Origin of the sequence: Paenibacillus piscarius, assembly GCF_022234545.1 — a bacterium.
Taxonomy (GTDB): domain Bacteria; phylum Bacillota; class Bacilli; order Paenibacillales; family Paenibacillaceae; genus Paenibacillus_AQ; species Paenibacillus_AQ piscarius.
On sequence record NZ_JAIEUI010000009.1, the window covers coordinates 115,344 to 230,686 of the forward strand.

Consider the following 115,343-nt stretch of genomic DNA (forward strand, 5'->3'; position numbering starts at 1 on the left):
CTCGAAGACCTGCTCTATTACCGCAACGGCAAGGTCTATTACGAGACCTACGCCGGCAACGGCTACCAGCTGCACGGTCTCGATGAGGAGCAGCTGCCGGAGATGAGATAAGTGGCGGGCTGTGCTGTGACAGACTGAGACTAGTTGTGACAGACTAATGTATCTGGCAAGGCCGCTATAGAACGCAGTATCAATAGTCTGCGCGAGCTCGGCGGCTGAGTGGATGCTGCTGGAAGTGGGATAGATGGTGGAATGAAGGGGATAAATCCCTCTGGTGCTGGCGGAAGCGGGAAGATTGGCGGAAAGAGAGGGATAAATCCCTCTGGTGCTGGCGGAAGCGGGCAGATTGGCGGAATGAAGGGGATAAATCCCTTTGGTGCTGGCGGAAACGGGCCGGATGGCGGAATGAGAGGGATAAATCCCTCTGGTGCTGGCGGAAGCGGGCTGACTGGCGGAATGAAGGGGCAGCAAGTTAGGAGCATTAGTGCACCTGATTTCATCATGAGCATGGGGCTGCCGGACTTCGGAGGATTCACTATAATACCCATGAATATCACCCATGCTCCCGGTCCCGGACCTGGGTGCAGCTCCACGCAAATAGAGTTTGTAGGACAATTCTCATTCATTCCGCTGCACGAATTGCAATAGAATGGAATGGGGAAGCATGTGATGATCAAGCTTTTCCCGGAAAGGATGAAGTGCAATGCAGCGAAAAATCAACCTGCTCCTGCTGCTGTTCAGCCTGCTGGGCGGCGGCGTAGCTTTTGTGCTCGGCGAGCTGCTGCTGGACCGCAGGCCGTATGATCTGCCCCAGATGGTGCTGGTCGGCATTTATTTCGCCATCGTGGCTTTATGTGTCGGAATCGGCGCGCTGGTGGCGGAGACGATCTCGCCCAAGCTGAACGGGCAGTCCTGGAAGCTGCGCTACCTCGGCACCTCGTGGAGAATGTTCCCGCTGATGGTCGTGCTGCTATTTGGCGTGGGTACGCTGACTGAATTTGTGTACGAGCTGAATTTTGGCGGGATCAAGCCGGTGAAGAATGTTGTCATGGTGATCGACGATTCCGGCAGCATGATGCAGAGCGATCCGTCGGACCGGCGCTACGAGGCGGCCAAGAATCTGGTCAGCCAGCTCAAAAAAGACAACAAGGTGGCCGTAGTCACCTTCAGCAATGAGGCTGCTGTAGTTCAGCCGCTGATCCCGCTCTCCAAGGCAGGGAACCGCGACAAGGTCATGGAGGTCATCACCAGCCTGAAGACCACCGAAGGCGGAACGAATATCAGCGGCGCACTGTCCGAGGCGATGAAGGTGATTGATGAAGACGGCGCGGACCGCGGGGCGATGGTGATTCTTTTGTCGGACGGGGTCAGCCAGTTCAATGCCGCTACGGAGCTGACAGACTATGTGCAGCGGGGCATAAAAGTGAATACGATCGGGCTTGCCCTCGATGATCCGTCCGGCGCTAATCTGCTCCAGGATATTGCAGGCCGGACCGGCGGGCAGTATTACGATGTGGCCGATGCCAACCGGCTGGGAGAGGTCTTCCAGCAGATCTATGACCGTCTGGGTGACCGGAGTCTGCTAACTGAACGCAGTGACGAGACCGCGGACAGTCCTTATTATGCGGTGGTGCGTATTCTCGCATTGACGCTGCTGGGGACGGCACTGGGTCTGGGGCTGGGTATTGTGTTTGATAACCGGCATCTGGCGCGCGGCTTCAGTATCGGAGGTGCAGTATCGGGCCTTGGCGCAGGACTTATTCTGGAATATGGACTAAACGGGGATACAGTCTGGGATCCGATGACCCGGCTGCTGGCGCTGCTCGTGCTTGCGGCGATTATCAGCTTGTTCACATACGTAGTGCCTGTAGGGGAAGGACGCCTGACGCGCAGGGGCAGAGCCTCCGGGGCTGCTGCATCCTCTGCGGATAGCTTCCGTTCGCCCCGCCGGAACCGCGGCAGTAAGGGGTTCTGAATGAGATGCCGGGATAAGGAAGGGGGCAGGTTGCCATGAAATACGCCGAGGTTGACGCCTCCACACCGGTGATTACTGGAATTGTATCCAGAGTGGAGGACCGGTTTTGCACCCTGCGGTGGCGCTGGCCGGAGGGCGTGCAGGCGGTATATATTCACAAAACCGCTGCGGAGACGCCGGAGGACGGGGACCTTCCCTCTTCCGGCATGAAGCTCTACACGCGGGAAGAGTACAAGGCCGCTAACGGATTCCGTGACCGGCTCGATGAGATCGGGATGGTGGCTTATACCATCTATGCGCGGCTTAGTGGAGACGGGGAGACGCTGCTGGTCCGTCAGCCGGATGGCAGCAACCGCGTGCTCGTCAGCGCAGGCAAAGCGCGGATCTACTATTCCATCCAGCACAAAAAAGGCCTGTTCAGCAAGCTGAAAACTGTGCAAATGACCATCACGGCTGAGGTGCCGGTACCGAAGGACGTGCTCTGCTACGTCAAAAAACGCGACAGCCATCCGTCCTCCAAAGAGGACGGCACACGCTACCCGTTCGTTCAGGACTTCGCCCCCGGGCGCAACCAGCTGCCGCCGATTGAGGTCGGGAAGGACGATTTTATCCGTATATTCCTGACAGACGGCCGCAAGTATGGGCTGTATTATGAGCTGGTCCCGGAGTGAGCGGGAGCGGAACCTGGACTGGCAGGGCTGTCATAGCCCGCAGATGTCCGTTTTGCAGGCTGTCCCTCAACGGGCGGCGCTGACCAAGCTTTTAGGAGGATGAGAGATGTCTTTTTTTAGCCGTTTCATGAAGAAGAATCAGCCGGCAGCGAGGCCGCTGTATTACGATATTGTCTGCCCGTATTGCTTCTCGCGCTTTGAGCCGGATGAGGTGGTGTTCCGGGCCATGCACAGCCGGGAGGATGACGAGAATTATGCGCTCGGCGAGGATGACCTGCTCAATAAGTATCGTGAACGCTTCGGCCTCGATACCGTGGACGATATGGAAGCGATTCTGAAGCCGGCGGATATCCCGGAGGAGTATCATCATTACACAGACCATGTGCTGACCGGCATCACCGACCGCTATGGTGTAATGACCCGCAGACGGCTCTGTCCCTCCTGCCACAACGAGCTTCCGGTAACAGCGGGCAAGGTGCCAAGCAATATTATCTCGATTATCGGTGCTTCCCAGGTGGGCAAATCCGTATACATGACCTCATTGATCCATACGCTTCAGCACACGACGGCAGGGCATTTCGATGCGGCCTGTATGCCGCTGAATGCCGAGATTAGCCGCAAGTTCCGCACGCTGTACGAGGAGCCGCTGTTCGAGCGGGGCGATCTCTTGGCATCGACGCAGAAGGAGCGGATGCAGGAGCCGTTTATTTTCCAATTCATCTTCAAGGATGAGTCCAAGCCTCCGCTGACGCTGGTATTCTTCGATGTCGCCGGTGAGGGTATGGTCGATCAGGATTATCTGGGGCTGCACGGCCAGCATATCAAGAACTCGGCAGGGATTCTGTTCATGGTCGATCCGCTGCAGATCCGTTCGGTCCGCGAGAAAATCCGCCTCAATCTCGGAGACAGTCCGGGCGAGTGGGTGTCGCAGTATGATGAGCCGCGTGATGTGGTGCTGACCATGTTCGGCGACTTCATCGCCTACCAGGAGAAGAGCAAGACCGAGATTCCAACCGCTGTCGTCCTGGCCAAAAGCGATATGCTCCACTCCCTCAAGGATGAGGATGGCGATTACATTAAGTCGAACAGCAATGTGTTCAACAACTACGTGCACCGCAAAACGCTCAATCTGGATGAATTCCACAACATCGACGGCGAAATCCGCCGCTTCATCGAGAAGGTGGACCGTCCGTTCAAGGATACGATGGATGTGTATTTTGAGAAGACCGCTTACTTCGCAGTGTCCGCGCTGGGCAGCAATCCGGTCAATCAGCGGATCGAGGGCGTGGTTAGTCCGATCCGGGTAGATGAGCCGTTCATCTGGCTGCTCTACAAGCTGAACTATATTGAGGGGAGCGACGGGCCGTGAACAGATTCTCAGGGTCCATGATCACCCAGCAGATGTATACCCGTGCGCGGCGCGGCGTGTACCGGGCGACAGAGGGATTCGATACGGTAGCGAAATCGGAGAGTCTCGACAACAATTTTGTCAAAAAAATTCTGCATCCCTTCTGCCTCTACGATGCCCCGGCTGAGCTTGCGGCACGAGGCGAGAAGGAGGAGGCGCTGTATCCTGCGGCGCTGCATCTGTTCCATACAGAGAGCAACGAGACCGTGATCGGGCAGAGCCGGTATGTGGCGGCGGATTTTACGGGACAGCGGAGCGCTTTTTTTGCCCATAATTTCGTGGTGCCGCCCATCCGCTCGGAGGAGATTGTCGAGAAGTATGGGGACTGGCTCCATGCCGGATTCGCGCATCAGTATGAAGGCGAGCCGGGCGGCACATTGCCTGAGCTGGAGTCCATCCCGGTGGAAGAACGTGAAGCGTCTGCAGAACCGATGACTGTGCTTCGCCGCCTGGGGTTCACAGAGGAGCTGTTCAAGGCGCTGGTGCAGGCAGTGATGCTGTCCGTAGGCGGCAAAAAGAAGCTCTACGTGGCCCTCGATGTGCCAGTCAGTGAGTTGTCGCAGCGTGCGGTTGAGCTGACGGAGGTCATCTACGCCTCGTTGCCGTATGACTTCCGCCGCAGGCTGGGAGTGATCACTTATGCGAAGGAGCCGCAGAGCCGGAAGTATATTCATCTGACTTTTGTAGAGAAGGGCTCGCTGCGTCCGGGAGACCGGAATATCGAGAAGGATTACCTCTTCGACATGGCGAATAAGCGGGTGCTGAATGCCGACTTTGGCGGATCGCAGCAGATGTATGCTGATCTCGTCTGGAAGACGCTGGGCCAGCCGGGCGGGAGTCTCCGGGATTTCGCCAGGTTTGCCGACTCCCTGCTGCTCGGGGAGAGCACGGAGCGCAAGCTGTCGCTGGCTGTCTATAATGAGCTGGCCGTCTTTTATGAGATTGAGCAGGGCAATGAAGAATTGTATACGGAGAATAAAAACGCTGTACTCGCCGGTCTGCTGTCCTATCTGAAGCCGGAGGGGAAGCTGGACTCGCGGGTGCGGCTGAATGATATGTTCCTGGAGCGGTTCGACCGCGAATATGACCTGATCCGCAAGCGGGGTGTTCCGTCGCCGGAGATTCTGGAGCAGTTCAAGGAGTATTTCGTTCTGCCGGGCCATCATTACCGGGTGAAGATCATCGATTACTTCATTAACGGGATGCTGAACTGCCAGTCCGGGGGCCGGGAGGATGTGCTGGCTGCGGCGTATGGCATTCTGGAGAGCGAGCCCGCCTTAAGTGAAGCCTTCTTCAAAAGAGTGCTGCCCCAGACCCTCTTCCGCCGCGCGTTGTTCGACCCGTATCTGGAGTCCCGGCTGGCAGCGGCAACGGGAACGGCGGATCTGCTGCGTATGGTGGCCCATTTCGGCCGCAGCCTGCCCGAGGTGCTGGAGCAGGGGACGGTGCGGGATACGCTGAAGGATTATCTGCTGGAGAAGCTGCGGCAGGAGCCTGATCCGGTAACAGCAGTTGCTGCTATTCATGATGCGGTCCAGGAGGCCGAGAAGCAGCGCCGCAGAGGCGGCGGCGTCCACCCGGATGCCTTGTCGCTGATGCAGGAGCTGGGCACCACGGCGGACCGCTTCCTGCTGAACCGTCTCTCGCTGGACGAGCTGTCGATGGAGCAGCTATTGGAGATTTCCTTCCTGCGTTACCGCGACGCCTCGGACTGGCAGCCGCCGCTGGATGCCATTGCGAAGCGCAAGGCGAATGCCCTGCGCGCTGCGTACCGTTGGTTCGGGGAGGAGGGGCCGGATGAGGAGATTTTTGCCGGGCTGAGCCCACGGGAGCTGGACGATGTGCAGCTGCTGGGAGCGCGCTGGCTGAGAGAATCCCGCAGCCTGGAGCCGTTCGACCGGCTGCCGCTGGCCTTCTATCACAGCAGTGAGCGTGAGGGCGGGCCGCTGGACTATGATTCGCTGCTGGACCTGGTGGTCCGCAAGGCCGGCAATGACAAGGAGCTGATCTACCGGTTCCTGGACTGGTCGCAGCATAGCTGGCTGTTCGCCAGCTCCGGCAAGAAGCTGTGGCCGAATTACAAGCGGGCGGTGCTGAGGTACTTCCTGAAGAGCGACCGCGAAGCCTTCAAGAACCGCGAATTCCGCAAAAATTACCTGGAGACAGCCAGCCCAGCCATGCAAAATGTCTACAATGAAGCCCGCGCCCAGCTGGCTTCGCCGCTGGCGCGGTGGGTCAGCCGCAGCCGATTTCAGATCCTGATCTCCGGCGGCGTCCTGGTTGTCCTCCTGATTACAGGCATGATCCTGATCAGTCAGCTTGGCGGACGCGGGGACACCGCTGCGCCGGCGGCCAGCCCCAGCCCGCTCCCGGGCGTAGCCGGAGAGGCGGCGCCGGTGTCGGTGCGGCTGATCAGCGGGGTTGTAGGTGCTGACGGTGCAGGTGCTGATGGCGGTTCTGCCGGTGTTGACAATGGTGATGCAGACAAGGGCGGCAGCGCAGGTGAAGGTAATGGCGACGCTGGCAAAGGCAGTGATGCAGGCCAGGGCAGCAACGGTGCTGGTGACAGCGGCGGCGGTACAGGCCAAGGCGGCAACGCTGGAAATAGCGGCGGCAGTGATGCTGGCGAAGGCAAGGGCAGCGGCGCTGGTGAGGGTAACAGCAGTGGAGGCCAGGGCAGCAGCGGTGCTGGTGAGGGCAGCGGCAGTGAAGGCAAGGGCAGCAGCGTCAAGCTGTTGTACAGCTTTGCCGCTGCGGCGGATTGCTCCGCCTTCAAGCCGGCGGAGATCGCTGTGGTGTCCGGCGACGGCGAGACGGACACGTACAAGGTCCAGGCAATGGTGAGCCGTTGCCTGGTTGAGCCGGGCGCCGGAGGGGATGACGGCGCGGGTAGTGATGCAGACGCCGGAGGAGCTGACGGCGCTGATGGTAAGGCCGGCGCCGGAGCAGACGGCGGCGTGAACGGCGAGGCCGCCGCGTCTCCGGCAGCGGCGGGAGCCGCAGGCGCAACCGCACCGGCACGTCCGTACGAAGTGACGGTGGAGCTTGCGCCTGGTGCGAAGCTGGCGGCGGGCGATATGATCACCGCCGGCGGCTATTCGCTGAAGCTGGAGGCTGATCCGGGCCCCGCCCCGGAAGCCACAGCTACAGCGGCCCCCAGCGCGGAGCCGTCCGCTCCGGCAAGTCCGGAGGCGGACGGGGAGTGAAGCCCGGGCGGTAAGCCGGGCTTCAGATTAGGACAGGTTATGTATAAGGGCAGATGGCTAGGCAGAGCGCCTATAGCATCTGCCCTTTTTGGCATGGGAAGTTAAAAGTAACTATGTGATTGTGCGATGTGCTGGGGCGGAAATGCGCGGAGCGAATGTAGTTGGAAAACCGATTACAATTGGCTGGCGCGGAGGGCGTGATCCGAATGTAATCGGAAAACCGATCACAATTGGCTGGCGCGGGGTGTACGGACGGAATGTAATCGAAAAACCGATTACAATGTGCTGGCGCGGGGGGCGTGGTCCGAATGTAGTCGGAAAACCGATTACAATGGCCATGCGTGCGGCAAAAAGTGTGAGGAGCTACGAAGGTCAGTTACAGGAAAGAAGAATCTAATGTACTTTGTACACTAGATTTAGGAATAATCGGCTCTGTAACATGTTCTGTTGTACTTTATACATCAGATTTTCTTCATTTGGCCCGTTTGAGGGGAGAACGCCATAATCAATTGCACGAAATACAGCAGAATGTGCTATCGGCAGCTTTTACAGTCATTCTGTTGTACAGAATACAATCAGCAGGTTATCCTTGAGCCGGTGGCGGTGGCGGTGGCGGTGGCGGTGGCGGTGGCGGTGGCGGTGGCGGTGGCGGTGGCGGTGGCGGTGGCGGTGGCGATGGCGGTGGCGGTGGCGGATGCACAGGCGTATGCGGCATAGGAAATGTCCTGCCTGACCTGTGAGGATTGTCCGCGATTGATGCAGCTTGTCTATAGACATACACGGGAATAGTAGATATGATGGTCTGAGAATATTAAAATTTAAGAGCTTTTGGGAACAGGTGCAGATTGCCAGGGAACGGTCTGCTGTCTTGCGAGGGACGGCTGTGCCGCCATTCCGTGTGCCGTCTGCTTAAAAGGGAAGTCCGGTGTAATTCCGGCGCGGTCCCGCCACTGTAAATGCGAGCGACTCCCGGGAAGCCACTGTCTGCGCGATGCGGATGGGAAGGCGGGGGAAGTGATGAAGCATGAGCCAGGATATCTGCCTGTTTCGCCTGTGTTTCGATTCTTCGGGGGTAAGAATGCAGAAGCAGATACCGAACCTAGCGAAGGCTGCATATGAGAGAGTAGCTCATTTCAGTCGCATGTATGGTACTCTTCCCCGGCCGCCCTGCACAGGGCGGTCTTTACGTTGCCGCCGCATCTGCGGAGGAAGCGGGATTCATCCATTCTATTTCAGGAAAGAGGTTAGCTATGAAGAACAATCACCCATCCTCAAGATTCATGCGGCTGTTACTTACCGCCGTTATGCTGTTCACAATGCTGGGGGCCGCTGTGGCTCCGGCTGGACAAGCTTCAGCTCAGACGGACACAGCAGCACCGGCAGGGGCATCTGCACAGTCCGCCGGACTGGCAGCCAGCGTAACCAGCGCCGTGTATGCTACAGCGGAGCTTGTGCTCAAGAACGGAGTCCAGTCGGACTGGCAGGCGATCGGGCTGGCGCAAGCAGGCTATAAGGTGCCGGCAAGCTATTTGAAGGCGCTTGAGGATAAGGTAGCTGCGGCGAAGGGTGTTTTTGGCAGAGCTACGGACTATGCGCGGATTACGCTTGCTGTGAAGGCGCTGGGCGGCGACCCGGCGAATGTGGCCGGCTACAATCTGATTGAGAAGCTCTACAATAACGATGCCATTACTGGCCAGACGCTGAACAACGCCGTATATGCGCTGCTTGCGTTGGATTCAGGCAGCTACAGCATCCCGGCCACGGCGAAGTGGACACCGGCCAAGCTGCTGGCGGAGATTCTGGCGAAGCAGAACACGGACGGCGGCTTCACCCTGATTACAGGTGCGAGCGATCCCGATATGACGGCGATGGTGCTGACAGCACTGGCCGCGCATAAGAATGAGCCGGCTGTGAATACGGCCGGACAACGGGCAGCGGCATGGCTGGCGAAGGCTCAGGATAAGAACGGCGGCTACGGCGACAGCAGCGAGAGTGTTGCGCAGGCCATTATCGGCCTATCGTCCTTCGGGATTGATCCGGCCGGGGCAGAGTACACCAAGGGCCAGTTCAACCTGGTCAGCAAGCTGCTGAGCTTCAGCGCAGCAGGCGGCGGGTTCGCCCACACCGCAGGCGGCAGCTACAATCCGCTGTCTACGGAGCAGGCACTGGAGGCACTTGCCGCTTATCAGCTGTTTGGTGCTGGCGGCAAGCTTTTTGACCTGGGCAGTGCGGCTGTTAAGAATCCTCAGGTTAACGTATCGGTAACAATAGAAGGTCCTAATTCAACTCTGGCCGAGGGCAGCGTATACGCCGGTAATGTGCTGAAGGCGCTGGAGAAGACGGCTGCGGCCAAGGGTGTGTCCCTGGTTAATGAGGCAGGCAATTACGTGACCGGCATCGGCGGCGTGAACGCGGGAACCTATGGCGGTTATGACGGCTGGATGTATGTAGTGTCGCGCGGCGGAGAATGGATGTATCCGAGTGTTGGCATGGGCGATTTTGCGTTGGAGGAGAATGACCGGGTTGTGGTCTATTATGGCGGGGATAACACGCAGGTGGTAGACGCTGTAGTTCTAACTCCTGCACAGCCGCAGCCGGGACAAGAGCTCTCCATCAAAATCACCCAAAAAACCTGGGTATGGAATCAAGCCACCTCCACCTCCGATCCGGTCAGCTCACCGGCAGCAGGAGTGCAGGTAGCCATCGGCGGCAAGTCAGTGTCCACCAATGATGCGGGTGTAGCAGTCATTGCCGGAGGCTTGCCTGCGAATAAATATACACTTACGATTACGGGCTATCTGAAGGACAAGACCCCTGCAATCGTGCGCCACACCCTGCCGGTGACGGTAGCTTCTGCAGCAACTGACCGCCCTAAGTTCAGCGATGCGAAGTCGATCTCGCCATGGGCGCTGGAGTCGGTATACACAGCGTATGACCGTAAGCTGATGAATGGTGTGAGCGGACAAGAGCTGGTGTTTGCACCGAAGCAGAACATTACCCGGGCGGAGCTGGCAGCGCTGCTGCTGAGACTGACCGGACAAGAGCCGGCTGCGAATACTTCTGCTCAAGCTTTCAGTGATGTGAAGCCGGATGCATGGTATTATGGAACAGTGAACAAAGCCAAGGAACTGGGCATCATCAGCGGAGTGAACGGCAAGACCTTCAAGCCGGACGGGCTGGTGACACGCCAGGATATGGCGGTAATGCTCGTTAGAGCCTTCAAGCTGGATGCTGCTGTAGGTGCGGGCAAGTTCTCCGATGAAGATAAGATCAGTGACTATGCCTTGTCTGCGGTCCGCATGGTAACCGGTCTCGGATACATGAGCGGAACCGGCGGTGCGTTTGATCCTGCGGGTACAGTAACCCGTGAGATGGCTGCTGCTGTAGCGGTGAGATTGCCGTAGTTATGTCATAGCTGGTCAGCCGGACGGCTGGTATAGCTTGTCAAAAGATAGCATAGATTGTACGGAGGAACGGGGAACAGGCGGACTGCCCCCGTTCTTTTCCCTTTTTGTGGAGGTGTAGAGGACCATGTTCAGACGAATCCAATCCCTGCTGCGCAGGCCAGCCGCTCCGCTGCTGCTGGCCCTGCTGCTCGCCGGCTGCGCTGCGCCGCAGCCGGAGCAGGCCGGCGGCGGCACCGCCCCGCCCGCCGCCGGGACGCCGGCCGCGCAGACGCCGCGGCCGGAAGGCACTGCCATACCCTCCGCTGCGGCGGACGGTATGGCAGCTCCCGCGCGCAGCAGCAAGCCCGCTGCTGCAACGCCCCCGGCAGCGGCGAAGCCATCGGCCGCGCCGGCCACACCTGCGCGCAGCAGCAAGCCCGCTGCTGCTGCAACGCCTCCGGCGGCGGCGAAGCCATCGGCCGCGCCGGCCACACCCGCGCGCAGCAGCAAGCCCGCTGCTGCAACGCCTCCGGCGGCGGCGAAGCCATCGGCCGCGCCGGCCGCACCCGCGCGCCAGACAGAGAACGTCACGCTCTCCATCATCGGTGACAAGGAGCATGGGGTGATTCTCGCGGCTGCGGAGTATGAGATCAAAAAGAACGAGAGTGCGCTGGAGCTGCTGAAGCGGATTACACGGGAGCAGAAGATCCAGATGGAATATCAGGGCAGCGGGACCTTTGCCTATGTGGAGGGAATCGATAACCTGTATGAATCCGATCACGGCCCCGAGAGCGGCTGGATGTACAAGGTGAACGGAGAATTTCCGAACAAAGCGGCAGGCAGCTGGACTCTTCAGCCCGGAGACACGGTGGAATGGCTGTATACGCTGGATCTTGGCAAGGACCTGGGAGCCAAAGCGCCATGAACAGCGGCTTCCGGTCCATGCACCCGGTAGTGGCCCTGCTGTATTATGCAGGGCTGCTGCTGTTCGCGCTGCTGATCTTTCACCCGCTGTTCCTGGTGACTGAGATAGCCGGACTGCTGGTGCTCCTGCTGCTGCAAGGCCAGGGGAGGCTGCTCCTGCGCAGTCTGCCGTTCATACTGCTGATGGCCGCTTCCGTGGCGCTGCTTAACCCGCTGTTCTCGCACAGGGGAGCACATATCCTGTTCTACTGGCTGGACCAGCCGATTACCTTAGAGGCTGTGTTGTATGGACTGATGATGATGACCGTGCTGCTGACGGTCTTCCTCTGGTTCATCTCCTACCAATATATGGTAACCACAGATAAGTTCATGTATCTCTTCGCATCGGCCGCGCCCAGAACGGCCCTGCTGACGCTGATGACCCTCCGGTTCGTTCCCTTGTTCCGGCGGCGGCTGCAGCAGATTACCCTGATTCAGCGTCTGCGCGGAGTAGACACCCGGACAGGAAGCCTCAGGAAGCGGATGAGGGATGGAATGACCCTGCTGAAGATTCTGCTCACCTGGTCGCTGGAAGAAGCGCTACAGACAGGAGACTCGATGACCGCCCGTGGCTATGGAATTGCCAGGCGGAGCAACTATAGTATATATAAAGCAGACTTCCAGGATAAGCTGGTCCTGGTGCTGCTGGCGGCCAGCGGCGCTGTTACACTGCTCTTCTGGCTCCAGGGGGCGGGCCGTCTGGAAATCTACCCGCGCATGAGACCCATGGAGTTCGGCTGGACAGAGGCTGTGATGTACGGCAGCTTCTGCCTGTTCGTACTGCTGCCTGCGGCACTGGAAGGAAAGGAGAAATGGTTATGGAGATCCTCAGAGCGGAGAACTTATCCTTCCGCTATCCGGAAGCAGACCGGGACTCGCTTCATGAGCTCTCGTTCACAATAGAAGAGGGCGAATTCGTAGTGCTGTGCGGCCCTTCCGGCAGCGGCAAAACCACTCTGCTCCGCCATCTGAAGCGTGAGCTGGCTCCGGTAGGTGCGCTCAGCGGAAGCTTGACCTACAGGGGCCAGCCGCTCGGTGAGCTTCCGGCCGCTGTGGCGGCCGGGGAGATCGGTATGGTCTTCCAGCATCCGGACGCGCAGATTGTGATGGATACCGTCTGGCATGAGCTGGCCTTCTCGATGGAGAACCTGGGGATGCCGCCTGCGGTGATGCGGACCCGGCTGGCCGAGATCTGCGGCTGGTTCGGGCTGGAGCCGCTGCTGTACCAGCCGGTGCATGAGCTGTCCGGCGGACAGAAGCAGCTCCTGAATCTGGCCTCGGTGCTGCTGCTTCAGCCCCGGGTGCTGCTCCTGGACGAGCCGACCTCGCAGCTTGATCCGGTGGCAGCACGGGAATTCATTACGGCGCTCCAGCGGCTGAACGAGGAGATGTCGGTCACGGTAATGATCAGCGAGCACCGGCTGGAGGAGGTGCTGCCGCTGGCGGACCGGGTGCTGATGCTGGAGGGCGGCGTGCTTCAGGCCGATGCCGATCCCCGCACCTTTGCCGGGTCAGCTGGCGGAGAATTTGCTGCGGTACAGGATTACCTTCCGGCAGCGGCGCGTCTATATCTGTCGCTGGCACCCGAAGCGGCGTCTGCCGCATCCGGGACGATCCCGCTGACCGTACGCGAGGGCAGACGCTGGCTGCATTCACTGGCGGAGGGGACAGACGCTGCCGTCTCCGGCGATGAGACCGGGCTTCTGTTCGCAGAGCGGGCCGCTCCCCATGTACGCCGCCAATCCCGCCAGGAATCGGCCCCAGCCTCTGCTGCTGCCGCTCCTGCCAGCGCCCTGCTCACCTGCCGCGAGCTCACCTTCCGCTATGCGAAGGAGGAGCGGGAGGTGCTGAAGAAGCTCTCGCTGACGCTTCAGCAGGGCGAGTTCCTGGCGGTCATGGGCGGCAATGGCGCAGGCAAGTCGACACTGCTGCATGTGCTCAGCGGGCTGCTGAAGCCGCAGCGCGGCAAGGTGGAGCTGGCCAAGGGCATGAAGACAGCCCTGCTGGCCCAGAATCCGCTGCTCTATTTCAGCCACGATACAGTGGCTGAGGAATTGCAGCATATGGCCGGCTATGCCGGGCTGACGCCCGGAGAAGCAGAACGCGAGATTGGGGCGCTGCTGGATGTATTCCGGCTCCGGGAGGTGCTGGATAGCCATCCGCATGACTTAAGCGGGGGACAGCAGCAGCAGGCGGCCCTGGCCATGATGATGCTGCTGAAGCCGGATATTCTGCTGCTGGATGAGCCGACCAAAGGCCTTGATCCGGCAGCCAAGGACAGGCTGGCTGCACTGCTTCAGGAGCTTCGGCGGCAAGGGGCAAGCATTCTGCTCGTTACGCATGATGTGGAGTTTGCCGCCAGACATGTGACCCGCTGCGCCCTGCTGTTTGACGGGGGCATTACGGCGGAAGGAGCGCCCGAAGGATTCTTCAGCAGCAACTATTTCTATACTACGGCCGTGAACCGGATGGTGCGGGACCGGCTGCCGCAGGCATTGACGACAGAGGATGTGATGAAGGCATGGCCCGCTTCCGCTTACCGCTCCTGACCGCTCTGGGCTTATGCATAGTGGCTCTGGCGCTTGCTTCAGCTTATATGGAGCGCCATTATGTGCTGCTGAGCGGGGTGCTGCTGCTGGCCGCACTGCTGCCGCTGCTGATCCGTCTGGAGCGCCGGCCGCTCCAGTCCCGGGAGCTGGTGCTGCTCGCCGTTTTGTCAGCCGTCGCTGCCGTCAGCCGGATTCCGTTCGCTGCGCTGCCGGGGGTGAAGCCTGTCTCGGCAGTGGTGATTCTCTCCGCATATGTCTTCGGTGCAGAGGCGGGCTTCGTCATCGGCGCGGTAGCCGCACTGGTCTCCAATATCTACTTCGGACAGGGCCCGTGGACACCGTGGCAGATGTTCGCCTGGGGCATGACCGGACTTACTGCCGGCTGGCTGCGGAACAGCTGGTGGCTGCAGAGGCGGACCGGACTGCTGGCCTTCGGCTTCATTTGGGGCTTTCTGTTTGGCTGGATTATGAATATCTGGGTTCTGCTCAGTCTGCCGGATGCCCTCAGCTGGAAGCTGGTTGCCGTTACGTTTGCGGCGAGCTTCTATTTCGACCTGGCCCATGCCTTATCCAATGTGTTCTTCCTGGCTGTTCTAGCCGGGGGATGGACCAAGGTGCTGCAGCGGTTCCGCAAGAAATATGGGCTCCTTCAGGAATAATCGGCGTGCAGCTGCCGGCTTGAGTACCTGGCGTAAGGGCGCAGATACGGTGGTTCCCCTTTTTTCGACAAAATTTGCAATCGGCCATCAACAATCTGAGCTCATTCTCCGATAACTAAGTTAGCATGATACCAAGAAGGCGGGATTACAGAATGAGACATCTGAAGATCAAGCATAAGATGATTGTATTGATAACGGTAATGATTGTCCTGCTGATTGGCATCGGGGCCACCGGCATGCTGACCACCACCCGGATGGCGGAGCGGTCCGAGGAGACCTATCAGCAGAATCTGCAGCCCATATATTACATTACCGAGATTCGCGGGAATAACCGGGCGATTGAGTCGTTTCTGCTGGAGGCGCTGATTAACCCGAATGCGGCGAAGCGCCTGGAGCTCAAGACAGAGATTCAGAAGAATATCAAGACGAATAACGAACTGATGGCCGGGCTGAAGACGATTGATTTCAACAATGAGAAGATTGCCAATTACGTGAACGAGTATGTATTGCTGCTCCCCGATTACCGCTCCCAGCGCGATAATATTATTCATCTGGCGGACAACAATCTGCGGGAGGAAGGGTATCAGGTGTTTACCGGCCCGGCCTTTAATGAGCTGCGCGGCAAAATGGTCCGCCTGCTCGAAGACACCGCAGCGCTCTTCACCGAGGAAGCGGCAGCCCATAACACCCAGACGGCGAAGAGTGCCAGAAGCTCTGTTGCATTAAGCGGCTTGCTGATTGCGGTGGCTCTGGTTCTAAGTGTGGTCCTCGGTACGCTGATCACAAGGCTGATTACGAAGCCGCTTAAGGAATTGCAGGGGCTGATGAAGCGGGCGGAAGCAGGGGATCTGACGGCCGCTGCCGCTTACCGGTCCAGGGATGAGATCGGAGAGATTAATACCTCGTTCAACACGATGCTGGACGGGCTCAAACATATGATGCGCGGGGTATCAGAGAGTGCGGAGATTCTGTCGGCCTCCTCCCAGCAGATGAGTGCGAGCGCCGATCAGACGGCCCATGCCTCGCAGATGATCGCCGAGACCTCCGGCGAGATTGCTGCCGGCTTCGAGGTTCAGGCAGAGAGCATTGCGCTCACGGCCCAGTCAGTCCGGACGATGAGCTATGATATTGCCGAAGCCCGGCACAGCAGCAATGAGATGAGCAGCCTGATGGAACAGGCGGCCTTATCTGCGGACCGCGGCGTGGAAGCGGTGGAGCAGATCCTGGCACAGATGCGGGAGATTGACTCGAGCGTCTCGGCAGGTCGGGGGATCGTCGGCAATCTGGGCGGCCTGTCTGAGGAGATCAACACGATCATCACGACCATTAATGAAATTGCCACACAGACCAATCTGCTGTCGCTGAATGCGTCCATTGAAGCAGCCCGGGCGGGGGAGCACGGACGCGGCTTCGCCGTGGTTGCCGGTGAGATCCGCCAGCTGGCCGAGGCTACCGGCAGGAGCTCGCTGCAGATCACGGAGATCATTAACCACATCCGGCAGCAGACGAACAGCGCCGTGGAGGCCATGGAGCAGGGCTCCGGTATCGTCTCCGATGGTGTAGCGCAGAGCGAGGTGGTGTCGGCGGCCTTTACGGCAATTCAGTCCTCCATACAGGCCGCCAGCGAGCAGACCGAGCAGATCTCGGTGGTGATCGCTCATGTCGCGCAGGAGTCGGAGGGCGTCGCCAAGTCGATGACCCAGGTGAATGAAATATCGCGCAAGGGGGCCGAAGACGTTCAGGGCACCAGTGAAGCAAGCAGAGAGCAGCTCACCGCGATGGGCGAGATGTCCTCCTCTGCCCAATACCTGGCCACCCTGGCCGAGGATCTGCAGAAGCATCTGGCCCGGTTCCGGTTATAACAAGCATCGGCAAGCCAGATCAGGCCCGGGAGCCGCATTTGCCCGGCTTAACTTCGGTTATGCCGGCTTTTTGCCGTTATGAGGGATAGGCCCGCAGTGAGAACGGAAGAAACCGCGAAATTAGGATGCGTTTATCTAATGATTTGCCGGCGGAGGAGTACAGGGGAACAATAAGCCAGTAATAGCAGTAGTGCGGCGTCAATAAGATACGGTGAGTTACCGCAACTAATACCACCCGCTCAGCGTCTATAATGTTGCCTGAGGGCAAAATAGAGTATTTAGTATTGCGGGAATTGGTCCTGAAGCAACAGTATTTAGAAGACTGCCCGGCAAATACTCTAACGGTAACATTTAAAAATCTCCAGGCAACACCCAAGCAACCGACCGGTACTCTGACAATCTTTCTTATCTTGCTCACAACACTCATTCCAAGGAGGCGGTTTCTAATCGTGAACAAACAAACCTGGAAGCTGGCGCTCATTCCAGCACTATTAATGACACTTGCAGCCTGCAGCTCCAATCAGGCTGGTGCTCCGGCGGTTACGCCCGGTCCGGAGAATACAGCGGGGGCTGTTGAGGCATCCGCCCAGCCGACCGTCCAGCCTGCGCCCCAGCCGGCAGCGACTCCAGCTCCTTCCACGGCTCCCGCTGCATCAGCGGTTCCAGTAAGAGAAATCAAGCCGTATAAGAATATATCCATCACTGACTGGCGGGACGATCAGACGGTTGTCGTGTCCAAGGCGAACGATAAGCTCGGCCCCATCCAATCGGGAGAGCTGGCGGGCTCCCTTCCGCAGAGCCTGTATTTCTTCCATCTGGATACCGGGGAATACGAATTGATAGTGGAGAAGGACAATATGATGCTGGGGGATGCAACACTGTCCGCCGATAACAAATTCCTGCTCTATAGTGAATTCTCCTTGGGAGATCCGGCGTACATTATTATGGACCTGGGGGGCAAGAAGCCCTTCACGATCAAGAGTGATGCCACCAGCGGAGCGATGGGCGCGCAGTGGGCGGATAATGATACGGTTATAGGTCCGGATTACAGCGGCGGCGCTTATACAGCGACAACTTCCGCGAAGATTGCGCCGGTCGACGGCTTAAGCGGGGATGGGCTGATTGTGGTCAGGCAAATCAAGGATAAGATCTACTACACGAGCAATTCCAGTGATACCCTGCAGACGCTGGACCTGAAGACTAAGGAAAAAGCTGCGCTGAAGCTTGAAAGGGTCGGCGGTGTATATCCTTCACCGGATGAAGAACAGATGCTGGTGCTGCAAAATAAGGATGACGGGCAGGTGCTGCTGCTATGTGATACAGACGGAGCGAATCAGCGGACCCTTGCGGAAGGAGCAGAGCTTGGCGGTGTCTCCTGGTCGTCCGATCAGCGGCTGGTTGCTTATAGTGTAATCCGTGAGGAGAACGGGACCCGCTCCAGCACGCTGTACATTTATGATCTGGCTGCAGATAAGTCCACCGAAATTACTGCTGGCAAGGGAAATCTGACGACGGCCTGGAGCCCGTCGGGCCGGGATCTGGCTTATACGGATTGGACGGAGCAGGGAAATAACAGCGGTGTCGTTCATTTGAAATATTGATTATACAAACAGCCCGCCTCCGGTAATGCACCGGAAGCGGGCTGTTTGATTACACTCTAGCTTTAAGCATACCAGCCCCATACGAAGATGAACAGGGTACCGAAGATAGTGACCAGAGCGACGAACATGGCGTACGCAATATTGATATACAGTTCTTTCTTGGAATCGGCCGATTCTCCGATGTGCATGAACACAAACAGCTGCAGCGAAGCCTGGATCAGTGCAGTAACCAGCAGCACGACCATATTGGCACTGGCGGACAGGTCTCCGTAGATCACAACCAGCGCAGCGGCAGAGAGGACCAGAGAGGCTACATAACCCATCACATGCTTAATTGGGAATAGTTGCTTCATCATGTCACATCAGTCCTTTCAGGTAGACGAAGCTGAAGATAAAGATCCAGACCACGTCTAAGAAGTGCCAGAACAAGGAGAAGATGAACGTTTTGTTGGCGGTCGCAGGCGTAATGCCGCGCTTCCACAGCTGAATCATAATACCAATGCCCCACAGCAGACCGAAGCTGACGTGGAGACCGTGCGTTCCCAGCAGGATGAACAGACTGGAGAGGAAGCCGCTGGTCTGCAGCGTAGCGCCCTCATGCACGTAAGTGAAGAATTCATCAATTTCAATGCCGACAAAAGCCAGACCCATCAGCAGCGTGATGGCCATGAAGACCATCATCGCTTTCTTGTAGCCATGCCGCATGGCATGGACGGCAAGGCCGATGGTGAAGGAGCTCGTCAGCAGCAGGAAGGTCTCCATCAGCACAGGGCCGATTTCGAACAGCTCGCTGCCGCTCGGTCCGCTGGCATAGCGGTTCACCATTACGAAGTAGACAGTGAACAGAGTAGCGAAGAGCGGGATTTCGGCACCGAGGAACACCCAGAAGCCGAAGATCTTATTACTGTTCTCTTCCGTTGAATATTCGAGCGGCTTGGACGCATCTATTTTCATACAGTCTCACCCCGCATCAGTTTCTTTTCAGTAGCTGCAATCTCTTCTACAGGAATGTAGTAGCCCTGGTCCTTATCGAAGGACATGAAGGCCAGTACGATAAGAATTCCAATCCCGGAGACAATCGCTGGAATCCACATGCTGAATACCAGGAAGAAGCCAAGGAAGAAGAAGACTACACCCAATATGAACGGCTTGCCGGTATTGCTAGGCATGTGAATCTTGGTGTATTTGGTGTCTGTATACAGCGGAATATTCTCGTGCTTCGCAGACCATAGAGGATCACGCGTCTCAACCTTAGGCACAATGGCGAAGTTGTAGAGCGGGATCGGGCTGTGCGTAGCCCATTCGAGCGTCCGGCCATCCCAAGGGTCGTTGGTCGTATCTCTCGGCATGTAGCGGGTACTCCAGTAAATATTGTAGACCAGGAGCACGAAGCCGATAGCGAGCCCGACAGCCCCGACGAAGCTAAGCATATTGAGCGGGCCGAAGCCTGATTCCTCAGAGTACGTATACATACGCCGCGTCATTCCCATGAGACCCAGGAAGAACAGCGGGAAGAAGGTTACGTTGAAGGAAATGATGATCCACCAGAAGGCATGCTTGCCCAGCCGTTCGTTCAGGCGGAAGCCGAACACTTTAGGGAACCAATAGTGGAAACCGGCGATGACGGCGAACACGGCACCCGGAATCAGCACGTAGTGGAAATGCGCAACCAGGAACATCGTGTTGTGATACTGGTAATCGGCGCTGGCCATCGCCAGCATGACGCCCGTTACTCCGCCGATTGTAAAGATCGGGATAAAGGCCAGCGTGTAGAGCATCGGTGTTGTGAAGGTAATCCTGCCCTTTCGCAGGGTGAATAACCAGTTGAATATTTTGACCCCGGTAGGTACCGCTATGGCCATTGTTGTGATGGAGAAGAAGCTGTTGACCATGGCCCCTTGACCCATTGTATAGAAGTGGTGAGCCCATACAAGGAAGGACAGGAGCGAGATGATCAGCATACTGAATACCATGGAGGTATAGCCGTACAGGTTCTTCTTCGAGAAGGTGGCGATAATCTCACTATAAATACCGAAGGCCGGAAGGATAACGATATAGACCTCCGGATGTCCCCAGACCCAGAACAGGTTAGCCCAGAGCATATCCATCCCGCCGTTGGCCATCGTGAAGAACTGGGAGCCGAAGAGGCGGTCGAACATCATCATCGCCAGCGCTACGGTAAGCACCGGGAAAGCGAAGACGATAATCACGTTGGTGATAAGTACGGACCAGGTGAACATCGGCATCTTCATCAGTGTCATGCCCGGTGCTCGCATCTTGAGAATCGTTACGATGAAGTTAACCCCGGTAATCAGCGTACCGATACCGGATATCTGCAAGGCCAGAGAGTAGTAGTTGTTACCTACTGTCGGGCTGAATTCCAGACTCGCGAGCGGGAAGTAGGCTGACCAGCCTGCATCCGGCGAGCCGCCGATGACGAAGGAGATGTTCAGCAGCATGGCGCCCATGAAGAAGAGCCAGAAGCTGACGGCGTTCAGCCGCGGGAAGGCAACGTCGCGTGCGCCGATCTGCAGCGGAATGATTACGTTCATCAGACCGATGATGAACGGCATGGCCATGAAGAGAATCATGATTAGACCATGGGTAGTGAAGACCTCATTGTAATGCTGCGCATCGAGGAATTTCATTTTCGGCGCAGCCGTCTGCAGACGCATCATCATCGCATCTACACCGCCGCGGAACAGCATCAGCAGCGCCGAGAGGATGTACATGATCCCGATTTTTTTGTGGTCAACCGTGGTCAGCCATTCGCGCCACAGATAACCCCATTTCTTGAAATAGGTAAGCCCGACGAGAATCCCGATGGTTGCCAGTGCAATACTGATCATGGCCCCGTATATCAAGGGTTCGCCGTGAACCTTAAATTTGTCCAAATCCATTAGGGTAGCTCCTTTCAGTGTGTTGCATTAAGCTCGTAAGAGAGCTAGTGTCCTTCGTGTGTGCTCTCTTCCACAGGAGAGCTTGGCAGCGGCTGATCGACCTCCGGATGAGGATCGCCGTCGAATTCCGTTTCGCTGGACGGCTCGGGAGACGGATGAATTTCCTTGTTATCCTGATGCTCCTGGCTGCCGTTGTCCATATCCATCTCCTTGCCGCCGCCGCTCATATGGTCTCCGTGATTGCCCGGAGGCGGGCTGAACTCCAGATGGGTGGAGGAATAGGTTTTGCGACCGAGGTATTCCGCGGCCAGCAGGCCCTTGAATTCTTCTTCAGTCAGCTTAGGTGCAGTTTCCTTCACTTCCTTCACCCAGTCCTCATAACCCTTGTTACTCAGAACAAGCGCTTCGAATTCCATGTGGGCGAAGCCTTTACCGCTGAAGTTAGCATTCTTACCGATATAAGAGCCTTCTGTATCAGCAGAGAGATGAAGCGTTGTCAGCATGTCGCTCATCGCGTACTTTTGACCGGCAAGCTGTGGAATCCAAAGACTGGTAATAGAGCCGAACGAGTACATTCTGAATTCTACCGCACGATGCACCGGCATATTCACGTAGTTAACCGTTTCGATCCCTTCCTCAGGGTAGCTGAAATGCCATTTCCAGTTCGAGGAGGAGGCGTAAATGACAAGCGGTTTCTGATCGTTATATTCCGCTGCCACATTCTCTACTTTGGTTGTTGTCTTGACGGTTACAACGGACAGGAAGGCTACGATAATGATCGGGATGATAATCCAGATCGCCTCCAGTACCTTGTTGCCTTCCTCATGTTCAGGAATGTAGCCCTCATTACTCTTCTTCGCACGGTATTTCACCAGTACAAAGATATACAGAATGTAGACAACAGCCAGAACCCCAAGCATAACAATAATCGAGAGGATGATGGTGTCAGATAACGTCCTGGCAGACGGCCCCTTCGGGTTCAGAACAGCGATTGAGCTGCATCCCGGCAGGAGAAGGATCAGGCTTAGAAACAAAGCGTATAACGGTCCCTTTTTTTTCATATAGAACTCCTTCCTTCAATACTACTTTTCTTTCGCCGTTCATTAACGGAAGTACATTGATCTGTATATATAGTAAGAACTACTTACCCATAATGCAAAATACATATTTTGTATATTTAGATAAAATAGTCCTTAAAAATGGCTAACAAGTTAAATATATGTGAGCAATTTGTTACAAGTATATAAGGGTATGATAAAGATCACTGTAGTGGCGCACTTTAGCTAATTTTAAGGTTGTTCAATCTTTGTTCAATATTTCATAATTGTTATTAAATTTGTCACAATTCTGAGGCCTCAAAATCACGTGATTTAACCCTGTATTGCCTGCTGCGACAGCATTCGACGCGAAAGATGTGTTTTCTGAAAACTATGTCCGGCCAACATTTATCATTGCAGAACAGTAACATTTTTTTAGCTTGCGGTTACAATCTCTCAAATTACGTTAATTGTATATGTGATAAAGTGATAGACAAATATACATAGATTGGAGACTGCTGCTGTGCGTATCAAAAAATTCATGCTATTATTCATGTCCTTATTCCTGATGATCGGTCTGGTGCAGAGCCCGGCGAGCGCCGAAGCCAAGGGGGCTGCACTTAAGCTTGGAATAAACGATAAGCTGAGTGCAATTGAAGCTGTATCTGTAAAAGACACCTATTACATCCCTCTCCGCGCCCTCGCGGATGAGCTGAAATGGACCCTCACCGGACTTGCAGACGGGGTTCATGTTGCGGGCGGAACAAGCTCGCTTACCCTTCTTAACAAGGATGGGGGCGCGGTGCTGAAGGACGGCCGGACCGTGCCTATGAGCACCTTCCTGCAGGACGGTAAACTGATGGTTCCGCTGAAAGTTAGCGGGTATCTCGGATATAGCATTTCCTATGCGGGGGATAAATATTTACTTCGGGTGAAGGACAGCTCGGCCCAGCTTACCGATAGCGCGTTCACGGACAAATATGCTGCTGAGCTGAAGCCTAAGGCGCCTGTAGCTCCCGCAACGCCAGCAACTCCGGCCAAGCCTGCTGAGCCGGGCAAGCCGGGCCGGACGGTATACCTGACCTTTGACGACGGCCCGTCGGCGACGACCGGCGAGCTGCTGGATATTCTGCGCAAGTATGATGTACAGGCCACCTTCTTCATGCTGGGGAATAATATGAACCAGCATCCTGCCCAGGTGAAGCGGATTGCTAAGGAAGGCTATGGCCTGGCTCTGCATGGCGTGACCCACCGCCAGGAGAAGTTCTATGCTTCCCCGTCAGCGGCGCTTGCCGAGATGTCGGGAGCGAATGCTACCCTGAAGAAGCTGACGGGAACCAGCACCACGCTGATTCGCACCCCATACGGAAGCAAGCCTTATTTCACCAAGTCCTTCCGGGACAAGGTTCTGGGCCAGGGCTATCATCTCTGGGACTGGAACGTGGATTCTTATGACTGGAAGTACAAACAGAACAGCGACAGAATCTACAACACCGTAATGGAGCAGGTGAATAAACTGAAGGCATCGAAGACCAATCCAATCATTCTGATGCATGACCAGAAGGCTACACTGAAGGTGCTGCCGCGCGTGCTGGAGAAGCTGCAGAAGGAAGGCTACACGTTCGAGCTGATTACGAAGGACATGGAGCCGGTGAACTTCTGGAAGGACAAGAGATAAGCGGAGGTCTGCTTAGGATAGACACAGCAAAGAGCAAGTCCGTGGGAATTCTCCCTGGGGCTTGCTCTTTTTGTATAGGAAACAATAGTTTCCTGGAGGGTACAACGGCATAGGATCCCATCTGCAGGTACTCCAGGGTTCTGAGCCGCCCGTTCTCATACTGGGCAATCAGCTGCTTGATGGTATCATCGCTGTGATACATGATGCTGAGATCCTTGTGATAGCCGATGAATGACTTATGTGCGAGCAGCAGCGTATCGACCAGATGCATAATCAGCTCGTTGCGGCCGGCTGTACTGAAATTAATCTCGGCCATCGACTGTTCGATCTTGGCCATCAGCTCATTGCCGTACATATGGAGTACCTCAATAAACACCGCTCTTTTATCCGTAAAATAAGAATAAAAGCTCCCCGTGAATACCCCGGCTGCGGCTGCGATTTGCTTCGTATTGGTCTGGTGAAAGCGTGTTAATTATGTGTATTCTCAATCTAAAGATTGACAGTACCTCTAAACTGTATTAATAATAGTAGTACAGTTAATACACTCTGGTGCAGCTACTGGGGTATCAGATGAAGGGAGGACTGTCATGTTCGAGTTGGATGTGCGCAGCCGCAAGCCGATCTATGAGCAGCTGACCGACAAGGTCAAGGAGATGATTATGCACGGCATTCTGCGGGCGGATGAACAGCTGCCTTCGGTAAGGGCACTGTCCTCACAGCTCACGGTGAACCCCAATACGATCCAGAAGGCGTACCGGGAGCTGGAGCGGGAAGGCTATATCTATTCGCTGCAGGGCAAGGGCAATTTCGTTGCCGCCATGCAGCAGGAGCACAACGAGAGCAAGCGGGCCGGGCTGAAGACAGAGCTGCTGCGGCTGATGGCGGAGGCGGTCTATCTCGGATTCACGGAGAGCGAGATCAGTGCGCTGTACCGCCAGGCGCTGGATCAGAGAAGAGAGGGGAACAGCCATGATTGAGATACGCGGAGTCAGCAAGATTTTTCAGGGGGATAAGGCGGTTGACCAACTGTCGCTGACTGTACATAAAGGCGCTATTTACGGGTTGCTGGGATCGAACGGAGCCGGCAAAACCACGCTGCTGAAGACACTCGCCGGGATTTACCGCCCTGATGCAGGCACGGTCAAGCTTGGCGGGCAGCCGGTCTATGAGTCGCCGGAAGTGAAGCGCAGAATGATCTTCATGCCGGACAGTCCGTACTTCTTCCCCCAGGCGACGATCCGGAGTATGGCAGCCTTCTACAAGTCCATCTACCCGGACTGGAGCCAGAAGCGCTATGACGAGCTGCTTGCGATGTTCCGGCTGGATCCCCGGCGCAAGCTCAGCCGCTTCTCCAAGGGGATGCAGCGCCAGGCTGCCCTGCTGCTTGCGCTTAGCTGCAGGCCGGAGGTGCTGATTATGGATGAGCCGATTGACGGACTTGACCCGGTGATGCGCCGCCAGATCAAGAATCTTCTGTTCCAGGAGGTTGCCGAGCGCGAGCTTACGGTGCTGATCTCCTCGCATAATCTGCGGGAGATTGAGGATCTGTGCGATCATGTCGGCATTATGCATGAAGGACGGATGCTGGTCGAGAAGGATCTGGATGATCTGAAATCGGACACGCATAAGGTGCAGGTCGCGTTCCGGGACGAACGCCATGCGGCTGCGCTGGAGTCCATCCTGCAAATCCTACACCGGGAGGAACGGGGAAGTGTCAGACTCTATATTGTCAAAGGTGAGCGGGAACGCATCAGCCAAGCTTTTCATGTCTATGATCCCTATGTGCTTGATCTGCTGCCGCTAACGCTGGAGGAGATCTTTATCTATGAAATGGGAGGTGCCGGTTATGACGCACAGCCGATTATTTTGTAACGCCAGCCTGATCCGCCAGAACCTGCGCCAGCATGGGTGGATTGGCATTCTGTATACACTCGTCCTTCTGTTTCAGCTTCCGCTGCAGCTGTTCATGAACGGTGATCCGTATGCGAAGCCTGTGAAGCTTGATCACCTGTTCAATCTGGGACCTGATCTTGCACCCTTTCTGCTTGCTTTTCCGGCGATAGCCGGGCTGTTCCTGTCCCGTTACCTGCAGTCCAGAATGGCCTCGGATCTGATGCACAGCCTTCCGCTGCGCCGCTCGCATCTGCTGTCATCCCATCTGCTTAGCGGCCTGCTTCTGCTGCTGCCTCCAGTGTGGGTCACTGCTGCGGTTACGGCTCTCGTCCGCCCCTTGAAGGGCAATATGTACATCTATCACGGAGGAGATGTCTGGGAGTGGTGCCTGACCCTTACGGTGCTGACCCTGTTTCTGTTTGCGTTCACCATGTTTGCAGGGGTATGTACAGGGCAGAGCATTCTACAGGGTGTGGTGGTCTTCATTCTGCTGCTGCTGCCGTCGGCTCTCCTGGAGTTTATCAATGTGCATCTGAACCGCTATCTGTATGGATATTCGAATTGGTCCGGACTGACGAGTCTTTCTAATAACGATTGGTCGCCAATTCTGCGTATTATGCAGATGTCCTATGAGATTTTCAGCCATACAGAGCTGTGGGTATATGCCATTCTATCCGCGGTGTTCCTGGCGCTGTCCTTCCTACTGTACCCTAAGCGTCACAGTGAGAAGGCCGGACATGCGGTAGCCTTCACCTATTTCGATCCGCTGTTCAAGGCGGGAGTGATGCTGTGCAGTATGCTGCTGGCCCTTGGCTATATTGGCGGCGTTAAACAGGGGGCGGGCTGGATCATTGGCAGTGTCCTTGCAGGTGGGCTGGTCGGGTATATACTCGTGGAAATGATTCTCCGCAAAAGCTGGCAGATTCTCAGCCGCAGGCTGCCGCTTGAATTCGCTGTGTACAGCGTATTGCTGGGGCTGCTGCTCTATGTTCCTGTATCCGGCTTAACCGGATATGAGAACCGGGTTCCGGCTAGTGATAAGGTGGCCGCGGTATTCGCCGGAGCCAACTATGAGCAGTTAACACAACCGCCGCAGGGTGCTGAGAACTCAAAAGTCCTGGCCGATGATATCCGGTCCAAGGACCCGGAATATATCGAGGCGGTGACCGCGCTGCACCGGGCTGTTGTCACGGCGAGGCCGGAGCAGAAGGGTGATGTGTGGAGTGATAGCTATCCCCCACGGCAGCGCTTCACGTTGTCTTACCAGTTGAAGAACGGAAAAACGCTGCTGCGGACGTATTTGGTTCCGCGGGCCGGCTTCGAACCGGAGCTGAAGGCGGTGATGGAACATGCGGATTACAAACGCGAGCTCTTCCAGATCTCCCGGATGGAGGATAATGTAGACAGTATCTGGATGGGAAATCTGAACAAGGCCTTCACTATTTCCGACCCGCAGGAGCTCCAGGAGTTCAAGGATATTCTAATTCGTGAACTGCTAAACATGTCCTATGAGGATCAAGTTTCGGATCAGCGGTCACGGGGGGCTATCCGTGTTCTGCACAAGCCGGATCAATACGGAAACCACATCAAATATTACTATGATTGGTTCCCTTCCTATCATGAACTGGGAGCATGGCTGGAACAGAAGGGCTATGCCGATAAAATCAGGATTACAGTAGCGGATGTTGTGTCCGCCGAGATGTTTAGGGATATCCATCACAGTGAGCTGCCTTCCGGACTGCGATATGATCCTAAGGCCCGTCTGGAGTTAGCCCGCACGGAGAAACGGTCGGTCGAAGTCAAAGACAAGACGCTGATCAGCGGCATTCTGGAGCACCGGCGCAATTTTACCCGTGAAGAGGGAAGGATTGCGGTGAGAATAGAGTATAAGGATGGAACCATTAATTTCATTTCCCTGGAGGAGCAGGAGATGGCTCCGGCACTGAAGGCGATTCTGCCTTAGGTTCCTCGTTGCTCATGCTGGAGTAAGCCGGGAATGAGTGGTTCCCCTGTTAATGGATAAACGTCTGTTAACAGGGGATTTTTTTGTTAGGGATGGGACTGGGGCAGGTGATTGGACAGAAGGTTGCTTCCGGTGTGCCTGATGGCATAGCATGGGTATATTAAGATAAAACAGCGCAATTAAGCGCACCAAGGCGCGCCATGAGGCTGCGGCCTGTAAGGAGGGATAAGCATGGAAGAGGTGCAGGATCATCTGGATTACGGGCTGCAGATTGTCTTCATCGGATTCAACCCCAGCATCCGCTCCGGGGAAGTGGGTCATCACTATGCCAATCCGCGTAATAATTTCTGGCGTATTCTGCATAACTCCGGGCTGACGCCACGGTTATATGACGCCTCCGAGGACGGGGAGCTGCTGAAGCTGGGCTACGGGTTCACTAACATTGTCGCCCGTCCCACGGTAGGCGCTGAAGATATCACCCGCGAGGAGTACACGCAGGGCCGTGAGCTGCTTCGTGCCAAGCTGGAGGAATACCGTCCCCGGATCGCCTGTTTCGTCGGCAAAGGCGTATACACCGAATTCAGCCGCCGGAAGAACGCAGCCTGGGGCTTCCAGGAGGGGGTTACTCCGGTGGTGGACGGGGTCCGGGAGTTCGTCGCCCCTTCGTCCAGCGGACTGGTCCGGATGCCGATGCCGGAGATTATCGCCATCTACCTGCAGCTCTATGAGTTCACGCAGGAGCAGGGGGATTAGCGGGATTGGGGTCATGGGCTGAATCAGGGCAGTAGGGCTCAACTGATGATTCGCTCCTGCCATCCGGACTCCGAGGCCGTTATTTCGGCCCAAGGCTGCTGAAGCAGCCCACGTGCGGACTCAGAAGCCGCTATTTCGATAAAAGGCATACGATTTCTCCCCTTTGCGGGCAGATAAGAGCATCTGAGTCCGCAACACGCGCAAAAAGGGTGTTTTTCGGCAAATAGGGGCCCTGGAGTCCGCGTGGACTCGGGTAAGGCCTGCAACTGCGCCTTCATCTCAGCACAGGTGCACAGCGCACACCAAGAAGCACCCTTGTTCCCAAGGGTGCTTCTTGTCAGTAACCTCTAGATCTGGATCAGCAGCAATATGATGGACGACAGCGACAGGCAGACACTGACCAGATAGAGAACGGCGACAACCTGCTTCTGGTTGAGGCCGGCCTTCAGCAGCCGGTAATGAACCTGGGTGGCGTCAGCCTGGTAGATAGCTTGTCCCTTCAGGAAGCGCTTGATGACGACAAAAATATTGTCGAAGATCGGCACGCCCAGCGCCAGAATCGGAATGAACAGCGACAGTACGGTTGCCTGCTTGAACGCACCGTCCAGCGCGATGACCGCCAGGATGAAGCCGAGGAAGGTGGCGCCGGCATCACCCATGAAGATTTTGGCCGGAGCCTTGTTGAAGCGCAAGTATGCCAAGGTAACTCCGATCAGCGACACCGCCATGAAGGCGGAGGTGGATTGGCCCATCGTCAACGCGACGACGAACAGGGTCACTGCCGAGATCGCGGTAAGTCCGCCGGCCAGACCGTCCATCCCATCCGAAAAGTTGATTACCGTGGTCACCCCGAAGATCCAGATAATCGTCAGAAGGAACTGTAAAATGACCGGAAGTGAGATATAATCACCCGAGAAGGGATTGATGAAGCCGGTGAACGCATTGCCTGACAGAAACACCAGAACCGCAGCGGCAATCTGTACAATGAATTTGGGCAGCGCCGGGAAATCCTTGCCTTTGGTCTTGTACCAGTCGTCAATCGTTCCTATGGTCAGCAGGAGGACGCCGCCGATGAACAGGGCAAGTGTCTCTAAGGTGAATTCACGTGCGAACAGCAGATATGTAATGAAAAAACCGACGAATATGGCATAGCTGGCCGTAAGCGGAATCGGCTCTCTATGTATTTTGCGTTCTACATCTTCCCTGGGCCTGTCCACGAAATCCAGCCGGAAGGCAAGCTTGCCAAGAGGAGGAATCAGCAGATAAACGATAAGAAATGACACAATAAACGCTAAACCGTATAAAATGACAATCACCCCGTCGATAAATTTAATATAAGGATTATGCCGGGTTTGCCAGGCGCTTCTCCCTATATTTCCCGCTGAAACAGCAGGGTTCCGCAAAAGGAGCCGCAGCTGCTCCCGCTCTGAGCGGGTCTACCCTAGATTATATCCCAGAAGGCCGTATGTTGTCGAACCGGCAGAGAGAGTGGAGGAAATAATGAAATACGATTGTATTCTGTTTGATGCTGACGATACACTGTTCGATTACGGGATGGCGGAGAGCCATGCCTTGAATTATGCTTTTGTCCATTTTGGGCTTCCGACAGGGGCCCGGGACTATGCGGCGAGCTACCAGGAGATCAACCGCGCTTTATGGAAGGATTATGAGGAAGGAAGGATCACCTCGGCGGCACTGCGGGTGGAGCGGTTCAACCGTCTGTTTGCTGCCCATGACCTTGCGCTGAAGCCGGAGGCCTTCAGTGATGCCTATCTGCGCTTTCTCGGGGAGGGCACCTTCCTGATCCAGGGGGCGGCGGAGCTGTGCCGGGAGCTTACCGGGTGCAGGCTGGCCATTATTACGAACGGGATCAAAGACGTGCAGCATGCCAGAATCCAGGGCTCCCCGCTCAGCGAGGTGTTCGAGGCGGTCATTGTCTCCGAGGAGACCGGCTATCAGAAGCCGGAGACCGGGATTTTTGACTATGCGTTCGCCAGGCTCGGTCTGACGGATAAGTCCAAGGTGCTGATGGTCGGGGATTCGTTGACTTCTGACATCCGGGGCGGTATGAATTATGGCATCGATACGTGCTGGTTCAATCCGCTGGGTAAGCCCGGCAGCCCCGAAATCACGCCAACCTATGAAATCCGCAGCCTGGACGAGCTGCTGGAGATTATACGCTAGATCTGCCGGTGAAGGTTAGAAGATTCGCTTCCGTGTTTAATAGATAAAGACGCTATTTATGTACTTTATCAATTACAACATACGGGAGAGGATATCATTATGAGGAAAAAATGGCTGATTGCCGCTGTAGCTGCCGGCATGACGGTGACGGGCTCGGCAGGCGTGTATGCAGGCGCCAAACTGGAGCAGATTAAGGCTTATCTGAATCACAGCCTTGGTATCGTAGTGGACGGTAACCCTTTTTGGATGAAGGACGGCAACGGCAAAACCTTGACACCCATTACCTATAACGGCCTGACCTATCTGCCGGTCCAGTCCATCGCCACGGTACTGAAGGTGCCGATTAATTATGATTCCGTTAATTATAAAGTGAGAATCGGACAAGGCAGCCAGGACATTCCTGCTCCGACTACCGCACCTTCACCCGCCCCCGGCAGCACAGCACCTGCTCCGGTTACAGAGAGTAAGGTAAGACCGGTTAATCTGCCGAGCGATTTCCCGATTCCGCCGGATGCCCTGATTGCCACCACGGTGGATACGGATGCCGGGGGTGTGAAGAAGGCAGCCTTCAGCTATTCGACACAGGAGACGCTGGAGATGATGGGCTTCGTGTACAGTGAATATGTGCGCATCAAGGGGCTTGATAACCCTTCGGAATCTGTATCGGCCAGCAATGTCAGAATTACAGGACGGCTTGGCGGGAACAGTCCGTTATCAATCACAGGTAAGGCCTCCACCGCCCGGCCGGGCTACAATATCTTCACTATCACCTGGTCAGAGAGCTGAGCGGGACTGCAGACCTCATATTACAACAAGAACTCCGGCCGCTATGCGGTCCGGAGTTCTTGTGCGGAAGGCTATGGTTAATCCTGCTGGCGGGTATCCAGCGGCTTCAGATGCGCTTCGATCTGTTCACGCTTCGCTTCCAGGAACGGGGGCAGCGCCAGGGCTTCGCCCAGATGCTCGACCTCTTCGTCAGTAGCAAAGCCCGGCCCGTCGGTAGCCAGCTCGAACAGGATGCCGTTCGGCTCGCGGAAATACAGCGAACGGAAGTAGAAGCGGTCCACGAATCCCGAGTTGGGCAGCTGCACCGAACGGATACGTTCAATCCACTGCTTCAGCTCCTCTTCATTATCGACCCGGAAGGCGACATGGTGCACGCCGCCCCGGCCCAGGCGCTCCTGCGGGAGGTCGCTGCGCTCCTCCAGGTGAATCTCTGTGCCGGAGCCGCCTTCTCCGGTCTCGAACACGATCACATCCGGCTGCCCGGCCACCGGCGAAGGGTAGGTGCCCTTGCGGCGGAAGCCGAGCAGGTCTTCAAGAATCAGCGCCGTGTGCTCGGCCGTCTCCACAGTCAGGTGGGCCGGTCCCAGCCCGACAATGGCATATTCAGGCGGAACCGGGCTCTTGGCCCAGGGCTTGCCGCCGGCCATGCCCTCGTTATGCTCATCCGAGACGAGGATGAGCCGCTGGCCCTCGTGGTCGGTGAAGGCCAGCGTCTTGCGGCCGCCGCGTTCGGTGATCTCGTCATGCTCTACCCCGAAGACCGCGAACCGCTGGGTCCAGAAGAGCAGCGCTTCATCGCTTGGAACACGCAGCGAGAGGGCGGATATGCTGTTGTTGCCGTTCCGGTTCTGTCCGGCATTCGGCAGCTCGAAGAAGGTAAGCTCTGTACCTGGACTGCCGGTTTCATCCCCGTAGAACAGGTGGTAGACCGAGACGTCGTCCTGGTTTACTGTTTTTTTGATCAGGCGGAGTCCCAGCACTTCTGTGTAGAATTTATAGTTTTCGGGCGCTTTGGCGGTAATGGCGGATACATGGTGCAGTCCTTTTAATGTTACACTCATGAGAGTGGCCTCCTAGGTTTATGTTATTATGCTGTTGATTAATTACTTAATTAATTTAAGTTACTTTCATTTTAATAGTAAATGAGGAGGATTGCAAGCTGTTTTCACCAGAAACCTTATTATCCAAGAAAGCAGGGAGAATCATGCATACGCATTCAAGTCTGCTGAAGCAGATGGAGAGCATGGGGATTGACCGTACAGGAACGCTGCTGGTCCATTCCTCATTCAAGAGTATAGGTGAGGTAGACGGAGGGGCGGAGACCGTGCTGGACGCGCTCTCCGATTATATGAAGGAGGGGCTGCTGGTCCTGCCCACCCATACGTGGTCGTACATCGACGCGCAGAATCCGCGCTTCTCCGTCATGGAGTCGCCGTCCTGCATCGGGATTCTGCCGGAGCTGTTCCGCAGGCGTCCAGGCGTGATCCGTTCCTGGCATCCCACGCATTCCGTGGCTGCACTGGGGGCTGATGCGGCTTCGTTCACTGCCGGGGACGAATGCTGGGACACGCCCTGTGCACGCGGGTCCGTCTATGGCAAGCTGCTGGACCGCGAGGCACAGATTATGCTGCTCGGTGTGGATCTGCGGAGGAACACCTTCATCCACGGGATCGAGGAATGGGTGGATATCCCGGGGCGGATGACGGACGGGCATGAGGCGCTCTATACGGTGACCCCCGGCGGAGAGGAGCTTGCTGTTCCTTCGCGCAGACACTGCGGGCTGTCCTGGTCGGAGCATTTCTGGAAGGTGGAGACCGTGCTGGAGCAGGGCGGGGCTCTTAGCAGAGGCCGCTTCGGCGATGCTGGGGTGATGCTCTGCAGTGCGGTGGAGACCACCCGGATCCTAAGCGCCATGCTGAGAGCGGACCCGGATCTGTTCTCGGACAATGAGCCGCTGAACGGGGAAGACGTGCCGGAGGCGTTGCCCAAAACAAAGCGGGGGATTCCGGCACAGCTGGCCGGGAAGCACGCAGAGGGCTGATTTTCTAAAATATAAATAAGAATTTATATGTTCCGCTTAGGTTATCCGCTGGTTCTGGCGGGCTTCTATCAATGTATGGTATATTATTCTCACACAAAACATAGTAAGGAGATTGGAAATGACAAAAACTTTGATCTTTGGACACAAGAACCCGGATACGGACACGATCTGCTCTGCAATTGCCTATGCAGCACTGAAGAAGGAGCTGGGCTTAGATGCCGAGCCGGTCCGGCTTGGAGAAGTGAGCGGGGAGACCCGTTATGCCCTGGATTACTTCAAGGTGGAAGCACCGCGTCTTGTGGAGAATGTAGCCGGAGAGGCTGAGCAAGTGATCCTGGTGGACCACAATGAACGCCAGCAGAGCGCGAATGATATCGATCAGGTCCGTGTAGTGGAGGTCATCGACCATCACCGGATCGCGAACTTTGAAACCGCCCATCCGCTGTACTACCGTGCCGAGCCTGTGGGCTGTACTGCCACGATCCTGAACAAGCTCTATAAGGAGAACGGCGTAGCCATTCCCAAGAACATTGCCGGCCTGATGCTGTCCGCTATCATCTCCGATTCCCTGCTGTTCAAATCCCCGACCTGCACCGAGCAGGATGTGGCTGCTGCGCGTGAGCTGGCTGAGATTGCCGGCGTAGACGCTGAGAGCTATGGCCTGGACATGCTGAAGGCGGGCGCAGACCTGAGTGACAAGAGCATTGCCCAACTGATCTCCCTGGATGCCAAGGAATTCAAGATGGGTGAACACAAGGTAGAGATTGCCCAGGTGAATGCGGTGGATGTGAACGATGTGCTGTCCAAGCAGGCAGAGCTGGAAAGCGCCCTGACCGCGATTATCGACGACAAGGGACTGGACCTGTTCCTGTTTGTGGTTACCGATATTCTGAACAATGATTCTGTAGGCCTGGCGCTGGGCCGCGCAGCAGGTGCTGTCGAGCAGGCGTACAATGTGAAGCTGGATGACAACAAGGCTGTCCTGAAGGGCGTAGTCTCCCGCAAATCACAGATTGTGCCGGTACTGACCGAGACGATGGCCAAGCTGTAAAATCAGCCCCGGACGTCCGGCCGAAGGCCGCTGCATGTATCCTGATGCCCTGACCGGCTGTGCATTCCCTGCGGGGAGGGACAGCCGGTTTTATTTTACAATTCAGAGCAACTCCTTTCCAATTTGAGGGTATAAACAGCATAGGACATTGGAGGGGGACGGGAACATGGGTAAAATGCGGAAGCTGGCAGTATCAACAATCTGTCTCATGCTGGTCTCGGGGGGAGGCTTGCTGTATGCGGCTGCAGGCAAAAATGAGCTGTCCATGTATGTGAATAATGTGCTGTTGAAGCAGCCGGCGGTAGCTACGGAAGGCACGGTCTATCTGCCTGCGGAGCAGCTGGCGGAGAATATGCAGGCCATGATCGCCTTGGACGAGTCCGCAGGAACGGTCAAGATCTATAAGCCTAACGTGAACACCGTACTGCTCGATGACCAGGGCAAAATTTTCGGCAAAGTCAGAAGTGAATCCAGCAGTACCTTCTCTGCCCTGGTTCAGGTGGACCGGCTCAGAACGGAGATCTCCGATCTGAAGATTACCATTACCGACCCGGCAGGCAAGACGGATATCGTCGATAATCAGCCGATTACCGAGAAGAAGGACAGCTTCTGGTTCAAATCAGCAGCTTACAGCTACAAGGTTGCCGACAAAGGCAGCTATACGGTCCAGGTCTATTTCAAGGATGCAGCATCCAAGAAGTGGTTCCTGGTATCTGAGCTGCAAATAGCGACCACATAACAACCTAACCATTTGAGGAGGCGGTTCCATTGATTACAGTTTATCCGGCAGAGTCTGCACACCGGTTCGACCACGGCTGGCTGAAGGGCAGTCATGTGTTCTCCTTCGGGGATTATTATGACCCTGACAATACGGCATTCGGCCCGATGCGGGTCTGCAACGATGATACCATCGCTCCGGGAAGGGGCTTCGGGGCTCATCCGCACAGCGACATGGAGATTGTCTCCATCGTGCTGTCCGGCGTGCTTCGCCATGAGGATAACCTGGGCAATGTGGCCGAGACGTCTTTCGGCGGCATCCAGCGAATGTCAGCCGGAACCGGGGCGATTCATACGGAGCATAACCCTTCGGACCGCGAGCCGGTACGGCTGCTCCAGCTATGGTTCATGCCGCTTACCCGGGGGACTGCTCCCTCGTATGCAACCGGACGGTTTGATCCGGCTAAGCTGGAGGGACAGCTGCTGCCGGTGGTCGCGGCGGAAGCCTCCGATGAAATCGTGGGTATTGCCCAGGATATGACGATTTATCTGGGCAGAGCGAAGGCTGGAGAGCGGCTTGAATTCCTTCAGGAGCCGGGTCGGCGCAGCTTCGTATATCTGGTTGAGGGGCAGCTCACCCTGAACGGTGAGGCGGTGCTGAAGCCCGGAGATTCTGCAAGGATTCAGGGGGTGTCCGAGCTGGAATTGACGGCGGGGGAGAATACGCTGGTGATGGTTATTGATCTGCCGTGATTAGGGCTGGACGCAGACAAGACTGGAAGGAGGAACCCGGATGGCTGAACATGAAAGAGTGCTGGTCAAGCATTCAGTAACCGGACGGATGCTGGTGAACAGTACGGACGGTGTAGGATATACTTTTGATGAGCAGGGCGGATTGACCCTGATTACACTCACTGGAGTGGAGGCGGAGAAGGGCGGGGCGGTCGTGGAGCTGAAGGCCGAGCTGAATGTATTCCGGTTCGAGGAGCCGGAGGACGGCCCGGTCATTAAGCACTGGTACTATGTGGGGGATAACCCCGTTACCTATGATGCGGAATCCGGACAGCTGACGATTGCGGTGCAATCCGAGATTGAATACCGTCCCGATCAATATTGGGCGTAAGCCGTTGTTCGACAATATTCCGCGTAATACCCGGAATTAGTGAGAAATGTAGCAGTGCTCCGCATGGATAATCAGGAAAATAGAACCAGGAAAGATTATGCATAGCTGAGAGGCGGAGGAGCATGGGAGCAGTTCATATGAACGCGGCAACAATGAATTACGGGAGCAGGGAGTCTTATTTCGACGGGAAGCTGATTGAGTACATTGGCTGGTGTCTGGCCGGCTGGCTGGTTACGGTCTGTACCCTTGGGATCTGCTATCCCTGGGCGGTGGTGATGATCTACCGCTGGAAGGTGGAGCACACCGTGGTAGAAGGGCAGCGTCTGCGGTTTGACGGGTCCGCTGTCGGTCTGTTCGGACAATGGGTCAAATGGTTCCTGCTGACGCTGATTACGCTGGGAATCTACAGCTTCTGGGTCTTCATCAAGCTGGAGCAGTGGAGAACGAAGCACACCCACTTCCAATAAGCGGCTGCGGGGTGCTAGAATACAGTAGCAAGTGAAGAGCCATCCTCCGGTCGATATGGAGGATGGCTCTTTGAGAATTATTGCACCTTCTGCGGTTCAGGGTAAGTAACGCCGAGGGTATCCACGGTAACCTTCTTCATGACCGGCGGCTGCTCGGGACGGTCATTGTCATCGCGCGGAAGATTGACAATCGCCTGTACCGCATCAAGTCCCTCCGTCACCTTGCCGAAGGCGGCATATTCGCCGTCCAGGCTTGGATATGCTGCGGCCATGATGAAGAATTGCGAGCCCCCTGAGTTCATATCCCGGCTCCGTGCCATCGACAGAACGCCTTCGGTATGCAGCAGATTATTGGTAAAGCCATTGTTAGTGAATTCTCCGGCAATGCTGTAGCCCGGACCGCCCATTCCTGTACCGTCAGGGTCTCCGCCCTGAATCATGAACCCGGGAATGACACGGTGGAAGATGGTTCCGTCATAGAAGCCCTTCTGGATCAGGGAAATGAAGTTGTTGACGGTATTGGGGGCCACTTCTGGGTACAGCTCGGCCTTAATCACGGCACCGCTATCCATTTCAATGGTCACCACCGGATGGCTGGCATCAGCGGAAGGAACGCCTTCTGTAGCTGCTGCCGGGGTACTCTGCGGCGCTGCAGTCGCCTCGCTTCCTGCTGCAGAGCTGCTGCTGTTCCCGCTGGCCACCGGCTTGTTGCCGCAGCCCGCCAGAATCACGAGCAGCAGGCACATCACCGCCAGCAGGGTGACAGGTTGTCTTAAGGTACGCTTCACGTTGCTTATCTCTCCTTTTGTTCTTGAATAATCAGGGATATCTACCTTTGTATCATACCTTCTTTGTCCTGCTTGATGCAAAATCCGATGCTTAACTGCCGCTGTCCCGTCTGCTTCGCTGCAGCTCCTTGGCCTTCGCCAGTGTGGTTCCGTCAGGAACCGGGAGCAGCGCGCTTTTGGAGCTGCCGATGAGCTGGGAGCTGTAGATGCCGCTGTGCCCGGAGAACAGATAGCTGATGAGGCAGGCGATGAACATATAGACCGCACCGCCGGAGCCGAACAGCTCAATGCCCATGATGAAGCAGGCGAGCGGCGTATTGGTGGCTCCGCAGAAGACGGCGATGAAGCCGAGCGAAGCGAGAAAAGGCCCGTACAGATGGAGCACCCCGGCCAGACTGTTGCCGAGCGTAGCCCCGATGGCGAACAGCGGGGTCACTTCGCCGCCCTGGAAGCCGGTTCCCAGTGTGAAGGCGGTGAAGATGAGCTTCCAGAGGAAGGCGAAGGGCTGGACAGCTTGCTCGAAGGCGCTGCTGATCAGCGGAATGCCCAGCCCCAGATAATCTCTGGTTCCGGCGGTATAGACCAGACCAATAACGATGAAGCCGCCGGCGGCGCTTCTCAGCATTGGATTAGCGATCAGGGCGGCGAAGGTCCGCTTCAGCGCATGGGTCAGCTCGCTGAACAACAGGCTGCACAGGCCGAACAGGACTGAAGCTATGACTACCTTGACCAGCACCAGCGCATCCATAGAGGGGAAGGCATCCACCTGATAATGAATATGGTGAATGCCCCACAGACGGGTAGCTACAAGATCACCGGTGAAGCTGGCGGCGAAGCAGGGCAGCAGCGCTCTATGGCTAATTAGCCCGATAGCGATCACCTCCAGGCCGAAGACCGTTCCGGCCAGCGGAGTGCCGAAGATGGAGCCGAAGCCGCCGCTGATCCCGCACATCAGGAGAATCTTCCGGTCCGCCGGACCGATCCGGATCCATCTTCCGAAGGCATCCGCGAGACTGCCGCCCATCTGCACCGCTGTGCCTTCGCGGCCTGCGGAGCCGCCGAACAGATGGGTGATCAGCGTTCCGCCAAGCACCAGCGGAGCCATCCGCAGCGGAATGGCTTCCTGCCCCTGCTGAATCTGCTCCAGAATCAGGTTGTTCCCCTTGCTGCTGTTCTTGCCATACCGCATATACATACCGCTGACCAGCGCGCCTCCCGCAGGAAGCAGAAACAGCAGCCAGGGATGATCCAGCCGGACTCGGGTAACCGCCTCCAGACTGGTAAGGAACCATGCGGAGGCGGTCCCGGATAACAGCCCCACGATCCCTCCCAGCGTGACCCACTTCACGAATGTGCTCCATAAGGCAAGCTGGCTCTGACGTTCCGCCAGCGCTGCCCACCATGCATACCTGTTCCTCATTCTGCTTACGCCCCCGTACCCGAATATACGCCTGAAATGAAACAGACTCCTACCAGCGGAGGAACCACTGGTAGGAGTCATTAGTCCCGAAGGACGATTGCGGCGAACTCCATCGCCGTATTAATGAGATTATAGTAAGCGGGTTTCAGCAGAAAGTCAATAGATTGCTTAATCCTCTTCCCCGCTTGAGCCGTTCAGCACATCGGTGCCGGGCATGGCGTCGGGATCCGGGGAGACCGGGTCTACCCGGCTTCCGGGGGCCAGCTCATCGGCATCCGGCACATCAGGCAGCGCAGGCTCTTCTCCGGCAGCACCTGTCAGCTCCTCCTCGTCGGCATACTCAATGATGCCGCCCGTGAGGCCCGCTGCACCGGCAGTGTAGACTGCATCTGATTCGAGCAGCTCGTCCCGCTCCGGTCCCGGTGTTGCGGCAGCGGGCAGGGGGCGGTCCCTCCGCGGGCCAAGCCCGGAGTCCGGCACATTCAGGCCGATGTCGGCGGCAAGAATCGGATCGTTGGTAAGTGTAGGATCAGAGCCGTCATCCGGCACGCCGTCGAAGTCTATGGGGGTGAAATGAGCAGGGTCATGGCTGGCCAAGGCGGATTCCAGCGGGCGTCTGCCGCTCTCCGTGTCCTCCTGCGAACCCGGGGTCTGCTCTGTGATGGTGCCCAGGGGCCGCAGTTCCTCCAGCGGAATCCCCTCCTCCGGGGATACACTGCCCATTTTGGTATAACGCTCATATGCAAAGTCGGCTTCCGTCTTATTGAATTCGTTACCCATTGCATTTCAGCTCCCTTATATTGAAGTTTGCCTATAGTTAATGTATACCCGTTCAACCGCTTGCGAATCTGGTCGGCTGCTGGCAGGTATTCTCTTAATATATTCATCGAGTGGGCAGAATAACCATAATTATCGCGCTTTTTCGAGTGATTTTGCAGGCCGTGGCAGGTATTGCCGCGAACGTTGTCGAAAATAAGAATCGTATGAACTATATAAACACAACTATTGATTCACTGAGGTGCCACAATGAAGTTGCCATCAACCCAAACGGCCGCGGTTATTATCATGCTGCTGCTCGCGATAGCCCTTATACCGGTAGGGATCGCCATGGAATGGGACAAACATGAAGAAGTAACCATCCCCGCATGGGGCCTGAAGTGGGATAAGGCTGCGGGAACTACTATAGAAGAGGCTGCGGTCTGGCCTTCCGGAGAGTGGGCAATGGTAGAGGCGGGGAGTACCAGACCGGATTCGCCCGCAGGCACGTCCGCAGCCTGGCTGCGGCTGGCCTTGCCGTCTACACGCGGGAATCCGGCTGTTCTGATTGACAAAGTATACGGAGACGGTCTGAAGGCCTATATGAACAACCGGCTGGTCTACGATTCCACAGGGGACCCTGATTACAGTGGCAGTAAAGTGCTGATCCCGCTATCCGGGCAGGATACCGCAGGGGAGCTGTACCTCTGGAATAGAGGCGTCAATGAGTTCGGCATCGAAGGAGAGGTGAAGGTTGGCAGCTATAACAGGCTGTTATCCTATTATGTGAAGCAGGACCTGGCGGACCTGATCCTGGGCGCAGCGATGATATTTATGGGCGGGGCTTTGCTGGTCTGCCTGTTCTTCATGCGGCCGTCCATGTTCTCTGGCGGTCTCTACCTGGTGCTGGTGATTCTGTCGTTCGGAGTGCTGCTGATTACCTATTCCCCGTATCTGAACCTGATTGTCAGCGGCCGGGAGCGGCTGAGGGAGATCATCTTCGATCTGGCGTTATTTACGCTTCTGCCGTCTATTCTGTTCTACTTCGAGCATGTATTCGGCCCCGGCTGGCGGAGACTCACAGCCCGTATACGCATATTTCTGCTGCTGGTCTCATTCCTCTGCCTGGGCCTGATGCTGCTGAATGCAGCGCTGTCCTTCCGGCTGGACGCCTTGTATTCCTTCCTGACCGTTGATGTAATCGGAGTGCTGATCATCGGAGTGCTGATGTATCTGCTCTTCCTGTCGCTGGCTTATACCCGCAAGGGCAATCCGGATGCCACTATGTTCTCCATCGGGTTCTCTGTGTTTGCCTTGTTGTCCGTAAGTGAGATGGTGCGCTACTACCTCTCCGGGGAGCGTTATCATTTGTACTGGTGGAAGTGGGGAATGGTAGTGTTTGTCATGTCCCTGATTGTCATTCTGGGCAGGCGGTTTGCGAGCAATCACAACAAGGTGGTGGAGTATTCCAGGGAGCTGGAGCTGTTCAACAATGACCTGCAGCGTTCGGACAAAATGGAGATCATCAGCGAGCTGGCCGCCTCGGTGGCCCATGAGGTACGCAATCCGCTGCAGGTGACCCGGGGGTTCCTGCAGATTCTGGGAGAGCGCTCCGGCAGCAAGGAGAAGGATTATCTGCGGATGGCCATGGAGGAGCTGGACCGTGCATCGGTCATCATTACCGACTTCCTGACCTTCGCGAAGCCCGGTGTGGATACGGTGGAGGTATTCGGGGTCTCCGCCGAGCTGAAGCATGTATCGGGGATTCTCGTGCCGCTGGCCAACCTGCAGGGAGGATCCATTGAACTTCGGGTGCAGGAGTCGCTTCAGGTGACGGGCAGCCCGGCCAAATTCAAGCAGGCCTTCATTAATCTGATTAAGAACAGCATTGAATCCCTGCAGGAGGAGGGCCGGATTGTCATCACAGCCTGGAGGACCGGCGATACGGTCATCATCAGCGTGAAGGATAACGGGGAGGGCATGAAGGTCAGTGAGCTGGCCAGATTGGGCGAGCCTTATTATTCCAACAAGACGAAGGGCACCGGGCTCGGTCTTATGGTTACCTTCCGTATTATCGAAGCGATGGGCGGTGCCATTGAATTCCAGAGCCGCAAGGGGGAAGGGACTGAGGTTATTGTCAAATTGCCAGCATTCGTAAATAATTAGGAATTATTTTTGTTAATGCCGTTTTTTTGAAGGAATGGACAGTGTGCAGAGCGAAATACTTACATTAACAGAGCGTTGCTTCTGAAACTTCCTGCTGAGGTGCTGGCATGTCTTTGATCTTCAAAAGCTTACATATAACCCTGGTGGTTCTGCTGCTGTCAGCGGTCTGCGGTTCATTCCTGGTCTCCGCCCGGGGGAACTATCCTGCCGGCGAGATCCGGCATTGGCAGATGAGGTGGGAGACAGGGCCGGGAGATGGCGGCAGCAAGGTGCCGGTAAGAGAAGCGGAGGACTGGATCGATGTGGAGGCGAAGGCAGAGATGCCTAAGAAGCCGGCTGGTGTATCCGCTGCCTGGACGAAGATTGCCTTGCCGTCATTCAATTACACCTCGCCCTCCGTCTACATCCAGACGATATATGCGCTTCATGTGAAGGTTTATGTGGAGAACCGGCTGATTTTTGAAGGGGACCGCGGTTTCATTAAGGATAATTATTCTCTGCTTGTGCCGCTGGATGTCCGGGATAACGGCAAGACGGTCTATATCTGGACGCAGACGCTGCAGGACCGGATCGGTATCAAAGAGAACGTGATGCTCGGCGAGCATAGCAGGCTGATCAAGGATTATATCAAGAACGGGCTGATTGATGTCATTTTGGGCGGCGCTTTTATCTTCGTGGCGGCGGTTCTGTTTGTGTGCTCATTTTTCCTCAACAAAGAGTATTTCCCGGTAGCCACCTCGCTGTCGATCGTCATCGCCTCTACCGGTGTGCTATCCGTCACCTACTCCCCGTTCACCTATACCTTCTATAGTTATATGGGTGCGATAAGCGTGTTCATGTTCGATGTGGCGCTGCTGTCGCTGCTGCCCGCACTGACCTTCCTGTTCGAGAATATATTTGGCGGCGGCAAATACGGCATCATCCGCAAATTCCGCAAATTCCAGATGGCCTACTCTTCCTTCTGCTGTGTCTTCCTGGTGATTAACAGCCTGTCCGGCGGCAGAACGCTGGAATTCTACTATTTCATCTCTACCAATATTGTCGGCATTATTATGATTCTGCAGTTCATTCTCCTGATCGGCTGCGTGATCGTGTTCTCCCTGAAGCGCAACAAGGATGCGATTATCTTCGCCTGCGGCTTCGGTACGGCTGCGCTCACTGGGGTGCTGGAGCTGACATGGTATTATCTGAAGCGCGGAAATTATGATCTGTTCTACTGGAAGTGGGCGCTGGTAGTGTTCATTCTCTCGCTGATTGTCATTCTGGGGCGGCGGCTGGCGCAGAACCACAGCCAGGTGGTGCAATATTCGCGGGAGCTGGAGCTGTTCAACAATGAACTGCAGCGTTCGGAGAAAATGGAGATTATCAGCGAGCTGGCAGCCTCGGTCGCCCATGAAGTACGCAATCCGCTCCAGGTGACCCGCGGGTTCCTTCAGCTGCTCAGCGAGAAATCGAGCGGGGAGGAGCAGCGCTACCTGTTCATGGCGCTCAGCGAGCTGGACCGGGCGGCAAGCATCATTACCGACTTCCTGACCTTCGCCAAGCCGGAGTTCGAGCAAATCTCGCTGCTTCATGTCAATGATGAGTTCATGCATATCCAGAGCATCCTGCTGCCCTTATGCCACTTGAACGGAGGCAAGATGATTCTGGAGATTGAAGAGGACCTGTGGGTCAAGGGGAATTCCTCGAAGTTCAAGCAGGCGATGATTAATATCATCAAGAACAGCATTGAATCCCTGGGTGAGGAGGGCACGATTCATCTGCTCGCATACAGCCGGGGAGATAAGGTGCATATTCACATTAAGGATAACGGGGCAGGCATGGAGCCTGGGGTGCTCAGCCGCCTGGGCGAGCCGTATTTCTCTTCCAATAAGACGAAGGGGACGGGGCTTGGGCTGATGGTTACGTTCCGTATCATTGAGGCGATGGAGGGCGAAATCCGGTTTAGGAGCAAAAAAGGAGCCGGAACCGAGTCCATTACCCTTCTGCCGCGGGCAGAGGGGCCGGACGGTTCCAACTCCTGATGATGGTAAGGCTGTGAGTATTCTACCACGAACCCATTGGGGTGATGCGTGTCTTCATTACTTCTGAAGCGGGGCTTGGAGGAATGACCAGGTAGAATTCGTTAGAGCCTTCCTCTACAGTCTTCAATGTAATGCTGTCAGGAAGGTTGATGCCCATAACTTCCTGCAGGGCAGCCTTCGGGTCTGTGAGGAGTCTCTGTTTGAAATCCGCATCTTCCCATGCCTTCTGAATCACCTGATTCTTAAGAGCTTCTGCTGACAATACAATCACCCTTTCGACAAAATGGTTATTTTTGCCTCATAAGCATATCATATACCTATATATAATTCTATTCATTTTTATATAAATTATGATAGATTCGAATGTCTGGATAACCAGTATCCGAGTCCTCCTCCTTGCAGCAATTGCTTCTCCGCCTCAATCCCGTCAGCGATCTGCCGCAGATTCTCCGCCAGCCCAAGGTGGAAGGAGAGCAGATGAGGTGCCTGCAGAGCGAAGCCTTCCAGCCGGCTATGGCTGGCCTCAGCGGTATCCGCGTATCCCTGAAGACCTCCCAAAGTATAAATGAAGTGCCTCACTGCTGCCGGCGCAAGCTCCGGCCGGGCCAGTCCGGTGGATGAACACACCAGCGACAGCAGGCAATTATAGCTGCCATCCTCCAGATCCTGCTCCCAGTCCTCATAATCATCCGCCATCTGCAGCGTCAGGAGGACATGGTGAAGCATCTCCTCGGATTCGGCAATCAGCGAGGATTGGTCTGCGAGCAGCAGTGCCGCTGTGCTGCTGAGCTTGAGGGGACTTGCCTTGTGGGCGATGCGGATCCGGTCGTTCAGGTAGTAATCGCTGCCCGCTTCACGGCTCACGCTGTAAGCCCATTCGGCCATATAGCGGTGGAAGCAGGACCAGAACGGGGAACCGGCCGGGAACAGCGGAAGGTAGAGCATAAGGAATTCAGCGTAGAGCAGATTGGCCAGCGGAAGCTCCTGGGCAGCCGAAGCTCCGGGATTGTCCATCAGATCATCCTGTAGGAAGAAGTAGAGCATGAAGAAGACGTTCCCGGCCGACATCCGGCGGGCGGTGTCCGGGCTTAACCGGCAGCTGTCCTGCAGCCAGAAGGGAAGCAGATAACAGATGTAATTCTTATGGCTGTCCGGCTGGAGGGCGTTGAACTGATCAAGATATGCCAGTCCCCGGGCATTAACCGGTTCCGGGAATGCGGCAATCGCACAGCGGCACTCCTCAAACACCAGGCGCAGCTCGTCCTCGTATCCCTGAAGCCAATCCATAGGCTTGTCCCCTGTCATTTATGTATTGTATTTCTATTAAAAGTTAATAAATGGACATTCAATCTGATTATAATTCTGGGGCAGCTGGAATTCAATGCCGATTTGTGTCCATGTTAGAGGCCCCTGTTGCACAAATGTGAAACAGGGGCCTGTAGTGTTCCTTATGTTATCGTACTTCCGCTTCAGCCAGCTCTGCGGCCAGATCCGCATATTCGCTGCGCAGGCGTACCAGCTTCGAGACGCTGGCGGCCAGGCCGCCCGGCCGGTTGCGGCGGGTCCAGAGCTGACGGTACTGGTGAAGCAGCAGGTCAAGGTCATGAATCAGCGCCTGCACCTCCGCAGCCTCCGGGCGCCGGGCCGCTCCGGCGAGCTGCCGCTTCAGCCGGGCAAGCCCTATGGCGTGCTTCACGAAATGGACGCCGTTCCTCAGCTCCTCCAGGACAAGCGCGCCATCGCCGCAGTCCAGCACCGGCAGCTCAAGCCGGGCCTCAATGCCGGCGATATATTGCTCAAGTGCATGAAGCTGCTCTTCGCTAAGGTTCTCCGCCAGGCCTGTATGCTCCAGCCTGCTGCGCAGCAGCATCGACAGCTCCGTATCGTTCGGACGGATTCGGCCTGATTCCAGCCTGTAGTAATTGCCGAGATCCAGCAGCAGCTGCCCGATGACAGAGGAGCGGTCCTTGAAGATGGAATGATTCAGATAGGAGGCCACATCGGCGTCCAGATTCCCTGCGGTATTCCAGGCCAGCGCTGCGCCGTAGACGAATCCGGCATAGCTGACCGGCAGATGCTGCCAGTGGCCGAAATCGCCCCAGTCGGTAATCAGATAACCGATGGCGCCGTTATGCTTGCCGTGAACGGCAGCGCTGCGCAGATTGGCCAGCATATTGTCGGTCCGCCCGGTCAGGGAATTCCAGGAGCTGGTACCCGGGCAGACATAGAACGGGATGCCCGCCTCCTTGAATTTGAGGGTGTCCGCTTCAAAGGGATGGGCGGCGCTGTATCCCCATTCCATGGCGATGATATCCTTCGGCAGGCTGCCGATCAGCTCCGGATGCTGCAGGATGATATCGCCCCAGAACTGCATGGTTTTGCCGCGCTCTTTGACGAGGGCGTGTATCTTCTGCAGGAAGGAGAGGTATAGCCCGCCTTTGCCGGCAGACCCGGCCAGCCCCTTGCTTGCGCCAAGCCCCAGCTCATAGGTCTCATCACAGCCTACATTGAACAGCTTCGAGCTGAAGTAAGGCAGCAGATCATCGTACATCGTGCCCAGCAGCTCCAGCACCTGCGGCTCCTGCGGATTGAATGTTCCGGGATGCATGAACAAGCCCTCAGGGTAGAGGTCACTGTCATACATGTTGTCCGGCAGCATGAAGCCTTCAGGGATTTCGGCCAGGTGATTAAACTCCGGCCGGGTCAGCCAGCCCTCCATGTGGCCGAAGCTGTTCTGGTTCGGCACCAGCTCGATATACCGCTCCCGGCAGTAGGCATCTAAGCGCAGAATCTCCTCGCCGGTAACCGGCGTTTCCAGCTCCCAGACCTGCGGGAAGGACTCATAAGCAAAAGGTGCTCCTTCTATATATAACTGCAATTGGTTCAGCTTCAGATCGGCCATGAGATCGGCTATCTCGTACAAGGTCTCAAGCTTAGGGATTTTGTTGCGGCTGATGTCCAGCATCAGTCCCCTGGCCGCGAAATCCGGCTTATCCTGGATGTGCAGATAAGGCAAACGCCGGCCGTATTGCTGCAGGAGCTGCTTAAGGGTCGAGACTGCATAGTAAGCGCCTTGCGCCGAGCCGTAAACGGCGGTGATGCCAAGCTCATTGATCTGCAGCTCATACGCTTCCTCAGCAAGAAGGGCATTGTAGCTGAAGGTCCAGACCGGATTGGCCGCCGGCCGCAGTCCTATAGACAGCGCCGGGCGGAGCCGGATCAGCTCCTCAGCGGTCTGCTGGAGCCGGCGGGCGGCGGGAAGGGCGGACAGACGGGCTTCATCCGCCAGGACAATGCAGCCCTTTGCGGGAATCGAGTAATGGCCTTCTGTAACCCTGACCTTCTGCGGGCGGGGGAGCAGCTGCAGCGGAATAACGTCATCAGGCATAGCGTGAACACCTCTTATTCATGTAGAATATGATCATCTTCATCATTACCATATCACTCCTGAATAAGGGGAGGAATGCAATGTATGCCTGAGCTCATGGACTATATGATCAGTCCTTATCCGGTCCGGATCATCGACCCGAAGGTGGAGGCTTCCAGACTCCGGCTCAAGTCGATCCGCGTAGGGCAGGCCGGACATCTGCCGGGAAGAACGCTGTTCCGCTCCGGCGTGCGCTTTGAACACTGGGCCCTGGTGTATATTGTCTCCGGCAGCGGAAGCTATGCCGAGAACGGGGGAAGGGAGCAGCAGGTGGGCGAAGGCAGCCTGTTCTTCTTTCGTCCCGGATGCAGCTACAGCTTCGGGCCGCTGCCGGGCGGGTATTGGGATGAGTACTATATTAACTTCAGCGGCAGCCGGGTTGACGAATGGCTGGAAGCGGGTATGATCGCCGGGGGCCAAGTGACGGCAGCCCGCCAGGCCGAAGGCCTCACGGCTGCATTCGAGCAAGTGCTGGCCCTGATAGCCGGAGGCATTCCGGGGGATGCGGACCGGGCGGCCCTGGTGCTGGAAGCGATGCTGCTGGAGTGCTCCCTGCAGCTTCAGGACAGCAGCCGCCTGCGGCAGCAGGGGGCGATGCCGGGGATCCGCGAAGCGCTGAATGCATGCATCTACGGGCAGCCGGATCTGGCGGCCATTGCCGGGGACCTGCACATTTCGCTGTCGACGCTCCGCCGTACGGTACGGCAGAGCAGCGGTTATCCGCTGCATGAATATATCCACAGGCTTAAGATGTCCGAGGCGAAGCATCTGCTGCTTAACACATCCCTGCAGGTGCAGGAGATCGCCGGGCTGCTACGTTATGCAGACGCTTTTTACTTCTCCAGGCTGTTCAAAAAGTATATGGGGCTCTCCCCGCAGACCTGCCGCAACCGTGTTAGAGATTAAACGACATCATTCTACTTTTTATTCTGAATTTTGTCGTATTTTGATGATTAATGTTGACATTCTGAAAATGGGAGTGATAAGATCTAGATAATATTAGCAGTTCTAGAGTAGTCCTTCTAGACTATGCCGGAGATGAGACCATGAGAGAATATTACTGCATCAGCTGCCGCAGTCTCCATAAGGTAGAAGCTAGAAATCATACCTTGCGTATTCTGTCCACGGGGTATCATATCGTTGGCGGACAACGTTATCAAATTTGCATATGCAATAAAGCCAATCTGCAGCCAGCCTTGCCGGCGGTGACTGAATAGAGCGTGCCGGGCGGAAGATAACAGATGATACAGCGTTCCCAGTTTTGAAGAGCCTGTCCCTCCATAGGGAGAGGCTCTTTGACGTGCTTAAGCGGCGCTGCTTTTAATTGCATGCGCTATCATTATATGAACTGGATAGAATTGAGAATATTCCAGTGAAAAAAGAATAAAAAAATTGCTTTTTATTTTCAAAGTAAACGCTGTCATTTGATGGGGAAACTTGTTATTGTGATTTTTCTCATGTATGATGCTTTTAAAACCTGGCTTTTGAAGTGAACTCGAATTTTCCACAGACTGGAGAATAGGGTGGTGGAATGAAAATTAAATCAACAGCCGAAGACAAAATTATCGCCTTATTCAGAATCTTTTCCTTGACCCTCACATCGCTGATGTACCTCATGGTTCCTGCGGGGCCTTCCGTAATATACAAATCCCTACTCATCCTTGCGTTATTCTTACTGGCCCGATTATTTACGTACTATTACCGGAAGCTTCTTGTGCGAAGACAGATTCTGATGCTTGCGGTCGTCCTGGAGACGGCGGTAATTACTGCACTAATGTTATTTACTGGAGCCTATGACAGTCCCTTTAAGCTGTATGTGCTTAACCCGGTCCTGATTGCAGCGGGCTCATTTTCTTTTTATATGGCATGGGGGCTGATCTTCGGATACATCCTCATAGTCGCAGCCTCCGGGTATATCAGTCCAGATTCTCCCCGGGCCGCCTTCTCGGAAATTATGCTGGAGGACGGCAACCTGTTTCTAGCCCTGGCTCTTGCGGTTATAGTTATGCAAATGGTTAACGGGATAAAGCGGCAGAGGGAAGAAGCCAACGCGCGGACCAATGATACCATGGAGCATATCAAATCGCTTTATCACATCGTGGAAACATCAAGCCAGCATGACTTCATGAATATCGGCCAGGTGATCACCGATTATGTCGTCAAGCTGACCAAGCTGGAGAAGGCCCTGTTCTGGTTCGCGAAGAAGAGCGGGGAGCCTGCTCCGCAGAGCCGCCAGACGGGCTGGCAGCAGGAGGAGGAGCGCTTTCTGTTCATGGAACTGGAGAAGCACGAGCATGAATGGAGGCTCCAGCGGGAACCGGTATTTAAGAGTATGGCCGGTCTCGGGGATTTCCTGCTGATGCCGGTAAGAATGAGCACCCGGTTCGTCGGTATGATCGGCGTGAAGCTGGAAGCCTCGGAAGGGCTGGAGGGCCGCAGGTGGTATATCCAGCAGCTTATGTTCCTGTCGGAGCTGAGCGCCATTATTCTGGAGCGCCACGAACTGGGCGTGATTGAGAACCAGCTCATCATCACGAACGAGCAGAACCGGATTGCCGATGAGATGCATGACAGTGTGTCCCAGAGTCTGTTCGGCATCGTCTATGCCACCCATTCCCTGAAGCAGACCTGGCGGCGGATGCCTGAAGCGGAGCTGGAGCAGCAGATTGAGCTGATCCATGATTCAGCTACACGGGTGGCCAAGGAGCTGCGGATTACTATCTACAGCCTAAGCTCTAAGAAGAGCGGCGGCCCCAGCTGGCTCGGAATGGTACGCTCGCATCTCAAGAGTCTCTCCAGGCTCAATGATGTTGAGATCGAACTTCAGATTACAGGGGATGATTTCAGCCTCCCTTATCCTTACCACAAGGCGCTCTTCCGGATTATTTCCGAAGCGACAGGCAATGCCATACGTCATGGTGCGGCCAGCCGGGTGGATGTTGAATTGTCACTGAAGCCGAAATGGATCAGGCTATCGATTATTGACGACGGTATCGGTTTCGATCCGGGCCTGATCTGGACCGAGCCTGAGGATCACTCAGGCGGACTGGGAATGAAGAATATGCAATATCTTGCGCAGTCGTTAGGCGGAGAGTTCCAGTTATCCAGCAGCAGAAATGCCGGGACCCGAATTCTTATCTCTATCCCTGTCGGCGTGGCTGAACTGAAAAATGCATAAACTTTTAGGCAGGAGGTCGTTCAATTGAAAATCGTCATTGTTGATGATCACCCATTGGTGAGAAGAGGGTTGGCATCGGTTATCGCCATGCAATCCAATCTGAATTTTGCCGGCGAAGCAACGAATGGCCGGGAAGCTCTTCAAGTCATTGAAGAGATACAGCCTGATCTTGTGCTGATTGATCTGAAGCTAGCCGATGAATCGGGCCTGGATATCATTAAGGAAGCACGCAGATGCGGGTTCACCTGCAAGTTCATTCTGCTGACCTCCTCAGCGAGCCGGGAAGACTTCCTGAAGGCGGAAGAGGTGCTGGTCGACGGTTATGTCCTGAAAGAGGCGCTGCCGGAGGAGCTCCTGTTCGCCATTCAGCTGGTTTACAAGGGCAGGAAATATTACGACCCCGGCCTGATGGAAGATAAGATGCGGATGAGCGGCAGCAGCCCTACCGATGAGCTTACACCGAAAGAGAAGGAAGTGCTGATTGAGCTCGGGCAGGGAGCCTGCAACCGGGAGATTGCCTCACGCCTGTTCATCAGTGAATTTACAGTCAAGAAGCATGTCAGCCAGATTCTGGCCAAGCTCCAGGTGGCAGACCGGACGCAGGCGGCGCTGTATGCCAATGCGGTCGGCCTGACCAAATACGAAATGTCATACGACTGAATGCAACTTAAAGCTCCCGCCGGGAGCGGATATGGAACACGGACGATTCTGTCCGTGTTTTTTTGCGTTTCAGGTAATGGGGAGCTGAGTGGAACAGGCCGACGGGATACATCGGTTCAGGATTAAGGCACGCGGGCCAGATGTATGCGAAAAACCGAACACAATGTCCTGGCGCGAGGGTGCGGCCACGCGAGCACGCCAGCATTTTACCCCGGCCGGGTGATTTTGTGTCACCCGTGGTGTAAGGTTTTTCCAGACATATGGTACTAAAGTATACCATCCGCCCCCTCGGACGGACCAATCCGGGTCACACGAAAGTGAAGCGTAAAGTGATGCTATGAGGCATGTGACAAAACCTTCGCGTTGCTAGAATAAAAGCAAGACATCTGAAACTTTCATGATTGCTTTCAGAACGAAACAAGCGGAAGGAGGGTTACTGTTACTGTGGAAAAGACGATTCTGGATTACATTAACCTGATAAAGAAAAAGTTATGGTTAATCGTGGTGTTTGTACTGATCTCCTGTGCCACCACCTTCTACGTCAGCAAAAACTTCGTTGCCCCCGTCTACTCCGCCTCTGGACAGCTGCTGGTCAACAATGTCGTAAATGTCCCCGAGAGCAACAATCTTAACGCACTCAACTTCAGCCTTAACCTCATCGAGAGCTACAAGGAAATTATGAAGTCGCCAACGATTATGAAGAGCGTGATCGCAGAGCATCCTGAATTCGGTCTGACAGAGAGCCAGCTTGCGGCCAAGCTGCAGATCAAGTCCTCGGAGAAGAGCCAGGTGATTAACCTGACCGTAGAGGATAAGGATTACGGAACAGCGGCTACGATTGTAAACGCGGTTTCTCAGACCTTCATCCGCAGCCTGCCAGCACTGATGAATCTGGACAATGTCACCTTCCTGACCCCGGCTGACCCGGCAGCACAGGCTCAGCCGGTCAATGGCGGATCAGTAATGAATATCCTGATCAGCTTCGTGGTCTCCCTGATGGCAGCCATCGGCATTATCCTGCTGCTGGAGACGCTGAACGGCACGCTGCGCAGCGAGAAGGAAGCGGAATTCGACCTTGGCCTGCCGGTCATCGCGAGCATTCCGGTCATCCGCAAGCGCGATTTCGGCAAAGCGGCTAACGACAAGGCAAGAGTAGGGGAGGGTACTTATGTTACGGCTGAATAGAAGTCTGATTGCAGACCTGAACCCGTCCTCGCATGTCTCGGAATCCTTCCGCTCGCTGCGGACATACATCCGCCAGCTGGGACTCCTGAAGGGCAGCGGCGGACAAGTGCTCCTCTTCACCTCGGCAGAGGGCGGGGAAGGCAAGACGACCATTCTCTCCAACTTAGCCGTCTCGTTCGTCCAGGACGGCAAGAAGGTGGCGGTGGTGGATTGCAACCTGCGGAAGCCGGGTCTGCACAGCGTGTTCGATGTGGAGGGCAGCCAGGGGCTGGCCGCATATCTGTCCGGTTATGAGGAAGCGAAGGACATTGCCGTCTTCGGCAGCCTGGCCAACCTGGCCGTGATCCCGGCCGGAAGGACCAGTGTCAGTCCGCCGGATCTGCTCGGCAGCGACAAGATGGCCGGACTGCTGGAGGAGCTGAAAGCCAGCTACGACCTGATTCTGCTCGATACGCCGCAGGCGGTGGATTACAGTGATGCCCGCATTCTTGCTCCGCTGTCAGACGGGGTCATCATTGTAGCCCGACACGGCAGAAGCAAGCGCGAAGCGCTCCGCCGGCTCAAAGGGCTGATGGAGCAAAGCGGCGTCAGAATTCTCGGAATTGCCATGAACCAGGCTAAATAACTTAACTACTCTGGGAGGTATGTGTGATGAAAAAGGTAAAGAAGGTAATTATTCCGGCAGCCGGGCTAGGCACACGTTTCCTTCCGGCGACCAAGGCAATGCCGAAGGAAATGCTGCCGATTATCAACAAACCGACAATCCAGTACATCGTGGAGGAGGCCATTGCCTCCGGGATTGAGGACATCATCATTGTGACCGGTAAAGGGAAGCGGGCGATCGAGGATCACTTCGACAACGCTTTTGAACTGGAGTCCCGGCTGCTGGAGGACGGCAAGCTGGATCTGCTGAAGGAAGTGCAGCGGTCGGCCAAGGTTGAGATTCACTACATCCGGCAAAAAGAACCCAAAGGTCTGGGCCACGCGGTATGGTGCGCGAGACGGTTCATCGGCGACGAGCCCTTCGGTGTGATGCTCGGGGACGATATTGTCACCGGCAAGGTTCCTTGCCTGAAGCAGCTCATTGACCAGTATGAAGAGACACAGAACTCGGTCATCGGGGTTCAGGAAATCCCGGATGAGTTCACGAACCGCTACGGGATTATCGAGCCGGATCTGCAGGATGGACAACTCTACCGGGTCAACAACTTCGTCGAGAAGCCGGCCCTGGGCACAGCTCCTTCCAATCTGGCGATCATGGGACGTTACGTATTTACACCAAAGATTTTCAAGTATCTGGATCTTCAGGAGAAGGGGGCCGGCGGCGAAATTCAGCTCACGGATGCGATTCAGAAGCTTAACCAGAGCGAGCGCGTGTATGCCTACAACTTTGACGGTACCAGATATGATGTCGGCGAGCGGCTCGGATATATTTTGACCACCCTGGAATTTGCCCTGGAGAGCGAGGATCTTCGCTATCAGGTCATGGATGCTATGGCGGAATGGCTGAACAAGGCGGGCCAGGTCACGCACTGAGCGGCTGAGCCGGTACTCACTGCAGGTAACGCCTGAATGAAATCACGAAGCACTACTGCATACACCTTTTAGAGGAAATAAGGAGAGATGAGCATGCAAAAACTGCCGGAAGACTATGAGGCCGTCCTGCCGAAACTTTACATGCTACATGCCAAAGAAGGAAACAAGGGGATGGAATCCTACCTGGTGTTGAAGCGGATGATAGACATTCTGTTCTCCGTTCTTGGCCTTCTTGTTCTGCTGCCGCTGTTCGCACTGGTCGCTGTCCTGATCAAGCTGGAGGACCCGAAGGGCAAGGTGTTCTTCCGCCAGATGCGGGTCGGCAAGGATGAGAAGCTATTCCCCATGTACAAGTTCAGATCGATGGTCTCCAATGCCGAGGAATTGAAGGCGAATCTGATGGCATATAACGAGGTCAGCGGAGCGATGTTCAAGATCAAGAATGATCCCCGCATCACACGGATCGGAAGATTCCTGCGCAAGACCAGCATCGATGAACTGCCCCAGCTCTGGAACGTGCTGATGGGCCATATGAGTCTCGTCGGTCCCCGTCCCCCGCTCGTTGAAGAGGTGGCGCAGTATACAGAGTATGACAAGCAGCGTCTGCTGGTGACTCCGGGCTGCACCGGCTACTGGCAGGTGAACGCCAGAAACAGCGTCGGCTTCGATGAGATGGTCCAGCTGGACCTGACTTATATCCATATGCGCAGCACGATGCTGGATCTGAAGATCATAGTCAAGACGGCTCTGATGCTGCTGGGCTCCAAGAATGCATATTAAATATCTGGAAATTGGGTGATGCCGATGTTTGTACACGGAGATGTACCTGAGATTTCCATCATCATTTGCACCTATAACCGTTCAGCGCTGCTGATTAAAACATTGCGTTCGCTGCTGCCGCTGGAGGCTCTGCATCAAGCCGAGATCATCGTGGTCGATAACCGGTCTACCGATGAGACGGCGGAAGTAGTCAAAGGGTTCATTGATGCCCATGGTGCGGATATGGATATCCGTTATCTGCTGGAGCCGGTTCAAGGGCTCTCGGCAGCCCGCAATACAGGGATTCTGGCTTCCAAATCACAGCTCATCGCGTTCCTGGATGATGATGCGATTCCTTGCCGGACCTGGATTACGACCATCGTGAACACCTTCGCGGAGAAGCCGGAGGTGATGGCGATGGGCGGCAGGATTGCTCCGATCTTCGAGAGCACCCGGCCGGACTGGCTGATCAAGCCGTTCGAGCTGCCTTACACGATTGTCGACCTGGGGGGCCGGATCAGAGAATATCCGAAGGGGCTTCATCCGTGCGGCGCCAATATGGCGATGCGCAAGCCGGTGTTCGACATCAGCCTGTTCCCGCTGGAGCTGGGCCGCAAGGGCGATTCGCTCCTCTCGGGCGAGGAGACCTGGCTGTTCAGCCAGCTGCAGCAGGAAGGGCATTCCATTCTCTATCATCCGGAGATGAAGGTGGATCATTTCGTTCCGCAGAGCCGGCTGACTGAGGACTGGATCATGAAGCGGTATTACAGCCAGGGCATCTCGAATGCGATGAAAAGCGAAGGGATGAAGGATCACCTGCTGCTGCTCTGCAAGACAGGGGCTAAAATTGTGTATATCCTGGCAGATTCCGTATTGTCCCGCAGTAAGGGCAGGAAGCTGCTGAACCGGTGCCGTCTGGAGAGCATCCGCGGGACGCTCCATATGATCTGGAACCGGAAGAGGGAATCCGCAGCGGGATGAGGGGAGGCGTAAGATGACAAATTTTGAGTGGGGCTCCAAAATGAATAGCTTGCCGTACGGAATGCTCTATCTCGCAGCTGCGCTGTTCCTCGGAACAGCGGTCATCTTCCAGCCGGTTATCGCGGTAGCCGCCGTATTCTTCATTCTGCTGCTGGTTGCCTCCCTGTCGCGTCCTGAGCTGATCAGCTATTTCGTTCTGCTCACCACGGCTGTATCGATCAACTTCCTGTACAGCGGCAGCATGTTCGGCATTGAGATTCTCTCGCTCTACAAGCTGGTCATTCTGATGCTGCTCGTGCCGTGTATTCTGGTCAACGGTCTGAGGTTCCGGCTCAGTCCTCCCTTATGGGCGATGCTGGCTCTGGTCTTCATCACCTTCACCTTCTCGGTGTGGCTGCCGGAGATGAGCGCCTCGATTGCGGTCAAAGCCTTCATCGGGCTGTCGCTGCCGTTCGTGCTGCTGCTCATCAACTGGAAGAAGGAGATCGCCGATAAGCAGATCCGGCTCATCGCCCTGCTGCCGGTGGTCAGCATCCTGCTGGGTATCCTGCTGCAGTTGGCGAATCTGCATCCGATGCTGGCTGTCGAATTCACAGGTGCTGTACGGGTGCAGGGAGCGAACATTCCGCCCCATCTGGCGATGCTGGCCTTCATCGGGGTAGCCATTTCATTCATTGAGATCAAGCGCAGCCCGCAGCATACCCGGTACTACTACATTCTGCTGGGTCTGAACTTCGTAATTCTGGTGGTTACGGGAACACGGGGGCCGGTGCTGGCGCTGGTTCCGATGCTGCTCTACTACTTCTACGATATTTCACGGGCGTTCCTGAAAGGCAAGAAGCGGTATCTGATTCCGCTGCTGGGCTCGCTGCTGATCGTGACCTTGGCGGTATATCTGCAGCTCGACAATATCAAGAAGCGGTCCTTTGAACGGACGACCGAGACGGGCATTGACCTGTCGGGGCGGGCGGAGGCCTGGGAGTACTTCCTGAACAAGGCGGCGGATTCACCGCTTGCAGGACGGGGGCTTGGCTCTGTAACAGTGGCCAATGACGGTACCTTGTACGGCGGGTTTGTCGTCCCGCACAACGAGTATATCCGCTTCTACTACGACGGGGGATACATCGGCGCTGCGCTGCTCCTGTTGTCCCTGTTCACTGTGTTTCTTCTGGTATACCGGGTGCTTCCGCCGGCGGTCAAACCTTATTATTTTCTTTTGATTGCAGCTTTTCTGATCTATTCTTTCACGGATAACACGCTGTCGACGGTCCAGTTCATCATTCCGTTCTGCTGGTACCTGAACTGCCTGTACCGGTCTTCACAGCTGGCCGATTCCCCACAAAAAGAAGTGATACGATGAACCAAGTGAACATGTTCGATGTCAATTTCGATAACTATGATTTCATGGACCTGCTTGATTACATTGACAGAACGATTCAGGAGCGGAGCCAATCCTACATCCTGACCTGCAATGTCGATCATGTCATTAAGCTCCGCAAGGATAAAGAGTTTCAGGAAGTGTACTCCGAAGCAGGTGCGGTGGTCGCTGACGGGATGCCGCTGATCTGGGCGTCCAAGATGCTCGGCAAGCCGCTGAAGCAGAAGGTATCAGGCGCGGATCTCTTCAGCCGCCTGGGCCATGCTTTTCAGCAGAGGCAGTACCGCCTGTTCTTCCTCGGCTCGGCCGAGGGCGTAGCGGAGCAGGCGACGAAGAATCTGAAGGCCGCCTACCCGGACATCAATGTGGTCGGCTGTTATTCTCCTTCCTACGGCTTCGAGCATAACGAGGAGGAGAACCGGCAGATCATCGACATGCTGACGGAGAGCCGGCCGGATATTGTCTTCGTAGGCGTGGGTGCGCCGAAGCAGGAGAAGTGGATCTACCGCCACTATACCTCCTACCGGGCGCCGATCTCGATCGGTGTGGGCGCGACCTTCGATTTCCTGTCCGGCTCCGTGAAGCGGGCACCGGATTTCATGCAGCGGACCGGAATGGAATGGCTCTGGAGACTGAGCCAGGAGCCGGGCCGCCTCTGGAAAAGATATCTGGTGGACGATGCCCAGTTCCTGGTGCTGCTGCTCAAGGAGCTGCGCAAACGGGATAAGGTGAAAAGCAGCCGTGCAGAGTGAATGCAGCGGCGTAAGACGGGAGGCGGGGAAGGATCATGTTAAGCAGAGATGAGAATAGTCTGAAGTTTCCATCAGGAGCGGCCGTCAAGTCGGCCGCAGTCATGGCTATGATCGGCGCTGCGGCGCTCATTCTGCCGCTTGTGATCGGCTTCGCCAGCGCGAAGCTAAGCTCTTCGAACAGCCTGCAGGGCGTGATCCTGGCCGGCATCCTGTTCCCGGCCTTCCTGCTGGCGCTGCTGAACACACGGCTCCTGGTCCCGTACACGCTGCTGGTCTGGGCGGTGGCTCCAGAGCTGCGGCGGATCGCAGACTGGTATGAGGGAGTGTACCACTCGGTCTCCCTGCTCAGTCTGGCCCCGCTGCTGACCGGAGCGACCCTGGCGATTCCGGTGCTAAGAGAGATACACCGGGTCCGCAAATCTTCCACCCGGATTCTCCTGCTGTTCTCCGTTGCGCTCGCTTACGGCGCAATCATCGGCCTGGCGAAGAACGGCATCGGCTCGGTCTACGATCTGGCGAATTATATCGTGCCGCTGCTCCTGATTCCGTTCTTCGCGGTTACGAAGTTTGGGCCGAAGGATATTGACCGGCTGCTGTACGCTTTTGCCAATATTGCCGTGCTGGTTGCGATCTACGGGATTGTGCAGTATCTGACCGTTCCCCCCTGGGATGCCTTCTGGATGAACCATGCGGATATGATGTCGATCGGTACGCCGTACCCCCTGGAGATCCGGGTCTTCTCTACACTGAACTCGCCGGGGCCGGCGGCCACCTTCCTGGTCTTCGCACTGGTGCCGATGATTCTGGAGCCCAGATGGCGCGGGACCCTGCGCTGGATCGGCGTGATGCTCGTCGTGGTCTGCCTGCTGACTACGCTGGTCCGCTCGGCCTGGCTCGTGCTGCTGGTGATGCTCCTGGTCTACATTGCTTCATCCCCGTCCAAGGGCAAGTGGAAGTCGCTGCTTCAGCTGGTCTTCGTGGCGGCGGCGCTGTTCTGGGTCGTTCCGAAGCTGCCGGGAGCCGAAGGACTGGTGGCCCGGGTCGAGACGCTCTCTGATGTGCAGGAGGACCACTCCTACAATGAACGCCTCACCCTCTGGACCAACATGCTTCCGATGGTGGCCAGCAATCCGGTGGGCCAGGGCATCGGCAGTGTAGGACAGGGCACGAAGCTGGGCAACGGCGGAGAGCTGGGCGAGTACGGGAACATGGATAACGGCGTCATCGCTCTGCTGCTGACCTTCGGTATCCTTGGCGCATTATTCTTCTTCGGGGCTCTAGGCGTAGTCGTCAAAGAGATCGGCGTCAGGGTCATGCGGAAGAATGAACTGCAGCCCTACGCCCGGCTCGCACTGGCGGCCTGGATGGGAGCGGTGGCCAGCCTGGTCTCGGATAACGGCTTCCCCGGACTGAAGGGGTATCTGATCTGGATGCTGATCGGGCTTGGCCTCAGCGCCGCAGAGTTAACACAGAGCAGAAAGAAGGGAATTCCTCATGCAGCAGTCAAGCGCCAAGTCACTTCCCGCTAACCGGGTCTGGTCGACCTTCCGGCGGTTCACGAAGAGCAAGGACAACAGCTCGGCTGCCGTCAAAACCATGTTCGTCAGCGTACTGATCCTGCTGGTCAATATGCTGACCGGCGTGCTGACCGCCCGCTATCTCGGCCCGTCAGGCCGGGGCGAGCAGACAGCGATGGTGAACTGGTCGCAATTCCTGGCCTTCAGCATGAGCTTCGGCATTCCCTCGGCGCTGATCTACAATGCCAAGCGGAACCCGGAGGATGCCGGCGTGCTGTACCGGATCGCCCTGCTGATCGGCCTGACCTTCGGAACGCTCGCTATGGTGGTCGGCATTCTCGTCCTGCCTTACTGGCTGAAGTCGTTCAGCCACGAGGTGGTGGTCTTCGCCCAGTGGTCCATGATCCTCTGTCCGCTGATCGTCATCTCGCAGATCAACAATGCCGCCTTCCAGTTCAGAGGCGATTACCGGACCTTCAACTGGACGCGTTACCTGGTGCCTATGCTGACGCTGGCGGCCATCGGACTTCTAATCCTCACCGGATATATGAATCCGTTCACGACCGCGCTGGCTTATCTGGTGCCCTCGGTTCCGATATTCATCGGCATGACCCTCCTGCTGCTGCGGACCTACAGGGTGAAGCTGAGAGAGGCCTATCTTAATTTCAAACGATTGTTCACCTATGGTCTCGGCTCCTACGGGAACGACCTGCTTGGACAATTCTCGGTGTACATAGACCAGATCATCATTGCCGGTCTGCTCAGACCGGCGGATCTGGGGCTCTATGCGGTTGCGGTCAGCCTGTCGCGCATGGTCAACTTCTTCGCCAATTCGATCACGGTGGTGCTCTTCCCGAAGGCCTCTGAGCTGTCGAAGGACGAAGCGGTGGCCCTGACGTTCAAGGCTTTCCGGATCAGTACTACCTGTACCCTGCTTGGCGCCGTATTCCTGATGCTGGCCGCGCCGCTGGTGATCCCTTTGCTCTACGGCAAGGAGTTCAACACCGCGCTGACCGTATTCCGCCTGCTGCTGCTGGAGGTTACCATCAGCGGGGGCACACTGATTCTGGCCCAGGTGTTCATGGCGCTCGGCAAGCCGAAGTTCGTCTCCATCCTGCAGGGTGTCGGCCTGATCCTGGTGATCCCGCTGCTGTTCCTGCTGGTGCCGAAGTTCGGGCTGTTCGGAGCCGGAGCGGCTATGCTGTCATCGGCGGTGCTGCGGTTCCTGTTCATTATTCTTAATATCAGATACAACCTGAAGGTCAAGCTTCCGCGGCTGCTCATTAACGGCCAGGACCTTCAGTGGCTGAAGACGACGATGAATTCGTACATTCGCAAGAAACCTGTGTAAGCAGGCAAGTAACTAGCTGATTCAGCGAGCCGGGAATACAAGGCGAGCGACGAATTGCTTAAATCCAAAGGACAGTATTTTGAGGAAAGTAGAGAAAATTTGGAGCTGTAGAAGCGTCAGCGTTCGCCTTTGTCTTCTGATTTCTACCGCGATCAGCGGTTCTAATCAGGAAATCAGAAGACAACAGCGATCGGAAGCCCAAATGTTTCTCGGATTGACGACGAATACTGGACTGCTAAAAGGGAGGATACCTCATGGATTCACTGACAAATGTGCTTGGCGGCCGGGGCAGCTACCCGATCTCGGCAGTCATCATTGCCCAGGACGACGAAGTCCGGATAGCCAAGGCCATTCAGTCCTGCCGGTTATTCGCCGATGAGGTGGTTGTCATCGACGGAGGAAGCAAAGACGGAACGGTACAGCTGTCCGAGAGCCTGGGGTGCCGGGTGTTCGTCAACCCATGGCCCGGATATGCCAAACAAAGGGAATTCGGAGTGGCGCACGCGGTCCATGACTGGGTCTTCCTGATTGATACGGACGAAGTGGTCAGCGATGAGCTGGCCCGCGACATTCTGGAGCGCAAGCCGGGACTGACGGATGCCACTGTGGCCTTCTCGCTGTACCGGATCGGGGATTTCCTGGGCAAGTGGCTGGATAAGGGCGAATATCTGGTGCGGCTGTATAACCGCAAGGAATACAGCATCCGTAACTCGCTGGTGCATGAGATCCCGGAGGTGTCGGAGGATCGCACCGTGAAGCTGAACGGAACGCTGTGGCATCAAGGCTTCCGCAGCATCAACGACCATGTCGCCCGGTTCAACAAATATACCGATCTGGAAGCAGAGACTGCCTTCGCCAGCGGCAAGCCGTTCAAGCTGAGCCGTCTGCTGCTCCGGCCGCCGGCGCGCTTCGTGCAGAAGTATTTCCTGCACGGCCTGTTCAAGAAAGGCATTTCGGGATTCGCCGTATCCGTATTCTGGGTGATGTATGAATTCATGGTCGGCTTCAAGCATTACGAATTGCACAGCGCAGGCAAGCTGGCCCGGCACAACGAAGCGGGCCAGGCAGAGAGGAAGAAGAAGAGCAAGGAGGAGAGAAGCTATGTCGTACAATGACGGGTTGAACATTATGACAACCGGCCTCAGCTGGCCTTCATTACAGCCGGGCGGCTTGAATACCTACTTCAAATCCGTATGCGAGCAGCTCTCCATGCGCAACCGGGTGCACGCCCTGATCTGCAGCCAGGAGACGCCGGAGACTCCGAAGGAACTGATCATCCACAACGCCGGGGACCCCAAGGAGACCATCTGGAAGCGCAAGGATGCGTTCCAGCGCAAGGCGGCAGCCCTGATGGGCGAGGGGAGCGGCAGGATTGATATCCTCTATACCCACTTCGCTCCTTACGGCATCGGCCCGGCCTTAGAGGCGAAGAAGCGGGGCATCCCGGTCATCATGACCTTTCACGGACCCTGGAATGAAGAGATGAAGATTGAGGGTCAGGGCATCAAGCATCGAGTGAAGACAACGATTGCCAAATCGATTGAACATAAAGCTTACAAGCTGGCGGACAAATTCATCGTCCTGAGCGATTATTTCCGCAACATGCTGCACGAGCTGCACGGAGTGCCGCTGCACAAGATCATCGTCATTCCGGGAGCGGCGAATGTTGAGCGGTTCACACCGGCACCGAACAGGCTGGCTGTCCGCCGGACGCTGAATCTGCCGGAGGGCGCCACCACGGTGCTGACCGTCCGGCGGCTGATGAACCGGATGGGCCTCCTGCAGCTGCTGGAAGCCTGGAGACAGGTGTCCGAGCGGTTCCCGAACGCGATCCTGCTGATCGGAGGCAAGGGGCCGCTGCGCGGGGAGCTGGAGGAGCGGATCGCCGATTACGGGCTGGGCAACAAGGTCCGGCTGCTCGGCTACATTCCCGATCATGAGCTGGCCTCCTACTATCAGGCGGCGGATATGTTCGTGGTCCCTTCCCAGGCGCTGGAGGGCTTCGGCCTGATTACGGTTGAGGCGCTGTCCTCCGGTCTTCCGGTGATGGCGACCCCGGTCGGCGGCAACAAGGAGATTCTGCAGGGCTTCCGTCCGGAGCTGCTGTTCAAGAGTGCAGCCAGCGAAGATATGGCGGAAGGCATGATTCATATGCTTGGCAACCGCAAGCTGCTGCCAAGCCGGGAGGAATGCCGGAATCATGTGCTGGAGAAGTATACCTGGCAGCATGTAGGCGACCAGGTGGAATCGGTATTCCTTGATACTCTGGGAAAGGATGTGGCTGCAGGATGCTAAAGGTCGCTTATATCGATCACACCGCGAAGTGGAGCGGCGGCGAGGTAGCCCTGTTCAACATTCTCACCAATATCGGTGAGCAGATTGAGCCGCTGGTGATTCTGGCGGAGGAAGGTACACTGGCAGAACGGCTGCGGGAGAGAGGCATTGATGTGCGGATTGTCCCGCTGGATGAGAGCATCCGCACCCGCGGGCGTAATACGGTGAATCTCGGCGCTCCGGCGGCTGCGCTGAAGCTGCTGTCCTACGGCCGGGGGCTGGCCCCGCTGCTGAAGGAAGAGAAGGTGGATTGTGTGCACACCAATTCCCTGAAATCGGCCTTCTACGGAGCAGTGGCTGCCAAAAAAGCCGGCGTGCCGCTGATCTGGCACATCCGCGATCACATCGGAGCGCCTTACCTGAAGCCGGTTGTCGCCAAGGCGATCCGGCTGCTGTCACGCCTCTTGCCGAACGGCGTCATTGCCAACTCGCATTCCACGCTGAACGCGCTGGAGCTGCCGCGCTCGAAGAAGACGCTGGTTGTCTACTCGGCGTTCGCCAAGGCCATCGGCGAGGGCATCGCGAAGCGCGAGCAGAAGGACTTCAACGTCCTGCTGGTCGGCCGTCTGGCCCATTGGAAGGGCCAGCACATTGTGCTGGAGGCCGCCAAGGCCTTCAAGCAGGACAGCCGGGTGAAGTTCTGGCTGGCCGGGGACGCCCTGTTCGGAGAAGAGGAATACAAGCAGGAATTAATTCAGCAGATGCAGCGGGACGGCATTACCAATGTCAGCCTGCTGGGTCATGTGGATGATATACAAGGACTGATGAGCAGAGCAGATCTGCTGATCCATACATCTATCACACCTGAGCCGTTCGGCCAGGTCATTGTTGAAGGAATGGCGGCCGGACTGCCGGTAATCGCCTCTAACGAAGGCGGGCCGGTGGAGATCGTGGTTCCCGGCGAGACGGGGCTGCTGATCCAGCCGGGAGATCCCGCTGTGCTTGCAGAATCCATCACCTGGATGCTGAACCATCCCGAAGAGCGCAGACGGATGGCGGAGCAGGGAATGAAGCGGGTGAAGGAGCATTTTGTCATCGAGAACACGGTTAAGGACATTGTCAATTACTACAAGGGTCTGCTGGCTGCAACCTGACCGTCCGGACTCTGAATGACGCCAGGGCTTGCATCAACATCTGTCACTTCCATGCGTTCACGGCTTGATGATGCTGCTCCATAAAACTTTGAGGATGATTCACATGAAAATTGCGATCGCGCACGATTATTTAATCCAGATGGGCGGAGCGGAGCGGGTGGTGGAGGTCTTTCATCACATGTATCCGGAGGCTCCGATCTTCACAACGGTATTTAACGGAAGCCGCCTGACCGATAACCTCAAAGATGCGGATATCCGGGCCTCGTGGCTGCAGAAAATTCCGGGCGTGAAGCAGAATTTCAAGGGAGTGCTGCCGCTCTATCCCATGGCGGTCCGCGATCTGGACTTCAGCGGGTATGACATCGTCTTAAGCTCCAGCAGTGCTTTTATGAAAAGCATTCAGGTGCCCGAGTCCACCTTCCATCTGTGTTACTGCCACACCCCCATGCGCTTCGCCTGGGACTACGACACGTATATGGAACGGCAGTCCAATTCGGGATTGTTCAAAAAACTGCTCAAGGTCTACATGCAGCGCCTGAAGAGCTGGGACCAGCGCACTTCCAAAAATGTCAACCAGTTCGTAGCCAATTCTTCGGTGGTGAAGACGCGGATACAGAATTATTACCACCGAGATTCCGATGTGATCTTCCCGCCGATCAATACGTCCCGCTTCACCAGCTCTCCGAACATCGGGGATTACTATCTGATTGTCTCCCGGCTGGTCTCCTACAAACGGATTGACCTGGCGGTGGAGGCGTTCAACCGTAACGGCCTCAAGCTGTATATTGTGGGTGACGGGCCGGACCGCAAGCGGCTGGAGGGCATGGCCAAGGGCAATGTCTCCTTCCTGGGCCGGCTGGCGGATGAAGAGGTGACGGGACTGATGTCGCAGTGCCGGGCGTTTATTTTTCCGGGAGAGGAAGACTTCGGGATTACACCGCTGGAGGCCAACGCTGCAGGAAGACCGGTCATTGCCTACCAGGCCGGCGGAGCGCTGGATACGATAATTCCTTATGTCAACGGCGTCTTCTTCCCGCACCAGGAGGTTGACGATATGCTTAAGGCCATTGATGAGGTGGAATCCTATTCGTGGGATATCGACCAGATTATGGGCCATGCGCGCAAATTCGATGAGCAGGCGTTTATGGTCCGGTTCAAGCAGTATGTGGAACAGGCCTACGTCAATTTCCTAAGAGGAGGATGAATGTATGAAACTCGCAGTTATCGGTACCGGCTATGTAGGACTTGTATCAGGCGTGTGCTTCACCCTGAATGGAAATCATGTCATTTGCGTGGATAAGGATGAGCAGAAGATTGAGAAGCTGAACCGGATGGAGTCCCCGATCTATGAGCCGGGTATTGAGGCCCTGATCGAGATGAATCTGCGGGAGGGCCGGCTGAGCTTCTCTTCCAATCTGAAGGAATCGGTCCGCCGGTCAGATATCGTCATTCTGGCGGTGGGCACACCTTCCCTGCCGGGCGGCGAAGCCGATCTAAGATATATTGAAGGCGCGGCTGCCGAGATTGCCCAGGCGATGGAAGGCTACAAGATTATTATGACCAAGTCGACCGTACCTGTAGGCACCAATGAGCGAATCCGCAACCTGATTGCCTCGCACACCCATCATCCCTTCGACATCGTCTCCGCGCCTGAATTCCTCCGTGAAGGCTCTGCCATCCGTGACACCCTGCATCCGGACCGGATCGTCATCGGACTGGATAATCCTTCGCTTGAGCCGATGATGCGCGAGCTGCACCAGGGATTTACAGAGAATGTGTTCGTTACCGATATCCGCAGCGCCGAGATGATTAAGTATGCGTCCAATGCTTTCTTGGCGACGAAGATCTCGTTCATTAATGAGATTGCCAACATTTGCGAAAAGGTGGGAGCCGACGTAACCGAGGTGGCCGAGGGGATGGGGATGGACCGGAGAATCGGATCGACCTTCCTGCAGGCCGGCATCGGCTATGGCGGCTCCTGCTTCCCGAAGGATACCAATGCGCTGATCCAGATTGCCGGCAATGTGGATTATGAGTTCAAGCTGCTCAAATCGGTCGTCGAGGTCAACAAGGACCAGCGGTTCATGATTATCTCGAAGCTTCATGAATCGCTTGGCAGCCTGCGCGGTGCCGAGATCGGCATCTGGGGCCTGGCGTTCAAGCCGAACACCGACGATGTACGCGAGGCCCCGGCCCGCGAGATTGTGGAGGCGCTGGTGGCGGAGGGAGCCATCGTGAAGCTGTACGATCCAATCGCTGCGGATAACTTCCGCCGGGAATACGACCACCCGCAGCTGCGCTGGTGCGGACTGGCGGAGGAGGCGGCCGAAGGCAGCGATGCGGTCTGCCTGCTGACCGACTGGAGCCAGTTCAAGGAGATCAACCTGCATGTGCTGGCCGGAAGCATGCGCCGCAAGGTGCTGATCGACGGCCGCAACGTCTACACCAAGGAGCAGATCGAGGGCACCGGCCTAGAGTACATCTCCGTCGGCCGCCCGCAGATGGGCGGGCTTAGCGGCTACTCGCCGAGCGTCGCCGGCGCGGTGTAGGGCCGGGGGCGGGGGCCCGGTCCCCCGGCTTCCCGGCCGGGACTGCCGGGTGCGAGCGTCCCTGGCTGTATGCTGGGACGGCCGGATGCGCTCGTCCCTGGCTGTACGCTGGGCCGGCCGGATGCGCTCGTCCCGCCGCCCCGCGCCGATGAGGTGCACTTAATGCACCTGAATTCACAGATAGCGGGCGGAACGGGCGAATGAGGTGCACAAATGCACTAGAATCCGCAGATAGCGGGCTGAACGAGCGAATGAGGTGTATAAATGCACTTGAAATCGGAGTTAGTTGGCTGAACGAGCGAATGAAATGTATAAATGCACTTGAATTCGCAGATAGCGGCCCGAACGCGCGAATGAGGTGCATTAATGCACCTGAATTCATAGATAGTTGGCGGAACGCGCGAATGAAGTGTATAAATGCACTTGAATTCGTAGATAGTGGGCTAAACGCGCGAATATCGCAGATAGTTGGCTGAACGAGCGAATGAGGAGCATTAATGCACTTGAATCCATCGCTGCTTTCCGCCGCGAGATGGAGCGGCAACGCCTTGGAACAAGCGGCACTTAGCGTCTTTAAGTTTCTCATCTGCAAGAAAGGCAGCAACCAGGGTTTCAACTGTCCTGCAGAATAGCAGGCGCAAATCAGGGTTTTAACTGCCGCGCAAATATATCGGCAATCCGGCAGCCCCTTGCCGCACCAACAAGCGGCCATAGCCGGATCTTTAGCCGGGAGCTTCGCCTGTGGGCGAAGCCGAATAAGCCCAGCCTGTTATTGAACGGAACGGAGAGGAATTTTGGAGCTGTAGGAGCGGTAGCGTCCGCCTTTGTCTCCGGATTTCTACCGCAATCTGCGGTCTAAATCAGGAAATTTGGAGACAACAGCGGCCGGAAGCCCAAACATTCCTTGCAGTGACCCTCATAACAGCCTGCACTTATTCCTCCCGAACACAAGAAACACCCAATAACATTACGATATGGAGGGTTCCCATATGAAACTGGTACTTTTATCAGGCGGTTCAGGTAAGCGGCTCTGGCCTTTGTCCAATGATTCACGGTCCAAGCAATTTCTGAAGGTGCTGGAGAGCCCGGCAGGCGAACCGGAATCGATGGTTCAGCGCGTATGGAGACAGCTCGAGGAGAATGGCTTGGCAGAGTCCTCGTATCTTGCGACCGGACGCAGCCAGGTGGAGATGATTCAGAGCCAGCTCGGCAGCGGGGTGCCGATTATCGTGGAACCGGAACGGCGGGATACCTTCCCGGCCATTGCGCTGACCGCTGCGTATCTGTATTCCATCGCAGGTGTCTCGCCCAGCGAGACTGTGGCGATTCTGCCGGTGGACCCGTATGTGGAGTCTTCCTTTTTTGAAACGGTGCAGCAGCTTGAGAACACGATGCTGGTGAGCGGGGCGAATCTGGCGCTGATGGGCGTCGTTCCCGAACATGCGTCAGAGAAGTACGGCTATATCATTCCAACGGATGCCGAGCCGGGCGCAAGCGGATACCTGCAGGTGAGCCATTTCCAGGAGAAGCCGGACCGTGAGCAGGCCGAGGAGCTGATCCGCCGGAACGCCCTGTGGAACTGCGGGGTATTCGCCTTCCGGCTGGGCTATCTGCTGGACATTCTGCAGCGCAAAGGCCTGCCGCTGAACTACGAAGAGCTGCAGAAGCAGTATAAACTGCTGTCCTCGATCAGCTTCGACTATGAAGTGGTGGAGAAAGAGGAGAATATTGTGGTTCAGCCGTACGCCGGATTCTGGAAGGACCTGGGCACCTGGAACACGCTGACCGAGGAGATGACCAATAACCTGGTCGGCAAAGGCTTCGTAACCGCAGACTCCGAAGGCACCTCCCTGATTAACGAGCTGGATATTCCGGTGACGGTGATTGGGGCCAAAGATCTGATCGTAGCGGCCAGCCCGGATGGAATTCTGGTAACCCACAAGACGGAGAGCCCGCGGATTAAGGAGGTGCTGAAGTCTTTTGAACAGAGACCAATGTATGAAGAACGCCGCTGGGGCCACTACAAGGTAATTGACTATGTGAAATACGATGAAGGCAATGAGGTGCTGACCAAGCGGATCTTCATCAATGAGGGCAAAAACATCAGCTACCAGATGCACCACAAGCGCAGTGAAATCTGGACCTTTGTCAGCGGGGCAGCCAGCATAGTGATCAATGAGAAGCTGCATAATGTGAAAGCGGGCGATGTGGTACGGATTCCTGAAGGAACCAAGCATGCTATCCTGGCCCTGACCGATGTGGAGTTCATTGAGGTGCAGACCGGCTCGGAGCTGGTGGAAGAAGATAATATCCGCATTACCCTGGATTGGGAGGATATTGAGCTGCATCAGTTTATTTCATAGGACTATCATAGGCCCAACTTATCTATTTAACCAATTGTTACAGAATCAAAACAGGTACACAGAACTATTTATTCGGTAATTTTCGCGTTTGCTCTACAAAAAAATTGCATAAAGACGATACTTACGGTAAGAGGGATTGATCCTTCCAATACGACAAAGGCAAACCTGCTCGAAAGACAGGGACGCAAAGCTATAGGGCCTTCGCAAGAGTGGCAGCCTGGCTACCGAAAGGAAGAGGGAAATTGAAAACTTACCGTAAGTCTCGTTTGCTCTGTGCTATGTTGTTGCTGGCTGTATTTGTGTCTGCTGTACCGCTCGGAATGGGCATAGCCCCGTCACCGGTCAAGGCGGCTTCCGCTGCCGGAATGCCCGTGAACCTCAACGCTTCGGCCGAGGCGGTCAAGCTGCTGAACAATCTCTACGAGATCTCAGGAAATGGCATTATCTCAGGTCAGCATGACTATTTCGAGAGTCCGGATGAGCTTAGCAACAAGCTGAAGGGAACCAGCGGACATTATGCGGCACTGCACGGTTATGAGCTGGGAGCGATTGGCGGACAGACGGAGAGCGGAGTAGCCGCTCAGCGCAAGAATATTGTGTGGAGTGCGACGAACTGGTCGAGAGCGGGCGGCATTGTCGCCATGACGTTCCATCAGAGCCTGCCGGGCACGAAGTACGAGTGGTCCAATGTACAGAAGCCGCTCAGCCAGGCGGAATTCAACAAATACGTAACCCCCGGCACTCCTCAGTATAATGCGCTGATTGCCGATCTGGATAAAGTGGCTGTTTCCCTGAAAAGCCTCCGTGATGCCAAAGTCCCCATCCTCTGGAGACCTTACCACGAGATGAACGGCGGCTGGTTCTGGTGGGGTAAGAAGACAAATTTCACTGCGCTATGGAATATTATGTATGACCGTTTCGTTAACGTTCATCAATTAAATAATCTGCTGTGGGTATGGAACCCGAATGCGCCTAACTCGAACTCCGACCCGTATGACCGGACGTTCCCGGGGGCCGACAAGGTGGATGTGCTGGCAGCAGATATATATAACAATGATTATTCGAACAGATATCATGATGACCTGGTTACGCTGGCTGCCGGCAAGCCGATTGGAATCGGCGAGAACGGTGAAATGCCGAATATCTCCAAGCTGAAGCTGACCCAGCAGAAATATGTGTTCATGATGAACTGGGGCAAGATGCTCTATGAGAACAACAGCACAACGACGATCAAGAACTTCATGAATGACAGCTATACCTTAACCCGGGATCAGTATAAAAGCTGGACAGCGCCGGCGGCGTCACCGTCACCGGCAGCAACGCCAACGCCCACGTTGACCCCGTCACCAACGGCAACACCGACACTGGCGCCAACAGCAACACCGGCGCCTACGGTGACCCCGGCATCTACAGTGACACCGTCACCAACGCCAACACCGGTAATGGTTGGTTTGCCGCCGGCAGCGCCTGTCCAGAAGCCGGTTCCGGGTGAACCGGAGCAGGCTTACACCCGGAATGGTCTGCTTGGAGAATACTTCAAGAATATGACGCTGTCCGGAACTCCTGTAATGGTGCGGAATGATGATGTTATCAGCTTCAACTGGCGTCAGGGCACGCCTAATGCCGCGCTTGGCACCGACTACTTCTCCATCCGCTGGACCGGCCAGATTAAGCCTGCGTATAGCGAGACTTACCAGTTCTACACCACTTCGGATGACGGCATCCGCTTATGGGTGAACGGTACAGCGGTCATTGACAGCTGGGTGAAGCAGAGCGGGACTGCACGCACAGGCAGCATCGCCCTTAGCGCCGGACAATTATACGATATTAAGGTAGAGTATTACGAGAACGCAGGCGATGCCAATGTCCATCTGATGTGGCAGAGCCCCAGCCAGGCGAAGGGGACGGTTCCGGCCAGCGCGCTGTTCTCGCTTCCCGTGAACGATGCACCAGCGGTAACTCCAACGCCAACAGCCACACCAACGCCGGCAGCCGCACCAACACCTGCGCCGACACCAGCATCAACACCAGTATCTGCACCAACGCCGACAGCTGCACCTGTTCCATCACCGGTGAATCCTCCGGCGGAGGCTCCGGCAGCCAATGGGCTGTACGCGGAATACTTCAATAATATGACGCTCACAGGTGCTCCCGCTGTGGTGCGCACCGATGCCGTAATTGAATTCAACTGGCGGCAAGGTTCGCCGGATGCCGCGATCGGCATAGATTACTTCTCTGTACGGTGGAGCGGCAAGCTGAAGCCGCTGTATACCGAGACCTACCAGTTCTATACCCACTCCGATGACGGTGTCCGCGTGCGGATCAACGGCGAGCTGGTTATCGACAGCTGGGTGAAGCAGAGCGGCACCGAGCGCATGGGCAGCATCAGCCTGAATGCAGGTGAGCTGTATGATATTCAGGTAGAATATTACGAGAATCAGGGAGATGCCAAGGCGCGGCTGATGTGGGAGAGCCCCAGCCAGGCCAAAGGAACAGTTCCGGCCAGCGCGTTGTTCCTCCCATCCGCTTCGTAGCCCTCCCAAGGTCCGCAGCTGTATTCATGCATGGCGCTGATACTGGTTAAGACGTTACAATTCTATATCCTGATAAGCCTGCTCTACCGGCCCTGCTGCTCAGCAGGGCTACTGAGCTATAGACGCTGTGCAGGCGTCTGGCTCTCCTGACGCACAGGAAGCACCAGGCTGGAGAAAGGAGATACCATTGAACACTTACCGTAAGTACAGGCTGTATACAACCTTTTTCCCACTTATCCTTATCTTCTCACTGATCCCATGGGGGAGCGGAACTCAGGTTCCTGCCGCCGCCAAGGTGACTGCTCCTGCTGTCCCCGCATCAATCAAGCCGATTAATCCCTCTGCCTCCAGGGAGGCAGTTGCCCTGTTAAGCTATCTCCGCGATCTCAGCGGCAAGGGCATGATCTCCGGCCAGCACGACTATCTGGAGAGCCCCGATGAATTCAACAACAAGCTCAAGAATACAAGCGGTCATCACGCCGTTCTGCATGGTTACGAGCTGGGTGCCATTGGCAACCAGTCCAAGGAGACTATCGCCAGGCAACGCCAGGCTGTGGTAGACAGCGCCATAAGATGGCATGAGGGCGGGGGGATCGTGGCCATGACCTTCCATCAGAATCTGCCGGGAACCGCACCGGTATGGACCAATGTGCATATGTCCCTCAGCCAGGAGAAATTCAATGCCTATGTTACCCCCGGCACTCCGCAGTATAAGGCACTGGTTGCCGAGCTGGATGAGGTGGCGGTGTATCTGGGCGAGCTGCGGGATGCCGGAGTCCCTGTTCTGTGGCGGCCTTACCATGAGATGAACGGGGGCTGGTTCTGGTGGGGGCAGAAGGATAACTTCGTCAAGCTCTGGGACCTGGTCTATGACCGTATGGTGAATAAGCATAAGCTGAACAATCTGCTGTGGGTATGGAATCCGAATGCGCCCAATAAGTCGTCGGGGCCTTACGCCGCCTATTTTCCCGGAACCGCGAAGGTTGATGTGCTGGCTGCCGATATCTATAACAATGATTACAAGCAATCCTACTATGACAGTCTCCTGAAGCTTGCCGACGGCAAACCGATAGGCATTGGGGAGAGCGGAGAGCTTCCAGACCCTGTCATGTTGTCTCAAAAACAAAGTAAATGGGTATATACGATGACATGGGGGAAGATGCTGGTAGAGAATAACAATCCGCTGAAGATCCAGAGCTTCATGAATGATAAATATACGGTATCCCGCGAGGATTACAAGCGCACCATGAACGCCAGAATGCAGACGGCGGCTGTAGTCTCCCGCAGCGTGCTGAAAGGCCAGTACTTCGGCAATGCCACTCTGTCGGGCACACCGCTGCTTACCCGTAACGACAGTAAGATTCAATTCAACTGGCACGGAGATTCACCGGCGGCAGGCATTCCCAAGGATTCCTTCTCTGTCCGCTGGACCGGCAGCATCAAGCCGCTCTACAGCGAGAAGTATACGTTCACCGCGTCCTCCGATGACGGCATCCGCGTATGGGTGGGCGGCAAGCTGATTATTGATAACTGGAAGAATCAGAGCAGCGCCGGCAAGGAAGGCAGCATCACACTCTCAGCGAACACCCCTTATACGATTAAGGTCGAGTATTATGAGAACCGCGGGGATGCGAGCGTCAGCCTGATGTGGAGAAGCCAGAGCCAGAAGCAGATGATTGTTCCCCAGAGTGCGCTTACGCTGCCTTAAGGGAAGATTGGTCAAGGCGTTACGTAGACCCGGCACAATACAGACACCCCGGAAGAAAGCGAGGACAAGGGAATGAGGACCAGACGCAAGAAGAAGCCAAGGCAACAACTTCATCTATTACTAAAATTCGCAGCACTCATCATTCTTATTCTGTTGTCCGTCTCTGTCTTCGGCAAGGATGGGACGAAGAACGGCGGGACTGAGGTCGACCTGTCCGGATTATCGGCGGCCAAGGATGCCGGGCCGGAAATGCCGGAGAGCACGGTCATCTGGAAGCTGGGCCGCCATGACGGCTCGGCTGCAGAGTTCAGAGCGGCAGGGTCAAGCGGGGTGAAGGAGGCGCTTAGCATGACTTCATCCGCCGCGAAGTCAGGAGAACTTAAGACACTGCCTTCAGGTCTGCACGGGGAGACGAATCCCGAGCTGCGGATTCAGTATGAGCTGGATGAGATTCCGGCGAATGGGGTCTTATTCCGCGTAAGCATCCTGGATGCCTACAAGTCCGTTCCCCAGATGAGCGTGTTCTCGAACCGGCAGCTTTCCGGTATTATCCAGATTGCCGGCATCGCCGGAACGGGCAGCAAATATGACTTCCGCAAAACCTACGAGCTGTACATTCCCAAGGAGCAGCTTGTCAGCGGAGCCAATGAGCTGACCCTGCGAACCGCCCGGGGAATTTATTCGTCCGCCGCAGAGGATAAGTATAACTGGTTCACTTGGGATAACCTCAGTCTGGAGGCGCTGAAATCCCCGATCAAGGAGCCGATTCACGGCAGCTATACGCTGACCGGTACGGTGGTGAACAACAAGCAGTTCTATTTTGACGAGGGTGCCGTGACTCACTTGCCCTATATTATGAAATGGCTCGGTGTAGCTTACAGCGGCAATATTATGCGGGCCAGCTGTGCCAGTGATGTCGGGCGTTCCTGTGAGAAGATGGACGAATATTACAAGGTGCTGAAGGATTACAACATGCAGGCTGTGGCGCTCTATCTGCATACAGGCGATATTAAGCTCAAGCCGGACGGAACGCTGCCGGATGACGCCGAGAAGAAGCTGACGGATTATTTCCGTAAATACAGCCCGTACTTCCAGTACTATGAGGTGGACAATGAGCCGGGGCTGTTCAACCGTTCCAAGGCGGTTAACTTAGCGATTGCGAACTGGCTGAATAGTAAAGGTAAGACGATGGCTCCGCATCTGCAGACCGTTGCGCCCGGATGGGCGTACTGGCCGGGGTACAGCGAGGATTCCTGCGGTAACCAGAAGGGAGCGGTCCGCCAGTGCGGGGACCCGGACGGCTGGGAGCGTGATCCGAAGCAGCGTGATGAGCTGGAGGCGGTGACGGATCTGACCAACGGGCATTCCTATGGTGACTCGTACATTTTCAGCCAGGGGGGGAGCTTCACTGAGAACCTGAAGACCTTCGGGGGCTCGGTAGACGGACTGAGCAAAAGAATGCTTGCCACCGAATTCGGCACCTCTGACTCCCATGTAGATGCCTATCAGTACGGAGCTACAGAGCGGACCTCTGCGGTATTCGACCGGATTATGCGGGCGCATCTCGGATATGCCGATATGTTCGTGCAGCATGCCGCATTCTTCAAGAATTTCAGCCTGTTCAAATACGGCTTCAATCTGGAGGACCATGATCCGGCGACTACGGAGATCTACTATACCAAGGAAGGCGAGGATTCGCGCGTCAGCATTATGCGCCGGCTGGTGCTGGCCTATGCCACACACGGGGCTCCGCTAACCTACCAGATCACCAATAAGGACCAGCTGGCGGATAAGCTGGTTTATGTGCGGGCGGTAGATACGTCCACGCTTGAGCCGCTGGCAGGCACCAAGGCTACCTCGAATAAGGTGCTGGTGAACTTTGTTAACTTTGAGCAGACGGAGCAGACTGTTACGGTCAAAGTGACCATGCCGGAGCAGACGGTATATGAAGGCGAGAGGTTCGGACGCGGGGATACGTATGAAGAGGCCCGCCGGTACGTGAGCGGGCTGAAGGCCTCGCCCGAGCTGGAATTCACCGAAACACTGGCACCGGGAGAGGGCGTGCAGTATATTCTGTCGCCGTCTTCCAAGGTGGCAGACATAGCGCCGCAAGGCCTTAAGGCCGCGGCGGTCAAAGGGCTGTCGATGCACCTGAACTGGCTGGAGGCCCCCGGAGCAAGCTATGAAGTGCTCCGGGCCGACAGCCCGGACGGGGAACTGAAGGTCATTGCCGGAGATGTGAAACAGACGGAATTCACCGACAGCAAGCTTCAGGAAGGCAAGCTCTATACTTACGCTGTAAGGGTTACAGGCTCTAAGCTCATGTCGGAGAAAACCCAGATTACAGCAACCGGACTCGTTCCGCTGGACCGCTCCGTATGGAAGGTAACCTCAAGTGTGAGCAAGGAAGCCTCGAATCCGGCAAGCGCCATTGACGGAGACCGGCGCACACGCTGGGATACGGTCAAGCACCAGGCTTCAGGCGAATACTACCAGATTGATCTGGGCGAGCAGCATACAATAGAAGCAATAGATCTGGATTATTCGTTATCCCCTTATGACTATCCGCGCGGCTATCAGGTCCAGGTATCGGACGATGGCAAGAGCTGGAGGCAGGTGGCATCCGGCAAAGGGCAGCTGGAAAGGACCAAAATTACCTTTTCCCAGGTGAAAACCCGGCATATCCGCATTGTCCAGACCGGTGCGGGAGGCAACTACTGGTCGATCCAGGAGCTGCAGGTGTATTCAAGAGAGTGAAGCAAGGCATAATAACCTCCGTGGTTTTCAGAGCCCACCGGGGTTTTTTTCTGTCCCGTCAATCATAAACTTACTATAAATATAAGGGGCTTAGGCAGATACCCGGCTCCGGGGAAAGGTGTGAACCGGTTCATGACTCATCTTGCAGATCAAATTATTCTGCTGCTGGCGGCTTTGCTGCTGATCTCCGTGTTTTCCACCAAATTCTCCACCCGTTTTGGAATGCCCGCACTGGTTCTGTTTATTGCCGCCGGAATGGTGCTGAGCCACTTCATTTACTTCAATAATGTGGCTTTGACCCAGCTTGCCGGGATTTTTGCACTGGTGGTGATTCTGTTTGAGGGCGGCATGCAGACGAGCATGAAAGACATCCGTCCGGTCATGAAGCCCGCATTGTCACTGGCTACGCTGGGCGTGCTGGTAACTACAGCTGTCATCGGAGTGTTTGCCAAGTTCATATTAGGCGTGCCATGGGCCGAGAGCTTCCTGATCGGGGCGATTGTCGGCTCAACGGATGCGGCGGCGGTATTCTCTGTGCTTGGCGGCAAGAATATTGATAAACGGCTGACCTCGACGCTGGAAGCGGAATCGGGCAGCAATGATCCGATGGCTGTATTCCTTACCGTCTCTCTGATCGAATGGGTGCAGCACCCGGATACGGCGGTATGGAGTCTGGTGCTGTCCTTCTTCTGGGAGATGGGGGTGGGCCTGCTGATCGGGATTGGGGTCGGCAAGCTGGCCGTCTATCTGATCAACCGCATTAATCTGGATTCAACCGGACTGTATCCGGTACTGGCGATCGGCTTTGCCATTCTGACCTACGGGGCTTCGGCGATGATCCACAGCAGCGGTCTGCTGGCTGTCTACGTCATGGGGCTCGTGCTGGGGAATTCCGAGCTGATGTATCACCGCACGATTATGAATTTCAATCACGGCTTCGCCTGGATGATGCAGATTGCCATGTTCATTCTGCTTGGTCTGCTTGTCTTCCCCCAGGAGCTGGCGGCTGTTGCCTGGCAGGGACTGCTGCTGTCTGTCATTCTGATGGTTGTGGCAAGGCCGGCCGGAGTATTCCTCAGCCTGCTGTTTACCCGGTTCTCCCTGCGTGAAAAGACACTGATCTCCTGGGCCGGACTTCGCGGGGCCATCCCCATTGTGCTTGCGACCTATCCGCTGCTGGCCGGACTGCCGCACGGCAGGCTGTTCTTCAATGTGGTCTTCTTCGTCGTCCTGACCTCGGCGGTTATTCAGGGGACGACTATTTCGCCGCTGGCTTTGCGTCTAAGGCTGGTAGGACAGGAGCCCCAGTCCCAGCCGTCGCTGATGGAGCTGGTGGCGCTGGGCAAGACGGATTCGGAATTCAATCATATCGGGATTGAACAGCATATGCCGATCGCCGGAAGACAGATCGCGGAGATCGGCCTGCCGGAGGATATTCTGTTCACAGCCATTATACGCAACAAGAGCATCGTCACACCGCATGGCAGCACGGTCATTGAACCGGGGGATACAGTCTATGTGCTTAGTCCCAAGAGCAAGCGGGAGGAGATGCGGGATATCTTCCGCAGCGGTAAAGGGAGGGCGGCGGAGACGAATATCAGTTCGGTCTAGAGGGCAGTCTACTGAAGGTGTAAGCTTCTCTTCCAGAATGGGGGATAGTTGTCCATCCTGGGTCATTTGCAGAATTGTGATGCAAATAACAGGAGAATCCATAACGGAATGCTAGAATCTGCAATAACACAGGACATCAAGGGATTGCAAATGAGCAGAAAGTATGGTAAATTGTATATAGATTTAGAACGAGTCTAAATACAATAACGCTACTATTCATATCCGGGAGGTTTTGTAGAATGAGTACCCAAGTTAATAGCCACACAGAACTGTATGCTGCCCTGAACCGCCAGACCGCCAACTGGACACTGCTTGGCGTGAAGCTGCACCACTATCACTGGTATGTCAGCGGTCCCCAATTCTTCACGCTGCATGAGAAATTTGAGGAGTTATATAATGAAGCTGCAGGTTACGTCGATGAGCTGGCTGAACGTCTGCTCGCCATTGGCGGCAAACCGGCCTCCACAATGGCCCAGTACCTGGAACTGTCCGGACTGAAGGAAGCTGCCGGCGGAGAGAGTGCGAAGGAAATGGTAGCCCAGCTTGTGAAGGATTATGCTGCCGTAGCCGAAGAGCTTAAGCAGGGCATCTCCCAAGCCGAGGAGCTTGGCGACCAGCCGACTGCCGACCTGCTGATCGGAATCCGTACCAGTGTTGAGAAAACGGCCTGGATGCTGAACGCTTACCTGGGTTAAGACTATATGAAAGAGAGCGCCGCGTAGTGTACGCAGGCGCTCTCTTTGCTTATTTAATGAATACACCTCCGAAGGGCAGGGCTTCGCGCAGAAAACGCTTAATAAGGCCGTCTTCATTATTGTCACGCTCGAAGCGTCTGCTCTGACGTCCGGCCTGGAACAGAACGGGCCCGTGGCCGGTCATCTTCCAGTGATAGCTCATATGCTGGCTGGCGAGATGGTTGCCGTAGACCGTTAGCTCCAGCCGGGCATTCTCTGGATAGGCGATCATGCTGCCGGCATCGACATAGAGCGGCTCGGAGGGATGCAGCTCTGCCTCACAGACGGTGCCCTCGGTCAATATGCCGATGCTGCCGCGGCCGGAGAATTTAACCTTGACGATGTCCCGGGTAATCAGCATATTCTTCATATTCAGCACCCGCGTCTGCATGGTCACTCCCTTGCTGTAGAAGAAGAGGTGACGGAAATCGTAGAGCAGGTCGCTTTTGCCGTCCAGCTGCAGGGTCTTGACCCGGTAGCCGGGCGGCAAGGCAGCCGTGAACCGGCAGGGGCCGCTCATATCCGAGCGGATCAGCTTCCGCTTGCGGTACATGCCCTTCACATCCATGAACCGGTCGGCCCGCCCCGAGGACGGCCCCTGGTACGCTATAATCTGCTGCGGGTGCAGTACATGGACCTCTTCCTGCTCCGCTACGTCGAACGTCACGGCTTGTCCGCTGCCGCTGTCGCCTTCATCCTGAATCTCAACGTTCATGCTTCAGCCTCCCCTCATGCTGTGCAGGTGTCTTAACACTCCTGCCCGGTGATTAACGCAGCCGGTCGCTTTTTCTGGAGCGTGCGCGCATCGTGAAGCGCAGCAGCCGGATCAGCACGAAGTATCCCAGAATCAGCGCCAGCCCGGAGAGGACCGTCACCTTGATCCGGTTCAGATAATTCTCTCTTGCGGCCCGGTCATTCTTCAGTTCATCGACGACCTGGCTGAGCTGACGGTTCTGCTCCTGCAGAGCAGCATTCTGGGACTGGTAGGTCTGCATCTGCTCCAGGCTCTGGCTCAGCTGGTCCTTGGTCTCGCCCAGCTCGTCCTTGGTCTGCTGAAGCTCCTCTGCGGTCTTCCGGTAGCTCTCCTGCAGCTTGCTGACCTCACCGGGAAGCTCGGAGAAGCTCTGGATTCCATTATAGATATCATTGAGATAATTGGCCTTGGCCTTAGGCGTACCTATTATATTAGACAGTGCAAGCAGCAGCAGGACGGAGCCCAGCAGCTTGGCTGTATTGCCTGTTAATTGTCTGTTCACTTACTGATCACCACCTGTTAGAGCGAGTTGTCTTCTTATTTTAACATAGCGGCTGTGCTACAGGCATCATTACCCTCACGGTCTGCACTGAGAACCATAGAGTAATACAGCGCTAAGGGGCGGAAGGTTCCGGGTTATTGAGTGTGCAGGCAAATTAACGTATACTGTGAACGGAAAGGGGCTGTTATTCATGAATAAGTGGCTCAAAACACTGTTGTTCCTGGCAGGCTCGGCCCTGCTGACCCGGTTCATTCCGTTCTCTTCCTTCTTCCGTAATCTCGATACCATGTTCCATGAGTTCGGCCATGCCCTGATGACCCTGCTGCTCTCGGGCAATGTGCTGCGGATTGAGCTGTATTCCGATCACAGCGGTGTTACCTATTCGGCGATTGCCGCCGGAGGCCGGGCGATTCTGGTCTCGCTGGCAGGGTATCCGCTGGCCTCCCTGTTCGCCCTGCTGCTCTTCTATTTATATAGCAGAGACAAGCGGCAGTGGGGACTGATTCTGGCCAGTCTTGTCGCACTGGTGATGCTGGTGCTGTATGTGCGCGGCAGCTTCGGGATGATCTGGCTGAGCGGATTCATACTGCTGAATGCGGCAATGCTGTTCCTCTGGCCGAAGGTCAGCAAATATTATTATTTATTTCTCGCTTTCCTGACTCTGGAAGAGTCTGTCATGGGGACATTGTTCCTAATGTCCGCCTCGGTCGTCACGCCTTCCCGCGCGGGAGATGCCGCGAATCTGGCCAGACTCACGATCCTGCCGGCGTTTATATGGGCGCTGCTGTTCTTCCTGTTCGCCCTGCTGTGCGCGAAGTGGGCTCTGGGGTTCTTCTTCAGGCAGGAGCAGGCAGGCAGAGGGAGCCGGAGAATATAATGGACAATATTTGGACAACATTTTGTTCGTCATAATTTGACAAAAGCTAAGACGTTTATAAAGAGGCAATTACCTTTAGTGGTAGGTTGGCTCTTTTTTTGTCGATATTATAGGACCGAACATATATTCCATGACAAGGAGTTGTCCGCCAATATTGGTACATTAATAGAAGACCCAAAAAAAGAAAGAGGTGGAAATATGCAAGCAAGTATTCAAACTCTGTTTACTTGGAGCCAGGAGCGTATTCTGGCAGGAGGAGCAAAGAAGGTAGTTCTGCTCATTGAGTGGAAAGGGGTAACGCAAGGCGAGGATTTCCGCAAGAGAAGCCGTAAGGTTGCAGCCCGGGATATTGAGCTGCGGGTCTGGCTGGAAGGCCACGTTAAGGCTACCGGATGCTATGGATGCACAGCAGAGGAAGGGGAAGGCCGTTCGCTTCTGCTGAAGCTGGGCAAGATCCATGCCGGGCAGCGCAGGTACATCGCCCTGGAATTCACGATGGCAGCTATGCCTGCAGGCATACATGAGGCGCTCTGGCTGCAATGGCAATACAAGCAGCCTGCCGTGGAGCGCATCCGTGAGCTGCCGCTCAAGAAGCTCGGGATTGAATATTCCCACCACACCGATCTGCTCGGGGCCAAGAGCTGCTTCCACGTAGAGAAGCATCTGGAGCTGCTGCACACCGAAGCGCTGCTGGCGGAGGCCGAGGCGGCACGGATGGGGAACCAGCCGGAGGAGTATTCCGACCGGCTCCGGCGGCAGGCTGACAGACTGCTGCTGATGGCGGCGCGTTCCGCTGACATGCAGCTGCTCAAAGAAGCGGAAGCGCTGTATAAACGGCTTGATGCGGAGAGTCTGCCGCTGGGCAGGACCGCAATGAGATGATTAGACTAGTGCTGCGTAAATATAGTAGCCCCCGGCCATACATAGGACTTGAATCAGGAATCGTATCCGTAGTCACAGATATCAAATGTAGTCATATCTAAATGTGGTAGTATAGTAAAATAGTTCTATTATATTTTCTTAACTCGGTTATTACATCCCCCGTTATAGATATATATAACTAATTTATTTAAAAATAATGGGTCTATTTTACCATAAGTCAAGGAGAACTGAATATGACAGACCGATTAATCCGGCTGATGCGCATCATTACGCTAGTTCAAGCGAAACCGGGAATTCTGGCCCGTGAGCTGGCGGAACGATGCGGTAACAGTGAGAGAACGATTTATCGGGATATGGATGCGCTCAGTGCCATGCATATCCCCATTACCCATCTGGGACACGGTAAGGGATACGCTTTTATTGGAAATTTTGCACTCTACCCCTTGGATTGGTCTGAAGAGGAGCAGGAGGCATTTTCACAGCTGCGCAGGATTATGACGGATATCAAACCTTTACTGCCCCCGGGCTTCGAGGATGCGTATGAGAAGGTAATGGCGGCAGATTATAAGCAAAAGGCAGAAAGGGAAGAAACAATGGAACGTACGAAGAAGGAAGCCGGACAGCTGGGGATGGACAAAAACGGGCTGCATGGAGACCAGCCATTCTTCCTTACCGATATTCTGGATGCCGTGATGAAGCAGAGGAGCATACAGGCCGATTACACTGAGAATGCGTTTGAAGAAAAAGGTATCCGAATTGATCCCTATTGCCTGGTCCCGCTGGAGAATCGTTTTCATCTGATTGGTTACTGTCATCGCTTCGGAATTATCCGTACCTTTCATATCAACGGGTTCTCCAGTGTCAATCCGCTGGACCGCTGGTTCTCCAAAGACCAGTTTGATCTGCAGTCCTTCATGGAGCAGAAATGGTCTCTGGATCAGGACAGCCTGCAGGTGGAATTCAGAGTCCGGTTCTCCCAGCGGATGATGGAACGCCTGAAGCATGAAGAGATGTTCGTGAAGCCGAGCCGGGTGGACCGCCAGAACCGCAGCCTGCATTTCAAGGTCGCCGTGGAGCAGGACATCGGCTTCGTTCATTGGATTATGAAATACAAGGAAGAAGCCGAGATTATGGAGCCGGCCTATTACCGGAATGTGCTGAAGCACCAGCTTGAGAAATGGCTGTCCCTATACAAATAACTTTTATCCTCTCATTAAATATAAAGCTTCTATTTATTGCAATATTCATATGAAACGCATCGGGTTAGTTATTTGTGTAAATTTTCCTTGCCTAGACAGGATATCCATAGTAATGTAATACAATAAATAACATTAATTTGTATATAAAGTTATTTTCATTACAACTTGTGTCAGGTATTGGGGAATCTATCTGACTATTAAAAACATTTGTTGACGAAGCATTTGACCTTTGTTCAATTTGTGACAGAAGAGAGGCGGCGCAGATGCATGCAACCCGTTCTGAAAATTGAGGATTTGCATACCCACTTCTTCACGGAACGCGGCGAGGTTCCGGCCGTGGATGGTGTCGATCTGTACATTAACCCGGGTGAGATTCTGGGGGTGGTAGGGGAATCGGGATGCGGCAAAAGCGTGACCTCCTTGTCGGTTCTGAAGCTGGTTCCAAGCCCCCCGGGACAAATAGTGGGCGGACGTATTCTCCTGAAGGGCCGTGATATCCTTCCTCTGAAGGATAAAGAGATGCGTAAGATCCGCGGTGATTCGGTGGCCATGATCTTCCAGGAGCCGATGACTTCGCTGAATCCTCTCTTTACGGTTGGACAACAGATTATTGAAACGGTACGCCTGCACCGTGGTCTCGCCAGGAAGGAGGCCCGGGCGCACGGGGTGGACATGCTCCGCAAAGTCGGAATTCCCCGGCCGGAAGCCATCATGGATGAATATCCGCACCGGCTCTCGGGTGGGATGCGCCAGCGGGTGATGATTGCCATGGCCGTCTCCTGCAGCCCTGAGCTGCTGATTGCCGATGAGCCGACTACCGCGCTTGATGTAACGATTCAAGCCCAGATCCTGGAGCTGATCCGCCAGCTTAATGAGGAGCAGGGAACCGCAATTATGCTGATTACCCATGACCTTGGTGTGGTTGCAGAGATGTGCCACCGGGTTGCTGTTATGTATGCCGGCAAAGTGGTGGAGGAGGGCAGGGTGCGCGACATTTTCAAGAATCCGCTGCATCCGTATACCCGGGGCCTGATTGAATCGGTCCCCCGGATGAACGAGACCCGCGAACGCCTCTACTCCATTCCGGGCCAGGTGCCCGTCCTCAGCACGGATATGCAGGGCTGCCGCTTCGCGCCGCGATGTGCCGAGGTGATGGAGGTCTGTGCTCAGAGCCTTCCGGCGCTTACGCTGCAGGAGGAACAGCACCATTGCAGATGCTGGCTGCATGCCAAGGAGCAGGAGGATGCGGTATGAGTGAGAGCTTGCTTGAGGTCAAGGGATTGCAGAAATATTATCCGATCAATAAGGGAATGCTGGGCCGGGTCAGGGGCAGTGTGAAGGCTGTGGATGATCTCTCCTTCTCAGTGGGCAGAGGCGAGACCTTCGGACTGGTCGGAGAGAGCGGCTGCGGCAAGTCCACGGCAGGCCGTGCATTACTGCGGCTGACAGAGCCTACAGCGGGCGAGATCTGGTTCGAGGGACAGGATATCATGAAGCTCTCTGCTGAAGGGATGCGCAAGCAGCGGCGCGAGATGCAGATGGTGTTCCAGGATCCGTTCTCTTCTCTGGACCCGCGTTATACGGTGCGGCGTATCCTTGAAGAGCCAATGATTGTCCACGGGATAGGCGATGCCAGGCAGCGCCGGTCAGAGGCAGAGCGGCTGGCGGATGTGATCGGATTGTCCCGTGCGCATCTGCAGCGTTATCCTCACCAGTTCTCCGGCGGGCAACGGCAGCGGATCGGGATTGCCAGAGCCCTGGCGCTTCAGCCGAAGCTGATTATTGCGGATGAGCCGGTCTCGGCACTTGATGTCTCCATTCAATCTCAGGTCATCAACCTGATGCAGGATTTGCAGAAGGAATTCGGATTAACTTACATATTCATTGCGCATGATCTCAGTGTGGTGAAGCATATCTGCGACCGTGTAGCGGTGATGTATCTGGGACGGATTGTTGAGACTGCAGCCAAGTCCGGGCTGTACAGCGGGCCGCAGCATCCGTATACGCAGGCCTTGCTGTCTGCTGTCCCTGAGCCCGATCCCGATATCCGCAAGGAGCGGGTGATTCTGCAGGGCGAAGTGCCGAGCCCTGCGGATGTGCCTGCCGGATGTGCGTTTAACACGCGGTGTCCGCGCGTGATGGAGAGATGCAGAAGTGTCAGGCCGCTGCTTCAGGAGACAGAAGCCGGGCACTGGACCGCCTGCCATCTCTATGATGAAGCCCCGCAGCCGCAGCTGCCTTAATCTCTGTACATCTTAGAGCCATATACAGAAGAGTCTTGGTTTATGGCTGTGCTACCCGCGCAGCTCAATATAAACATTTGTATATTCTGATGGTATAGAAGGGAGCTTTGTGGAGATGAACAAATGGGGTAATCTCGCACTGGTATTCATGCTTGGCGCAGGGCTGGTGCTCGGCGGCTGCGGCAGCGGCAGCAACGATGCAGGCAAGACGGGGAATACCGGAGGCAATCAGGCGGCAACGAACGCTCCGGCGGGCACATCTGAGACTTCTGCGACTGCGCAGGATACGCTTGTGCTGGGGCGCGGAGGCGACTCGGCTTCGCTGGACCCCGCTATTGTAACTGACGGGGAGTCACTTAAGATAGCTCATCAGGTGTTCGATTCGCTGCTGGAATATAAGCCGGGAACCTCCGAAGTCCAGGCTTCACTTGCCGACAGCTGGGAGGTTGCGCCGGACGGGCTGACCTACACCTTCAAGCTGCATCCGGGTGTGAAGTTCCATGAGGGTACAGATTTCAACGCGGCAGCGGTCGTATTCAATTTCCAGCGCTGGAGTGATCCGGCCAGCGAATACAAATTCGAAGGCGACTCCTTCGATTACTATGACTCGATGTTCGGACCTGACGGAGCCCGGGTGATCAAGGAAGTGAAGGCGGTGGACGAGTCCACCGTACAATTCGTGCTGAACCAGCCGCAGGCGCCGTTCCTGCAGAACATCGCCATGACCACCTTCGGGATCGCCAGTCCTGCCGCCATCAAGGAGAAGAAAGAGAATTTCAAGAATGAGCCGGTCGGCACCGGCCCGTTCGTATTCAAAGAGTGGAAGCGCAATGACTCGATCACTCTGGAGAAGAATACCGCCTACTGGAAGGAAGGGCTGCCCAAGCTGAACAAAGTGATTGTGCGCTCGATCCCGGATAATTCGGCCCGCTTCACGGCACTGCAGAACGGGGAGATTGACCTGATGGAGGACTTAAGCCCGGATGACTTATCTGCGCTTGAGAGCAACAGCGGGCTGACCAAGATTGAACGTCCGCCGTTCAATGTGGCTTACCTCGGCTTCAACTTCAAGAAGAAGCCGTTCGACAATGTGAAGGTAAGACAGGCGCTGAGCCATGCCGTGAACAAGCAGGAGATTATAGATGCGTTCTTCGCAGGTCAGGCCCAGCCTGCGGTGAATCCGATGCCGCCTTCACTGTGGGGGTATAACGACAGCGTCAAGGATTATGAATATGACCTGGAGAAGGCCAAAGCGCTGCTGGCTGAAGCCGGTTACCCTGACGTATTGCCGGACCCGGTGACCTTGTATGCCATGCCCGTCTCCCGGCCTTATATGCCTGACGGCAAGAAGGTTGCCGAAGCCATTCAGGCAGAATGGGAGAAGATCGGAGTCAAGACCGTGATCGAGTCCCCGGAATGGGCGACTTATCTCGATGATACCAAGGCCGGAGACAAGGACGATATCTTCATGCTTGGCTGGACGGGCGATAACGGCGACCCGGACAACTTCCTGTATACCTTGCTGGATAAGGATGCGATCCCCGGCAACAACCGTGCCTTTTATGTGAATGAAGAACTGCACACGCTGCTGACTGGTGCCCAGAAGGAGACCGATCAGAGCAAGCGCTCCGAGCTGTACAAGCAGGCACAGGAGATTATCAAAGCTGATGCGCCGTGGATTCCGCTGGTGCATACCACGCCGCTGCTGGCCGGTAAGGCTAATCTGAAGGGCTTCGTTCCCGGCCCCACCGGTACGGAGTATTACAGTGAGGTTTATTTTGAATAAATCCGTCTTTGGAAGGTGAACGGAATTGAACTCATACCTCATTAAACGTGTGATGGTGCTGTTTCCGGTGCTGATCGGCATGACCCTGATTGTCTTCTCCATTATCCATGCCATTCCGGGAGATCCGGCCGAGACGATTCTCGGCCAGAAAGCGACGGAGCAGTCCAAGCAGGCGCTGCGTGACCAGCTCGGGCTCGACAAGCCCTGGCTGCAGCAATATTTTCACTATATGGGCGATTTGGTTCAGGGAGATCTGGGGACCTCTATCCGTACCAAAACGCCGATCGCCACAGAGATCCTGCCATACCTGGCTGCTACGCTGGAGCTGACGGCAGCCAGTATGCTGTTCGCAACCTTCGTTGGCGTCAACGCCGGTATTCTCAGCGCCTGGAAGCAGAACTCCTGGTTCGACTATACCGCCATGATGATTGCGCTCATCGGGGTATCCATGCCGATCTTCTGGCTGGGGCTGATGGAACAGCTGCTCTTCGCGCTGAAGCTGCATTGGCTGCCCTCCATCGGCAGGATGGATCAGCGGGATCCGGTCGAGAGCATTACCAATCTGTACGTGCTGGATTCGATCCTGGGAGGGCGGTGGGACCAGCTATGGACGGTAATCAAGCATCTGATCCTGCCCAGCATTGCACTCGGGACCATTCCCATGGCGATTATTGCCCGGATGACCCGCTCCAGTATGCTTGAGGTGATGAGCTCCGATTATATCCGTACGGCCAAGGCCAAAGGCATGTCTCAATTTCTGGTAGTGTACAAGCATGGGCTGAAGAATGCCTTGATCCCGGTGCTGACCGTGATCGGCCTCCAGACGGGTGCGCTGCTGGGGGGCGCGGTGCTGACGGAGACCATCTTTGCCTGGCCCGGGGTGGGCCGGTATCTCTTTGAAGCGATCAGCTCGCGTGACTACCCTGTCATCCAGACGGGGATTCTGATTATTGCTTTTATCTTTGTGGTCATCAATCTGCTTGTGGATCTGCTGTACGCTGCGGTGGATCCGCGCATCCAATATAAGTGAGGGGAATGGCTATGGGACAGGCAGCAGTGAAGGCAACACCCCCGCAGGCTCCGGCTGAGCTCCCCTCCGGACCTTGGCGTGATGCGTGGAGGGCGTTCCGCAAGAACAAGATGGCTATGGCGGGGCTGGGGATTATTCTGTGCTTCGTGCTGATTGCCCTGCTCGCCCCGTGGATTGCCCCGTATGATTACAAGGCCCAGCAGCTGGTGAACCGCCTGAAGCCGCCGTCTTCAGCGCATTGGTTCGGGACGGATGATCTCGGGAGAGACCTGTTCACCCGGGTAATCTATGGGGCGCGGATCTCACTCTGGGTGGGCTTCTTCTCGGTCATCGGCTCGATTATTGCCGGAACGGCGCTTGGAATACTGGCAGGATTCTACGGGAAGTGGGCGGATATGTTCATTTCGCGCCTGTTTGATATTTTACTGGCCTTTCCAAGCATTCTGCTCGCTATCGCCATCGTGGCCATTCTGGGCCCTTCCTTACAGAATGCGCTCTATGCCATTGCGATCGTTAACATTCCGGCCTACGGACGGCTGGTCCGGGCTAAGGTGCTGAGCCTGAAGTCCGAGGAGTATATTACTGCGGCCAGAGCCATCGGGATGAAGAACGGGCGCATCCTGCTCCGGCATATCCTGCCGAACAGCCTGACGCCGGTCATTGTGCAGGGGACGCTTGGCATCGCCACTGCGATCATTGAGGCCGCTGCCCTGGGATTCCTGGGACTCGGAGCCCAGCCGCCGGACCCCGAGTGGGGCAAGATGCTATCCGACTCCCGGCAATTTATCCAAAAAGCGCCCTGGACCGTCATCTTCCCGGGCCTGTCGATCATGCTGACCGTCCTGGGCTTCAATCTCATGGGCGACGGCCTGCGCGATGTGCTCGACCCGCGGATGAAGAGCTAAAGCTGATGTACCAGAACCAATCCGGCCAAGGGAGGCGGATTGGTTTTTTGGCGTGGGAAGATAATCTTTATCTAAATAAAGTCTTTTTGTTCATATCTACATTATTCGACTAAAATATACAAAAAAAGTAATGGATAAAACCTTGAAATCGGTTTATGATAGATTCATCAGATGGAAGATTAACCCTATTATTTAAAAAAGTGAAAAATATCACTAAGGCTACTAACAATGGATGTTATAGAGAAAGGGAGAATACATAATGAAATTGCAGGAAGAAGTAATTGCTAATCTCCAGACTATTCTAGTAACGAAGCTGCGCCTTCCGATGCAGCCTTCAGAGATTGAGCCTGGGATGGAATTGTTTAACAGCGGGCTGGGCTTGGATTCTGTGGATTCTTTGGAATTAATAGCAGCTATTCACGAGGATTACGGGATTGAGCTGAATGCGGAGCATACCCCGTTCTTCAGAAATTTGAATACATTAAGTGAATATATCACCTCTTCCCTGGCGGCTGCTCTGTGAGAAACGGGAAGCAATGCGTAGTTACCGGGCTCGGGGCCATTTGTGCGAATGGAGCGGATGCAGAGGTATTCTGGAATAACAGCATACAAGGACAGAACGGCATCCAGCTCATTTCGCCTGAGAAGCTGGGTCGCGATATCACGGGGTGGTACGGTGAGGCCGAAGAAGTTATTTCATTAGCCGGAAATGGACGGGAATACCGGAGAATGGACAGGACTTCATTGCTATGCCTGAAGGCTGCTGAAGAAGCAGTGACACACTCCGGCGCGGATTTCAGCAGGATGGACAGACAGCGTATAAGTGTTGTGATGGGAAGCTGTACAGGCGGGCCAAGCAGTGCAGAACGCATGTTGACAAGGCTGCTGGGCGGAAAGAGATTATCCCCATATGATGTACTTAATATTCCTATCCATGCTACAGCCGGGCATATTGCCAGACATTATAGCCTGAGTGGTTCTGTAACCAACATTGCCAACGCTTGTGCGGCAGGAGCTATGAGTATCGCTTATGCCTGTGATCTGATCCGTTACGGTCAGGCCGATCTGGTCATTGCCGGCGGGGCAGACGCCTTTGCCAAGCTCCAGTTCGGCGGCTTCTATGCCCTTAAGGCTCTGGATGCCTCTCCGTGCTCTCCCTTCAGCAGAAGTGAAGGAATCTCGCTCGGCGAAGGAGCCGGTGTTCTGGTTATCGAGTCCAGGGAGCATGCGATCGGCCGCGGCGCCAAGATACTGGCAGAGGTGCTGGGCTACGGCATCACCTCCGATGCCTATCATATCACAGCTCCGCGCCCTGACGGCGAAGGGCAGATTGCCGCCATTCGTCTTGCACTGGAAGAGGCCGGACTTGCCGGCGCAGAGATAGGTTATCTCAATGCGCATGGAACAGGAACACCGCTGAATGATACTGCCGAGCAGAAGGCCCTGGAGGCGGTTTTTGCTCCTGAAGAGATTGCTGTAAGCTCCACCAAATCCATGATCGGACATTGTCTTGGAGCAGCGGGAGCCTTAGAAGCCGTGATTACGATTCAAGCCCTTAAGCATCAGCAGATTCCTCCTACTATTCATTCGGGCGGCAACAAGCAATCCCGGTTTAACTTTGTGCCGGATACTGCGCAGCCTGGAAGCTTTGAATATGCGATGTCGAACTCTTTTGCATTTGGAGGAAATAATGCAAGCCTGATTTTTGCCAAGAATTCTTATAACAACGTAAAAGAGTCATTAAATAAACAAAGAGTCTACATAACAGGAATCGGACTCATCACTTCACAGGGCGGGGATATTGCTGCCTATTGGAAGAATATGAATGACGCGGATACGGAGGAGGCTATGGGCATGGAGGCTACCGGCGCCCTCGTGCCTGACTCCCGCCTTGCTGCTGAAGGCATCTCTCCGGCATACACCCGAAGAATGGACAGGTTATCCAAGCTGCTATTGTTCTCTGGCCTTGGTGCCATTCGGGATTCAGGCCTGGAGATGGATGAACAGCAGTCGCAGGATACCGGACTGATTGTAGGCACTTCGGACGGTCCGGCGGACGAAATCCGCAGCTTCCTGGAGCAATTGCTGGCCAAGGGCGTCCAGGCAGGAAGTCCGATGCTGTTTCCCAATACCGTCTATAATGCCGCCGCCGCCCAGCTGTCGATCAGCCAGCGGATTCAAGGCTGCAACATGACGGTAAGCAATGGCATTGCCTCCGGCCTGGATGCGATATGCGACAGCTTCGAGATGGTCAGAGCGCGGAGACATCAGGTGGTGCTCGCGGCCGGAGTGGACGAGTATTCAGATACGGCACATCTGCTCTATGACACGCTGCAAGCACTTGGCCGGCACGGGGAGGCATCACTGTCCAAGCCATACGGCTTCACCGGCGACGGATTCCTGCTGACGGAGGGTGCAGCAACGCTGGCCCTTGAATCTGAGGATCATGCCATCTCACGTGGAGCTTGCTTATATGCGGAGATCACAGGGTATGGACGCTCTTACCAATTCTGTGCTCCCGGGAAGATTGATCCGGAAGGCACAGCCCTTGATCTTGCCATTCTGCAGGCCATAGCCATGTCGGGCCTGTGTCTGAAAGACATTGATGCGGTCGTTGGCTTCGCGAACGGGGATTCTGCCATCGACAGGATGGAGCTGCGCAGCTACGGACGTGTGTTCGGCAGAAGGGCTGAGGATATACCGGTATATGCCATCAAGAGCCGGTTAGGTGAAGGGCGGGCGGGAATAAGCGCTGTGCAGGTTGCTCATGCCGCTATGCTCTTGCACAGCGGAGAACGTCCTGCACCCCAGAGAGGGAGCCTTCAGCCTTCGGGAACGGACTCTTCCAGGAGCAGTAAGGGATTCAATACCATTCTGGTCACCAGCTTTTCGTTCGGGGGCGGCTTCAGTGCCATCATACTAGAGCAAACCCCGGACCGGAGAGGAGAGCAATCATGAGGCAGGTAGCCGTAGTTACAGGAGGATCAAGAGGGATTGGCAGAGCGTGTGCACTGGGGCTGGCCCGGGCTGGTATGGATGTTGTGGTGAACTACCATGAGAACCAGGAACGGGCGCTTGAGGTTGTAGATACCATACACAGCTATGGAGTCCGGGCGATAGCTGTTCAGGCGGACGTCTCCCGGAGCGGCCAGGTGAAGCGGCTGTTTGAGGAGACGGCCCAGGCTTTTGGGACCATAGATGTGCTGATCAATAATGCAGGGATCTCGGATAGCACACTCGGCATGATGATCAGCGATCAGCAGATGGAGCGGTCGATTGATACGAATCTTAAGGGGTGCATGTATTGCTGTAAACAAGCTGCCCTTCTGATGGTGCGGAATAAGCGGGGGAAAATCATCAACTTATCCTCAGTGAGCGCCTTCAAAGGGTTAACCGGGCAGTCCCTATATAGTGCGACTAAGGGGGCAGTCAATGCTTATACAAAGGTACTCGCCAAGGAGCTGGCGCGCTTTAACATTCAAGTGAACGCTGTAGCTCCGGGGTTTATTGAGACCGATATGGTATCCGCGCTGCCAGCGGCGAAGCAGGAGGAATACCTGAAGCTGATCCCTGCCCGGGCCTTCGGGAAGCCGGAGGATGTCGCCAACCTTGTCTGCTTCCTGAGCAGCGGCAAGGCGGATTATATTACTGGACAAGTCATGCTGGTAGACGGCGGGCTGGAGATCGGATGAGGGGGGGCAGTATGAACGAGATCTATTCATTGCTTGAGCAGCGGCCGCCATTCCTGTTCCTGGACAAGCTTCTGGAGCTGGAACAGGGAGTCTGCGCCAAGGCTGTGAAGAATATCAGCATGAATGAGCCGTTCTTCAGCGGACATTTTCCCCGTCAGCCGATCATGCCCGGTGCCTTGATTATGGAGGCGGCCGCCCAGCTCTGTGCCGTTGTCATGGGCAGAGCAGATGAACCGCAGGATAAGCTCCCCGTCCTGATCAAGGTGGAGCTGATGAAGTTCCTGAAGCCTGTCGTTCCGGGAGACCGCCTGGAGCTGGAAGCCCGGCTCCTGTCAGGCACACCGTCATTATTCAAGTTTAGCGTAGAAGGCTTTGTTGAAGGCCGGAAGGCGGCAAGCGGTATTCTCGTATTTTCATTCATCTAGTCAGTATAACCACAATTAAGAGCGGAGGCGCAATATGTACAGAGTCAGCAATTATACGATTTCCATTCCATTAACCGAGGACAAGGACAGATTCATGTTAGTGCACGGATATTCCGGGGCATTCGATATTGTGAACGAGTCGATCCACCAGGCACTGCGCAGCAGTGCAACGGAGGAGGAGCTGCTGCGCGAGATCACAGCCGGGGACAGACAAGTGTTGGAACAGAGGGGATACCTCACCACGAAGACCCAAGAGGAAGAGCTGCAGACACTGGGCAAAATTTCGGAGGTGCTGCATCGGGCAAGCTCCAAGGTGATATCGGTAACGCTGATTCCTACATATAACTGTAATTTCCGCTGCGAGTACTGTTTTGAGAAGAAATTATTCGATAAAGGAAAAGATTACCTGAAGCGCTCCATGGACGCTGAGACGCTTACCGCAGTCTTCGGCCAGATTGACAAGTATCGGGAAGAGGGCTACCAGATTGGCCAGGTGACCTTGTTCGGCGGGGAGCCGCTGCTGCGGACAAGCTATTCCGTAGTGAAGCAAATCGTAGATTTGTGCAAAGAAAGAGAGATTACGCTGTTCGCTGTAACCAACGGCCATGATCTGAAACATTATCAGGACCTGCTTACCAAGGACGGGATCAATTCGATCCAGATTACCCTGGACGGCGAGGAAGCAACGCATGACAGCCGAAGATACCTCGCCGGAGGCCAGCCGACCTTCGCCCGGATCGTGGAGAATATCACGATGGCGCTGGAGCAGGGAGTTCATGTGGCCGTCCGTTCCAATGTCAACAAGCGCAATATGGCCCAGCTCGAAGGATTGATGAAGCTCTACCAGGATAAGGGATGGACGGACTATCCGAATTTCAGCTATTACTTCAAATCGACGCATAAATGCTATGAAGAGCCAGCGGAGGCTATCACTGACGTAGAACTGATGGAGAAGCTGAATTCCATATACGGCGGTGTCGAAGGCTTCTCCTTCAATAGTATCTACAGCAATCTGACCCGCACCCTGGGCAGCATGTTCAAGAGCGAAGGCTATGCCCCGCTTAGGGCCGGGTATTGCGGAGCCACCACCGGGATGTTCACCGTTGATCCCTATGGAGACATCTATCCCTGCTGGGATGTTCTGGGCGACCGCGAAGAGAGCATTGGTGTGGTCAACCTGGAGCAAGCGTGCTTTGATCTGAATGAACGCTCTGCATTCTGGCGGGGACGGACGGCTGACAAGATTGAGGAGTGTGCCACCTGCAAATACGCTCTGTTCTGCGGCGGCGGCTGCGGGGCTCATGCCAACATTGCCAATAAAGATCATTACACGGCATACTGCGAGAATTTCAAGCTGATTTTTGATGAGGTGGTTGCCGGCCTGTACAGCAAGATCCTGAAGGAACCGGCACAGGTATAGACAGCATCCCTTCCGAAAGGAGGTGACAACTATGCAGACAGAGACTGTTCAATCGTTGAACAAGAATGTTAGCTTCAATGAGCAAATGGATATTCTGTTCCAGGAATTAACCGAGCGGACCGAAATGTCCTGTTCCAGCAATCATTGTACGATCGTTAGTACCACTCCAGGCGGGGGGTCGTGTCTGGGCAATATTTCTTTCTGTGATGTGAACCTGTAAGTCTGTAGCTTCTATATTACGTGAAGGAGGTGAGAACAATGGAAAAAAGCATCCAATCTGTAAATCAGAGCATTGAGATTGATGAACAAATGGAATTATTATTTGAAGAATTATCCGAAAGAACAGAAATGAGCTGCTCAGGCAATGCTTGTGGCGGTAACATTTCAGGATGTATTGTTGCAGCGTAAATGCATTTAACTGAACCGTGAAAGTGTGGTGATAAAATGATCCAATCTTTGAACAAAGAAATCCGGGTGAACGAGCTGGATGAGATGATGCTTGAGCTGGAGGAAAGACCAGAAATGATCTGCTTCTTCCATGCCTGCGGCGGCGACCTCGGAACCGGCTGCCTCCCGGTAGCCTGTGCAGGATACCTGGGCCCAGGTATCGGGGTTTGTCTCTTGGGTACTTAATCGGCTACATATCATCATGAATAAGACAGGTCGGGATGTTGTGCTCCCGGCCTGTCTACCTATAACGCTGATAATATGATCTATCTTCTGAGAAAGTAGTGATGTTATGAATCAGCAGCTTGTTCCGAAGCTTAAGCAGGAAGTAACGGTTGAACAATTCGATTCCAGTATGATCAGTGCCAGCTACCTGCTCAGCCATGGTTCACGGCAATGGCAGATATCGGAGCTTGTCTATAGTGTAGTATCTCTCGTGAACGGCAGGAATAGTGTGGAGGAGATTTGTAGTCAGGTGAATACGACGGGCGGACCGCGGATCGAACCCGAGTCCGTCCATTATATTATACATGAGCTCCTATGGAAGAAGGGGGTGCTTGAAGGTTCAGAGAATACGGACGCTCCCAAGAAATCGCTGACCCAGAGCTTATGGCTGCGGGGGACGCTGATGAAGGCGGGCCTCGTAGGGAAATTCCGGTTCCTGGGTGTGCTGTACAATCCCAGAATATTCGTCTATCTTGCGGGCATCGGGCTGATCTCACAGCTATGGCTGTTGTCTTATTTGCTGCATCCCGGAACCTATCAGGCTGTACTTAACACCAACGGCCAAGGCTTCCTGTATCTTCTGGGTACAGGGCTGCTGGTCACGTTGTTCCATGAGCTGGGTCATGCCAGTGCGGCTATGCACTATAAGATTGCACCCGGGAATATAGGCTTTGGAATCTATTATGTCATGCCGGTGTTCTATTCGGATGTCACCAAGGTATGGAAGCTATCCCGGATGCAGCGGGTGATGGTGGATGTCGGCGGCATCTATTTTCATTCCCTGCTGCTGCTCGCGATTTATAGTGCCGGCTGGCTGTTCTCCAATCCCTACTTAATGGTGTGTGCCATCGTGTTATCGGTAGAGACGGTGCTTAATCTGAATCCGTTCATCAAGCTGGACGGGTATTGGATTCTGTCCGATTTAACGGGAATCCCCAATCTTCAGGAGCAGATGAAGAAGTTTCTGGCAAGCAAGGTCAAGGGCTTGTTCCGCCGTACTGAAGAGGTGAAATTCAACCTTCCTATCGGCAAAAAGGAAAAGGTATTCTTCTATATTTATGTGGTCAGCAGCTCCTTGTTCATGACCTTTTTCTTCTATTGGATCTTCTCGATGGCTTACACGGTGCTCACCCATCTGGATAAATTGCAGGCCATCGTGATGGTGGACTACAAGAATCTGTCTTTATGGAGCGCAATAACACAGGTGTTCCGGAATATCTTCAATAATTTTGTTTATCTGATTTCATTATTTTTTGTGGGGAGAATGGCTTACGGATTCGGAGGCAAGCTGATTCGTCCTGTTGCATACGCTATCCAGAGGAGGGTCCGGCGTGAGAAAACAGATCAGCGGGTTTCAGAGCATTCCTGAACGGGAAATGCTGGATTGCCGGATCACATCCTTCAGGGAGATTCTGAGATATTATGGAATTATGCTGGATTCCGCCCCGATCTTCCTGTTATCCGGCGGTGCGGGATTCCAGTTCGGCCATCTTGCACTGCCGGAGCTTGCGGGGGTGAAATTCTGGTTCGCAGGCAGCTCTGTGCCCCGTCTGGAAGAAGAATTCATGAACCGTATCTCACTTCCCCGGCAGAAGTACTGTATTGCCAATGATTCTGAGGGTTGGGAGGTCATCAAGGGGTTCACGGACAGGGACACCCCCCTGCTCATGATGTTCGACAGCAGATACATAACCAGCGGGCCCGCAGACGGGGGAGCCAGTCTGGGTAAGCTGTATAACCCGTCCATGACTGTTTTTGCCGGCTATGACACTGAACAGGAAGAAGCTTATATTGTGCTTCATCAGAATGACCGTCAGTCAGTGCTGCTGGTCACCTCCTTGCCTGATTTTTTGGGTTCACGGAACCATACAACCATCCCTTTCTCACCCGAAGGCATCTGTTATGAGCTGACCATAGATCCATCGTACCGGGAATGGTTAAGGGCTGAATATCCGCTGCTTCTGAAGAGTGCAATGCTGGATACGTGTGAGCGCATGATCGGGAACCGGCCGATGGAGGCACTTGGTTCCGGGGCAGAGATTACGGATTGTGTACAGGGGATCTCAGGAATGAATAGACTGATTACAGAGATGGAGCAGTATGCTTCGGAGCTGACCGGGGCAGGAGGGTTCAATGCCAAGGAGTTTGTTGTGACCTTTCTGATCCTAAGGGCTAACCTGGAGCAGGGCAGCTATACCTGCAGCAGAGAAGAGTTCGGCCGCAGCCTGCAGAAGGTCGCCGGCCTGTACGATCCTGGGGCGCTCCATGAACTGGGGCAGGAATTCATAGAGGCCGGCGGGCTTTGGCGCAGTGTTATGCGGCAGCTCTATAATGTAAGATTCCGTACTCAAGATCCTGCTGCTTATCTGGGTGAAGTCATAGCGATGTTCAGGCAGATTAAGAATAGGGAGCAGTTGCTGTTCAGCCGGCTGAACAATATTTTGCAATGAATAGGAATTAAATTGTGAATTTCCGAACAATATCCAAATCACTTCGTAATGTAGGTTGAAAGGGCGGGCGGAGAACAGATGATGACAGACCAACAGCTCGTTGAAGGATGCAAGTCAGGCCAGCCGCAGCATCTTGAGCTGCTCATTGCCAGGTATAGGGATGATCTGTACCGGTTCTGCCGTCATCTGACGCTGAACCGGCAGGATGCCGAGGATCTGTTCCAGGAGGTATGGGTGCGGGTGATCCGCAAGCTGGAGAAGTATAATGCGGAGCGTCCATTCAAGCCCTGGCTGTTCCAGGTGGCCTTCAATCTGTACCGCGACCACTACCGGAAGTGGAAAAGCGTGTACGCCCTCTGGAATTGGCTGTCTTCCGATGCAGAACTGGTTCAGCTTAGAGACCCAGAGCCTTCCGCAGAGGAGAACCTGCTGCGGAGCGAGGAGCACCGGCAGCTGGAAGAGTGTCTGCGCGGCTTGCCTGCCCGTTATCTGGCCCCCCTGGTGCTGTATTACTACGAAGAGTTCAGCTATGAAGGAATTGCAGAAGTGCTGGGTGTGCCGATTGGGACTGTCAAATCCAGATTGAATCAAGGCAAGAAGCTGCTTCACAGTCTAATGAAGGAGATGAATTGATTGAAGGAGCCCGGAGACAATGAACGGCTGCTGAAGGAATATTTCAATACCCCGCTTACCCCTTCGCCCCGGCTGGTCGTAAGCACGCTCCGGCGGATACAGGGACGGGAGAGGATGGGCATCATCGCCGGATTAATGGCGCTGCAATGGCTGGTATTCATTTCGATGGCAGGGTTCTTCCTGGCAGGTCCGGCGGCGCTGCCCTGGATCATCAGCCTGCTGCTGCTATTCGTTCTGGTGGAAATGATTGCCGCCGCCCTATTATTGTATCGTATTACAGGAGGCAGGGAGGGATTGGAAGCTTATGAGAATTCACTTCACCGTTGAGAAGTTTGTATTCTGGGGGCTTACAGCCATCGTCCTGCTAAGCTGCATTGCACTTGGAGTAGGCATCAGTCCTTATATGGATGACTTTCTGGAGGAGAATCAGACCTGGCTGATTGTAATGAACCTGCTGGCCCTGCTGTTTCTCAGCCTTAATGTTCTGATTGCCGTATTTATATACAAGGATGCATCCCGGCGGAGGATGAATGCCTGGCTGTGGATGACAGCGGTAATCTATATTCCCAACTTCATCGGCCTAATCCTGTATCTGCTGGCAAGGAAGCAGCCGCGCAATGCAATAACCGCTGATTCAAGCGTTGGGGGTATCCGCTGTCCGCACTGCGGCCATCTAATCTAAACCGGGGAGTGTTAAGAATATATATGAATAAGAAATGGATAACGTTGGGCCTCTTGATCACTATGGTACCCTTGCTGCTGACTGCCTGCGACAAGAGAATGATGTTCGTCGGCTCCAGCACCAAGAGCAAATTAAGCGCATCCTATAAGCTGTTTACGGGCACGGAAGAGAAGAAGCTGAATATGAAGAGCGGCGAAACCCTCAATATGGATTACAATTCCAAGGTCGAGAAGGGCGAGTTGTCCATGAAGTTGTATGGGCCTGACAATGAGGTGCTCAAGGAGCTAGGGACCAATGAGTCAGGAACGGAGAAGGTAGAGGCTGACAAGGACGGGAAATACCGGATTGAAGTTAAAGGCGAGGATACCAAGGGAAGCTTCGAGGTTGCATTTAAGGTTGAATAATGGTCTACAAGGGGATGTGTGGAAATGGAATTCGGTACATTTACAATCGGAGAGAATGTGGATTCGAAATTCTGGCTGATGTTGTCGCCGCTCATCGTGCTTCAGCTTGTATTATGGATCATTGCTTTTGTGGATATAGCCAGAAGAACCCGCTTTCGCTTCGGCAATAAGTGGATCTGGTCGCTGATCGTGATTTTTGGGAATATTCTCGGTCCTGTGGCCTACTTCCTGCTGAGGGGAGAGGAAGAGTGAGTTATATTCTGGAAACCGAGAAGCTGACCAAAACCTTCGGCTCGTTCACCGCTGTTCATGAGATGACAGTCCGTATCCCGGTTTCATCGGTATGCGGCATTCTGGGAGGTAACGGGGCAGGGAAGACTACGACCTTGAACATGCTCTGCGGGCTGTCGCGTCCTACTTCGGGAGTCATCAGGATTGATGGAGAGGTGCTGGAATTCGGCAAGTCTCGTTACTCCCGGCTCGGCTTTGTCCCGGATGTTCCGCAATATTATAAATGGATGAAGCCCAAGGAACTGATGCGGTTTGTAGGGGAGTTGTACTTTATGAGCGGCTCTGCACTAACCAGCCGGATAGAGGAACTGCTGCACAAGGTGGGTCTGGAAGGCTGCAACAAACGAATCGGGAGCTTCTCCCGAGGCATGAGGCAACGGCTCGGTATCGCCCAGGCTCTGTTGCCGGAGCCGAAGATTCTATTGCTGGACGAACCGACCTCGGCCCTGGACCCGGTAGGTAGAAGCGAGGTGCTTGAGCTGATCCGTACGCTTGCTGGAGAACTGACAATTCTATTGTCCTCGCATAATCTGTATGAGGTTGAACAGATCTGTGACAGGATTCTGATGATTGATAAGGGGAAGGTGATTGCGGATGACACACTGGTGAGCATCAAGAGTAAGTCCGCACTCAATACCCTTGAGCTTCAGACAGAGAGCATGGAGCTTCTGCAATCCGCAGCTACCTTGCTAATCCAACACAAGCAAGTGCTGGATGTTGAGATTCTGGAAGAGCGGAATGCATTAAGTATGAACGTAGCTGATCTAAGGGAAGCGCAGCTCTATATCCCGCAGCTGCTGTCGGGTGCAGGGATTCCCCTGACGCTGTTTCGGATGACGGAGCCCACATTGGAACAATTTTTTCTGAAGATGGTGAATGCCCGGTGAATATTAAAGTGCTGTTCAGGAAAGATCTGAGAGAGATGATGGTCAGCAAGAAGGTGCTGATTCTGTTAGGAGTGTTTATTTTTTTTGCCTTATCAGGCCCGCTGTCTGCGAAGTTTGAACCCGAATTAATGAAGGCTTACTCGAATAAGCTAGGCCCGGGAAGCGTAATTCATGTACCGGCCCCTGTATACACCGATGCCTATAAGGATACTTTTAATAACCTCAAGCAGGCGGGCATTATCGTGGTGATTCTGCTGGTATGCGGAACTATGGTAGATGAGAAAAAAAGCGGAACCGCTGCGTTTCTGCTGACAAAGGGGCTGTCAAGGACCTCCTTTCTGTTAAGTAAGGTTGCCTCCAGAGTGCTGATGTTTACCGCTGCCTGCGGTGCGGCTGGTATCGTATGTGTCCTGTACACTTATCTGATTTTTGGTGAATATTCTCTTCCGAATTTGTATCTGGCTTTTCTCTTGTATTGGGTGTACGGGATTTTTGTAATCTGTGTTTCCATGTTGGCCAGTGTAATGGCCCGGACGTTTACCCAGGCTTTTTTCACCGGGTTTGCCGCCTATTTTGTCATAAGTCTGCTCAGCCTGGTGCCTTATCTGGACCGTTATATACCCGGGAGGCTGAACGCCATTAACCAGGATATTCTTTCCGGGGCAAGTCTGCAGGAGCATTGGTTCGTACCTGCGGGCATCTCTTTGCTGCTGTCGGCAGGACTGGTCTTCCTGTGCCAGCGTATTTTTCAGGAGCAAGAACTTTAGCAGGGGAACCACTACATATCGTTTGGATACAAGACTCTTCCTTATATATAAGGCAGGGTCTTTTTGGCATGAGGATGAGGGGAATCCCTGGTTTCATACTAATTATAACTAAATATATACAAACATAATCAAATGTATTGTATAATCCATTGTAACTTGCTAGAATATGATCAAAATATACGAAAAAGCAATGGGGAGGAATGGAGCATGCTGAAGAAGTGGTTGATGGGATTGCTGGTGCTTCTTACGGTAACGGGTGTGTCGGCGGGTTCAGCTGGAGAGGTCGAGGCGGCAGTCAAGAAGACCGAGATTATTGTCTCCGCAGCGGCGAGTCTCCAGGACAGTCTCGACAAGATTGCAGTACAGTACGAGAAGCAGCATCCCGATATTAAGCTGGTATTCAATTACGGCGCGTCGGGCACGCTGCAGAAGCAGATTGAGCAGGGGGCCCCGGCGGACCTGTTCTTCTCCGCAGGAGATAAGCAGATGAATGCTCTGGTGGACAAGGGGCTGGTCGGGGATCATAAGGCGCTGCTGAAGAATCAGCTGGTTGCTGTGGTGCCTTCGAATTCGAACACGAAGCTTACCTCCATTACAGATCTTACCGGGCCAGCCTTCAAAAAGGTGGCGGTAGGCCAGCCGGAGTCGGTACCGGCCGGGCAATATGCCCAGCAGTCCTTGACCGCAAAGAAGGTATGGGATACGCTGCAAGGCAAACTGGTCTTCGCCAAGGATGTCCGCCAGGTGCTGTCCTATGTAGAGACAGGTAATGCGGATGCCGGCTTCGTCTACAAGACAGACGCGCTCACCTCAAAGAAGGTGAAGATTGCCCTGACCGTGGGCGGTCATGTGCACAAGGCGATTAATTATCCGGTGGGTATTGTGAAGGATTCGAAGCATCAGACGGAAGCCAAAGCGTTCTACAGCTATGTACAGACCGCTGCTGCCAGCTCCGTCTTCACCGGCTACGGCTTTCAATTGGCGAAATAAGTAACTTCTATTAGATAGGGTGACAAGAGATGGAGATCCAATGGGCCGATTTTTTCGCCCCGGTCTGGCTGTCGGTGAAGATAGCGGTCTTGACCAGCGTCATCGTGTTCCTGCTGGCGGTGCTGGCTGCGCGGAAAATGGCGGGGCGCCGATTCTTCGGGCATAACCTGGTCGAGACGGTGCTGCTGCTACCTCTGGTGCTGCCCCCGACCGTAGTCGGCTTCGTCCTGCTGGTGGTCCTCGGGCGGCGGAGCTGGATCGGCAGGCTGTATGAACAGTTCACGGAGCAGACGATTCTGTTCACCTGGGGAGCGGCGGTCATTGCTGCTGTTGTGGTGGCTTTTCCGCTGGTATACCGGACGGTCAAGGCGGGGTTCGAGGGCGTGGAGAAGGACCTGGAGGATGCCGCGCGGGCGCAGGGAGCCAGCGAGCTTCAGGTGCTGCGTTATGTGACCCTGCCGCTGGCCGGGCGTTCACTGGCCGCAGGTTATGTGCTCGGCTTCGCCCGCGGTCTGGGGGAGTTCGGGGCAACGATTATGGTGGCGGGCAATATTCCGGGCCGCACCCAGACCGTGCCCACTGCCATCTATGTAGCGGTAGACGGCGGCAACATGACGCTGGCCTGGATGTGGGTCGGCTCAATCATTGTGATTTCCATGCTTATGCTGATGTTTGTGAACCGACGCTCCTGAGTGATTGAGGTTAGGTCAACAAGGGCAACCCCCGTCCTCACCGGGATTTCCGGTGAGGACGGGGGTTTTTCGGTAAGCCGGAAATCGGCTGGTGTGTGGTGAGCGGGCCGAATGTAATCGAAAAACCGATCACATTCGGCGTGACGGAGGCGCATGGAGCAAATGTAATCGAAAAACCGACCACATTCGGCGTGACGGAGGCGCGTGGAGCAAATGTAATCGAAAAACCGACCACATTCGGCGTGACGGAGGCGCGTGGGCAAATGTAATCGAAAAACAGGCATGACAAGACAGAGGCCTTGTCACCCCCAGGAATGAAAATAAGTGGGTGGTATCCGTCGCACCCATTCTAAATGAGGCTGTAGTTGTTCAAAACCCGTTCTGCGGCGCATTATCCGATACTTCTATTTTCGTATTAAACCGACCACATTGGCTACATTGGGCGTTTGCGCGGGCGCGTAGGCCATGCTGCTCTCTGACTTTATAGGCTTTGTGTCCCCTGCCTGCGGTAATCGGACGGGGAGACGCCGGTCTCCTTCTTGAAGATACGGTTGAAGGACCGGTAATTCTCGAACCCGATCGATTCGGAGATCTCGAAGGTCTTGTGATCGGTGGTGAGCAGCAGCAGCTTGGCCTGTTCAATCCGCAGCCGGGTCAGGTATTGGATGAAGCTCTCACCGACCGCCTTCTTGAACATGGAGCTGAAATACGGCACGCTGTAATTAATCGAAGCGGCCAGTTCCTCCAGCTTATAAGGATAGCTGAGATCCTCACGCATCTGCTGGATAATCCGGGTGATCGAGGCATCGATCTTCCGGCCGCCCCCCTGAAGCTGCTGGAGCTTGCGGAAATAATCACAGGTGATCTCATGCACCGCGTTGAAGGTCTGGCACAGCTCCATCTGTACCCGCAGGTCGGCCTCCAGCTCCGCACCGCCTTCCGCGCCAATCACATTATGGCTCATATCCAGGAACACCCGCAGATATAACGATTTCATCTGCTCCGGGTCCCAGGATTGCTCCATCGCCTGGCGGTGCAGCGACTGGCGCTCGTGCTCCAGTGCGGCTGTGCTGAGATGCGGCTCCAGCAGCGCCTTCTTCAGCACCTTGCTCCAGAAGCGGCTGAGCGGCTCGGGAATCCGCTGGAAGCCGGCCAGCTGCTCCCATTCCCGGATGCCGATGCTCTCGTTCGAGCGGTAGAAGAACGGATAAGAGGCAGAGGCCAGCCGCTTCAGTGCCTCCGGGCGGGCCTCCGGCTCCTGGCCGAAGCTAAATAGCAGGGCGATGCATCTCATTTTGAGATTCGCGGCGAAGGATTCCAGCACCTGCTCCAGGAAGCCCTGGCGTTCGGGCTTCCGCGCATCGTTGTACAGGGCGAGGAACCGCCCTTTGTCGAGGGCGATCACCTTGTGCGGACCGATGCTGCCGAGCAGCTCCTTCAGCACGTTCACGCCGGCGAACTGCCACAGCTTCAGCTCCTCTAACTGGTCGATCGGGAAGCGCAGGGAGCCGCGGTCCAGCTCCAGCAGCAGCACCTTGACGCCTTGGCCGTGGAGCGGAAGCTGCGCGTCCTCCAGGCTGCGCAGCCACTTGGCTTCCGCCGCCGGACTGCGCAGCATATCCAGGAACAGGCTCTGCTCAATCTCCAGCTCACTCAGGCGGACCTGCTGCTCCAGCTGGAGATAGTTGTCTCTGGTCTCGCCGCGTGAATCCGCCTTGGCTGCCAGCTCCTCCATCGTCCGGGTCAGGAGGCCGGGATCGGAGAGGCAGTCATCCTTAATCAGATAGGAGGCTGCCTTCAGGCGAATCGCCTGCTGCGCGTAATGAAAGTCCTGATGGCAGGTGAGAATGATGATCTGCGGAGGGCGTGCGCCGCTGGCCTCAATCTCGCGCAGCATCTCCAGCCCGTTCATGCCCGGCATCGTAATATCGGTCACGACCAGCTCCGGCTGATGCTTCAGGAACAGCTCCAGCCCGTCCCGGCCGTCCTCCGCTTCGCCCACAAGGGTGAACAGATCTGCCCGCTCTTCTATGAAATGGCGAAACACTGTTCTTGCCGGGATCTCATCCTCCACAAGAACAACTCTATATTGGCTCATGTGGCTCCTCCTTAATCAGCACGCTCTCCGCCGGCAGCAGCATCCGGATCGTCAAGCCTTCGCCCGCAGTGCTGGAGAGCAGAATCTGTGTATCTGCTCCGAACAGCAGCTTCATCCGCATCCATACATTCTGCAGTCCGATGTTCTCGCCGGATTCTTCCTGGTGCAGATGGAGCCGCAGCTTCTTGAGCTCCGCTTCGCCCAGGCCGGTGCCGTCATCTTTAATATCAAGCACAATATGGCTGCCGCTGGGACTGCGGAACACCCGCACCCGGATATGGCCTTCGTCCGCCTTGAGCGGCAGAATTCCGTGGAACACCGAGTTCTCAATCAGCGGCTGCAGGCTCAGCTTCGGAATCTGCAGCCCCCGCAGCGGCTCCTCAATCTCGGTCTCCAGATGGATCTGGCACTTGTAGCGCATATTGAGCAGTCCGACATAATCGGCGAGATAATCAAGCTCTTGCTGCAGCTGAACCGTCTGCTCGAAATTCTCCATGGAATAGCGCAGCAGCGCGACCAGCCTTCCCATCAGCGTATTGATCTTGTCATAATCCTTCATCATCGCGAACATGCGGATGGTATTGAGTGTATTGTACATGAAATGGGGGTTGATCTGCGACTGCAGCGCCCGGATCTCCAGCTTGCGCTTCAGATCCTCCGAATCATGCAGGTCCGCCACCAGATCCTGAATGCGGACCGCCATCGTGTTAAGCATCCGGCCCAGATCCCCAATCTCATTATTGGCAAAATGGGTGACCCGCGCCTCGAAATGCCCCTTCTTCAGCGCATCCACCTGACGCTTCACCGCCTGCAGAGGCCGGTAGAGCTGATACCCGAAGCCGACCACGCACAGCGCGCCCAGGCAGGCCAGAACCAGCAGGAAATAGGTGACCGTCCGCCGGATAATCTCGGCGCTGGCCGTCAGCTCCTTCGACGGAATCTCCGAGAGCACGATCCACTTGTCGTAGGTGGAGGTCTGCTTAACCGAGACAATCGACGAGCCTGAGGCGAACTGGTCCGGGCGGTTCAGCTCCTTCCAGCGCGCCAGAATCTCCTGCACCCGCCGGGCATCCTCCTGTTTCTCCAGCTTGCTGGTTGTGGCAATCGTTAAGCCGTCTTCAGTCAGCAGCGAAATCGAGCCCTTGCTGCCGAGCTGGATATTCTCGATCTGCTGCTGATACTGGCTGTTGCTCATCGAGATCAGCAGCACGCCCTTCAGGTCTTTATATAAATCAAACGGGACCCGTGAAATATAATAGGTGGAAGATTGCAGAATGCCAAGCTCCGGCAGCGAGTGCTTGTCCAGGAACAGATTGGGCCGCCCCGAAGCCAGATACGCTGCAATCAGCGGACGGTACGGGGAATCGCCGAGCATGGCCGGGGCTTCTGTGGAAGAGAGCACTTCTCCCGTGACGGCGGAATAGACCTGCAGCCCCTCGACATTCCCGATGATGGCCGATGCGCCGCTGAGCACCGAGATCAGATCCTTTTTGCGGACCACCTCTTCAAAATATTGCGCCGAAGGCGACACCAGCGCGCTCTGAATGGACGAGATCCGTGAGTACTGCTCGCTTAATTCCCGCAGACGGGTCATCGTGAGCTCAATCCGGTCGATCACCTGATTCACCAGTTGAGCGTTCAGGCGGTTCACCTGCTGCTCTACCGTTGTGCTGGAGACGCTTACAGAAATGAAGGACAGGACGACCAGCGGAACGACAGAGATGGCGAACATGACCACAATCATCTTAATATAGAAGCTGCGCCGCAAAAAGCTGATAAAAGGAGAATTCATAACGCCACCTCCCAAGGGGTTTGGACTTGGAATGCCGGGCAAGCTATCCTAAACAGATTATAGTACATTGGTGAACCGGGTGATACATAGACTCCGGCAAATCTTAAAAATGGTGACACTTTGGCTGGAATCCGGCATGTTCTTACGTTCCGGCGTCTTCTATAATCCAAAGTGTAAGCCGGATGTAAACGCAAACAATACAGGCAAATGGGGGATGACAATGAGTTTGACTAGAAAGCTTGTACCGGTTGTGGCCACTGCGGCCTTAATGGTAACGACACTGGCGGGCTGCGCCGGAGATAAGAATTCAACTGCAGGCAGCAGTACGGCAGCGCCGGAAGGCGGAGCACAGACGGATACGGCAGGCAAGCCGGCCAGCATCAAGGCAATGACGATTCTCTTCGGCAACCCGCCGGAGATGACGAATAACAAAGCGCTGGAGGATCTGGAGAAGCGCGGCAATGTAGACTTGAACGTCACTTTTGTACCATCTGAGGCCTATACGGATAAGCTCTCTGTAGCGGTATCTGCCGGAGATTCCTACGACCTGCTGCTGATGGACGGCGGGAAGGATGACAAGTTCAATAACCTGGTGAAGATGGGTGCCTTCCATGATCTCACTCCTTATATTGAGAAGACCAAGAATATCAGCCAGATTGATGAGGTGGTCTGGAACGGGGCCAAGATCGACGGCAAGTCCTACGGGATTCCCCGGCCGCGCGGCCTGTACGGCGGTGGTGAAGCCAACATCCTGATCCGCAAGGACTGGCTGGACAAGTATAGTCTGCCCGTTCCGAAGACGATCGATGAGCTGACGAATGCGCTGAAGGTGTTCAAGGAGAAGGACCCGGCCGGCGGCGGCAAAACGATTCCGTTCACGATCTACGGCTCAGACGGCGTGAACAGCCCCGGACCATTCTCCGGCGTTCTACCCATTCAATATGCCTTCGGCATCCCGAATGTGTGGAAGCTGGAGGGCGATAAGGTTGTCCGTGATTTCCAGACGCCTGAATACAAGGCCTTCCTGGAATGGCTGAGAGACTCCTGGAGCCAGGGCCTGATTGATAAGGATGCACCGGTGCTCAAGAATCAGGGTCAGGCCCGGAGCAAGTTCCTGGCAGGCACTGCGGGTGCTTTTGTCGGGAATGTCAGTGATATTGTGGAGACCAACGTGGAGAAGCTGAAGCAGACCGACCCGAACGCTGAAATTGCAATTGTCGATGTGCTGGAAGGGGCGCAGGGGCAGAAGGGTGCTTCGGTCCTCTCCGGTTACTACGGACTGTGGGTGGTACCAAGCTCAGTGAAGGAAGAGAAGGTCCAGCAGATTGTCGATTTCCTGGATTTCACCGCCTCCGAAGAGAATGTCGCCTTCTCCAAAGCGGGAGTTACGGGCATTCATTCCAGCGAATTCAAGGATGGGATGGCCGTGCAGACCGAGGAGCAGAAGAAGCAGTATGAGCTCGATAAGCCGAACAACTTCATCCTGGAGAACCGCGCAGATCCTTATGTATACGCCAACTCCAAAGAGCCTGAGATCCTGAAGCTGCAAAAAGAAATTCTCGATACCATCAGCAAGATCGGCGTGGAGAACCCGTTCCTCAGCTACAACTCGCAGTATGCCAGCAAAAACCCGGACAGCTACAAGAAGATGAGCGCTGTCATGACCAAGTATGTCCTGGGTGAAGGCGTCTGGGAGGATGTGCAGAAGGAAATTGATGCCTGGACCAACGGGCCGGGTGCGGAGATTACCAAGGAACTGCTGGACCAGTACAAGGCAGAGCATCCGGCCAAGTAACACAACAACCATAACAACAACCATATATACAGAGGCAAAGGAGGGGGCTTTCCCCTTTCTTTTGCCCATTTGGATAAGGAGGCTGAGCCTGTGCAGAGAGCATTACGACCCAAGCGGTTTCATCAGCTATGGCCCTTTTATTTACTGGCAGCACCGGGCATTCTCTATTTTCTTGTTTTTCATTACATCCCGATGTCGGGACTCATTCTCGCCTTCAAGGAATACAGCCCGTTCAAGGGCATGATGAACAGCCCCTGGGTGGGGCTGGATAATTTCCGACAGTTCTTCGGAACCTCCGATTTCTATATGCTGCTGAAAAACACACTGCTGATCAGTCTGCTGAATCTGGTCATTTATTTTCCGTTTACGATCATTCTGTCTCTGCTATTAAATGAAGTGCGGCTGAAGGTGTTCAAGCGGGTGTCGCAGACTATCGTCTATCTGCCCCATTTCCTCTCATGGGTCGTCATCTACGGGATCACGATCTCCTTCTTCGGCCCGTCCGGCGTCATTAACCATTATCTCGGCCAGTGGTTCGACGGCAGCGCAGGCTTCCTGGTCAGCAATGAATGGTTCCGGCCGCTGATCATCTTCCAGGCGATCTGGAAGGATGCAGGCTGGGGGACGATTATTTTCCTGGCGGCACTGGCGGGAATTAACCCCGAGCAGTACGAGGCGGCCAAGGTGGACGGGGCCAGCCGGCTGCAGAGCATCTGGCACATTACTCTTCCGGGTATTAAGAGCACGATTGTCATTCTGCTGCTGCTCCGTCTGGGGTCGTCGCTCGATTCCAACTTCATGCAAATCTTCCTGATGACCAACAGCCTTAACCTGGATGTCTCCAATGTATTCGATCTGTTCGTCTACCATGTCGGCCTGGAGCAGTTCAATTACAGCTTCGCGATTACAGTAGGCATGTTCAAATCCGTGGCCAGCCTGATCCTTGTCGTCGGTGCTAACTATGCGGCGAAGCTGATGGGCGAGGAAGGCATATTCTAGAACAAGAACAGGAGTGGAGAGGTTATGAAGCTGAGGGCAACCTGGTTTGATACGATAATAGTCGTCATTATTTGCTTAATTAGTCTGCTGGTCATTCTGCCTTTTCTATATATTATAGCGGTCTCGTTCAGTCCTCCCGGTGACTCGATGGCCGGCAATTTCTTCATCTGGCCCAAGCACTGGACGCTGGATGCCTACAGCTATCTGCTGAATGCGAATACGTTCCTGACCTCGGTCAAGAATTCGGTAATTATCACGGTGATGGGGACGCTGCTCAGCTTGTTTGTCTCCATTACACTGGCGTATGCTCTATCGAAGAAGTTCCTGCCCGGGCGGCGTGTGCTGCTGCTGGTGATCTTCTTCACGATGATCTTTCACGGAGGCATGATTCCGAACTATCTGGTCGTCAAAAACCTTGGCCTGATCGATTCCTACTGGGCCGTGGTGCTCCCGGCAGCCTCCAGTGCCTTCAATATTATGGTCATCCGCTCATTCTTCCAGAGCCTGCCGGAGAGTCTGGATGAAGCGGCCCGGATTGACGGGGCTGGCGAGTTCAGAATTCTGTACTCGGTGGTGCTGCCGCTGTCGAAGCCGATTATTGCCACGTTCACGCTGTTCTTCATGGTTCAGTTCTGGAATGAGTTCTTCTCGGCGGTGATCTACCTGAACGATACGTCACGCTGGCCGATTCAACCGCTCCTGCGGCAGATGGTGGCGATCAGTGCCTCGAATATATCGGCAGAGGCGGCGGTGGATGCCCAGCTTGCCGCGAACCTCGGACCGAATGTCCAGAATGCGGCCATTCTGCTGGCGATGCTGCCGATTGTAATGGTGTATCCGTTCCTGCAGAAGTATTTTGCCAAGGGTGCGATGCTCGGCTCCATTAAGGAATAGAATCGGAAGAAGCTCAAGCGAAATCAATAAGGGTGAGGGTTCAGATGACAATTGGATATAAAGATCTACGCCATAATCCGAAGTATACCAAGCCGCAGATGTCAGACGGTGAATTCCTGCGCACGATGCTGGATCTTACGAAGCCGGAGCTGGCCGGTGTGGCGGCGAAGCTGGCGGAAGGCGATGTCCCCGGTGCGCGGGATGCCTATTTGGAGTTAATTGCAGCAGGTAACAACGGGAGATATTACTTTAATGTACAGGAAGTGCCTAAGCTGATGGCGTATGCGGCCAGCAGATACAGCGCAGAAGAGGAAGCGCAGCAGGATATTGCCGAGGCGGACCGGATTGTGGAAGGGGATATTCCGCTGTTCAAGGGAAGAAGAGTGGTCTTTCACAATGGAGCCTACGACTGGAACAGCTGGCTGTTCGACAGCTCGCAGTATCAGCTCCATCTGACCCGGTTCGTCTATGTAAAGCGCTTGTCGAGAGCGTATGCACTGACCGGCGATGAGAAGTACGCCAGATGCTTCAATGAGATGCTCGGTCACTTCATCGATGACAACCCGATGCCGGTCGACGGGACCTTCCGGGCCGAGCATTCGACCTGGGACCCGCTCTCTGTCGGTGTAAGACTGTTCATGCTGCCTGAGGCGTTCATCACGTTCTTCAGCTCCCCGGCCTTCGAGCCGGAGGTGAAGCTGAAGCTGATCAAGTCCTTCCATGAGCATGGGCAGTATGTGCGTGCCTATCATGCCAGCGGGGGCAATCATGTCTGTATGCAGCTTCGCGGTCTGATCCAGACCGCACTCCTGCTGCCGGAGCTGAAGGAATCCGCCGAATGGCTGGAGTACGCCGGGAGTAAGCTGCCGGGATACATCCGCGAGAATGTGTACCCTGATGGAGTCCAGTTTGAGGGCAGTCCGAACTACCACCATATCGTGATGCGCGATCTGTATGAGCTGGTGGCCTTGTATCAGAAGCTGGGCAGGGATGCCGGAGAATACCGCGAGACGCTGGAGAAGATGTATGTCGTCATGATGCATCTGCTGGCACCGGACGGGCAGCTGGTTAAGTTCGGTGATACCGATGTACAGGTGGAGAGCGAGCTGCGCAATGTCATGAGCCTGGGCGCTTATCTGTACCAGCGCGGCGATTTCAAGACACTGGGCCATGAGCGGCTGCCGTTCTCGCTGTTGTGGCGGCTGGGGCCGGAGGCAGCGGCGGCGTACGACCAGCTGCGTGCGGAGGAGCCAGCCGCAACGGCGGCCTGCTTCCCGGAGGGCGGGTATGTGGCCTCCCGGCAGGGCTGGAACCGCCGTGACATGTATATGGCGATGCGCGCCGGGGTGGGCATTGGCGGACATGCGCATTCCGATGCGCTCAGCCTGGTGCTGTACGCGGGCGGCCGCGAGCTGCTGGCCGATTCAGGCATGGGCTTATTCGAGTGGAATAAGGAGCGGAAGTACGCGGTATCCACCCGGGCCCACAACACGGTAGTGGTGGACGGGCAGGACCAGCATGTCCGCAGCTTCCACTGGAATACACCGCCTACGGCAAGCTGCCGGATCTGGGATACCCAGTTCAATGAAGCGTATGATTATACGTATGCCAGCCAGTACGGGTACACCCGTTACGAAGATCCGGTAATTCATTCCCGCAAGGTGCTGTTCGTCAAGAACAGCTACTGGCTGATTGTAGACCTGTTCACGGCCGGCGGGCAGCATAACTATGATCAGTACTTCCATCTGCCGCCCGGCGGGGCCGGGTATGACAGCCGCAGCGGGGAGGTGTTCACGCAGCTGGAGGGAGCCAACTTGCTGCTGAAGGCGCTGCCGGCCGGACTGGCGGAGGACCGGCTGGTTCTGGAGCCGGGGCTGATCTTCAGGCAAGGCCGATACGAGGAGAGTCCGGTAGTGAAGCGATCCCTCGCTGTGACGGGTACAGCAGCTATCGTAACGCTGGCTGTTCCGTTCACCGGCGCGAAGCCGCAGGTCAAGGCTTCGCGCCTGCCTGCCTGGCAGAACGGACAGCTGCTCTCACTCCATGAGGCGACGGCGCTGCGGGTTGTGCTGGAGGACCGGGTGGATGAGATCTGCCTGTACCACAGGAGCATTGATGTGGAGGGCTATCTTGACCATACCGGTAACGTCATCTCCGAGGCGCTGCTCCCCCGCAAGGCAGAGCCGGAAGGTATCGCCTTCGCCGGAGACAGCTATAACCGGGATGTGGTTGTTATTACGGGTCTCCGGGCATAGCGCAGCCGAAATGAACAACGCCCATCCGGTTCGGGATGGGCGTTGTTGTCATGAATTCAGGATGAGCCGACGCTCTTCCGGAGATAGTCTGGGGCAGGTGCTGCAATACTCACCGGCCTCAGGTCCGGTCTTGATCCGGTAGGCCAGGCAGCAATGGGTGCGCAGATAGAATGGGGGGCTCTGCCCCTGAGGGTGCTCATACCTGCGGAACCGCATAGATAACTCATCCGGCTTCTCCGGCTGCAGCAGAATGTTATAATCCTGACTGATGACCAGGCCCCGTGTCTCTGAGTCCCACAGTTCCCTGTGTGTATGCAGCTGTCCATACAGAGTATGCAAATTATGCGCCACCAGCGACCACATGACCTTCTCCTTGGCTCCTGTATAACCTGATACAGCCCCGAATACCTGCCGCAAATGCTCCAGCAAAAGTTCCTGATACCCCGCAAGGCGGGCCTGGCGTGCTGTCATATCGTTAACAGTATATTCGCCGGAGGCTGCCCTCTCCGCCTCATACCGCATGATCCCTGCGTCTGTTAATCTGAACCGCAAAGCGCCGGGCCGCAGAGACAGCGGAGTGTCGAACAAGCTGATGGAGGCGACCAGGCCCATGATCAACACGGAATACCTCTTGGCAAACAAGGTTCCGACCACATATCCTGCAGGCTCCCCAAGCTGAACCGACTGCTGGCGGATAATGAGTGACAGCCCCGCTGCATCCAATAAATCCTCTGTACTGTAAGGAAAGGAAGGATTCCGGTTCTCCGCCACGGTCACGGCACAATGCTCCTGCAAGAACATGTTGATCCGCTCATGGTTAAACAGCTGACCAGCACTCATTTCCCGATCCACGCCAGTATTTCATCAATGATCTCCCCGCGGCCGATGACTCCCCAGCCCTTGAAGAGCCAGAAGGAGTCAGTCTCATGGACTCTTCCCTCCCGCACGGCGGGGATGTTGCTCCAGAGTGCACTATCCTGCATATTTCCCAGAAAATCACCGGCATTGGGATCGGCCTCCAGGACGATGAAGTCTGCCCCCAATTCCGGTATTTTCTCCAATGATAAATCCGCTCTTTGCTCTTCGGGTGTCAAGGCGGCAGGCTCAAATCCGAGATCCTGGTAGAGCAATACATTGGTAGGATGGCCTTTTTGTGCGTACACTTGAAGTGCTTTTGCACGTACACGGAGGTAGGCGAGTTGTTTGTTGTCCAGTGCCTTGATTTTCTCGCTGGCTTGGGCTGTTTTTTGTTCCAGTTCGGCGATTTTTTGCTTCGCTAGATCCGTCTTGTCATACATCTCTGCAATGGTAAGAAGATCCTTGGTCCAAAAGGAAGTATCATCGCCATAATCGAGCCACTCATTTCCCAGCACTACGGTAGGAGCGATTTGATTCAACTGTTCGTACGTATTCTCGGCTGTACGGCTCTCGATGAGAATAACATCCGGCTCAAGCAAGGCAATGGCCTCCAGATTGGGGTTATCCGCCGAGCCTACAGTAGCCACCCCTTCCAGCATGCCCGCGAGGTAGGGAAGGTAGTCTCCTCCGTACCGGGCCTCGGTATTCACACCGTAAGGTTTCTCGCCAATCGTCAGCAGATGATCTATATACTCTGCCGTGAGAACCACGATCTTCTCAATTTTTGACGGAATCACAGCTTCTCCCTTCAGGTGGGCAATCGTGCGGGTGCCAGAATCAGAGGAAGGCTCTGCGGTTGTATTGTTGCAGGCGGCCAGTAACAGCATTAGAACGGCCAGGATCAGAACCTGGATAGATTTCATTCTGTACATAAGCTTCTATTCTCCCTTGTTTAATAGATAATAATAATCATTATCATTATGATAGGAGAACGGTACACACATTACAATGGATTATAAACCTGTATTGGGATGGATAATTCTATCGTCACGTATACCTATCCGGGATGCGATATAAGACATGGCCCACATTCTGCCTGCTGGCCCAAGGGTTCTGAACAACAGGTCTCCTGCATTAAATACACGCCCTTGCTTCACGGCTTCGAGTGAGCACCATTCCGGGGATGACAGCAGAGTGTCTAACCGTTGCCTGGATTCAGGGGTAGCGTCAACAGCCAGAAAAATGTAATCCGGATTATACCGGGGAAGCTCAGAAAGCTCAAAATCAACAGCCCAGGTTTGTTCCAGCAAGGAGTGGGGCGGACGTAGTCCAAGCTCTCTGTACAGAAGCGTTCCTGTCTGATTGGAGGTGCCGTACAGGCGGTAGAATTCAGAGCTGACTCTAATGAAAGAAACCGCTGGGAGCTCATCCCGTTCCCCCAGTCTCAATCTAAAAATATGCTTCTGCTCGGTGTAGCTGTTCACCCAGTCCTCCGCCTGCTGCTCTCTGCCCAGAATACGGGCTAACCGGAATAACTGCTGCTCCACATGATCCGTATGCGGAAGGACAACCGTCGGGGCGATGGATTCCGGCACCTCGCCTGGCAGCAGGCGGTCGCTTCCTATAATCAAATCAGGTCTGATATAGGCCAGCTTCTCATAGTTCAACCGGGAGCCGCTCAAGCGGACAATCTCCTGCTCCTGTGAATTCAGCTTAGGCAGGGCAACATTTCTTGACACCCGCTCCCGGTAAGACAGTGCTGCGACTGGAGTCAGCCCAAGGGTCATCAGGTAATCATCCAATCCATAATAAAGCACAGCAATACGGATATGGCGGTTCTTGAGATAGCTGGCCGGAGCTACTCCTTCCGATTTTTTGAACACCCGGCTGAAATAATGCTCGTCCCTGTAACCGACTTCTTTGGCGACCTGCTTGACCCGTTCGGAGGAGAACAGCAGTTGCTTGGCTCTTCTGATCCGTTCCTGCAGCAAATAGGCCATGGGTGTCTTGTCTGTAAGCTGTCTGAAGGCTCTG

At 55.3% G+C, this 115,343-nt stretch carries 101 protein-coding genes, 1 pseudogene and 3 riboswitches (2 of these 105 cut by a window edge); of the genes and pseudogenes, 82 read left to right on the forward strand and 20 right to left on the reverse strand.

The window, feature by feature from the left end:
• The 13 genes from K1558_RS16240 to K1558_RS16300 form a co-directional block, all read left to right on the forward strand.
• Positions 1 to 111, forward strand: partial view of a tubulin-like doman-containing protein gene (locus tag K1558_RS16240; RefSeq protein WP_238652660.1) — the end only. Its footprint begins 2,313 nt before the window's first position; 111 of the gene's 2,424 nt are visible here — the last part of the coding sequence; the start codon falls outside the window, past its left edge; its stop codon occupies positions 109 to 111.
• A gap of 592 nt (positions 112 to 703) precedes the next feature.
• A complete protein-coding gene (locus K1558_RS16245; RefSeq protein WP_238652661.1) occupies positions 704 to 1,975 on the forward strand; it encodes a vWA domain-containing protein in 1,272 nt (423 codons plus the stop codon).
• Between the two features lie 35 nt (positions 1,976 to 2,010).
• Positions 2,011 to 2,646 (forward strand): beta-mannanase, encoded by a 636-nt coding sequence (locus tag K1558_RS16250; protein WP_238652662.1) that lies wholly within the window; start codon positions 2,011 to 2,013, stop codon positions 2,644 to 2,646.
• 106 nt (positions 2,647 to 2,752) lie between these two features.
• Entirely contained in the window at positions 2,753 to 4,015 is a 1,263-nt protein-coding gene (locus K1558_RS16255; RefSeq protein ID WP_238652663.1) for a hypothetical protein, read from the forward strand.
• Positions 4,012 to 7,260, forward strand: a complete 3,249-nt coding sequence (locus tag K1558_RS16260; protein WP_238652664.1) for a GAP1-N2 domain-containing protein — start codon at positions 4,012 to 4,014, stop codon at positions 7,258 to 7,260. The genes K1558_RS16255 and K1558_RS16260 overlap by 4 nt, the downstream gene beginning before the upstream one ends.
• Before the next feature lie 528 nt (positions 7,261 to 7,788).
• On the forward strand, positions 7,789 to 7,977 hold the full coding sequence (locus tag K1558_RS16265; RefSeq protein ID WP_238652665.1) for a hypothetical protein: 189 nt from the start codon (positions 7,789 to 7,791) through the stop codon (positions 7,975 to 7,977).
• 145 nt (positions 7,978 to 8,122) lie between these two features.
• A riboswitch (cobalamin riboswitch) is annotated at positions 8,123 to 8,320 on the forward strand.
• A gap of 190 nt (positions 8,321 to 8,510) precedes the next feature.
• A complete protein-coding gene (locus tag K1558_RS16270; RefSeq protein WP_238652666.1) occupies positions 8,511 to 10,664 on the forward strand; it encodes an S-layer homology domain-containing protein in 2,154 nt (717 codons plus the stop codon).
• A 127-nt stretch (positions 10,665 to 10,791) separates the two neighbouring features.
• On the forward strand, positions 10,792 to 11,571 hold the full coding sequence (locus K1558_RS16275) for a DUF4430 domain-containing protein (RefSeq protein WP_238652667.1): 780 nt from the start codon (positions 10,792 to 10,794) through the stop codon (positions 11,569 to 11,571).
• Positions 11,568 to 12,512, forward strand: coding sequence for an energy-coupling factor transporter transmembrane component T (locus K1558_RS16280; RefSeq protein WP_238652668.1), 945 nt, complete (start codon positions 11,568 to 11,570; stop codon positions 12,510 to 12,512). Before K1558_RS16275 ends, K1558_RS16280 begins: the two co-directional genes overlap by 4 nt.
• Positions 12,428 to 14,158, forward strand: a complete 1,731-nt coding sequence (locus K1558_RS16285) for an ABC transporter ATP-binding protein (RefSeq protein WP_238652669.1) — start codon at positions 12,428 to 12,430, stop codon at positions 14,156 to 14,158. The genes K1558_RS16280 and K1558_RS16285 overlap by 85 nt, the downstream gene beginning before the upstream one ends.
• Positions 14,131 to 14,817: an ECF transporter S component gene (locus K1558_RS16290; RefSeq protein WP_238652670.1), complete on the forward strand. Its 687-nt coding sequence runs from the start codon at positions 14,131 to 14,133 to the stop codon at positions 14,815 to 14,817. Before K1558_RS16285 ends, K1558_RS16290 begins: the two co-directional genes overlap by 28 nt.
• Before the next feature lie 152 nt (positions 14,818 to 14,969).
• On the forward strand, positions 14,970 to 16,679 hold the full coding sequence (locus tag K1558_RS16295) for a methyl-accepting chemotaxis protein (RefSeq protein WP_238652671.1): 1,710 nt from the start codon (positions 14,970 to 14,972) through the stop codon (positions 16,677 to 16,679).
• Positions 16,680 to 17,128: 449 nt separating this feature from the next.
• Positions 17,129 to 18,280, forward strand: coding sequence for a hypothetical protein (locus K1558_RS16300; protein WP_238652672.1), 1,152 nt, complete (start codon positions 17,129 to 17,131; stop codon positions 18,278 to 18,280).
• A 62-nt stretch (positions 18,281 to 18,342) separates the two neighbouring features.
• On the opposite strand, the gene qoxD is transcribed toward K1558_RS16300, so the two are convergent.
• From qoxD to qoxA, 4 genes are read right to left on the reverse strand one after another with little or no spacing between them, the layout of a single operon-like run.
• A complete protein-coding gene (qoxD, locus tag K1558_RS16305) occupies positions 18,343 to 18,636 on the reverse strand; it encodes a cytochrome aa3 quinol oxidase subunit IV (RefSeq protein ID WP_238652673.1) in 294 nt (97 codons plus the stop codon).
• A gap of 1 nt (position 18,637) precedes the next feature.
• On the reverse strand, positions 18,638 to 19,234 hold the full coding sequence (qoxC, locus tag K1558_RS16310; RefSeq protein ID WP_238652674.1) for a cytochrome aa3 quinol oxidase subunit III: 597 nt from the start codon (positions 19,232 to 19,234) through the stop codon (positions 18,638 to 18,640).
• Positions 19,231 to 21,180, reverse strand: a complete 1,950-nt coding sequence (gene qoxB, locus K1558_RS16315) for a cytochrome aa3 quinol oxidase subunit I (RefSeq protein ID WP_238652675.1) — start codon at positions 21,178 to 21,180, stop codon at positions 19,231 to 19,233. Before qoxB ends, qoxC begins: the two co-directional genes overlap by 4 nt.
• Before the next feature lie 44 nt (positions 21,181 to 21,224).
• Complete coding sequence (qoxA, locus tag K1558_RS16320) at positions 21,225 to 22,241, reverse strand: cytochrome aa3 quinol oxidase subunit II (protein ID WP_238652676.1); 1,017 nt, start codon at positions 22,239 to 22,241, stop codon at positions 21,225 to 21,227.
• 499 nt (positions 22,242 to 22,740) lie between these two features.
• Between qoxA and K1558_RS16325 the strand changes: the two genes are divergently transcribed.
• Positions 22,741 to 23,895, forward strand: a complete 1,155-nt coding sequence (locus K1558_RS16325) for a polysaccharide deacetylase family protein (RefSeq protein WP_238652677.1) — start codon at positions 22,741 to 22,743, stop codon at positions 23,893 to 23,895.
• Here K1558_RS16325 and K1558_RS16330 read toward each other — a convergent pair.
• A pseudogene (locus K1558_RS16330) lies at positions 23,849 to 24,346 on the reverse strand (TetR/AcrR family transcriptional regulator); the annotation flags it as partial. The gene K1558_RS16325 and the pseudogene K1558_RS16330 overlap by 47 nt on opposite strands.
• 136 nt (positions 24,347 to 24,482) lie before the next feature.
• Between K1558_RS16330 and K1558_RS16340 the strand changes: the two are divergent.
• The 4 genes from K1558_RS16340 to K1558_RS16355 all read left to right on the forward strand — a co-directional run bounded on the left by K1558_RS16340 (position 24,483) and on the right by K1558_RS16355 (position 28,504).
• On the forward strand, positions 24,483 to 24,872 hold the full coding sequence (locus K1558_RS16340) for a GntR family transcriptional regulator (RefSeq protein ID WP_238652679.1): 390 nt from the start codon (positions 24,483 to 24,485) through the stop codon (positions 24,870 to 24,872).
• Positions 24,865 to 25,767 (forward strand): ABC transporter ATP-binding protein, encoded by a 903-nt coding sequence (locus tag K1558_RS16345; protein ID WP_238652680.1) that lies wholly within the window; start codon positions 24,865 to 24,867, stop codon positions 25,765 to 25,767. Before K1558_RS16340 ends, K1558_RS16345 begins: the two co-directional genes overlap by 8 nt.
• A complete protein-coding gene (locus K1558_RS16350) occupies positions 25,721 to 27,751 on the forward strand; it encodes a hypothetical protein (protein ID WP_238652681.1) in 2,031 nt (676 codons plus the stop codon). The genes K1558_RS16345 and K1558_RS16350 overlap by 47 nt, the downstream gene beginning before the upstream one ends.
• Positions 27,752 to 27,982: 231 nt before the next feature.
• Positions 27,983 to 28,504, forward strand: a complete 522-nt coding sequence (locus tag K1558_RS16355; protein ID WP_238652682.1) for a mismatch-specific DNA-glycosylase — start codon at positions 27,983 to 27,985, stop codon at positions 28,502 to 28,504.
• A gap of 347 nt (positions 28,505 to 28,851) precedes the next feature.
• Here K1558_RS16355 and K1558_RS16360 read toward each other — a convergent pair whose 3' ends face one another.
• Complete coding sequence (locus K1558_RS16360; RefSeq protein ID WP_420800441.1) at positions 28,852 to 29,811, reverse strand: MraY family glycosyltransferase; 960 nt, start codon at positions 29,809 to 29,811, stop codon at positions 28,852 to 28,854.
• Positions 29,812 to 30,004: 193 nt separating this feature from the next.
• Here K1558_RS16360 and K1558_RS16365 point away from each other — a divergent pair, with 193 nt between their 5' ends.
• Both K1558_RS16365 and K1558_RS16370 read left to right on the forward strand, forming a co-directional pair.
• Positions 30,005 to 30,688 carry a YjjG family noncanonical pyrimidine nucleotidase gene (locus K1558_RS16365; RefSeq protein WP_238652683.1) on the forward strand — a complete coding sequence of 228 codons (684 nt, stop codon included), beginning with the start codon at positions 30,005 to 30,007 and terminating at the stop codon, positions 30,686 to 30,688.
• A 99-nt stretch (positions 30,689 to 30,787) separates the two neighbouring features.
• The gene (locus tag K1558_RS16370) at positions 30,788 to 31,474 is read left to right on the forward strand and encodes a hypothetical protein (RefSeq protein WP_238652684.1); all 687 of its coding nucleotides are present in this window, start codon (positions 30,788 to 30,790) and stop codon (positions 31,472 to 31,474) included.
• A gap of 77 nt (positions 31,475 to 31,551) precedes the next feature.
• Here the strand turns inward: K1558_RS16370 and K1558_RS16375 are convergent, their stop codons facing one another.
• Positions 31,552 to 32,535: a ring-cleaving dioxygenase gene (locus K1558_RS16375; RefSeq protein ID WP_238652685.1), complete on the reverse strand. Its 984-nt coding sequence runs from the start codon at positions 32,533 to 32,535 to the stop codon at positions 31,552 to 31,554.
• A 143-nt stretch (positions 32,536 to 32,678) separates the two neighbouring features.
• Between K1558_RS16375 and K1558_RS16380 the strand changes: the two genes are divergently transcribed.
• The 6 genes from K1558_RS16380 (at position 32,679) to K1558_RS16405 (ending at position 36,873) form a co-directional block, all read left to right on the forward strand.
• Positions 32,679 to 33,515, forward strand: coding sequence for an AAC(3) family N-acetyltransferase (locus K1558_RS16380; RefSeq protein ID WP_238652686.1), 837 nt, complete (start codon positions 32,679 to 32,681; stop codon positions 33,513 to 33,515).
• A gap of 118 nt (positions 33,516 to 33,633) precedes the next feature.
• Positions 33,634 to 34,566 (forward strand): manganese-dependent inorganic pyrophosphatase, encoded by a 933-nt coding sequence (locus tag K1558_RS16385; protein ID WP_238652687.1) that lies wholly within the window; start codon positions 33,634 to 33,636, stop codon positions 34,564 to 34,566.
• Positions 34,567 to 34,732: 166 nt separating this feature from the next.
• Positions 34,733 to 35,305 carry a hypothetical protein gene (locus tag K1558_RS16390; protein WP_238652688.1) on the forward strand — a complete coding sequence of 191 codons (573 nt, stop codon included), beginning with the start codon at positions 34,733 to 34,735 and terminating at the stop codon, positions 35,303 to 35,305.
• Between the two features lie 29 nt (positions 35,306 to 35,334).
• The gene (locus K1558_RS16395) at positions 35,335 to 36,036 is read left to right on the forward strand and encodes a pirin family protein (protein ID WP_238652689.1); all 702 of its coding nucleotides are present in this window, start codon (positions 35,335 to 35,337) and stop codon (positions 36,034 to 36,036) included.
• 40 nt (positions 36,037 to 36,076) lie between these two features.
• Positions 36,077 to 36,406 (forward strand): hypothetical protein, encoded by a 330-nt coding sequence (locus K1558_RS16400; RefSeq protein WP_238652690.1) that lies wholly within the window; start codon positions 36,077 to 36,079, stop codon positions 36,404 to 36,406.
• Between the two features lie 137 nt (positions 36,407 to 36,543).
• Positions 36,544 to 36,873 carry a DUF898 domain-containing protein gene (locus tag K1558_RS16405; RefSeq protein WP_238652691.1) on the forward strand — a complete coding sequence of 110 codons (330 nt, stop codon included), beginning with the start codon at positions 36,544 to 36,546 and terminating at the stop codon, positions 36,871 to 36,873.
• A gap of 77 nt (positions 36,874 to 36,950) precedes the next feature.
• On the opposite strand, the gene K1558_RS16410 is transcribed toward K1558_RS16405, so the two are convergent.
• The 3 genes from K1558_RS16410 to K1558_RS16420 all read right to left on the reverse strand — a co-directional run bounded on the left by K1558_RS16410 (position 36,951) and on the right by K1558_RS16420 (position 39,861).
• Entirely contained in the window at positions 36,951 to 37,661 is a 711-nt protein-coding gene (locus K1558_RS16410) for a peptidylprolyl isomerase (protein ID WP_420800440.1), read from the reverse strand.
• A 91-nt stretch (positions 37,662 to 37,752) separates the two neighbouring features.
• On the reverse strand, positions 37,753 to 39,081 hold the full coding sequence (locus K1558_RS16415; protein ID WP_238652692.1) for a voltage-gated chloride channel family protein: 1,329 nt from the start codon (positions 39,079 to 39,081) through the stop codon (positions 37,753 to 37,755).
• A gap of 64 nt (positions 39,082 to 39,145) precedes the next feature.
• A riboswitch (Fluoride riboswitch) is annotated at positions 39,146 to 39,207 on the reverse strand.
• A 42-nt stretch (positions 39,208 to 39,249) separates the two neighbouring features.
• A complete protein-coding gene (locus tag K1558_RS16420) occupies positions 39,250 to 39,861 on the reverse strand; it encodes a hypothetical protein (protein WP_238652693.1) in 612 nt (203 codons plus the stop codon).
• A gap of 246 nt (positions 39,862 to 40,107) precedes the next feature.
• Between K1558_RS16420 and K1558_RS16425 the strand changes: the two genes are divergently transcribed.
• A complete protein-coding gene (locus K1558_RS16425; protein ID WP_238652694.1) occupies positions 40,108 to 42,003 on the forward strand; it encodes a sensor histidine kinase in 1,896 nt (631 codons plus the stop codon).
• A gap of 107 nt (positions 42,004 to 42,110) precedes the next feature.
• Entirely contained in the window at positions 42,111 to 44,027 is a 1,917-nt protein-coding gene (locus K1558_RS16430) for a sensor histidine kinase (RefSeq protein WP_238652695.1), read from the forward strand.
• A gap of 22 nt (positions 44,028 to 44,049) precedes the next feature.
• Here the strand turns inward: K1558_RS16430 and K1558_RS16435 are convergent, their stop codons facing one another.
• The 3 genes from K1558_RS16435 to K1558_RS16445 form a co-directional block, all read right to left on the reverse strand.
• Positions 44,050 to 44,289, reverse strand: a complete 240-nt coding sequence (locus K1558_RS16435) for an NHLP leader peptide family RiPP precursor (protein WP_238652696.1) — start codon at positions 44,287 to 44,289, stop codon at positions 44,050 to 44,052.
• An 86-nt stretch (positions 44,290 to 44,375) separates the two neighbouring features.
• Entirely contained in the window at positions 44,376 to 45,314 is a 939-nt protein-coding gene (locus K1558_RS16440) for a hypothetical protein (protein ID WP_238652697.1), read from the reverse strand.
• A gap of 166 nt (positions 45,315 to 45,480) precedes the next feature.
• A complete protein-coding gene (locus tag K1558_RS16445; RefSeq protein ID WP_238652698.1) occupies positions 45,481 to 47,415 on the reverse strand; it encodes a beta-N-acetylhexosaminidase in 1,935 nt (644 codons plus the stop codon).
• Between the two features lie 84 nt (positions 47,416 to 47,499).
• Here K1558_RS16445 and K1558_RS16450 point away from each other — a divergent pair, with 84 nt between their 5' ends.
• The 23 genes from K1558_RS16450 (at position 47,500) to K1558_RS16560 (ending at position 78,396) form a co-directional block, all read left to right on the forward strand.
• On the forward strand, positions 47,500 to 48,360 hold the full coding sequence (locus K1558_RS16450) for a helix-turn-helix transcriptional regulator (RefSeq protein WP_238652699.1): 861 nt from the start codon (positions 47,500 to 47,502) through the stop codon (positions 48,358 to 48,360).
• Positions 48,361 to 49,168: 808 nt separating this feature from the next.
• The gene (locus K1558_RS16455; RefSeq protein ID WP_238652700.1) at positions 49,169 to 50,632 is read left to right on the forward strand and encodes a sensor histidine kinase; all 1,464 of its coding nucleotides are present in this window, start codon (positions 49,169 to 49,171) and stop codon (positions 50,630 to 50,632) included.
• Positions 50,633 to 50,656: 24 nt separating this feature from the next.
• Entirely contained in the window at positions 50,657 to 51,292 is a 636-nt protein-coding gene (locus tag K1558_RS16460) for a response regulator (protein ID WP_238652701.1), read from the forward strand.
• Between the two features lie 444 nt (positions 51,293 to 51,736).
• Positions 51,737 to 52,477 carry a YveK family protein gene (locus tag K1558_RS16465; RefSeq protein WP_238652702.1) on the forward strand — a complete coding sequence of 247 codons (741 nt, stop codon included), beginning with the start codon at positions 51,737 to 51,739 and terminating at the stop codon, positions 52,475 to 52,477.
• On the forward strand, positions 52,461 to 53,102 hold the full coding sequence (locus K1558_RS16470) for a CpsD/CapB family tyrosine-protein kinase (RefSeq protein ID WP_238652703.1): 642 nt from the start codon (positions 52,461 to 52,463) through the stop codon (positions 53,100 to 53,102). Before K1558_RS16465 ends, K1558_RS16470 begins: the two co-directional genes overlap by 17 nt.
• Before the next feature lie 26 nt (positions 53,103 to 53,128).
• Entirely contained in the window at positions 53,129 to 54,013 is an 885-nt protein-coding gene (galU, locus tag K1558_RS16475) for a UTP--glucose-1-phosphate uridylyltransferase GalU (protein ID WP_238652704.1), read from the forward strand.
• 87 nt (positions 54,014 to 54,100) lie between these two features.
• The gene (locus K1558_RS16480; RefSeq protein WP_238652705.1) at positions 54,101 to 54,793 is read left to right on the forward strand and encodes a sugar transferase; all 693 of its coding nucleotides are present in this window, start codon (positions 54,101 to 54,103) and stop codon (positions 54,791 to 54,793) included.
• 18 nt (positions 54,794 to 54,811) lie between these two features.
• Positions 54,812 to 55,753: a glycosyltransferase gene (locus tag K1558_RS16485; RefSeq protein WP_238652706.1), complete on the forward strand. Its 942-nt coding sequence runs from the start codon at positions 54,812 to 54,814 to the stop codon at positions 55,751 to 55,753.
• Positions 55,754 to 55,766: 13 nt separating this feature from the next.
• On the forward strand, positions 55,767 to 57,113 hold the full coding sequence (locus K1558_RS16490; RefSeq protein WP_238652707.1) for an O-antigen ligase family protein: 1,347 nt from the start codon (positions 55,767 to 55,769) through the stop codon (positions 57,111 to 57,113).
• Positions 57,110 to 57,883, forward strand: coding sequence for a WecB/TagA/CpsF family glycosyltransferase (locus tag K1558_RS16495; RefSeq protein WP_238652708.1), 774 nt, complete (start codon positions 57,110 to 57,112; stop codon positions 57,881 to 57,883). Before K1558_RS16490 ends, K1558_RS16495 begins: the two co-directional genes overlap by 4 nt.
• Before the next feature lie 101 nt (positions 57,884 to 57,984).
• Complete coding sequence (locus K1558_RS16500; RefSeq protein WP_338019706.1) at positions 57,985 to 59,412, forward strand: O-antigen ligase family protein; 1,428 nt, start codon at positions 57,985 to 57,987, stop codon at positions 59,410 to 59,412.
• Entirely contained in the window at positions 59,378 to 60,751 is a 1,374-nt protein-coding gene (locus K1558_RS16505; RefSeq protein ID WP_238652710.1) for an oligosaccharide flippase family protein, read from the forward strand. The genes K1558_RS16500 and K1558_RS16505 overlap by 35 nt, the downstream gene beginning before the upstream one ends.
• Positions 60,752 to 61,005: 254 nt before the next feature.
• Entirely contained in the window at positions 61,006 to 61,866 is an 861-nt protein-coding gene (locus K1558_RS16510) for a glycosyltransferase family 2 protein (protein WP_238652711.1), read from the forward strand.
• On the forward strand, positions 61,853 to 63,046 hold the full coding sequence (locus K1558_RS16515; RefSeq protein ID WP_238652712.1) for a glycosyltransferase family 4 protein: 1,194 nt from the start codon (positions 61,853 to 61,855) through the stop codon (positions 63,044 to 63,046). Before K1558_RS16510 ends, K1558_RS16515 begins: the two co-directional genes overlap by 14 nt.
• Entirely contained in the window at positions 63,040 to 64,179 is a 1,140-nt protein-coding gene (locus K1558_RS16520; protein WP_238652713.1) for a glycosyltransferase family 4 protein, read from the forward strand. Before K1558_RS16515 ends, K1558_RS16520 begins: the two co-directional genes overlap by 7 nt.
• A 103-nt stretch (positions 64,180 to 64,282) precedes the next feature.
• Positions 64,283 to 65,383, forward strand: a complete 1,101-nt coding sequence (locus K1558_RS16525; RefSeq protein WP_238652714.1) for a glycosyltransferase — start codon at positions 64,283 to 64,285, stop codon at positions 65,381 to 65,383.
• A gap of 4 nt (positions 65,384 to 65,387) precedes the next feature.
• Positions 65,388 to 66,728, forward strand: a complete 1,341-nt coding sequence (locus K1558_RS16530) for a UDP-glucose dehydrogenase family protein (RefSeq protein WP_238652715.1) — start codon at positions 65,388 to 65,390, stop codon at positions 66,726 to 66,728.
• Positions 66,729 to 67,717: 989 nt separating this feature from the next.
• On the forward strand, positions 67,718 to 69,091 hold the full coding sequence (locus K1558_RS16535; RefSeq protein WP_238652716.1) for a sugar phosphate nucleotidyltransferase: 1,374 nt from the start codon (positions 67,718 to 67,720) through the stop codon (positions 69,089 to 69,091).
• Between the two features lie 148 nt (positions 69,092 to 69,239).
• Positions 69,240 to 69,320: riboswitch (cyclic di-GMP riboswitch) on the forward strand.
• Between the two features lie 13 nt (positions 69,321 to 69,333).
• Positions 69,334 to 71,625, forward strand: a complete 2,292-nt coding sequence (locus tag K1558_RS16540) for a PA14 domain-containing protein (protein WP_238652717.1) — start codon at positions 69,334 to 69,336, stop codon at positions 71,623 to 71,625.
• 187 nt (positions 71,626 to 71,812) lie between these two features.
• A complete protein-coding gene (locus K1558_RS16545) occupies positions 71,813 to 73,333 on the forward strand; it encodes a glycosyl hydrolase (protein ID WP_238652718.1) in 1,521 nt (506 codons plus the stop codon).
• A gap of 72 nt (positions 73,334 to 73,405) precedes the next feature.
• A complete protein-coding gene (locus K1558_RS16550; RefSeq protein WP_238652719.1) occupies positions 73,406 to 76,090 on the forward strand; it encodes a discoidin domain-containing protein in 2,685 nt (894 codons plus the stop codon).
• 132 nt (positions 76,091 to 76,222) lie between these two features.
• Positions 76,223 to 77,701, forward strand: a complete 1,479-nt coding sequence (locus K1558_RS16555) for a potassium/proton antiporter (RefSeq protein ID WP_238652720.1) — start codon at positions 76,223 to 76,225, stop codon at positions 77,699 to 77,701.
• A 239-nt stretch (positions 77,702 to 77,940) separates the two neighbouring features.
• Positions 77,941 to 78,396: a Dps family protein gene (locus tag K1558_RS16560; RefSeq protein WP_238652721.1), complete on the forward strand. Its 456-nt coding sequence runs from the start codon at positions 77,941 to 77,943 to the stop codon at positions 78,394 to 78,396.
• A gap of 49 nt (positions 78,397 to 78,445) precedes the next feature.
• On the opposite strand, the gene K1558_RS16565 is transcribed toward K1558_RS16560, so the two are convergent.
• Together K1558_RS16565 and K1558_RS16570 are read right to left on the reverse strand one after the other, a co-directional pair.
• A complete protein-coding gene (locus K1558_RS16565; RefSeq protein WP_238652722.1) occupies positions 78,446 to 79,150 on the reverse strand; it encodes an AIM24 family protein in 705 nt (234 codons plus the stop codon).
• Positions 79,151 to 79,202: 52 nt separating this feature from the next.
• Positions 79,203 to 79,691, reverse strand: a complete 489-nt coding sequence (locus K1558_RS16570; protein WP_238652723.1) for a DUF3450 domain-containing protein — start codon at positions 79,689 to 79,691, stop codon at positions 79,203 to 79,205.
• Positions 79,692 to 79,881: 190 nt separating this feature from the next.
• On the opposite strand from K1558_RS16570, the gene K1558_RS16575 reads away from it, so the two are divergent.
• The 27 genes from K1558_RS16575 to modB all read left to right on the forward strand — a co-directional run bounded on the left by K1558_RS16575 (position 79,882) and on the right by modB (position 102,618).
• Positions 79,882 to 80,568 carry a M50 family metallopeptidase gene (locus K1558_RS16575; protein WP_238652724.1) on the forward strand — a complete coding sequence of 229 codons (687 nt, stop codon included), beginning with the start codon at positions 79,882 to 79,884 and terminating at the stop codon, positions 80,566 to 80,568.
• Between the two features lie 198 nt (positions 80,569 to 80,766).
• Complete coding sequence (locus K1558_RS16580) at positions 80,767 to 81,450, forward strand: hypothetical protein (protein ID WP_238652725.1); 684 nt, start codon at positions 80,767 to 80,769, stop codon at positions 81,448 to 81,450.
• 233 nt (positions 81,451 to 81,683) lie between these two features.
• On the forward strand, positions 81,684 to 82,649 hold the full coding sequence (locus K1558_RS16585; protein ID WP_238652726.1) for a helix-turn-helix transcriptional regulator: 966 nt from the start codon (positions 81,684 to 81,686) through the stop codon (positions 82,647 to 82,649).
• A 267-nt stretch (positions 82,650 to 82,916) separates the two neighbouring features.
• Complete coding sequence (locus K1558_RS16590; protein WP_238652727.1) at positions 82,917 to 83,903, forward strand: ABC transporter ATP-binding protein; 987 nt, start codon at positions 82,917 to 82,919, stop codon at positions 83,901 to 83,903.
• Positions 83,900 to 84,892, forward strand: coding sequence for an ABC transporter ATP-binding protein (locus K1558_RS16595; protein WP_238652728.1), 993 nt, complete (start codon positions 83,900 to 83,902; stop codon positions 84,890 to 84,892). The genes K1558_RS16590 and K1558_RS16595 overlap by 4 nt, the downstream gene beginning before the upstream one ends.
• 115 nt (positions 84,893 to 85,007) lie before the next feature.
• Positions 85,008 to 86,678, forward strand: coding sequence for an ABC transporter substrate-binding protein (locus K1558_RS16600; protein ID WP_238652729.1), 1,671 nt, complete (start codon positions 85,008 to 85,010; stop codon positions 86,676 to 86,678).
• Between the two features lie 25 nt (positions 86,679 to 86,703).
• Entirely contained in the window at positions 86,704 to 87,708 is a 1,005-nt protein-coding gene (locus K1558_RS16605) for an ABC transporter permease (RefSeq protein WP_238652730.1), read from the forward strand.
• An 11-nt stretch (positions 87,709 to 87,719) separates the two neighbouring features.
• A complete protein-coding gene (gene nikC, locus K1558_RS16610) occupies positions 87,720 to 88,613 on the forward strand; it encodes a nickel transporter permease (RefSeq protein ID WP_238652736.1) in 894 nt (297 codons plus the stop codon).
• A 259-nt stretch (positions 88,614 to 88,872) separates the two neighbouring features.
• Positions 88,873 to 89,136 (forward strand): phosphopantetheine-binding protein, encoded by a 264-nt coding sequence (locus K1558_RS16615; protein ID WP_238652740.1) that lies wholly within the window; start codon positions 88,873 to 88,875, stop codon positions 89,134 to 89,136.
• Positions 89,133 to 91,571 carry a beta-ketoacyl-[acyl-carrier-protein] synthase family protein gene (locus K1558_RS33065; protein WP_238652748.1) on the forward strand — a complete coding sequence of 813 codons (2,439 nt, stop codon included), beginning with the start codon at positions 89,133 to 89,135 and terminating at the stop codon, positions 91,569 to 91,571. The genes K1558_RS16615 and K1558_RS33065 overlap by 4 nt, the downstream gene beginning before the upstream one ends.
• Positions 91,568 to 92,305 (forward strand): SDR family NAD(P)-dependent oxidoreductase, encoded by a 738-nt coding sequence (locus K1558_RS16625; protein ID WP_238652752.1) that lies wholly within the window; start codon positions 91,568 to 91,570, stop codon positions 92,303 to 92,305. Before K1558_RS33065 ends, K1558_RS16625 begins: the two co-directional genes overlap by 4 nt.
• A gap of 11 nt (positions 92,306 to 92,316) precedes the next feature.
• Entirely contained in the window at positions 92,317 to 92,730 is a 414-nt protein-coding gene (gene fabZ, locus K1558_RS16630; protein ID WP_238652755.1) for a 3-hydroxyacyl-ACP dehydratase FabZ, read from the forward strand.
• Between the two features lie 34 nt (positions 92,731 to 92,764).
• A complete protein-coding gene (locus K1558_RS16635; protein ID WP_238652757.1) occupies positions 92,765 to 94,150 on the forward strand; it encodes a radical SAM/SPASM domain-containing protein in 1,386 nt (461 codons plus the stop codon).
• 31 nt (positions 94,151 to 94,181) lie between these two features.
• Complete coding sequence (locus K1558_RS16640; RefSeq protein ID WP_238652761.1) at positions 94,182 to 94,370, forward strand: hypothetical protein; 189 nt, start codon at positions 94,182 to 94,184, stop codon at positions 94,368 to 94,370.
• A gap of 38 nt (positions 94,371 to 94,408) precedes the next feature.
• Positions 94,409 to 94,558: a hypothetical protein gene (locus K1558_RS16645; protein WP_238652763.1), complete on the forward strand. Its 150-nt coding sequence runs from the start codon at positions 94,409 to 94,411 to the stop codon at positions 94,556 to 94,558.
• 36 nt (positions 94,559 to 94,594) lie between these two features.
• Positions 94,595 to 94,783, forward strand: coding sequence for a hypothetical protein (locus tag K1558_RS16650; protein WP_238652765.1), 189 nt, complete (start codon positions 94,595 to 94,597; stop codon positions 94,781 to 94,783).
• A gap of 106 nt (positions 94,784 to 94,889) precedes the next feature.
• Positions 94,890 to 96,191 carry a zinc metalloprotease gene (locus K1558_RS16655; RefSeq protein ID WP_238652766.1) on the forward strand — a complete coding sequence of 434 codons (1,302 nt, stop codon included), beginning with the start codon at positions 94,890 to 94,892 and terminating at the stop codon, positions 96,189 to 96,191.
• Positions 96,154 to 97,272 (forward strand): BtrH N-terminal domain-containing protein, encoded by a 1,119-nt coding sequence (locus K1558_RS16660; RefSeq protein ID WP_238652767.1) that lies wholly within the window; start codon positions 96,154 to 96,156, stop codon positions 97,270 to 97,272. The genes K1558_RS16655 and K1558_RS16660 overlap by 38 nt, the downstream gene beginning before the upstream one ends.
• 78 nt (positions 97,273 to 97,350) lie before the next feature.
• Positions 97,351 to 97,905, forward strand: coding sequence for an RNA polymerase sigma factor (locus tag K1558_RS16665; protein ID WP_238652768.1), 555 nt, complete (start codon positions 97,351 to 97,353; stop codon positions 97,903 to 97,905).
• Positions 97,906 to 98,232 (forward strand): hypothetical protein, encoded by a 327-nt coding sequence (locus K1558_RS16670; RefSeq protein ID WP_238652769.1) that lies wholly within the window; start codon positions 97,906 to 97,908, stop codon positions 98,230 to 98,232.
• Positions 98,210 to 98,587, forward strand: a complete 378-nt coding sequence (locus tag K1558_RS16675) for a PLDc N-terminal domain-containing protein (RefSeq protein ID WP_238652770.1) — start codon at positions 98,210 to 98,212, stop codon at positions 98,585 to 98,587. The genes K1558_RS16670 and K1558_RS16675 overlap by 23 nt, the downstream gene beginning before the upstream one ends.
• A 23-nt stretch (positions 98,588 to 98,610) precedes the next feature.
• Positions 98,611 to 98,991 (forward strand): hypothetical protein, encoded by a 381-nt coding sequence (locus K1558_RS16680; protein ID WP_238652771.1) that lies wholly within the window; start codon positions 98,611 to 98,613, stop codon positions 98,989 to 98,991.
• A 24-nt stretch (positions 98,992 to 99,015) separates the two neighbouring features.
• Complete coding sequence (locus K1558_RS16685) at positions 99,016 to 99,243, forward strand: PLD nuclease N-terminal domain-containing protein (RefSeq protein WP_238652772.1); 228 nt, start codon at positions 99,016 to 99,018, stop codon at positions 99,241 to 99,243.
• Positions 99,240 to 100,169, forward strand: a complete 930-nt coding sequence (locus K1558_RS16690; protein ID WP_238652773.1) for an ABC transporter ATP-binding protein — start codon at positions 99,240 to 99,242, stop codon at positions 100,167 to 100,169. The genes K1558_RS16685 and K1558_RS16690 overlap by 4 nt, the downstream gene beginning before the upstream one ends.
• Complete coding sequence (locus K1558_RS16695) at positions 100,166 to 100,936, forward strand: ABC transporter permease (RefSeq protein ID WP_238652774.1); 771 nt, start codon at positions 100,166 to 100,168, stop codon at positions 100,934 to 100,936. The genes K1558_RS16690 and K1558_RS16695 overlap by 4 nt, the downstream gene beginning before the upstream one ends.
• 207 nt (positions 100,937 to 101,143) lie before the next feature.
• Entirely contained in the window at positions 101,144 to 101,926 is a 783-nt protein-coding gene (gene modA, locus K1558_RS16700) for a molybdate ABC transporter substrate-binding protein (RefSeq protein ID WP_238652775.1), read from the forward strand.
• A gap of 29 nt (positions 101,927 to 101,955) precedes the next feature.
• On the forward strand, positions 101,956 to 102,618 hold the full coding sequence (modB, locus tag K1558_RS16705; protein WP_238652776.1) for a molybdate ABC transporter permease subunit: 663 nt from the start codon (positions 101,956 to 101,958) through the stop codon (positions 102,616 to 102,618).
• 481 nt (positions 102,619 to 103,099) lie between these two features.
• Here the strand turns inward: modB and K1558_RS16710 are convergent, their stop codons facing one another.
• Entirely contained in the window at positions 103,100 to 104,716 is a 1,617-nt protein-coding gene (locus K1558_RS16710) for a helix-turn-helix domain-containing protein (RefSeq protein WP_238652777.1), read from the reverse strand.
• Positions 104,703 to 106,508 (reverse strand): sensor histidine kinase, encoded by a 1,806-nt coding sequence (locus K1558_RS16715; protein ID WP_238652778.1) that lies wholly within the window; start codon positions 106,506 to 106,508, stop codon positions 104,703 to 104,705. The genes K1558_RS16710 and K1558_RS16715 overlap by 14 nt, the downstream gene beginning before the upstream one ends.
• Before the next feature lie 220 nt (positions 106,509 to 106,728).
• Between K1558_RS16715 and K1558_RS16720 the strand changes: the two genes are divergently transcribed.
• The 4 genes from K1558_RS16720 to K1558_RS16735 all read left to right on the forward strand — a co-directional run bounded on the left by K1558_RS16720 (position 106,729) and on the right by K1558_RS16735 (position 112,451).
• Complete coding sequence (locus K1558_RS16720) at positions 106,729 to 108,303, forward strand: extracellular solute-binding protein (protein WP_238652779.1); 1,575 nt, start codon at positions 106,729 to 106,731, stop codon at positions 108,301 to 108,303.
• A gap of 90 nt (positions 108,304 to 108,393) precedes the next feature.
• On the forward strand, positions 108,394 to 109,302 hold the full coding sequence (locus K1558_RS16725) for an ABC transporter permease (RefSeq protein ID WP_238652780.1): 909 nt from the start codon (positions 108,394 to 108,396) through the stop codon (positions 109,300 to 109,302).
• A gap of 24 nt (positions 109,303 to 109,326) precedes the next feature.
• Positions 109,327 to 110,196, forward strand: a complete 870-nt coding sequence (locus K1558_RS16730; protein ID WP_238652781.1) for a carbohydrate ABC transporter permease — start codon at positions 109,327 to 109,329, stop codon at positions 110,194 to 110,196.
• Positions 110,197 to 110,240: 44 nt separating this feature from the next.
• Entirely contained in the window at positions 110,241 to 112,451 is a 2,211-nt protein-coding gene (locus K1558_RS16735) for an alginate lyase family protein (protein WP_238652782.1), read from the forward strand.
• A gap of 48 nt (positions 112,452 to 112,499) precedes the next feature.
• On the opposite strand, the gene K1558_RS16740 is transcribed toward K1558_RS16735, so the two are convergent.
• From K1558_RS16740 to K1558_RS16750, 3 genes are all read right to left on the reverse strand, one after another.
• Positions 112,500 to 113,291, reverse strand: coding sequence for an IucA/IucC family C-terminal-domain containing protein (locus K1558_RS16740; protein ID WP_238652783.1), 792 nt, complete (start codon positions 113,289 to 113,291; stop codon positions 112,500 to 112,502).
• Positions 113,288 to 114,241 carry an ABC transporter substrate-binding protein gene (locus tag K1558_RS16745; protein WP_238652784.1) on the reverse strand — a complete coding sequence of 318 codons (954 nt, stop codon included), beginning with the start codon at positions 114,239 to 114,241 and terminating at the stop codon, positions 113,288 to 113,290. The genes K1558_RS16740 and K1558_RS16745 overlap by 4 nt, the downstream gene beginning before the upstream one ends.
• An 81-nt stretch (positions 114,242 to 114,322) precedes the next feature.
• Positions 114,323 to 115,343: the 3' portion of an AraC family transcriptional regulator gene (locus K1558_RS16750; RefSeq protein WP_238652785.1), read on the reverse strand. It continues 521 nt past the right edge of the window; 1,021 of the gene's 1,542 nt are visible here — the last part of the coding sequence; the start codon falls outside the window, past its right edge; its stop codon occupies positions 114,323 to 114,325.

Excerpts from the sequence above, each read along its gene's own strand:
- K1558_RS16635 (WP_238652757.1), top strand. The coding sequence starts at position 92,765 with ATGTACAGAGTCAGCAATTATACGATTTCCATTCCATTAACCGAGGAC.
- K1558_RS16650 (WP_238652765.1), top strand. The coding sequence starts at position 94,595 with ATGATCCAATCTTTGAACAAAGAAATCCGGGTGAACGAGCTGGATGAG.
- K1558_RS16295 (WP_238652671.1), top strand. The coding sequence starts at position 14,970 with ATGAGACATCTGAAGATCAAGCATAAGATGATTGTATTGATAACGGTA.
- K1558_RS16490 (WP_238652707.1), top strand. The coding sequence starts at position 55,767 with ATGACAAATTTTGAGTGGGGCTCCAAAATGAATAGCTTGCCGTACGGA.
- K1558_RS16425 (WP_238652694.1), top strand. The coding sequence starts at position 40,108 with ATGAAGTTGCCATCAACCCAAACGGCCGCGGTTATTATCATGCTGCTG.
- K1558_RS16390 (WP_238652688.1), top strand. The coding sequence starts at position 34,733 with ATGGGTAAAATGCGGAAGCTGGCAGTATCAACAATCTGTCTCATGCTG.
- K1558_RS16530 (WP_238652715.1), top strand. The coding sequence starts at position 65,388 with ATGAAACTCGCAGTTATCGGTACCGGCTATGTAGGACTTGTATCAGGC.
- K1558_RS16340 (WP_238652679.1), top strand. The coding sequence starts at position 24,483 with ATGTTCGAGTTGGATGTGCGCAGCCGCAAGCCGATCTATGAGCAGCTG.
- K1558_RS16560 (WP_238652721.1), top strand. The coding sequence starts at position 77,941 with ATGAGTACCCAAGTTAATAGCCACACAGAACTGTATGCTGCCCTGAAC.
- K1558_RS16615 (WP_238652740.1), top strand. The coding sequence starts at position 88,873 with ATGAAATTGCAGGAAGAAGTAATTGCTAATCTCCAGACTATTCTAGTA.
- K1558_RS16290 (WP_238652670.1), top strand. The coding sequence starts at position 14,131 with ATGGCCCGCTTCCGCTTACCGCTCCTGACCGCTCTGGGCTTATGCATA.
- nikC (WP_238652736.1), top strand. The coding sequence starts at position 87,720 with ATGGGACAGGCAGCAGTGAAGGCAACACCCCCGCAGGCTCCGGCTGAG.
- K1558_RS16285 (WP_238652669.1), top strand. The coding sequence starts at position 12,428 with ATGGAGATCCTCAGAGCGGAGAACTTATCCTTCCGCTATCCGGAAGCA.
- K1558_RS16280 (WP_238652668.1), top strand. The coding sequence starts at position 11,568 with ATGAACAGCGGCTTCCGGTCCATGCACCCGGTAGTGGCCCTGCTGTAT.
- K1558_RS16270 (WP_238652666.1), top strand. The coding sequence starts at position 8,511 with ATGAAGAACAATCACCCATCCTCAAGATTCATGCGGCTGTTACTTACC.
- K1558_RS16710 (WP_238652777.1), bottom strand. The coding sequence starts at position 104,716 with ATGAGCCAATATAGAGTTGTTCTTGTGGAGGATGAGATCCCGGCAAGA.
- K1558_RS16445 (WP_238652698.1), bottom strand. The coding sequence starts at position 47,415 with ATGCCTGATGACGTTATTCCGCTGCAGCTGCTCCCCCGCCCGCAGAAG.
- modB (WP_238652776.1), top strand. The coding sequence starts at position 101,956 with ATGGAGATCCAATGGGCCGATTTTTTCGCCCCGGTCTGGCTGTCGGTG.
- K1558_RS16730 (WP_238652781.1), top strand. The coding sequence starts at position 109,327 with ATGAAGCTGAGGGCAACCTGGTTTGATACGATAATAGTCGTCATTATT.
- K1558_RS16365 (WP_238652683.1), top strand. The coding sequence starts at position 30,005 with ATGAAATACGATTGTATTCTGTTTGATGCTGACGATACACTGTTCGAT.
- K1558_RS16580 (WP_238652725.1), top strand. The coding sequence starts at position 80,767 with ATGCAAGCAAGTATTCAAACTCTGTTTACTTGGAGCCAGGAGCGTATT.
- K1558_RS16555 (WP_238652720.1), top strand. The coding sequence starts at position 76,223 with ATGACTCATCTTGCAGATCAAATTATTCTGCTGCTGGCGGCTTTGCTG.
- qoxA (WP_238652676.1), bottom strand. The coding sequence starts at position 22,241 with ATGAAAAAAAAGGGACCGTTATACGCTTTGTTTCTAAGCCTGATCCTT.
- K1558_RS16640 (WP_238652761.1), top strand. The coding sequence starts at position 94,182 with ATGCAGACAGAGACTGTTCAATCGTTGAACAAGAATGTTAGCTTCAAT.
- K1558_RS16380 (WP_238652686.1), top strand. The coding sequence starts at position 32,679 with ATGCATACGCATTCAAGTCTGCTGAAGCAGATGGAGAGCATGGGGATT.
- K1558_RS16250 (WP_238652662.1), top strand. The coding sequence starts at position 2,011 with ATGAAATACGCCGAGGTTGACGCCTCCACACCGGTGATTACTGGAATT.
- K1558_RS16550 (WP_238652719.1), top strand. The coding sequence starts at position 73,406 with ATGAGGACCAGACGCAAGAAGAAGCCAAGGCAACAACTTCATCTATTA.
- fabZ (WP_238652755.1), top strand. The coding sequence starts at position 92,317 with ATGAACGAGATCTATTCATTGCTTGAGCAGCGGCCGCCATTCCTGTTC.
- K1558_RS16485 (WP_238652706.1), top strand. The coding sequence starts at position 54,812 with ATGCCGATGTTTGTACACGGAGATGTACCTGAGATTTCCATCATCATT.
- K1558_RS16645 (WP_238652763.1), top strand. The coding sequence starts at position 94,409 with ATGGAAAAAAGCATCCAATCTGTAAATCAGAGCATTGAGATTGATGAA.
- K1558_RS16675 (WP_238652770.1), top strand. The coding sequence starts at position 98,210 with ATGAGAATTCACTTCACCGTTGAGAAGTTTGTATTCTGGGGGCTTACA.
- qoxD (WP_238652673.1), bottom strand. The coding sequence starts at position 18,636 with ATGATGAAGCAACTATTCCCAATTAAGCATGTGATGGGTTATGTAGCC.
- K1558_RS16520 (WP_238652713.1), top strand. The coding sequence starts at position 63,040 with ATGCTAAAGGTCGCTTATATCGATCACACCGCGAAGTGGAGCGGCGGC.
- K1558_RS16720 (WP_238652779.1), top strand. The coding sequence starts at position 106,729 with ATGAGTTTGACTAGAAAGCTTGTACCGGTTGTGGCCACTGCGGCCTTA.
- K1558_RS16450 (WP_238652699.1), top strand. The coding sequence starts at position 47,500 with ATGCCTGAGCTCATGGACTATATGATCAGTCCTTATCCGGTCCGGATC.
- K1558_RS16585 (WP_238652726.1), top strand. The coding sequence starts at position 81,684 with ATGACAGACCGATTAATCCGGCTGATGCGCATCATTACGCTAGTTCAA.
- K1558_RS16385 (WP_238652687.1), top strand. The coding sequence starts at position 33,634 with ATGACAAAAACTTTGATCTTTGGACACAAGAACCCGGATACGGACACG.
- K1558_RS16595 (WP_238652728.1), top strand. The coding sequence starts at position 83,900 with ATGAGTGAGAGCTTGCTTGAGGTCAAGGGATTGCAGAAATATTATCCG.
- qoxC (WP_238652674.1), bottom strand. The coding sequence starts at position 19,234 with ATGAAAATAGATGCGTCCAAGCCGCTCGAATATTCAACGGAAGAGAAC.
- K1558_RS16480 (WP_238652705.1), top strand. The coding sequence starts at position 54,101 with ATGAGCATGCAAAAACTGCCGGAAGACTATGAGGCCGTCCTGCCGAAA.
- K1558_RS16350 (WP_238652681.1), top strand. The coding sequence starts at position 25,721 with ATGAAATGGGAGGTGCCGGTTATGACGCACAGCCGATTATTTTGTAAC.
- K1558_RS16625 (WP_238652752.1), top strand. The coding sequence starts at position 91,568 with ATGAGGCAGGTAGCCGTAGTTACAGGAGGATCAAGAGGGATTGGCAGA.
- K1558_RS16355 (WP_238652682.1), top strand. The coding sequence starts at position 27,983 with ATGGAAGAGGTGCAGGATCATCTGGATTACGGGCTGCAGATTGTCTTC.
- K1558_RS16420 (WP_238652693.1), bottom strand. The coding sequence starts at position 39,861 with ATGGGTAACGAATTCAATAAGACGGAAGCCGACTTTGCATATGAGCGT.
- K1558_RS16265 (WP_238652665.1), top strand. The coding sequence starts at position 7,789 with ATGTGCTATCGGCAGCTTTTACAGTCATTCTGTTGTACAGAATACAAT.
- qoxB (WP_238652675.1), bottom strand. The coding sequence starts at position 21,180 with ATGGATTTGGACAAATTTAAGGTTCACGGCGAACCCTTGATATACGGG.
- galU (WP_238652704.1), top strand. The coding sequence starts at position 53,129 with ATGAAAAAGGTAAAGAAGGTAATTATTCCGGCAGCCGGGCTAGGCACA.
- K1558_RS16735 (WP_238652782.1), top strand. The coding sequence starts at position 110,241 with ATGACAATTGGATATAAAGATCTACGCCATAATCCGAAGTATACCAAG.
- K1558_RS16245 (WP_238652661.1), top strand. The coding sequence starts at position 704 with ATGCAGCGAAAAATCAACCTGCTCCTGCTGCTGTTCAGCCTGCTGGGC.
- K1558_RS16600 (WP_238652729.1), top strand. The coding sequence starts at position 85,008 with ATGAACAAATGGGGTAATCTCGCACTGGTATTCATGCTTGGCGCAGGG.
- K1558_RS16565 (WP_238652722.1), bottom strand. The coding sequence starts at position 79,150 with ATGAACGTTGAGATTCAGGATGAAGGCGACAGCGGCAGCGGACAAGCC.
- K1558_RS16740 (WP_238652783.1), bottom strand. The coding sequence starts at position 113,291 with ATGAGTGCTGGTCAGCTGTTTAACCATGAGCGGATCAACATGTTCTTG.
- K1558_RS16345 (WP_238652680.1), top strand. The coding sequence starts at position 24,865 with ATGATTGAGATACGCGGAGTCAGCAAGATTTTTCAGGGGGATAAGGCG.
- K1558_RS16495 (WP_238652708.1), top strand. The coding sequence starts at position 57,110 with ATGAACCAAGTGAACATGTTCGATGTCAATTTCGATAACTATGATTTC.
- K1558_RS16370 (WP_238652684.1), top strand. The coding sequence starts at position 30,788 with ATGAGGAAAAAATGGCTGATTGCCGCTGTAGCTGCCGGCATGACGGTG.
- K1558_RS16405 (WP_238652691.1), top strand. The coding sequence starts at position 36,544 with ATGAACGCGGCAACAATGAATTACGGGAGCAGGGAGTCTTATTTCGAC.
- K1558_RS16680 (WP_238652771.1), top strand. The coding sequence starts at position 98,611 with ATGAATAAGAAATGGATAACGTTGGGCCTCTTGATCACTATGGTACCC.
- K1558_RS16510 (WP_238652711.1), top strand. The coding sequence starts at position 61,006 with ATGGATTCACTGACAAATGTGCTTGGCGGCCGGGGCAGCTACCCGATC.
- K1558_RS16745 (WP_238652784.1), bottom strand. The coding sequence starts at position 114,241 with ATGTACAGAATGAAATCTATCCAGGTTCTGATCCTGGCCGTTCTAATG.
- K1558_RS16525 (WP_238652714.1), top strand. The coding sequence starts at position 64,283 with ATGAAAATTGCGATCGCGCACGATTATTTAATCCAGATGGGCGGAGCG.
- K1558_RS16430 (WP_238652695.1), top strand. The coding sequence starts at position 42,111 with ATGTCTTTGATCTTCAAAAGCTTACATATAACCCTGGTGGTTCTGCTG.
- K1558_RS16665 (WP_238652768.1), top strand. The coding sequence starts at position 97,351 with ATGATGACAGACCAACAGCTCGTTGAAGGATGCAAGTCAGGCCAGCCG.
- K1558_RS16275 (WP_238652667.1), top strand. The coding sequence starts at position 10,792 with ATGTTCAGACGAATCCAATCCCTGCTGCGCAGGCCAGCCGCTCCGCTG.
- K1558_RS16685 (WP_238652772.1), top strand. The coding sequence starts at position 99,016 with ATGGAATTCGGTACATTTACAATCGGAGAGAATGTGGATTCGAAATTC.
- K1558_RS16575 (WP_238652724.1), top strand. The coding sequence starts at position 79,882 with ATGAATAAGTGGCTCAAAACACTGTTGTTCCTGGCAGGCTCGGCCCTG.
- K1558_RS16505 (WP_238652710.1), top strand. The coding sequence starts at position 59,378 with ATGCAGCAGTCAAGCGCCAAGTCACTTCCCGCTAACCGGGTCTGGTCG.
- modA (WP_238652775.1), top strand. The coding sequence starts at position 101,144 with ATGCTGAAGAAGTGGTTGATGGGATTGCTGGTGCTTCTTACGGTAACG.
- K1558_RS16255 (WP_238652663.1), top strand. The coding sequence starts at position 2,753 with ATGTCTTTTTTTAGCCGTTTCATGAAGAAGAATCAGCCGGCAGCGAGG.
- K1558_RS16535 (WP_238652716.1), top strand. The coding sequence starts at position 67,718 with ATGAAACTGGTACTTTTATCAGGCGGTTCAGGTAAGCGGCTCTGGCCT.
- K1558_RS16375 (WP_238652685.1), bottom strand. The coding sequence starts at position 32,535 with ATGAGTGTAACATTAAAAGGACTGCACCATGTATCCGCCATTACCGCC.
- K1558_RS16590 (WP_238652727.1), top strand. The coding sequence starts at position 82,917 with ATGCAACCCGTTCTGAAAATTGAGGATTTGCATACCCACTTCTTCACG.
- K1558_RS16400 (WP_238652690.1), top strand. The coding sequence starts at position 36,077 with ATGGCTGAACATGAAAGAGTGCTGGTCAAGCATTCAGTAACCGGACGG.
- K1558_RS16515 (WP_238652712.1), top strand. The coding sequence starts at position 61,853 with ATGTCGTACAATGACGGGTTGAACATTATGACAACCGGCCTCAGCTGG.
- K1558_RS16500 (WP_338019706.1), top strand. The coding sequence starts at position 57,985 with ATGGCTATGATCGGCGCTGCGGCGCTCATTCTGCCGCTTGTGATCGGC.
- K1558_RS16415 (WP_238652692.1), bottom strand. The coding sequence starts at position 39,081 with ATGAGGAACAGGTATGCATGGTGGGCAGCGCTGGCGGAACGTCAGAGC.
- K1558_RS16470 (WP_238652703.1), top strand. The coding sequence starts at position 52,461 with ATGTTACGGCTGAATAGAAGTCTGATTGCAGACCTGAACCCGTCCTCG.
- K1558_RS16655 (WP_238652766.1), top strand. The coding sequence starts at position 94,890 with ATGAATCAGCAGCTTGTTCCGAAGCTTAAGCAGGAAGTAACGGTTGAA.
- K1558_RS16440 (WP_238652697.1), bottom strand. The coding sequence starts at position 45,314 with ATGGATTGGCTTCAGGGATACGAGGACGAGCTGCGCCTGGTGTTTGAG.
- K1558_RS16715 (WP_238652778.1), bottom strand. The coding sequence starts at position 106,508 with ATGAATTCTCCTTTTATCAGCTTTTTGCGGCGCAGCTTCTATATTAAG.